This is a genomic window from Citrobacter telavivensis, assembly GCA_009363175.1.
GTDB classification, from domain to species: Bacteria; Pseudomonadota; Gammaproteobacteria; order Enterobacterales; family Enterobacteriaceae; genus Citrobacter_A; species Citrobacter_A telavivensis.
Genome location: CP045203.1, coordinates 1 through 111,516 on the forward strand (window position 1 = coordinate 1; position 111,516 = coordinate 111,516).

Here is a 111,516-nt window from a genome sequence, read left to right on the forward strand (position 1 = left end):
ATCAGAAATGGGGCAAGGATGATTTTTTTCGCCATTGTGCCGCATTGAGGCGATTTTCTGCGTTAAAGAGGGGAGACGATAGCGGCTTTTTTGCCAAAATGATCCGATCGCGATCGCAATCCCATCGCTTTCTCAGTCACATTGTTTCAATGTGAAACGCATTATTTTTTTATCTGTTTCAGAACAGAACAAAAAAGGGAAAAATTTTTTTCGCCGCGGCTCGCCCTACAGTGGATGCATCGCTCCGGCAGCGTGGCTGTAAGCGCCATTGATATCAGGCGCCGCGGCATGACGGCCTGGGCTCACGTGTCAACATACGCACTTATTTGAGGGTGAAAGGAATGCTAAAAGTTATTCAATCTCCAGCCAAATATCTCCAGGGACCTGATGCCGCCATGCTGTTTGGCGAATACGCTAAAAACCTGGCCGACAGCTTTTTTGTTATCGCCGATGACTTCGTGATGAAGTTGGCGGGCGACAAAGTATTGAACGGCCTGCATAGCCACAATATTAGCTGCCATGCGGAACGGTTTAACGGCGAGTGCAGCCATGCGGAAATCAACCGCCTGATCGCCATTCTTAAGCAGCACGGCTGCCGCGGCGTGGTGGGTATCGGCGGCGGGAAAACCCTCGATACAGCGAAGGCGATCGGCTATTACCAGAAGCTGCCGGTGGTGGTGATCCCGACAATTGCCTCAACCGATGCGCCGACCAGCGCGCTGTCGGTTATCTACACCGAGGCGGGCGAGTTTGAAGAGTATCTGATCTACCCGAAAAACCCGGATATGGTGGTGATGGACACGGCGATTATCGCCAAAGCGCCGGTACGCTTGCTGGTGGCCGGGATGGGCGATGCGCTCTCCACCTGGTTTGAAGCCAAGGCCTGCTTCGATGCGCGAGCCACCAGCATGGCGGGCGGGCAGTCCACGGCGGCGGCCTTGAGCCTGGCGCGCCTGTGCTATGATACGCTGCTGGCGGAAGGCGAAAAAGCACGCCTGGCGGCTCAGGCTGGAGTGGTGACCGATGCGCTGGAGCGTATTGTCGAAGCCAACACCTATCTGAGCGGTATCGGTTTTGAGAGCAGCGGCCTGGCCGGCGCGCACGCGATTCACAACGGTTTCACCATCCTTGAAGAGTGCCACCATCTGTATCACGGCGAAAAAGTCGCTTTCGGCACCCTGGCGCAGCTGGTACTGCAAAATAGCCCGCTGGAAGAGATCGAAACCGTGATGGGCTTCTGTGAAAAAGTCGGCCTGCCGATCACCCTTGCCCAGATGGGCGTGAAAGAGGGTATCGAAAGCAAAATCCACGCGGTGGCGAAAGCCACCTGCGCGGAAGGCGAAACCATCCACAATATGCCGTTCCCGGTCACCGCGGATAGCGTCTACGCCGCCATCCTTACCGCGGACCTGCTTGGGCAGCAGTGGCTGGCGCGTTAAGTCTTTCACAAGGTTCTATGCCGCGGCGCATTGCGGCATCAACTCCTCCCTCCGGCAGCCGCTGCCGGAGGGTTTTGTCGTTTTAACTGTGTTAACTCCAGCGGAAAAGGGATATGACAGCTCAGACTCAGGGTGCGGAAAATGAAGTTTCAGCCGTTATCAGCCAGTCGTGGCATCGCTGCAGCAAATTTATGCAGCGTGAAACCTGGCAGGCGCCGCATCAGGCGCAGGGGCTGACCTTTGAATCGATCTGCCGTCGCAAATAAACCCAACGTGCGCGGGTTCGTGTCCTGAACCGCCGCCGGAGATCACCGCCACGTTATTTTTGTTAAGGTCGCGGCGAACCACGATGCGAATGGCCGGATCGCTCTCCAGACGCGCCAGGTTATTCCACGGGCTGGTGATAATTGTACCGTCGATCACGTCGCTAACGAGATGGGGGCGTTGATTAAAAAAGAATTGAGACATAACGGCTCCTCGAGGTTGAGTGTAAGACAAACCCCCGAATGCATGTTCATGGTGCGGAGGCGATAGAGAGATTCTGGCGAAGTCAGCATGGAAAAAAACAACACGAAAATGAGTTTCATTACGAAACGTGATTGCTGTTTTTTGTTCCGAAATGAAACTTAATTAGGCGAGAAATCATCACAATGCGAACTCGCTCGACTTTTTCCTCCTGCGATCAGAGCAGGCCACACGGCGCAGTCAGTCTTTTTTGCGGGGCTTTACCCAGGATGGCGCGTAATTGGGGAAATTTATCATCGTGTTTGTCGGTAATTTCGCGGTAACGGAACGGATCGAGATCGCAAATCTCATTATTTTTGTGGTTAAGCGTTCCAATATGAAACGCATGTCATTTTTATCTGTTCCATATCAGAACAAAATGACGAAAGATTTTTTTGTACACGCCTCGCCATACAGTTATTACATCGCTCCGGTACGTCCGCTTTCGCCGTCAACATCAGGCTAAACGGGTTAACGCCAGGGCTCACCATGTAAAAACATGTACTTATTTGAGGATGAAAGGAATGCTAAAAGTTATTCAATCTCCAGCCAAATATCTCCAGGGTCCTGACGCTTCTACCTTATTTGGTCAATACGCTAAAAATCTGGCGGACAGCTTTTTCGTGATTGCGGACGACTTCGTCATGAAGCTGGCGGGAGAAAAGGTACTCAATGGCCTGCACAGCCATGACATTAGCTGCCACGCGGAACGCTTCAACGGTGAATGCAGCCATGTTGAAATTAATCGCCTGATTGCCATTCTGAAAAAACACGGTTGCCGCGGCGTGGTTGGGATTGGCGGTGGGAAAACGTTAGATACCGCCAAAGCAATTGGTTATTACCAGAAGCTGCCGGTAGTGGTGATCCCGACCATCGCCTCAACCGATGCGCCAACCAGCGCGCTGTCCGTTATCTATACCGAAGCGGGTGAGTTTGAAGAGTATCTGATCTACCCGAAAAACCCGGATATGGTGGTGATGGATACCGCAATTATTGCCAAAGCGCCGGTACGTCTGCTGGTGGCCGGGATGGGCGATGCGCTCTCGACCTGGTTTGAAGCGAAAGCCTGTTATGACGCTCGGGCGACCAGCATGGCGGGCGGGCAGTCCACCGTGGCGGCGCTGAGCCTGGCGCGCCTGTGCTATGATACCCTGCTGGCGGAAGGCGAAAAGGCACGCTTAGCCGCCCAGGCTGGCGTGGTGACCGATGCGCTGGAACGTATTGTCGAAGCCAACACCTACCTCAGCGGTATCGGCTTTGAAAGCAGCGGCCTTGCGGGGGCACATGCCATCCATAACGGCTTTACGATTCTGGAAGAGTGCCACCATCTGTACCACGGTGAAAAAGTCGCCTTTGGTACGCTGGCGCAGCTGGTGCTGCAGAACAGCCCGATGGAAGAGATCGAAACCGTGCTGAATTTCTGTCAGAAAGTGGGCCTGCCGGTAACGTTAGCGGAAATGGGTGTGAAAGACGACATTGACGGCAAGATTATGGCCGTGGCTAAAGCCACCTGCGCAGAAGGTGAAACTATTCACAATATGCCGTTCCCGGTGACGCCTGAAAGCGTACATGCCGCTATTTTGACGGCAGACCTGCTGGGACAGCAGTGGCTGGCGCGTTAATCGGGCACAGGTAAATTTACCCAGCATCTTCTCCCCCTCTGACAGTCTCTGCCGGAGGGGTTGTCTATGGCAAAACAGCGGAAAGGGATATGACGGCGCACACGCATAGCATCGGGCAGGAAGTCTCTTCGGTTCTCGCCCAGTCCTGGCATCGTTGCAGCAAGTTTATGCAGCGGGAAACCTGGCAGGCGCCGCATCAGGCGCAAGGGCTGACCTTTGAGTCGATTTGTCGTCGCAAGACGGCGCTGCTGACGATTGCGCAGGCCGCGCTGGAAGATGCCTGGGAGTTTATGGACGGTCGTCCGTGCGCACTGCTGATTCTGGATGAATCAGCCTGTATTCTCAGCCGTTGCGGCGATCCGCAGACGATAGAACAGCTGGCGGAGCTTGGATTTCGCGACGGCAGCTATTGCGCGGAAAGCATTATCGGCAGTTGTGCGCTGTCGCTGGCGACGATGCCGGGGCAGCCGACAAAAACCTCTGGCGCTCAGCACTTTAAACAGGCGTTGCATCCGTGGTCGTTCTGCTCGACGCCGGTGTTCGATAACCATGGGCATCTGTTTGGCTCCATCTCATTGTGCTGTCTGGTAGAACATGAGTCCGTTTCTGATTTATCCCTGACGCTGGCGATTGCCAGAGAAGTCGGCAATTCATTGCTGACCGACAGCCTGCTGGCAGAATCCAACCGCCATCTGAACCAGATGTACGGGCTGCTGGAGAGCATGGATGATGGCGTGATGGCCTGGAATGAGCAGGGGGTGTTGCAGTTCCTCAATGCGCGCGCGGCGCTGCTTTTGCATCTCGACGCGCAGGCCAGCCAGGGCAAAAACATTCACGACCTGCTCAATATGCCCATGCTGCTGCGTCGGGCAATTAAACATGCCCGCGGTCTGAATCACGTCGAAGTCACTTTTGAAAGCCAGCACCAGTTTGTTGATGCTGTTATCACCCTGAAGCCGATTGTTGAGGAGCAGGGCAACAGCTTTATCCTGCTGCTGCACCCGGTGGAGCAAATGCGTCAGCTGATGACCAGCCAGCTTGGTAAGGTGAGCCACACCTTTGAGCAGATGTCGACGGACGATCCGGAAACCCGACGCTTGATCCATTTTGGTCGCCAGGCGGCAAGGGGGAGTTTCCCGATCCTGCTGTGTGGGGAAGAGGGCGTAGGGAAAGAGCTGCTGAGCCAGGCCATTCACAATGAAAGCGAACGCGCCAGCGGACCGTATATTGCCGTGAACTGTCAGCTGTATGCCAACAGCGTGCTGGGGCAGGATTTTATGGGCAGTGCGCCTACCGATGATGAAAATGGTCGGTTGAGCCGCCTTGAGCTGGCGAACGGCGGCACGCTGTTTCTGGAGAAAATTGAATATCTGGCACCGGAGCTGCAATCCGCGCTGTTACAGGTGATTAAGCAGGGAGTATTAACCCGTCTTGATGCCCGTCGGCTGATTCCGGTGGATGTGAAAGTGATCGCCACCACTACGGTTGATCTCGCTAATCTGGTGGAGCAAAACCGCTTTAGCCGCCAACTGTATTACGCGCTGCACTCTTTTGAGATTGTTATCCCGCCGCTACGGGCGCGGCGTAACAGTATTCCCTCGCTGATTTATACGCGACTGAATAGCCTGAAAAAACGCTTCTCATCCAGCCTGAAGATCGACGACGACGCGCTGGCACAACTGGTGGCTTATTCGTGGCCGGGCAATGATTTCGAGCTGAACAGCATTATCGAAAACATCGCTATCAGTAGCGATAACGGGCATATCCGGCTGAGTAATTTACCTGATTATCTGTTTGCCGAGCGTCCCGGTCTGGAGACCGCGTCTTCCCTGCTGCCAGCCAGCCTGACGTTTACCGCTATCGAAAAAGAGGCGATTATCCATGCCGCCCGTGTCACCAGTGGGCGAGTACAGGAGATGTCGCAACTGCTGAATATTGGTCGCACCACCTTGTGGCGTAAGATGAAGCAGTACGACATCGACGCCAGCCAGTTTAAGCGCAAACATCTGGAGTAGTTTCTTCGATTCTGGCCATGGAGAACAGCGCATCCGACAGCCGGTTGATATAACGCCTGGGTTCATCGCGTAACGTCAGCTTTTTGTCCATCGCGATGAGGATCCGCTCCAGCCGCCGTGCCAGGGTGCGCGCCACGTGTAGTTGTGCCGATGCCAGATTTTTCCCCGGAATGACAAATTCTTTCAGGGGGCCGCTCTGCGCCATATTGCGATCAATAAGTTGCTCCAGCGCCTGAATATCCTCGGCGTTAATCGTCTGCGTTAAGCGGGCGAGACCTTTCTCATCGCTGGCGAGTTCCGCCCCCAGCACAAACAGCATCTTCTGGATGGCATGCAGATCCTGGCGTAATTCTGCCTGGCGCGAGCTGGCATAGCAGACGCCAAGCTGGGAAATCAGTTCATCCACCGTACCATAGGCGTTAACGCGGATGTCGTCTTTGTCGATACGGCTGCCGCCAAATAGCGCGGTCGTGCCTTTATCACCGGTTCGGGTATAGATGCGATACATTTATTTTATCTCGCTGAAGGGAAGCACTTTGACCAGTTGGCCCGCATTGGCGCCGAGCGTGCGGATGCTGGCTATCCCAGCGGCGATATGCCCGCAGACCAGCGCCCGATCCTCGGGTAGCTGGGCGTGGGTTAGGGCAATATCACCACTGGCGCTGAGGCCGAGACCCACGCGTAGCGTTGAGCTTTTAGCCGCCAGCTTGCTGAGGGCCAGCGCGCAGTCATGCTCGTCGCAACAGATTGTCCGGCAAGGGACGCCTTGCTCTTCCAGCCCCCAGCATAGTTCATCAAGCACGCGCGTATCCTGCCAGCGTGAGTGATAAAACAGATGTACGCCCGGTGATGAAAGTGACATTGCGCCCCCTTATTGATCAGAATGCCTGACGGAAGATCCCGGCAATTTCTTTCTCGTTACCTTTACGCGGGTTGGAGAAGGCATTGCCGTCTTTCAGCGCCATTTCCGCCATATACGGGAAATCGGCTTCTTTGACGCCCAGCTCGCGCAGATGCTGCGGAATACCGATATCGGCTGACAGGCGAGCGATGGCGCGAATCGCCAGCTCGGCAGCATCCATGGTGGACAGACCGTCAGTGTTCTCACCCATAAACTCCGCGATGTCGGCAAATTTCTCCGGATTAGCGATCAGGTTATAGCGCGCCACGTGCGGCAGCAGGACGGCATTTGCTACGCCGTGCGGCATGTCGTACAGACCGCCAAGCTGATGCGCCATCGCGTGAACGTAGCCAAGGTTGGCGTTGTTGAAGGCCATACCCGCCAGCAAAGAGGCATAGGCCATATTCTCGCGAGCTTTCAGGTTGCTGCCCAGTGCTACGGCCTGGCGTAAGTTGCGGGCGATCAGACGAATTGCCTGGATAGCGGCGGCGTCGGTAACCGGGTTGGCATCTTTTGAAATATAGGCCTCAACGGCGTGGGTCAGGGCGTCCATTCCTGTTGCCGCAGTCAGTGGCGCAGGTTTGCCGAGCATCAGCAGTGGGTCATTAATGGAAACCGACGGCAGGTTGCGCCAACTGACAATCACAAACTTCACTTTGGTTTTGGTATTGGTCAGCACGCAGTGACGGGTGACTTCGCTGGCGGTACCGGCGGTGGTATTCACCGCGACGATCGGCGGCAGCGGATTGGTCAGGGTTTCAATCCCGGCATAGCTATAGAGATCGCCTTCGTGCGTCGCCGCGATACCGATGCCTTTACCGCAGTCATGCGGGCTACCACCGCCGACGGTAACGATGATATCGCATTGCTCTTTACGAAAAACGTCCAGGCCGTCGCGCACGTTGGTGTCTTTAGGGTTTGGCTCGACGCCGTCAAACACCACCACGTCAATACCGGCTTCACGCAGATGTTCGAGGGTTTTATCAACCGCGCCGTCCTTAATGGCTCGCAGACCTTTATCAGTCACCAGCAGCGCTTTTTTACCGCCCAACAGTTTGCAGCGTTCGCCCACGACGGAAATAGCATTCGGGCCAAAAAAGTTCACATTTGGCACCAGGTAATCAAACATACGATAGCTCATAATTTACCTTCTTAGATTTAAATTATAATTCAGAGAAACAATTCAGTGCGGTTTGCGCTAATAACATGTCTTGTTCGACAGTACCGCCACTTACGCCGACAGCACCGATTAATTTATCGTTTAACATGACAGGTAAGCCGCCACCAAAAATAACGATCCGCTGTTGATTCGTTAGCTGTAAACCATATAGTGACGCACCCGGTTGTACCGCGTCGGTAATTTCATGGGTCCCCTGCCGCAGACAGCAGGCGGTATACGCTTTATTAAGAGAAATATCACAGCTGGTGACGAACGCGTCGTCCATGCGTTGCATCAGCAGCGTGTTGCCGCCGCGATCCACCACGGAAAAGACCACCGGCACGTTGATCTCAAGCGCTTTAGCCTCGACGGCCTGCGCCATTTTTTTCGCCGCCGCCAGCGTAATGGTGGCGATTGGTTGGCTCTTATTCACAGTCTCTCCTGAAAATGTTGTAGGGCTGATGTCACGAAAATATCGCGATACAGCTATTTTTTATCATTGGGTTTGGCTTTATTTTCTCGCCGCGCGTTATTAAGTCAATAGGGTGAAAATTTAAAAAGTATTAATTTAATTTTGTGTATTAGTGTTTATTGATAATGATCATTTAACTTCGTCACAATTCGCTACGAATATTCCTGAGAACCGTTTCAATATGGAACGATGAATTTTTATTACGTGCCAAATTGGAACGAAATTAATTTTATTTTTTTATTGCTGTGCTCATTTAGAGTTCGGCCATTGCTGATGAAAGGCGAATGCCGGGAGGTGTGTCCCCGGCAATACGGCCCGGCGTCCCTATTTTTTATCTTTTGAGTCCATAAACTATGAGAAGATCAAAACGATTCGAAGTGCTTGCGAAGCGCCCTGTAAATCAGGATGGGCTGATTGGCGAATGGCCTGAAGAGGGACTGATCGCCATGGAAAGCCCCTACGATCCGGCTTCGTCGGTGAAGGTAGAGAATGGTCGTATTGTTGAGCTGGACGGCAAGAGCCGCGCCGAGTTCGACATGATTGACCGTTTTATTGCCGACTACGCGATTAACGTGGCTGAAACTGAACGGGCAATGCGGCTCGACGCGCTGGAGATCGCCAGAATGCTGGTGGATATCCACGTCAGCCGGGAAGAGATTGTTGCTATTACCACCGCTATCACCCCGGCGAAAGCGGTGGAGGTGATGGCGCAAATGAACGTGGTGGAAATGATGATGGCGCTGCAAAAAATGCGCGCCAGACGCACGCCGTCCAACCAGTGCCATGTCACCAACCTGAAAGACAACCCGGTACAGATTGCCGCCGATGCGGCTGAAGCGGGGATCCGTGGTTTTTCAGAACAGGAAACGACGGTCGGGATCGCCCGCTATGCGCCGTTTAACGCCCTGGCGCTGCTGGTCGGTTCCCAGTGCGGTCGCCCCGGCGTGCTGACGCAATGTTCCGTTGAGGAGGCGACTGAGCTGGAGCTGGGGATGCGCGGGTTAACCAGCTACGCCGAAACCGTGTCGGTATACGGTACAGAGTCTGTGTTTACCGACGGCGATGATACGCCGTGGTCCAAAGCGTTTCTCGCCTCGGCCTATGCGTCTCGCGGACTGAAAATGCGTTACACCTCTGGCACCGGTTCGGAAGCGCTGATGGGCTATTCCGAGAGTAAATCGATGCTCTATCTGGAGTCGCGCTGCATCTTTATCACCAAAGGCGCGGGCGTACAGGGGCTGCAAAACGGTGCGGTCAGCTGTATTGGCATGACCGGCGCGGTGCCGTCGGGGATCCGCGCGGTGCTGGCGGAAAACCTGATTGCCTCAATGCTCGACCTTGAAGTGGCCTCCGCCAATGACCAGACCTTTTCCCACTCTGATATTCGCCGTACCGCCCGTACCCTGATGCAAATGCTTCCCGGCACCGACTTTATCTTCTCCGGCTATAGCGCCGTACCGAACTACGACAACATGTTTGCCGGGTCGAACTTCGACGCGGAAGACTTCGATGATTACAACATTCTGCAACGCGATCTGATGGTTGATGGTGGTCTGCGTCCTGTAACCGAAGAAGAAACCATCGCCATCCGCAACAAGGCGGCACGCGCCATTCAGGCAGTGTTCCGCGAACTGGGCCTGCCGCTGATTAGCGATGAAGAAGTCGAAGCTGCTACTTATGCTCACGGCAGCAAAGATATGCCCGCGCGCAATGTGGTGGAAGATCTGGCCGCCGTGGAAGAGATGATGAAGCGCAATATCACCGGGCTGGATATCGTCGGCGCACTAAGCCGTAGCGGTTTCGAAGATATCGCCAGTAACATCCTCAATATGCTGAGACAGCGTGTTACCGGTGATTACCTGCAAACGTCGGCTATTCTGGATCGCCAGTTCGACGTCGTCAGCGCCGTCAACGACATCAATGATTATCAGGGACCTGGTACCGGCTATCGCATCAGTGCCGAACGCTGGGCGGAAATTAAAAATATTGCGGGCGTGGTTCAGCCCGGCTCGATCGAATAAGGCGGTACACAGTGGAATGCACAACTGAACGTAAGCCGGTTTTCATCTTACAGGTGAGCGAAGGCGAGGCGGCTAAAGCGGACGAACGCGTGGATGAAGTCGTGATAGGCGTCGGCCCGGCCTTTGATAAGTATCAGCATAAAACCTTGATTGATATGCCGCACAACGCGATTTTGAAAGAGCTGGTTGCTGGCATCGAAGAAGAGGGGCTGCATGCGCGAGTAGTGAGGATCCTGCGCACCTCAGATGTTTCTTTTATGGCATGGGATGCGGCAAATCTCAGCGGCTCAGGCATTGGGATTGGTATCCAGTCGAAAGGAACCACGGTGATTCATCAGCGCGATCTGCTGCCGCTAAGTAACCTGGAACTGTTTTCTCAGGCTCCGCTGCTGACGCTGGAAACCTATCGTCAGATTGGTAAAAACGCCGCACGCTATGCACGCAAAGAGTCGCCTTCGCCGGTGCCAGTGGTCAATGACCAGATGGTGCGCCCTAAATTTATGGCCAAGGCCGCGCTGTTTCACATCAAAGAAACCAAACACGTGGTGCAGGATGCTGCGCCTGTCACGTTGCATATTGCACTGGTAAGGGAATGACCATGAACGACAACATCATGACCGCGCAGGATTACCCATTAGCCACCCGCTGCCCGGAGAAAATCCGGACGCCTGGCGGCAAGCCGCTAACCGACATTACCCTTGAGAATGTGCTGGCGGGCCGCGTAGGGCCGCAGGATGTGCGTATTTCTCAGCAAACGCTGGAGTACCAGGCGCAGATTGCCGAGCAGATGCAGCGTCATGCCGTGGCGCGCAATTTTCGTCGTGCGGCAGAACTGATTGCGATCCCGGATGCCCGCATTCTGGAGATCTACAACGCACTGAGGCCGTTTCGTTCTTCGTTCGCCGAGTTGCAGGCCATTGCCGATGAACTGGAACACACCTGGCACGCCACGGTGAACGCCGGGTTTGTCCGCGAGTCGGCAGAGGTATACCAGCAGAGAAATAAGCTGCGTAAAGGCAGTCAGTGACGGAGGCAGCATGCCGTTAATTGCAGGGATCGATATCGGCAACGCCACCACTGAAGTGGCGTTGGCGCAGGATGGCCGGTTTATCGGCAGCGGGATTGTCGCCACGACCGGGATGAAAGGCACGCGGGAGAATATCGCCGGGGTGGTCGCGTCCCTGCAGCAGGCGCTGGATAAAACGCCGTGGTCGCTGCAGGACGTGGCAAAAATCTGCATCAACGAGGCCGCACCGGTGATTGGCGATGTGGCGATGGAAACCATCACTGAAACCATCATTACCGAATCAACGATGATTGGTCATAACCCGCAAACGCCCGGCGGCGTTGGCGTGGGCATGGGAACCACCATCGCCGTGGAGAAGTTGGCGGCGTTGAGCGAGGATCGATTTGCCCAGGGCTGGATACCGTTGGTGGGTGAGGAGATGGATTTCCTTGAGGCGGTTTGGTTTATCAATGAAGCGCTGGATCGCGGCGTCAACGTGGTGGCGGCCATCCTGAAAAAAGATGATGGCGTGCTGGTGAATAATCGCCTGCATCGGCCAATACCGGTGGTTGATGAAGTCACTCTACTGGAGAAGGTGCCGGAAGGCGTGCTGGCGGCGGTGGAAGTGGCGGCCCCGGGACAGGTGGTGCGGGTGCTGTCGAATCCTTACGGTATCGCAACCTTCTTTGCCCTGACCCCTGAGGAAACACAAACTATTGTCCCCATCGCCAGAGCGCTGATTGGCAACCGTTCCGCTGTGGTGCTGAAAACCCCGCAGGGAGATGTGCGATCAAGAGTGATCCCGGCGGGTAAGATCTTTATCCGTGGTGAAAAGCGTGGCGGTGAAGCCGACGTAGCGCAAGGCGCGCAGGCCATTATGCAGGCGATGAGCGCCTGCGCGCCCGTGTGTGATATTCGTGGTGAAGCAGGCACGCACGCAGGCGGCATGCTGGAGCGGGTGCGAAAGGTAATGGCGTCCCTGACCGGCCATGAGATGAGCGCGATATACATCCAGGATCTGCTGGCGGTGGATACGTTTATTCCGCGCAAGGTGCAGGGCGGGATGGCCGGCGAGTGCGCCATGGAAAATGCCGTCGGGATGGCGGCGATGGTGAAAGCGGACCGTCTGCAAATGCAGGTTATCGCCCGCGAACTGAGCGCCCGACTGCAGACCGAGGTGGTGGTGGGCGGCGTGGAGGCCAACATGGCCATCGCCGGGGCGTTAACCACTCCCGGCTGTGCGGCGCCGCTGGCGATCCTCGATCTCGGCGCCGGCTCGACGGATGCGGCGATCGTCAACGCGGAGGGGCAGATAACGGCGGTCCATCTCGCCGGGGCGGGGAATATGGTCAGCCTGTTGATTAAAACCGAGCTGGGCCTCGAGGATCTTTCGCTGGCGGAAGCGATAAAAAAATACCCGCTGGCCAAAGTGGAAAGCCTGTTCAGTATTCGTCACGAGAATGGCGCGGTGGAGTTCTTTCGGGAAGCCCTCAGCCCGGCGGTGTTCGCCAAAGTGGTGTACATCAAGGAGGGCGAACTGGTGCCGATCGATAACGCCAGCCCGCTGGAAAAAATTCGTCTCGTGCGCCGGCAGGCGAAAGAGAAAGTGTTTGTCACCAACTGCCTGCGCGCGCTGCGCCAGGTCTCACCCGGCGGTTCCATTCGCGATATCGCCTTTGTGGTGCTGGTGGGCGGCTCATCGCTGGACTTTGAGATCCCGCAGCTTATCACGGAAGCCTTGTCGCACTATGGCGTAGTCGCCGGGCAGGGCAATATTCGGGGAACAGAAGGGCCGCGCAATGCGGTCGCCACCGGGCTGCTACTGGCCGGTCAGGCGAATTAAACGGGCGCTCGCGCCAGCCTCTCTCTTTAACGTGCTATTTCAGGATGCCGATAATGAACCAGACTTCTACCTTAACCGGGCAGTGCGTGGCCGAGTTTCTTGGCACCGGATTGCTCATTTTCTTCGGCGCGGGCTGCGTCGCTGCGCTGCGGGTCGCCGGGGCCAGCTTTGGTCAGTGGGAGATCAGTATTATCTGGGGCCTTGGCGTCGCCATGGCCATCTACCTGACGGCCGGTGTCTCCGGCGCGCACCTTAATCCGGCGGTGACCATTGCCCTGTGGCTGTTCGCCTGTTTTGAACGCCGCAAGGTGCTGCCGTTTATTGTTGCCCAGACGGCCGGGGCCTTCTGCGCCGCCGCGCTGGTGTATGGGCTCTATCGCCAGCTGTTTCTCGATCTTGAACAGAGTCAGCATATCGTGCGCGGCACTGCCGCCAGCCTTAACCTGGCCGGGGTCTTTTCCACGTACCCGCATCCACATATCACTTTTATACAAGCGTTTGCCGTTGAGACCACCATCACGGCAATCCTGATGGCGATGATCATGGCCCTGACCGACGACGGCAACGGAATTCCGCGCGGGCCGCTGGCGCCGTTGCTGATTGGCTTGCTGATCGCCGTGATCGGCGCGTCGATGGGGCCGCTAACCGGCTTTGCGCTGAATCCGGCGCGCGACTTCGGCCCAAAACTGTTTACCAGTCTGGCCGGGTGGGGCTCGATCGCCTTTACCGGTGTGCTGGCGATCCCTTACTTTCTGGTGCCGCTGCTGGCGCCGGTGGTGGGGGCGATTATCGGGGCGTTTTTGTATCGCAAGCTTATCGGCCGCTTTCTGCCGTGCGAATGCGGTATCGATGAGTAAAGCGGGACCCGCCGCAGCGCGGCGGGTTTCCCCGGCCTGATGCCGGGGGGGTTATTTTTTGATGACCGCGCTGAGATCGCCAAGTTTAGCGGCGGGGTTCTTGTGGCACTCCTGCAGCATTTTCGGTACCGAAACGGTCTCGACTTCATGCCAGTCAACATAGTCGCCGCCGCTAAAGTCGGTGTTGCGATTCACTACCCAGAAGGCCACCGGGGTCATGCTTTTTGGGTTCATATCCATAAATTCCTGACAGGTCATATTCTGCGGCGTGGTTTCCTCAACCGCGAACGCCGGGCTGGTCATCAGACAGAATGTGGTAGCCGCCACGGTCAATACGAGTGCTTTAGGGAAGGTGCGAACAAGTCCCTGATATGAGATCATGTTTGTCATCTGGAGCCATGGAACAGGGTTCATTATGAGGCGATTGATTGAGCCAGAACTGGCAGAAAAGGCCGTACTGAAAATGGATGCCAATGGCTTTGAAGAATGCCTGTCTTTGTGCCAAAAGCTGCGTTCCGCATATGAACGTAGGGATGTTTATCTGGCGCACCAGCTAAACCTCACTCTGCGGCTGAAGCTTTACATATACGCCGGTCTGCCTGAGTTTTTCAAAATTGTAACCCAACTGTGGATTAACCTGTGGCCAACTCTGAGTTACACGTTCGAATCTGACTCGGAGGATAAATGGCCAATATTTTTCTCGTCGCTTGAACTCGCTCTTTCAAACAGGGATGCAGGGGCAGCAGCAGATGCCATTAGAGAGTCACTGGATAAGGGGTTGCGGATCTATCTCAGCTTGTTAACCGAGCAAGGTGAGTAAACCGGCTACTAGTAGCCGGTTCGGATTCAACGTTTGAGGGTTTGCATCATCAGGGAGGGTTTAGGAATTGGTTCTTTCTGCTCAGCAGGCTTATCCGAATCAATGATGGTTGTTGCTCGGATACCTGTGGCCTGGGTTTCCACTGGTGAAGAATTCCGTTCAACGGCAATGCCCAGCGTTTGCGACAGAATGTTGCTCAGCGTTTCGGCATTAAACGATGTCGTGGTTTGTGCGGCCAGCAAATTTATTAACCGAGGGTCGAGCTCATGCAAGGCAGACGCAATTACCAGTGCCTTACGGTAAAATTCCCCCCGGGATCGGCGGGGTAAGCGCTCCATAATATCAAGAGCTTTACCGTCTTCTGGATTATTGCCGGGGCGGAGCCAGACGAGTAAACGTTTATCTTCTTCCATCACATAACCTCGTTTAGACGCTTGCCATTGCTTTGACGAGCGCGAGCTGCGCGTCAGGCGCTTTGATGACATCCAGCTTAGGGAATAGTTCGACAATATGAGAATGGATGAGCTCAGCACCGCCCCCGGCCAGTATGATTTTGTGGACGCTGTTCTGACGACGTATATCAGCTGCAACAGCTTCGGCCAGATTTTTCGACTCAGAATCGATAACGTCAATGATGGCATCAATTTTAGAGTGATCATTGACCGCAGAAGCAATCAACGCTCTATCATGACGGTTTTTAATGATGATATCCGCAATGGCATAACTACTTGGAGACTGGGCATCCTGGAGCGCAGCCATAACAGCTTTTGTCACTCGTGAAACGCCAACATCGCTGTTGCCAAAGATATCAGATATGCCCTCCATTGCCCCCTGAATGATGGCCAGGTCTAGGGTTGTTCCCCCCAGATCGACAACCAGGGTTCGTGTAAGCTGCGTGGTTGTTTTAGGATCAATCAGATATTCAGCCGCAGGTACTGATTCAGGCATTACGTTAACTTTTACAACATGAAAAGTTTCGCCATTATTCAGGGTTATTGGGCCCATAACGTTGGCCTTTTTCTTTTCAATATTAGCTTCGTTCAACTGCGCATCGCTCGTGAAGAACATGGCCACCGGCAGTGTCACTGTAAGTTCAACATCCTGTGGCTCAAGACCGGAAGTCAAAAGGGCATGATGAATTGCTACGCGACTTACAGCGTCGAACTGGAAAGAGGTATGCGTTGTTGTAATTGCAGATGTTGAACCAATGTCGTGAGTAAATTTCCGCCCATCAATGAGATAGTTGTAGATAGTTTTACCACCAAATGCGAGTGGAGTAGCCCAGCCTTCGCGGAAGGCGTTCTGCGAAACATGAGTTTTGATTTCACCATTCTCAATCCAGGCAAGTTTTACGTTCGTTGAGCCGTCATCACAAGCGATGTTCATCATGGTATATACCTCATTAAAATGTTCAAAAGTATCAAAAATCTCTGCCATTTTAGATAGTAAGCCATCCTGAAGCAAGGAATGCGCACCTGTAGCGCACGTTTAATGTCCACAAAATGACTATGAAAAGTGAATTACGAGTGAGTAAAACAGGAACGATTCTATCGGATTGAAATCTGGCGGGGTAAACGAGAAAGAGGGATGTATACGTACATGCAGAGGTCGGTAGCCCTGGAACACCAACGGAAAAAGTAACAAACCACCCGAAAAATGAACCAGTGCCACCAGACTAAATTGTGACAATCGATAGCCAATACTGCAAGAGAACCTAAGAATAAAAGGTATCGCTATATGACAGCTCAGTCGGTAAAATCGAGGAAACCATGTCGGATCACCATTGTAGTTTCTGGTTAGTTCAATAATGAGGTATCCCCAATGACATCCATTCAGCTTACTTCTGATTCTGTTGATGGGTACACTTTTTGTATTTCTACTGATGGTAATGGATGTAAGCTGTCAGTCAGGCCAGAATACCGGCGCAATGGCACACAAACTTATGATGGCTGGTTTCCCAGATACTACTCAAAGCCTCAGTATGCTAAAGCAGCGTTAACAAGGTTCCTTGGAGAATCTGTTAACTGGTCACCACGGACGGGGCTCAGTTAGTCACAGGATACGTAACAGCCTGAGTCCGAGGATACCAACAAGTCAAGAGAACCCCCTGATAAACCCTTAACAATCAACACCTTACCTTGGTGCGCTTAATGAACCTTATGTTGAATTATGGTTAAGTAGTCGATTTTATGGTTGGAAGTGCCTGTTTGCAGTAAAATGCAGTTCATTACCTTTAACCACTGGAACTAGACATGGCTAATGAAGATCTCCCCTCTGGGTGCAAACGCTGTAAAGGATGCAATCAGGTTAAACCCTTCGAAGAATTCGGTAAGGAACTTAAGGGTAAGTTTGGCCTTAAAAGTAAATGCAAGTTGTGCATTAGCGATAAAAACAGAAATTATGCTGCCGGTTCCGGTGCAGGTGTAAAACTCCAAAACAATAAAAAATACCAGACCGAGCATAAGAGTGAACTGGCAGAAAAGATGAGAGTAAGACGGGCAAAGAAAAAATTTGGAGATAACTATGAAGCATATCTAGCATCTTTAGAAAGGATTAAAAACCTCTGATAATTACATAACAACCTTAGCCAATAAGACACAAAGATTATGTATTGTTGCTTTTATTTCAAAGCATCAACTTTATTGAAAAGTTACGCTATACACTGTGCAATTTATTATGCTGATTTAATTTGGTGATTATATGAGTTGTCATGACAGAGACATCAATAAGATCCTTCAATCATTCACTCACTTAATGGTTGAAGCAAAAAAAAGCATCTTTCATTCAAAATCAATGAAGGTTCAAGGTCTTCAGTTAGTAGATGAGTTATACATCCGTGCCCGGACGGGAAAAATGTCATACCTCGGTTCGTCGGTACTGGTAGTCGCAACCATTTCAGTGAAGACCCCAGGCAAAGGATTTTTCAGACAGTTACTCTCGAAATTAAAAGAAGCAGCTGAGACAAATAACTACATCTTAAAGGTTGAGAATGTCATCAGCACCGAACTTAGGGAGTTTCTTATCAGAGAGGGTTTTTCATTTCCTGGTGAACGGTGGATGTGCGGTTCCGGCTACTGGGCTCCATCATCACTTAGGCTTAATGACCAATTAAGCACCCTCCCCGTCTAATATGAGGCCGTAAATGTTCATAACCCCTGAAGTTGCTTATGTCTGCGAGCTGTTACATAAATATGATGTACTTCCACTCGAATGTGATGGTCATACTATGGTTGTAAGTTGCCTGCTAGATAGATTCTGTATACCGCACCAGCGCATCGTTGGAGAAGTAACGTTGGCTGGAACTGGCCAGATAATTCGACCTCATCTGTGGATAGAGTATGACGAATACATAATAGATTACCGCCTCCGCATGTGGGCAAGGAAAACCGAAGATAATGTTAGTCTAGTGCCTCATGGCATCTTTATCGAAGATAAAAGTCAGGCAATTTACACTGCTCAAAGAATTGCAAATAAAGCCATGATATCAGACTCGATAATTGATTTTATGACAGATGGGTTATGGACTAAGATTCTCCTAGAAATCCCTGGTAAAAAAAGAATTACATAAAGCAGGAGGATTAAGTTTGTTCATAAAGTTTTTCTTCACTGACACTCAAAGCAAAGATGTCTTTTTCCAAGCACCAATCTTAGAAAATATTTGCTTTTCTACTGACTCAAGTTGGTTCATTAAAAGATGATAGTTGAATCGCCACGGATAATCTAGACACTTCCGAGCCGTTGATAATACTGGTTTTCATATTCTGTCGGTGAAATCTGATCGCTAGAACCATGCCGACGCTTACTGTTATAAAACATTTCGATGTAATCAAAAATATCGCTGCGGGCTTCTTCCCGCGTTCCGTAGATCTTTTTCTTTATCCGTTCGCGTTTCAACAATTGGAAAAAGCTTTCTGCAACCGCATTATCATGGCAGTTACCGCGACGGCTCATGCTGCCCTCCAGGCCGTGTGATTTCAGGAACGACTGCCACTCATGGCTTGTGTACTGACTGCCCTGATCCGAATGAACCAGCACCTGTTTTTGGGGATTACGCCGCCATACAGCCATCAGCAGTGCGTTCAGGACAATGTCCTTTGCCATCCGGGATTGCATGGACCAGCCGATAATTTTGCGTGAGAACAGATCAACAACCACGGCAAGATACAGCCAGCCTTCGTGGGTTCTGATGTAGGTTATATCCGTTACCCAACGCTCATTCGGAGCATCCGGATTGAACTGTCGCTGGAGCCTGTTGGGCGACACGATACTGGCCTCGCCTTTACGTGCCCGCGGGCTCCGGTATCCGACCTGAGCCTTTATCCCGACACGTTTCATCAGTCGCCAGACTCTGTTCACTCCGCACTGTTGCCCGCTGTCCCGCAGATCCAGATGGATTTTACGATAACCATAGACGCATCCCGATTCCAGCCAGAACTGTTTAATCTGTCCTGTCAGTCTCAGGTCTGCCTGATGGCGTTGTGAATGCGGCTGCTGAAGCCAGGCGTAAAAACCACTGGGATGAACATCCAGCACCCGACAGAGCAGGCGAACAGGCCAGCAACAGGTGTTGTCACGGATAAAGGCGTACCTCAGTCGGACAGCTTTGCGAAGTACGCCGCGGCTTTTTTTAATATGTCCCGTTCGTCGGTAACCCGTTTCAGCTCTTTCTGGAGACGGCGGATCTCGGCCTGAACATCTGACTGTTCTTTATTAGTGGAAGAATCCGGACCGTACTTCTTTATCCAGGCGTAAAGGCTGTGGGTGGTGATATCGAGACGTGTTGCAACGCTGGCAACAGAATAACCGCGATCAACAACCTGTTTGACTGCTTCAATTTTAAACTCTTCGGGATAACGCTTACTGCTCATGGGCACCTCTCTTTAAGCCATCTTAAATGACTCTGAGGTGTCTGTTAAACCCGTGGCGATTCAAGTCAGGAGTCTCAGCTCCAATGTTCCCTTCCCACTTTAGAATCAATTCACTTACCTTCCCTTTTAATGTTGCAAGGAGAACAAGCTGTTTCTTCGCGAATACAATCTCTTCCTGATGTATGTTTTTCTTTGCCATTGTAGTGTAGGTTCCATATCCATGTTGATTTATGTTAAGGATTACATTTTATTAACAATATTTTTATTGATTGTAAACACAAATCTCAATGGAATAGCATGAATTAAAGTCATCACGACCATTTTACCTAGGGAAGGTGCGAATAAGCGGGGAAATTCTTCTCGGCTGACTCAGTCATTTCATTTCTTCATGTTTGAGCCGATTTTTTCTCCCGTAAATGCCTTGAATCAGCCTATTTAGACCGTTTCTTCGCCATTTAAGGCGTTATCCCCAGTTTTTAGTGAGATCTCTCCCACTGACGTATCATTTGGTCCACCCGAAACAGGTTGGCCAGGGTGAATAACATCGCCAGTTGGTTATCGTTTTTCAGCAGCCCCTTGTATCTGGCTTTCACGAAGCCGAACTGCCGCTTGATGATGCGAAACGGGTGCTCCACCTTGGCACGGATGCTGGCTTTCATGTATTCGATGTTGATGGCCGTTTTGTTCTTGCGTGGATGCTGTTTCAAGGTTCTTACCTTGCCGGGGCGCTCGGCGATCAGCCAGTCCACATCCACCTCGGCCAGCTCCTCGCGCTGTGGCGCCCCTTGGTAGCCGGCATCGGCTGAGACAAATTGCTCCTCTCCATGCAGCAGATTACCCAGCTGATTGAGGTCATGCTCGTTGGCCGCGGTGGTGACTAGGCTGTGGGTCAGGCCACTCTTGGCATCGACACCAATGTGGGCCTTCATGCCAAAGTGCCACTGATTGCCTTTCTTGGTCTGATGCATCTCCGGATCGCGTTGCTGCTCTTTGTTCTTGGTCGAGCTGGGTGCCTCAATGATGGTGGCATCGACCAAGGTGCCTTGAGTCATCATGACGCCTGCTTCGGCCAGCCAGCGATTGATGGTCTTGAACAATTGGCGGGCCAGTTGATGCTGCTCCAGCAGGTGGCGGAAATTCATGATGGTGGTGCGGTCAGGCAAGGCGCTATCCAGGGATAACCGGGCAAACAGACGCATGGAGGCGATTTCGTACAGAGCATCTTCCATCGCGCCATCGCTCAGGTTGTACCAATGCTGCATGCAGTGAATGCGTAGCATGGTTTCCAGCGGATAAGGTCGCCGGCCATTACCAGCCTTGGGGTAAAACGGCTCGATGACTTCCACCATGTTTTGCCATGGCAGAATCTGCTCCATGCGGGACAAGAAAATCTCTTTTCTGGTCTGACGGCGCTTACTGCTGAATTCACTGTCGGCGAAGGTAAGTTGATGACTCATGATGAACCCTGTTCCATGGCTCCAGATGACAAACATGATCTCATATCAGGGACTTGTTCGCACCTTCCCTAGTAGTATCAGCATGATAGTAAGTGAAATCAGATTATAAAAAGCAGATAGTCATATCGAACAAAAAGATAATTGAAATAAAACAAAAAACCATCACTGTTAAGTGATGGTTAATGATTTCAATATGGAATTATTTAGTAATCAAACAAAATAACCAGGATTATTAATCAGATCACTTTGTTGAGTACTATGTGCCATTTCAACAAATTCAGACACGCTTGTAATTTCATTGAGTGTGGTGATTGCGAATAATCGAAAAGAAAACTCTTTATTACCTTTTCTTGGGTAGATGTTCAGGAAAAAATTCAACTTTTGACCAACCGGACACATACTTGAAACCGCAGCATAAGATTGTGTCTGTCTGAGGTACTGAGTGAGGAATTGAGCAAGATCAACACCCTCATCAGACGTTAACGACCTGGATGTCTGAACCTTTAATAACCTTACAAGGTTATCTATGGCGGTCTGAATAGGAAGAAGTTCTATCTGAGGAACCTTCAAAAAATCAGCTATGATAATACCAAGTAACTGGCTCTGATCGTTCATGAAATTATGGATATAAAGAAAGTGTGAGTCACCGAATCTTTCAGCAGAATCATACTTAAAATTCCATTCATTCAATACTGCACTGTACTTCATTTTATTCATGGTTAGCTCCTCTTTATATAAAAAAAGATTAACGCAACATTCATCGGTGACGAAATTCTAAGACCCGTTAATTTCGCCCCCTATTGGGGTCATAAAAAATTGTCACGCTACGGCCTGTCTGGCAGAATCCCCTGAAACCGATTTGCGATAAGTAACCCTGATGAAAAACCTCATTAATGATGTTGCGACTGAAGCACGGGCATTACTGAACGGTATCCTCGCTGACTGTGATACCGATGACACAACGGGCACATGCCTATTTGCCAGTCTGCTATTAGCTCGTCTGGCACATAGCAAAGGGTTATCAGCTGTGATTAGAGGTGGCGATGGGAAATCTGACGGCGGGTTATTCACTATGTATGGCGGGTTCGGTCATTACTGGTGTGAGATCTCCAACAACGATGAATTCCATATTGTTGATATATCGGCAGATCAATTTGGCTTCGAAGGAGTTATCGTTAAGAACATCAAAGAGGTAGAAGGCTGGCCACGTTACATCCCTGGAAACCAGGATGTCGTAAATGCTGGAGTTGAGGAGCTCTTCAACCACGGATACTAAATGGTCGAGTCTAAGTGCGATTTATACACCTCAAAACGCCCCCATTCTCGATTCAAGAATTATTGATTTACAAGTAATATCAGAAATATTTAGTTCACTCTAAGGCAAGTGAATGAAGAAGAAATTACCGTCATGGTCACCAGCTGAAGATCTGAAGCTTATAAAAGGGCTTAAGGATGGTTACTCATTTGCAGCGCTTACGTCCATTCTTGGATACAATGAAAGGATAATCCAGTTAAGATGTATCGAGTTGGATTTATACCTTCTCATAAGAGAAAATCTCTCCGAGCCTAACGAAATTACCCTCAAGCCTAACTCTTCAATCAGAGTGCCACCGGCTGAACCAGCTTCAGGTATAACTCTTAAAACCCTGCTAGATAATGGATGGGTAGCACACTGCATAAATGGTGAAAATGTTCTGTACTCTCCAGAATGGTGGCGAACAAGAAACACAAGCCTGTTAGTACCCGAAGATGAGGATACTGATCAGCTACATAAGAAAACATCTTCACACCTCATTACCGGTAAACCGTGGACTCCTGACGATACTCGGGTCTTACTTAAGGCGATACAACATGGTATCAGTAAAACGGCACTTGCCGAGCTTACCTTAAGAAGCCATCAATCCACTCTTCAGCAACTTATAGAGCTTGGAATGATTACCGTGGGCGCTGAAGACGATTCATCTAGTACGGTTATATGGTTAAATAAAAAAATAAGTTCTGCGAAATTATCAAAAAAACGTTTTCTTGATGTCCTGCCACTAATCGAATTCGGCTGGCACATTGATGGATTCGACCTTACCGCCCCAGATTGGTGGAGCAAGCATATAGTGCTTAATGAAATTATCTATGAAACCGTACCAGATAAAACCATTTCAAATTACCCGGCCAGAACTGACATTGATTGTGATAGTGAAAAACCACAACAAATTAAGGAAAGATCAGTGCCTGAACGGAACCAAAGAGAACCACAAAAACCAGCCAAATGGGTATGTGGAAACTATAAGTTTTTAATTACACTTCTATCTGAGCATCGTTCAATAGAAGTGATTGCCAAGAAAATGAATAGGACAGATGGCGCGATTAGGTCACGTCTACAGCATATCGGTATAACGCGTTACGAGAAACCAACAAAACCTGGTGAAAAAGGAAGTGTCATTAAAGCTACATCAATTTCTACAGATATCTTCAGAAACCAGCCATTTTTTGTGAAGAGATTACTCATAGATGCCGGATGGTCTGAAAAAAACAATGAATTGCATTGCCCGGTCTGGTGGAGCAATTATCCACACAACGTTTAACGGGCTTAGTCACGAACTCTACCCTGGAGAACTATATGTTTGATTATTTTAACAGACCATTTGACACTTTCGACTGGGCGCTGATTATAGGATGCGGAATCCTTTTTGTCGGGCACTTTATCTGGAAAATCTTCTTCAGCGATGAAGGCCGTAGGAAAATTGATAATGAAGCGCCGCCTCCAATCATGACTCAGAAAGTAGATGATGAAACGGATGGTAAATAAGCACACAAAAATAAAACGCCCTTAAGGGCGTTTTATTTTATTTCGACAGATATTTAATATTAGACTCTATCAAATAAGTAAGCCTACGGCCATTTCTAACCGTCAGCAGTATAATCACCACAAAAATTACGGCAAGTATAAAAAATATTAGAGCAGTACTTTTTATAATATATTTAATATAATTGGATTTAAGATCATTTCCCGACTTCCAAGCAGAAAGAGGATTTGAAGCAAGCGCACCAGACTTGTAACCAATGTCATAAATATGGTAATCAATAGCTTTATAAAGTTGTGAATCAAACAGTGTGTTTTTGTCTTTGACACTATCCTCTTTATATTCAGGCATTAACAAAACCAAGTTTCCAAGATGATTTTTATAATTGCTATCAGATACTTTTTCAGCAGTAATTATTACACCTCTGAGTAACAGGCCATCGATATCTCCCAGTTTTTTTGCAGTAGCTGGTTTAGGATCTGCAAGTGCTTTTTCAACTGACTTTCTTAGTAAACTCCCTCTGTCTCCATAGATTTCATACAAAGAGTCCAAGTCTCCAGTTTTCATAGCAGTACTTATTTTGTCGGTATTGTATTTATAATTATGAGGCTCATCACCAAATGCAGCAATAAATAAATTAAACCCTACAAACAATACTATGCAACTTGTCATTATCTCAAGTTGTAAACCATTCCCATTAATAATTGCCCCTAGTATTACAATCAATATACATACACCCACACCAACTCTTCCATATATGGAAATAAATGATCCTATCGTATCAAAAGCATTTTCAGGAACTAACTCATTGGAGCGTAGAATGTTGAATATATCGTCAGAAACCTGTTTGACTTGCTCATCTACTGGCATGTCTGATGGAATACAAAACCATAATATTAGAAATATAATAGCGAAGATTAGAGATATAGCTAAGGTAAAATATATAGCTCTATCACGCTTCCGTCTAATAGCATTCTCAACATCATCATATGGATTACTTTGTCTGATTCTAGCCATAGCACATCCTCTAAATTTAACTATTATTTGGAAGACAGTTCTTTTGCTACCATAAAACGCTTCTCCTTCCATTGCGCTGCGCGAGCTTCAAGCTGGGTATGTTGCGTCTTGGCTCGGTCGTGGATTTTTTTAATTTCTCGACCGGCCTCATTGATCTGGTTTGATATGTAATCAATTGTCTCAACATCATATACAGTACGATTAGCTGTTTTGGCTACACGAATACTGCTCTCTTTTACTAACAAAGCTTGACGTCTGGCTTGTTGATTTACAGAATCACCAATTGCCTGAATCAGTAATGAGCTTTTATCACTCCTTTCGGCCTGGTCAATAATAAGATGGCTGCGTTTAGAAGATGGTATCGTTACTTTAATAATAGTTTCAAACTGGTCTACCATCGAGAGGTTATTGAACTTCATCATTTTCATCATCTTTAGGTCTTCAAATGCCTTTTGTTGTTCCGTGATCATGTCATTTCGACGTTTTGTTATGAGGGCGATTTGATGTTCAATATTCATTGCTTCCATGCTCAGCATGGTATTATCAGGCTGATTTTTTAGTTCCTTACGAATAGAAGCCTGAACTGTTTGTAACTTCTCCAGAATGTAATAGGCAGCTACAATGTTAACCCCTGTATTTTTTACACTAGTTAAAGCTTGGTCATACATTCCATCAATATTTTTATTCATTTCAAACAACCCCTCCGATATGCTTTCGATATCCGAGGTTAAAATATCGATTTGTCCTTTAACTGAATCAAATCTTGACATTGCACTAAAATGAAGACCGATGGCTTTCATTATGAAAGGCCCAACATACGGTATCCGTGACAGTTTCTTTTGAAGATAACTTGGTTCGACTGCATTACTGACTTCACGAGCCAGTGCAACAATCTCATTCAGAGTCTCTCCCTTCTTGCCCTGAGATGATGAGCTGACGCTGAGAAGGAGGTTATCAAGATAATTAATATCAGTAGTGTCCTCCAATCGTCCAAAGTTATGCGCGGCATCAATATCACCAATCTGGAAAGATCTGACTGCATCTTTTATTGATGATTCCATACTTACATCAACAGCATATTTATCAAATTCCTTAGCCACTTTGACATCTAATATATCAATACTATTTATGATCTTCATGTTATCTCACCTTATGTTCTTATTTAATTTATTGACCAGCTTCTTGAATTTTTCATGAGCCACTTCATCAATACCACTACAAACACCACTGGCGTTGATGTTCTTAGCCTGCCCTTCCCACATAGGTAATAAATTATCTTTAATATCTCGAAGGCTATCTTTTACATCGACAGCTGTTTCATAGCTCATTTGTGCTTGAACCTGACTTAGTTTTAAACCAACAAGAACTCCCTGAAAGTTATTAACTCTTATCCGTAGCCTGTTAATTGCCATATATTCATTGCTTGTGACACTATAGTCACACTCGTTCTTATTTTTCAGATATGACTCAACAACATCTATGAAAACCTCTAGCTGATGAATATCTTGCGCATAGATTGCCTCCAAACCCTTCGTGATTTCAGCATGAGCGGTTAGCATTTTGAAATGATCAGGTATCCGTTCGCATAGTTTCATAACTACTTTGTTATAAATATCTAGCTGGGCTTTCCGTAAGATTTCGGAACCTGTTAAATGATCGAACATCCGACGAAAAAGATTCTTTTTTCCCTTTGAGAAATTGACTTCCGCTTTTGTCATTGCGTCTATGAGATGGTAAATTTCATCTAAGAGCGACTTTTCAATATCACTCATCTTAACTGCTTCATCAATTGACATTTCATGCCCATTGATGTTGAGGACACATTTTTGATTTGAAATAAGCTCTGGCCCAAATCTATCGTAACTTAATGGGTCTTTAACAAAGGCTTCAACCATCTTAGTGGCATCACTGCTCATTTCAATTCTCCACAAATTTCGATAGAAAAAATTTACCATGTTCTCTTAAACTATCGAAATTCCTGACCATATAATGTCCGTTTTTCGGGGTCGTTTTGCGTTCAAAAAAAGTCGGAGAAAATTTGTCTGTCTATAAGATGGTGTAAACAAGTATAACTATGGTGGATTTCATGGTTAAATTTATACCCATTATGGTGGTAGCGGGCAGAACGCAGGCCAACTCTATTGCCAGGTTTCTACTGGATTCAGTGCTGGTGTGGTCATTATTGTGCTGGCTCAATACAATTATTCCATTCTATGTGCCGTTGGTAATAACCATTACAACATGCACAATTTATGCACGAGTTGGTTATAAAGTATTTTTCAAGCCGTTAACCTTCATGAAAACTAGAAGTTTTTATGTCGATGCTGAAAAACCAACAGTTCAACTCAATTACACATTAGCTGGTGGGCAGGCGAACCAATTTTTCACTTTAGCCCAAAAAACCACCAGCATCCATTTTGTTTACCTTTTCACCTGTCTCGTATACCTGTTTTTGGGTAAATCGCTCTCTAATTACGCAAAAAATATTAAGCGTGGTATATAACTCCATGAAACCGTTAATTATTGTTTTTATCATCTCTGCACTTTACCTCTCTTATCAGCTGATAAGGTCTCGTCGTCCAAAACATTGGTTGATAGTTTCCTCCTCATTGTCGCTTGCGGTTATTGTGTCCTTTCAGTTTCTCGGCGGTGTATTCCTGATCCCGACAGAATCCATGTACCCAACTATAAAACCTGGAGACTTGGTTATCGCTCAGCGTGTAGGTGGTTTATTCGATCATCGCGCTATTAGGCGTGGGGACGTACTCGTTTTTAACGCCCCTTCTGTTCCCGGCGTTTACTATGTCAAACGCGTATTAGGTATTCCTGGCGATACCGTCACATACAACGAAGAGAAAATCTTCTCGATAAACGGTAAACAAAACGGAAACCAGATTAAAAAAGATGGTTTTACTACTCAATACCAGGCAGATACCGACACTGCCGGTCAAAGTTATATCTTCCAGACAGATAACCGTATCGGCTACGTGAAAACGGGTAAGAAATGGATCATTCCCGAAGGATACTACTTTATGGCCGGTGATAACCGAGACCATTCGCTTGATTCCCGTTACTGGGACAATCCCCCTGGCACACCTAGGAACCTCAGAGGTCTCATTCCCCATGATAGTCTCGTAGGGCGAGTAAATTTCAGGATCGTCAATTTAGGCTTTCTGGCGCGTGGGGATTCAGGTGACCGTTCCATTAAACAACGACAGCAGCCGCATCAAAGGTAATCAGTCATGATGATCGAAACCTTTTACAAAACCAATAATGTGGAGGTCAGAAGCACTTACGAGGAGGTACTATCTGCCTACCAATTGTGGTTCAGGTTAACAAACCAGCTCTGTAACGATGAAGGATTCGAAGGTTTTACTGCTCATGATTTTTGTGTGCCTGATTTGTTTCTGCGATCAGTCGAATGCCATATCCAACGTGTGTCTGGTTTCCGTCAATTCAAAGAGCAATGCTTAATTAGCCCCGACAATACTATTCCTTTTGCCCTAAGAACAGACCATGAACATGGCTCTGCGCTATTCAATAGGTTTAATGATATATCGAAGTCTGCACTGACATCGCTGGGTATCGATCCAATACGCTTTGGTAACCCACCATTTGGTTTTGCGAAGGCTGTATTTTCGATTCTGAAAATTCACCATGAAGCAAAATTAAATGGATTAGTTGGGTACAGCCAGTTGTGGGCACTTGAAAACCAGTTCGACGAAATCCTGTTTGTTTGTTCTCTACCCGTAGCAGGCTGCGGGAGAATTCCATTTTATGAGGCTCCAGCCATCCCTCCTTACTGGATACCCATCACGGGAACTGAAGCCATCGACCTCTTTAATACCCACAACACCAAAATGAGGAAGAGAGAATGAAATCTATCACGACTGTTCTTTTATGCTTCCTTATCCTGGGTTGTGGAAGTCGGGATAAATTACCAATTCCCGCAACCAAGGCAATAAACGCGCTTCCAGATGCGATGGCAACCCTTTCTAATGCTGGTCTCTGGAATGAAAATGAACTTTCTGGCGCTGAATTCCTTGAAAACAGTGACAGAAGTATGATAGTTGCGAACTTAACGAGCGTTCCATGCAGAATGGTGTTCAGTTACGTCAAGACTTCAAATCATCCTTATTGGATGCCGAGCCAAATTGCTTGTGAGGGAGATGAGAATGATTAACTAGATACACTGATATGCTTCGTCAATCGCTACACGGTGGTATTCTGTTATACAGGCCTGTAAAGTGTATGAGGAAACCATGAACTCTCTACTCCAGCGTGTTGTGATTTACGCCATTGTGATTCTGATATGTAGCGTTTATTGCGTTCTGTACTTTGTGCCGCTCACTTCCATAAAGACGATCAACGCCATAGGCATTGCAAACTTAGTGGTACTGGCGTTACTCACATGGTTGTTAGTAAGACCACGGTTGTTCCAATTGTGGGGTGGGTATCTTGTACTGTCAGCAATTTATTTAGGTGCGATTTACCCTGATTTTCCATATGTTGAAGAAATCATCGTTTATACATTTGCCCTGATTTGTTTATCAGTCATGTTTTACGATGTATTCATTGATAACTGTAATGGGATACTGAGGCGCACCTTTCTTAGAATTAATTCTGAATGAATGGTGACCATATGGTTTTTAGAAAATTGGCAGCAAAAGGAATGTCCCGATGCGCCAAATTCCAGTGGTGCTTTTTCCTGCTAGCGTCATTAGCTTTATTCTTTCTACATGATGGCCCGTTGGTCATTGCGGGCCTCTTTATTACACAATTGTCTCTCCAGATGTCGATGACCCGTACAGGAAAGGAAGTCTTCGGCGTTATTTTTAATATCCAGTCATGGAGAAACAGTGGTGCTAGCCAGCAAACCTATTTTTTCCGGTGGTATATCGGCTTCCCGATTTCCTGCTTGCTATATATTCTTTCTCTTACTAATTATGTGTACGTTCCAGGCGATTTGTATTATCAGTTTATTGCAAGCAGTACTGATGACCTAGCACTCGTAATGAATCGTTTTGCTGTAGGCGTGAGTAACATACTCCCTGAAATCCTTCGAGGCGCATCTCTAACCCTTTCGATGATGATGTTTGTCGCAACATTGCTAAAAAATGTACAACTTGCTGAAGTACGTCGAATTTACTCCTCCATTCAGGATGGAAATGATTCCCAGAAAATTCTCTCGAATATGACATGGGAGCAATTCGAAAAGATTATAAGACTGCATTTCGAACTCAATGGCTACAAAGCAACTCTGACTAATACAGGAGCTGACGGCGGAGTCGACATTCTGCTGCAAAAAGATGGTCGCCGCGAAATGGTACAGTGCAAATTATGGAAAACCAGCAAAGTAGGAGTCTCGGTAGTCCGCGAAATTTACGGTGTAGTGCAAGCCAATGCATATGAGCGGGGTTATATCATCACCTCTGGGTTCTTTACTCAGGATGCATGGGAATTCGCTCTTAGCGCAAATGTTAAAGGAACATTATCGCTTATCGATGGTTCCAGACTTCTGAAAATAATCAAGGATAAAGAAATCCCCCCGCCTGCCACTGAGATAATAAATGTTGGTCCAGGTGAGAATCAAATATACGATCTTAATGTCATACCTAGCTGTCCCCGTTGCCATAGCAAAATGGTTAGAAGAATGTCGAATGGAAATTATTTCTATGGTTGCTCGGCTTACCCAATTTGTAAAGGAACCCGTAACCTCTAGAAATCTATTTTCAAGAAAACCATCTCATTTTGCGGTCGTTTTCAGGCCGCAAAATTTCGAGAGCTACCTCCCTCAAGATATAATCCGTTTATTATCGCGAGAGCATATTTTCCTAATCAATTCCGGGGCAACCATCTCACGCGATTATGGGGCTTTCCATATCATGCTCACTTTCATATACACCGTGAGTTGGGGCTTCGGCCAGAACGAATAGTGATCAACGAGGTTTTCAATGACGAGTGAAAAACGTGGCACAAGTGCTGAATACGGCCAGGAGAAATTACGCGAACGCGCAGCGCAGAATGCTGGAGATGAAACCCCCAGTGTTAAGGCGCGATTTTCTAAAAAAACCTTGAGTATCCTGGTTGCCGGTATCTTTGCGGTAAGCACATTAGGCGCATTTATTTTAATGAATGGTAAACCAGACAAAGAACCGAACCTATCTATCGTCGAAGTTGCAAAGAGTGGGATCAGCGTTAACCCGGATATTGCAAAACAACATGGTATCGATGTGGATGACGATGACCTTGATACCGATGAGGCTGGGCCTCAGCCAACACTGACACTTCCTATCACAAATAATGAACAGGAACCCGCATCAGCGCCCCCTGATGATGATAAAAGTGAACCTACTGTCACAAAGCAAGATAGCGCCGGTGTTTCCCCTGCATCGTCTGATAATCTTGGCGATCAGATGCTAAAAATGGCCACAACCACGCCACCAGCTAACCCGGATGCAAATTCACCAGTTGTATCTAAGTCAGATCCTGCTACGCAGTCATTGGTTGACTCAATTAAGGCTGAACCTGGGTTTACTGACGGTAGCGAGGTTTCACAAAACGCAGAGCAACCTGGAACGGTTGAGATAACTCCTGCACAGGAAATCGCTAAAAAAGCACTATCTGGGGCCACTAGTGAAGCCCCGGCTTCAGCTCCAGTTACAGCAGAACCAAATCAACACGCTGCGGCGCAGACCAACCCGGTTCAAACACCGCCATCACCTACCACACGTGATATTGCAGGTGTTGAAAACATCACTAAAGATACCTCTGGCCATCAAATTGACCCAGCTGAGTTCGGTTATACGGAACCCACTAAAACTACTGCTACGTCAGACTATAAAGCAGCATCAGAAGGCTATACAGCCCAACAGTTTGTTGTTCAGGAGAAGAATGCGCTTACTGGCGCTGACCTGGACTATAGTGGGCACTTTAAAACTGTTGAATACAATTCGCAGGGACAAAATACGGTATTCGTTTATTCAACCTTTTCATCAAAAGTATTCTTATTACCATCGAAAGGTAAGGTCAACGTATACCTTTCTGATGAAAAAGGTTGGTCAGTCTCACTCCTCCCAGGAAATATCCTGCGGGTACAGCGTTCTGAAAACAAGGGGGCATGGTCGCAGGCAACCGACCTCTTTGTACTCAATGGCGAAAACTCCTACTCGTTGATTCTTCAGGCTGTTGGCGATCCTGATAAACGAACCGATTCCCTCAAATTCACAAAAAAGGAACTTTCTAAGCAAACGGACAAGTTGGCCAAAAAATCCAAAGCCTGACTGTTGAATTGAAAATACGAGCGCATCTTTGGTGCGCTTTTTTTTCGGGAGAAGTTACATGACAGATTCATGCATCGACGGCTTAAGGCTGGTTTCGACCAGTTACCACATTGGTTTACCCTGGATTGAATGGTCAGAGGCGAGATCCTACATCGTATGCCGAGCACTGGTAGATCAGGGAGTAATTGCCGGAACTGCTACTATAGGAACACGTCGAAAAAAGGTCAAAGAACGCATCAATCCAGGAGATCGTGGGTTATACCAAGTCACTGAAACTCAGTACGGATGGATAGCACTTAAGGGTGGTGGCGTGATCGATCCCTGCGGCTTTCTTGGTAACTCTTTTTCCGGCCCGGAACCCCAGTTTTGTATCCTTGAGAATGATGAGTGCTATATCAGGGGTATAAATCCTGTTCAGTGCCCGAGAACTCACTTACCTGAACATCTTGTAAGTGATGAGTTATTCCCGCTAACACGCGGTGTTATGCGCGATACATGCAGCCGTCTGCTGGGTTACAGGTTGCATATACAGGGATTGACTATGTCAGAGGCAGCATACCTTCTGTCGAGACCGCTTACCGATTTTGACCGGTACAGCCGCCTGGTATATGAATACTTTATTAAAATGGGACTAAGCAGCATTATGCCATTAAGCAACATCAAAATGCTGCATCCGAATTTAGCCCGTAAAGGTTGGCGTTCATTTTATAACGACCTGGATATGGACGAACTTGAAGCGTTTCTTAAATGATAAAATCAGGGTTCATCCCGAACCCTGATTAAAATTCAATAATTAGGTATGTAATCCACACCACCAGTCCAACGAGATTCCCAGTGGGCCAGATACAGCGCTGTAACATCTGGTGCGTTATAAAGTACAAGGCTATTTTCACTATTTTTATTGAAAGCCGAACTTGAGTAATTATAACTACCGGTTTCAACAGATATCCTATCAACACACAAATACTTATCATGGTGCAGAAGAAATTGATCATTCGTCCGTAACGGAATGCCCGCGTTAACTACTGTATTCATAGTCGAGACTGCATATCGGTTATTATTTTGCCCTTTGTCAACTACGATCCTGACATCTACTCCCCTTCGGTGAGCATTAATTAATGCTTTCGCAATTACGGGTGACGTAAAAGAGTATGCCGCCATACGGATTTCCTGCTGAGCTGAATTGATCAGATCCAGTATTGCTTTCTGTGCAGACCCTTCAGGTGAAAATCCGACAACGACTCTAACGCCACCAGCCGGTAGCATTACTTCTGTTGGATTATCAGCCTGTGCAAAAGTAGAAAAAAATAATAATCCCAACGATGTCAACGTACTGACCAACACCTCTGATTTCAACATATCCACCTCGTTTAAATGTGACACTAGTAAAGTTGGCTTTCATACTCAAAAAGAAGTTTTCATCCAGATTTTCATATATGTTAATAGACACGGATAAATGTCACCTTATATCACACATTGCTATTGTATAACGCCCTGCTTTAACAATGAAATCAAACAAAACAAATTTTATATTAATAAAGTTCCCGGCTCAAACTCGTTAAATAGCTGGAGAACATCCAAAGATCGAAATTATTAAAACTCGTTATTAAGGATGTTTAAATGAACGCTATCAAATTTGAGAAGTTTAAAACCCCGCTGGTGATCACCGGCATTCTGATTCTTGCCATTGTTACCGCTCACGCTTCTGGTTCAACCCAGGCAGGTTTTGACGATGTATGGCTCAAAATCTCTGATTACATGCAGGGTTCTCTGGGTAAGGTGCTGATCGGTCTTATCGTTCTGGTTGGTCTCGCAGCTGCTGTTGTACGTCAGAGTCTGATGTCACTGGCGGTTGCTGTTGGTGGTGCGATCTCCCTGTACTACTCACCGGACATTATCAATGGCATGATGGCCGCATCCCACGCAGTGCAAACCACTTTACCGGCATTCATGTAACCATCATGGATGTAAAAAAAACCGGCTCTGGCCGGTTTTTTTACATCTTCATATTTTATTTCCCGCCCATAGAAAATTCCATAATCCGATGTAAAGAACTATCCAGACCGCAACGATAACCCGGAACCGACGTTGGTAAGCACTGCGTGTTTTGTGTTTAAACATTCGTTGAGCAATGAAACAACCTGGCCACCCGCCCAGCACAATGAGCGCATCCAGCGTCAGTTCATCCACACGGTACTCGCCAGCAGTCGCGGCCTTTTTATCTTTGTAATAGATGTAAATCGAAATCAGACTCCAGATTGACATCCAGACAAAGGACGATAAATAAAACATAGATTACCTCCTGTTGAGGGCCGCAGTAATAGTTTGATGGTACTATCTTATTGTATTACTCATGAACAGATAAATTTGTATTCTTAAAAATGGGTACAATTTGCCCCCATTTTTAAATCATTCGCGCCGTGTCAAAAGGTACTATGAAACGATATCTAACATAAAGGTAATTCTGATGCCGGTAACTGATGAACAGAACGTGATCATAGGTTTCAAACCTACACCTGGCAGTATTGTTTCAGTACAGGCATACGCGGGGTCTGGTAAGACCTTTACACTAAAAGAATTCGCGGATGCAAACCCCTCACTCAAAATTCTCTATATCGTTTTTAATAAAGCTATTAAAGATGATGCAAAAAAGAAATTCCCAAAAAACGTCGAGTGTAAAACATCTCATGGTTTGGCCGTGACCCGGTACAAACACTTTGCTCATAAATACAGACAGTTTATATCCGTGAGCGAATACCGCGCAATGATGGGTGAAGATGACTGGAGAGTGGTTAAGCTTGCAATAAATGGGCTTACCCATTTCATGAATTCAGATGAACACGAAATTACTACTGAACACGTACTTAAAGACTTAAGTAAAACCGATAAAATATCTCAAAGCAGGTTGGATCAAGCGCTACGTGCAGCAAAACGTACATGGCAAATGCAATCTGACCCACTCAACGATGCCTATTGCTCACCGAATACCATCCTCAAGTTGTTCCAGTTATCGAACCCAGCCCTAGACCAGTTCTACAATGTCATTCTCTTCGACGAATCGCAGGACGCAAATCCGGTAACGATCGATATCGTTCTTAGAAACAACTGCTGCAAAGTTTTTGTCGGCGACCAGCACCAAGTGATAAACCGCTGGCGCGGTGCGGAAAACGCCCTTGAGATTGTTGAAGACCACGGGGCTCAGGTTATGCGCCTGACTAAGTCATTCCGGTTTGGGCCTCTTGTTGCAGCACTGGCCAACGTTGTGCTGTCAATGAAGGGTGAAACGTTCCCCTTGGTAGGCCTGGGTAGTCTTGATGCTATCGTTGAGCCATCGGCGATACAGGATCAAAACTTTTACGCCATCATCAGCCGCACCTACATGGGAGTCATACAATCTGCCTACGAGTCGATTATGTGGGGCAAACGGGTGATGTGGAATGGAGGTATTTCAAAATACCGTCTCGACGAGCTCCTTGATTTACATGCGCTAAAAACAGGTAACATTGCTGCTATTAAAAATAACCGTATCACTACGGAATACGGGAACTGGGCAAATTTTTTAGAGATCGCAGAAACCACCAAGGACGTGGACATGGTGCGGGCGATTAAGTTAATGGAAGTCTATGCTGATATCCCCGGGATGGTTGAGACCATGAGGATGAATGAAGCCAGAACAGAAAAGGAAGCTGATTTAATTGTTACCACAGCCCATACCTCGAAGGGAAAGGAATTTGACCATGTCATCATCAATGACGACTTCCCATCCATTATAGAAGCCGTTGTGATGAAGAAGCCACGGGAAGTAATTATTGACGAACTTAATCTGCTGTACGTAACTATTACCAGAACCAAGAAATCTGTAAACATCAATACTTCGTTAATGGAGCTATTAGAAGAATACCGAAGTCGTATTGAGCGAAATGTTTCAGTAGTGATAATCTGACAAAAAAAGCCCTGGTTAATTCAGGGCTCTTTTTTATTTCTATTTATCTTGTTGAGCTGGTGAGGCTTCGCCTGATGTGTCTCTCTGAGAATCGACAACCATAGACTGGATCACTTCAACGAATTTTGAGAAGGGCTGTGCGCCTACAACAGAGACTTCTTTACCGGTGACATTATCACGCACAATCGTGGTTGGTGTACCATCAACACCGGCAGCTGAACCGGCCTCCATATCCTGCTTAATGCGCTTAATCACTTCAGTACTGCCCATACAGGTATCAAATTTCGCCTGGTCTACCTCAAACAGTGCTGGGATGCTGTCCGCATCCTTAAAACCTTTACCGTTTGTTTCAGTATGGTTAAACCAATAATCAGTAACGGCCCAGAAAGCACTCGGCCCTTTCTGCTCCGCAATACACTCAGCAACAGCTGCGCCCTTCGATGCGACCGGCTCATGGAATGACATAGGGTAATGACGCCATTCCCAGTTAACAGCCCCGGCTGTCGCGGTATCAACGATATACTTCGGCGTTTCTTTGAAGCGTTTGCAGAATGGACACTCCAGATCTTCATAGTTGATCAACGAAAACCGAGCGCCAGGCTCGCCATAGATATAACGGCCATCAGTATTTTTATTTGCTTTGTCCCAGCCTTTATAGAGTGCCTTTCGTTCTTCCGCGAGCTTTTGGTCGGCGATAGACTTAAGAGCACCCTTTACTTCGTCCTGAATATTTCCGTTCACTCCCTGTTGAACTGCGGGGTTCTTGGCCAGCGATGTACTAATTTTATCCAGCAGTTGATTGGTCATCACCTGGGTTTTGTACGAGATAAAACTAATTACCATCAACCAAACCATTCCGATTACAACAACGATTCCCCCGGCCCAGGCAAAAATTGTTTTATTTCCAGAACTGCACTTTTCATTTCTTTGCTTATCCATTGTACCCTCGCATTTTGATGGATTAGGACTTAGGTTGTTGGTTATCGATCTGCATCTGAATTCGATATTTCCGCAGCTCTTCCGGTTCACCACTGGAAAGCACATTTAATTCGTGGGCACTTAACCGATAGCCAGGTGTTGAGCAGTATTTATCTTTGATACGGAGGTATTCAGCCCTACTGGCGTTCTGTGTGTTATTAGGAAGGAGAAAGGTATTTTCCCCGCAAAATGCTGGGGTCTGTGTGAACGTGCCACGCGGCCCATTGGCATACTTTGTGTTTGCCACTGAAGTGAGCAAGACCTGGGTGTAATTGTCATGTGCCACATATCGCTTCCCGGATGGATCATTGATGGCATACGGACTCACGAGCGTATGCTCATACCCAGGGTAACGTATAGCCGCGCCACCGCGTTCTGTACCACGCCAGGATTCGGAGTACTGATACTGGTAGGGGTACTCGGCCCTGGCGGGGAGATTGCGCGTTTCGTCGAGGTAAGTACGTTGTGGCTTACCTGTCCCACTGCAACCGCTGGTGATTACGCCGGTAATAACCACCAGCAGGGGCAAAACAATTTTATTCGCCAATTTCATTGCTTAGTCTCCAATTGGATAGCAACGTCATTATCTTAATTTCTCACCCTTGACGTTATGTTTTATGAAGACAAAACGTCGTCATTTTCCAGCACGATTTTTTTCTCAATCGGTTAACTTACAAGGTACTTAACCGGAGAAATCTTTTAATGCTGAGACACATTAAAAATATTCTGAATACTTTTTTGCCTGATAACAAAAAGGCTACCACTGATCTATTCGGTGACGAAATCGATATGTCAGTAGATGAAGAAATCGGGAAACTCATTTCATCACGAGATAATATGCGCTATCCGGCAAGCGAAATCGGATTCCCGGCTCAAGTACCGGGTGAGTACGTATTACGTCATTACCAGAAACCACTTGTGATGGCGATTAAACGAGAACTGGATATTAGGGACTCTGAGTTTAATCAGCTTATTCTTCCTATGCTGATAAATTTCGCTAACTTTGTTCACCTCTTCCCGGCATCCGAAAACCATCATCACCGTGCTGCAACCGGATTGTTGCGTCATTCATTGGAAGTGTGTTTCCAGTGTATCCGGCGTTCTAAAAACATCGAGTTTGATTCAATGGCGGTTCCCGTACATAAATCAAATCGTGCATTAGCATGGCGACTTGCAGTCGCAGCTGGTGGGCTACTTCATGACCTCGGGAAACCATTTACCGATTTTGAAGTATGGAACGAAGACGGGAAAATTCACTGGCCTCCAGGCCATGAACCAATCCATGTCTGGGCAAAAGAGAACAATGTAAAAAGATACTATCTTGTATGGAAACCAGGCCGTCACCGCCAGCATACCTCCAGCACGAGCAATATGTTGTTGATGATCATGCCAAAAGAAATGCATGTTTACCTTCTTAACGGCGGGAATGATATTTTCAATGAATTGACCCGGGCACTGAATGCCAGTGCGCAGCTCAATGCAGAAAAAATCAGTGGTCAGGACGTTAAAAACAAGATCCTCACTACCATTAAGGCCGCCGACTCAGCATCCGTTAACTATGATATGCGGCAATACGCCGGTGATGCGATTCGTGCAAGCCAGTCAGGTGTACCTGCGGTTCAGCGTGTAGTTGATGCCATGCGCCATAGATTGAAAAAAGGAGATTGGATTCCCAACAAGCCAGGAAGCCCTGTATGGGTGACTACCTATGGCGTATTCATCGTCTGGGGTGTTGCGGTCAAGGATATTATTGAGACCGTTAGGAACTCCGGCGCTGTTATTCCACAAACCCAGAATAGTCTGGCTGACCTGATGCTAAGTTATCATCTCTGTCGACCAAACGTTCACCAGGACGATGACACTGCATACTGGCGTATTGCCCCTCATATCTTGAATGATAAAAGTTCAAGAGAAAGCAAAGACCCTAAAGTTGCGTTGAGCTGCATCCTTCTGATATCTCCAGAAGTACTATTTGTCGATACTGTTGACCCTCTACCATGCAGCAGCCGCATCCGTATTGAAGGTAAATGGGTGGAATACCTGACCGGGAGGCCAAACCAGCCAAAACTCGTCGAAAGCGAACCCTACATTGGTCAGAAGCCGGTTCCGTCAACCGGAATACCGAATGAGGTCGACCGCTCAGTTTTACAGGGCGGAACAATCATTGCTGATGAACAGGAATCTCCACTGGAGAGTATTTTTGGAAACCGACAGGTTACGCCGGAAAACGCCCACGAACTGCTGCATAAGCTCAATCTGCTTTCTGATGAGGACTACAATCGTGTAAAGGAAAGAAATACCAGTACCAAAAATCAAAAAGATTGTCTGGATGACACTAATTCACCAACAACTGAGCTGGCGGGCAGCGGGGAATCAAAAGGGCTCAAAGATAATCAACCAAAGCCAGTGTCGGAGAATAATGAACCCAAGCGCCGTCTTTCCCTCAAAGAAACCCTGGCATCGGCACAAACAGAGATTGAGTTCTCTGTACCCAGTTCACTTATAAAAGAACCAAACCATAAAACTCTGAACGAAACCCTTGAGTTTCATTCAATCATCAACTCGTATAATAGCAACGAACCAACTTCAAGCGATGCATTGGATCAGACCCAGCCCTCACCTACCCGTCAGGCATTAAAGGAAATTCAGCTGCACCAGGATGCTGTCGATACCGGCATTCAGTCTGGTGAGGTAATTGATGATTATTCAATTTACGAAGATTATGATTCCATGTGGCAGGATGACGTGAAAGCTGATAACGATTTTGGTTACTCGGCTCATGCGGATACTTCGGCCAACATACCGGCTAACGTAAAATTTTACGATAAATTTAGTCAGCTATACGTATCTGGTCTTGAAGCGGCCAAAGAATTTCTCGTTAAATATGTTACCGACCACTCAGACGATCTTTTCATTGAATCAGGCCACTTAATCATTGCTATTGATAAAGATTTTGATGAGCGTAATTATGCTCTGCTTCAGGACTCCAACTGGTTATGGCAAAGGTTTATGGAAGCCCCAGCCCAGTATTATTTCCATCGTACTCAGAAGTGCTTATATCTCAGAAAAGAACTTAATAATGATATCGACTTGCTGATGGATGGGAAGTTTAACGATCTGCTTTACTCTGCTTTAACTGATGTTTCTGATAAAGATTACAACATTACAGATTTATGCAATGAAATGATTTCAAAAGGTATGCTGAAGCGAACCTATTCTGGAGAGCCTGTCATTGCCGTAAGCGTTGCCTTAAAGCGACGTATTGCGGATGAACTCGGCATTGATATTACTCAATTGCAGAAGATTATGCTGATGCACTTTGATTTCTATTCAAAGACCGGTGTTGACTACATTCTTCCTAATAGTGAACGAATGCATAATCAAATGGTGGATAAAGATGAGTGAGTGGAAATATAACTTACGTTGGCGCACAAATTTTGAAGGCCTTGAGACTCTTGGTTGGACAGCAGGTATAGCCGCAACTATCGGGGTTAATACACTGTTTAACATGCCATCTCTACCCTGTTACCTCTCAGTTGCAGTCCAGGCTGCTTATGGTATTCGTAGTCTCCCGGCAGCATGGGATATTTATACGCACAAACGCCGCCTGAAGCGAAAACCAAAACCACTCGTAATGGACATGAAATCATTTATCGAACAGATGATTCGTGAGCCTGACAGCTATCTTATTTGCAGAGGCTTTGAGTGGGGCCAGAATGAGGGTCAACTGGCATCTGAGTTGATAAAGCGTGACATAAAGAAATTTGTAGCCAAACCATCCAAAAATTTTATGGGCCTCGGCTGGATTCATGCGCTAGGTAAAAAAAACGAATGGATCGGAATTTCTGAAGAACTTTTATCGTTGCATACGCTTATAACTGGCACAACCGGCTCAGGCAAAACAACATATTTTAAACTACTTATTCTTCAAGCCGCACTAAAAAAACAACCACTAATCCTCATTGACCCCAAAAATGATGAAGAACTGGCTGAATGGATGAAGTTCTGTCTGGAATTGGTGGATCGCTCAACGAAATATAATTACGTTTCATTGGCGCATCCTGAAAAATCAGCTCGAATATCTCCAATTACTAACTACACTCAGGCTGGCGAGGTAGCTAACAGAATTACATCGGTTATTCAACGTGCTGATAGTACGAGCGATCCGTTTGTTTCATTTGGTATTATGTCATTAACTACGGTTGTTGAGCTGATGAAAATCTGTGAAATCAAACCGACTTTACGCAATATTAAATCACAACTGAGTGCTGACATCTCTTCATTAGCATCTCTATTGATTATGGCCATCACTAAATTCGGCCACAAGACTTTAGGAGAGTCCGATTTCGACATTATTTTACAGGCGAAAATTGACCGTTACTCGTCTAAAATTAAAGGCCCAAAAGAAATAGCAGAAATATGTGCAGACATTTACCGAAATGACATTAAAGGTAATAAAGGGAAAGGCGATACTTCAATTGAAGCCGGTATTGATATGTTCGGTCATCAGCGCGAACACTTCCAGAAAATGATTCTGAACGTGATGCCAATTCTTAGTCAACTAACTCAAGGGTTTATGTCAGAGTTGTTATCCCCTGACAGTGCTGATGAAGATGAACTGAATGATACTCGTCCAATTTCGAATATTCAGGATATCATCACTACCGGGGGAATGTTGTATTTGGGGTTAAATTCCCTTGCAGATGCTGAGACTGGATCTGCGGTCGGTTCTATTTTCCTGTCTGATATAACATCTGTTAGCTCGACTGTGTACAATTTTTTAAAACCTGGTGGTCAGGACTTGGCTTCTGTAATGGTGTTAATCGATGAAGCAGCTGAAGTTATTAATGACCAAGTTATTAAAATGTTGAATAAAACCCGTGGTGCTGGGTTCCGCTTATTTATTTCGTCGCAATCGACTTCCGACTTCGAAGCCCGTCTCGGTTCAGAAGCCAAAATGAAGCAGGTTATAACCAATACGAACCACTTTACGGCGCTACGCACACCAGATCCTGATGCCCAGGAAGCAGTCATGAAACGAGTACCACCGACAAAGTTCAAATATATTATGCGTGGTCATGGCTCCAGCGCAGGTGCAGATCCTGAACAAATCACCGGCAGTGTCGGGGAACGATTGATGGAGGAAGAAGGCGAGTTATTTCAATCTCAACTGCTAGGTTGGTTACCCAACCTCGAATGCATGGCCATAAATCAGGCTAATAAAATAGTAAAAGGTAAAGTCCCCGTCATATTAATGCCGAGGAATGAGTCCGAGTTAAGCGATGTCCGAACTATCGCTAAAAAGTACCTTTCAATCTACGAACGTCAACAAAAGGTTCGTGGTGAAAAATCACGTATCAGCGCCGAGGGGTAAATATGATTAAAACCAAAACTCTATTAAAGCGTAAAGATGATCAAGCCTCATATGACGGTTTGACCATGATCTGGCCATGTGTTGATGGCATCACTGGGCAAATGTTAGCTCTACTGAAAACCCTTACTCCTGATGAACGCGTTGGTGCAGCAGTGAGCTCCGCTATCAAAGCTTATCATCAGGACAACGAGCAGGAGCTGAATGACTGGGAGCGGCTTGCGATCTATATCATTGAGCTTGGCTTGTTCGTTTGCCGGGAACTTCAACACACGTTGAATTTCTGTGAAATTACTTCACGGATAAATCTCCCGAGAAAGCTAACCAACGAACTGATTATCCAGGCTGGGAGGAAGGCGAAGATTGGGGATATCGAATGTCTGATAAGTTGAATGAGGAAAAGTGGCCTAAGACGATAAAGACACTGATCATCTGGAGTTCGACGATTCTCCTTTTTATCTCTGTCTTCTTTCCGGTTGAGTATTTTAAGTCTAATGCTCTGAAAGAAATCGCATGGGGTCATAAAATGATAGGCGAAAAAGATTTCGTCATGGTATTGCAAAAGGCTCGCGACAATTATACTGAAGCATTTGTAAATACGGGGATTGATAAGGCGTTAAAGGATTTTTACCAGCTTCCTCCCAGCGACATGGCCAACCACGGCGGGCCACTGAAATACTTTGTTGGGCTTTTCCAGAACATTGCCGAGAACCTGAATTATTGGCTCTACATGATTATGTATCGTTTAACACTTGATATGTATTGGTTACCGTACATGGCCGTGGTCATCATCCCGTCTCTGTTTGCAGGGGTAATGCGGTGGATGGCAAAAAGATATAACTTTGGATATGCCAGTCCGTTTCTTAACCGTCGTAGCATGGTATTGATTGGCTGGGGTGTATATAGCGTTCTCCTGTCGCTTTTTATACCGTTACCTGTGCCTCCAATGATCGGGGCACTCATAATGATAGTAATGATTCCTATTGGTTCATCTCTACTTATTTCAAACCTACCAAAACGTATTTAACCTTAAGAAAAGCACCTCAATTTGCGGTGCTTTTCTTTTTCCTCAATATTTCATGTTTGTTAAATTAGCTGTGCGAGGTGATGCATGACTAATTCGAAACCATTTATTCTTTCTGCCCTGCTCTGCCTGACGTTTACCGTAGGGATGATTAGCTATTTGCTAATTTCTGATGTCCCAGAAAAAATCCGTATCCTCAATCAGAAGATCACGGCATCAACTTACCCTCAGTCACGGGATGTCCTGAACAAAGACATGGCTGAAATCATACTGCCCTATCTTAAAAAGCAAAAAGCTGCTGAGGCGTCTCAGGTCAAAGTCCAAAAGCCAAACGAAATCTATACGCCGGAACAATTGCAGCAATCAAGAGGCTACAAATGAAAAAGAACATTTTGAACTCTCTTATATTTGGAATTCCGCTCATGGTTATGGTAAGCACGGCTGCATTTTTTACTTACCAAATCGATAGACAGTCCCAACTTCTTAATGACCTAGCGATCGTTGCTGAGACTCACAAGCCCGTAGTAAACAACAAAAGCGAACTACTGGACGCATTTGCAAAATACATTAATGCAGCGGGCCTAAAACCTGAATCGCAGAAACAATCCAATGTCGGTTACCGGACTGGAAACAAACCCGATACCGCCTATGCGCCTTCTACGGACAACGAACGTATTTATGGGAACCCGGATGCTCAGTTCTATATCATTGAGTATTCCGATTTTGAATGTCAGTACTGCAAACAACATTTCCCAATCGTTATGGATCTCGTGGATTCATCACAAGGGAATATTGCGATGGTTTTCAAACATGTTCCTGTTCACGGGCAGGCTTCCCGTACTGAAGCTTTAGCAGCGGAGTGTGCTGTTGAGCAGGGAGGAAATCCATCTTTCTTCCAGTTATCTAAAGCGTTATTCCGCTACAGCCAATCTGACGGGCACGGTCTTAGCGCACCGCTAGACCAAATCGCCCGCGAAACTGGTTTAGACCCGAACCGCTTACTTGAATGTATCAATGCGGCCAGGCCGTCCAGCAAGATAGCCGACGACGTTCGTGAAGCAGGTCAGCTTGGTATCCAAAAGACCCCTACAAACATTGTTGTCTACGGTGATAAGTCAGCCATTGTTCAGGGCGCAGTAGATGGAGCAGGCCTTATGCAAATGATGGCTCAGCTTGCAGGCTCTGGTCAGAAATAGGCGCATTTTGTCGTCAATAAATCTGAAAAAATTCATATGAGAGGTCATCATGGAACCTGTTTATATTTCTCACTCGATTGACGAACCACCAAAGTTATTTTTTTGGTCGATTGATGAAGCCATGCCATTTTTCGTTGCTCTCGCGGTTGGGATTATCACTGGACGATTATTACCGATGATAATTCTGGGTGTTGTAGTTTCACGTGTTTATGGCGGTTTTCTGGCGCGAGCTTCTGAGAAATATTTTATGCACCTCTGTTACTGGAAATTCGGAGTCACATTCGGTGGTGGCACTTTTGTACCTGAATCCTTCGACCGGGAGTTTATTGTATGAATATCCATAATTTCAAAAAAGGGTTAGTTGGACTTCAGTTAGAAAACAAAAGTTTCAAGTTAATCTCTGCCTCAATGATTCTGGCAAACCTTGTACTTGGTTATGCTCTGTTAGCCAAAACACAACCCATCACTATTATTCCGCCAAACCTTACAGAAACAGCCTGGCTGGATGAAAAAGCCGCCAGCAGCTCTTATATGAAGGCATGGGCGTTATATATAGCCGACAGTTTTGGAAATGCTAACCCAGCCACTTTAGATCTACTCAAGAATTCTATCGGCCCGTTTCTTGACGCTTCAATTTACACAAAAGTTATGAAAGCAATGGACGACCAGATTGACCAAATTAAGCGCGACCGAATCTCGCTTTCTTTTAATCCGGTCGGGGTTATCACCGACCCGTTAGCAGTTGGTACTTTTTATGTCACCGGTAACCAAACTCTCGAAGGTATCACCGGCAAACCATCGACCACGCCAGTCTATTACGAGATTACTGTTAACGTAAAAGGCTACCGGCCCATTATTACGTTCATTGAGATAAAGAGTGGCAAACCGTTGCTGCCAAGTGAAGAAGATAAACACAAAGGTCAAAGGCAGAAATCTTCGGCAGCTCGAACTTCCTGACAGAATTTCGTTAGTTGATTTAACCGAGATATAAATCTTTAAGCGAGAGATTAATAAATCAGCAATCAGTAAACAAAACGGATGTGCCGAAATGAATTTTCTGATTGGTAATAGCCAATTTAAAAATGAACGTAGTGTTGCCACTTATCGGGGGGCTAAATGTTGAATAGTAAACGCATAATTATCCTGTTGCTTACCGCGTCGTCCACATTAGCGACCCATAGCGTAACGGCGGGCGAAATGTCTGTTGATCAAGGCATGGTATTTGAGCAGCCTGATGCGCAGTCGCAACCCAAAGTCACTGCAAAACTCGCCTCTCGACCAGCATCCTCAACTCAGGCAATGCTCAGCACAGAAACACGCCCATATCCTGACAACTATACACCACCAGCAAGTAACTCTATCAATGGCGGGAGTGAACCAGCTATTGATGGCCGTAATATTCAACCAGTACCTGCTGCAATTGCCAGTCCCGTTCCACTCACAAAAGAAGTCATTCCTTCTCGGCTGGAATATATCGTTGCGCCTGGCGTGAACACCCTCGTACCGATTTCGATTAACCAGATCAACCGGCTTGTTACACCGTTTGAACACCCTGTAGTGCAGAAAGTTAAACAGGAGGGTGTAACTGTAAATGTAAAAGATAACGCTCTCTACGTTTCCACCTCAGACAGTAACCCGGCAAGTCTCTATATCAGTGAGAAAGGTGACGAAAGTGTAGCGATCTCCGTGTCGTTAGTACCTCAGAAAATTGCACCGGTGCAAGCCACTCTCATGCTTTCACGAAAGCTGAACAACACGAGTACTTCTGGTGTTATGCCTGCGGCATATAACAACTATGGTGGAAGCGAAGTCAAAGCCAGGCGATGGGAACAGAAAGATAATTACATCGAGACGATTCGCAACATAATGCGAACCATCGCGCTTGGGGACATTCCACCCGGATACTCTCTGGGAAATCTCTCTTCAGGAGTTGGTATCCCGAACTGTAATTTCCGCACGGGTACTGACCAGGATCAGATTCGCTACTCCTTTGCAAATGGCCAGTATCTTCAGGGTAGTCAATTCAGTGTCATCATCGGCGTTGCACAAAACACTGGTTCATCAACAGTAATGGTTGATGAATCACTCTGCACCCATCCTCAGCTTGCAGCAAGAGCACTATGGAGTCGCAACACTCTCCAGCCTGGCCAGCGAACTGAAGCTTACTTCGTTATCCGCAACATCCAGCCAAACGAACAAGCTAACGATTCCATGCGCCCTAAACTCGCGGAGTAAAATCATGCTTATCCCCTTAAAAGAGAAATGGGCCTCAATTTCAGCAAAGCATAAAAAATGGGTTTTATGGGCTGGCGTATTTACTTTCGCCGTTCTTTTTTTGCTCTTGGTTATACCCGACTCAGCTGGCCCCCGAAATCGAGCGCCACAAGAAAAAGTGATTGCCAGCGTCCTTACCGATGGTGATACCAATGGAGTTAGCCAGAATGCTATTGCGGCGCGAATTCGCGCACTCGACAAGACCATTAAAGAGCAAGGTCAACTGATTAAAACGTTAACCGAGAAATATGGTGCTGATCAGACAGCTCAGCGTCTTAGCAATCTGGAGAACAACCAGAAAAAATCAGGCGCTGAGGTTGCAGCTATTAAGAAACGCGTTGATACCGTCTCTAACCCTGTGCCTTACTCACAACAGTCTCGCGGAGCGACACCACTGGCTGGAAACGGCCAACGTAACGTCCCTACTCTGTATAAACCTGAAGAGATATCTGCCCCTTCAGTTGCGCCAAGAAACTCAGGAAGTTTCAATAACGGGAAAACATTACAGCGCGTATACGAAGATGCGGCCCCCCCTGTCGTACCGGAACCCGCAGCAAACCAGCGTCAGCAGAAAGGGAAGGATGGCAAAGCAGTACCAAGCCAGGCAACTCCTGAAATCATCACTGTACAGGAAGATATTGAAGCCGCACCCGTTGCTGACGAAGATGATAACCCCGAGAACCAGACCTACCTTCCTGCAACGTCGATCATAAGTACTGTTTTGATTGCGGGGATGGATGCACCAACATCTCGTGATGCACGAAAAGACCCTTATCCGGCGCTGGCCAGGGTGAAAAAGGATGCAATTCTCCCAAACCGTTTCCGTGCAGATATACGTGAATGCGGAATGCTTGCAGCTGGGTTCGGTGATTTGTCCTCCGAAAGAGCTTATTTCAGATCGGAAGTCATAACGTGCATTCGGGATGACGGTGCAGTTTTTGAAGCCCCACTCGTAGCCTACGCTGTTGGTGAAGATGGTAAATCAGGTGTTCGTGGTCGACTGGTTACCAAACAAGGGCAATACCTGGCACGAGCCCTGACCGCTGGCTTCCTACAGGCTGCATCTCAGCTCTTTAACGTACAGAGTATTCCGACAATCAGTATTAAACGCGATGGAGATAGTAGTGACGCTACTCCTTACCAGCAGGTTATGAGCTCTGACGCACTCCAGGGCGCAGCAGTTTCTGGCGTAGGTGGCGCATTGAATCGTCTTGCCGATTTCTATATGCAAATGGCCGGTGACCTTTTCCCTGTAATTGAAATTGATCCAGGCCGTAGTGTTGATTTTATTGTGCAAAAAGGGGTCATGCTGAAATTCACACGTGTTACTTCAAAAACTCAAACCGTTGGGGGCAAGAAATGATGACGAAGAAAATTGTATCGGCATTGTTTTTAGTTAGTGCCGGTTTTGCGATGTCGGGTTGCTCACTACTGGGCCAGAACGATGAATATGGATGCAAGGGAATGCCCAATTCGGTCACATGTATGAATGTCCGAGATGTGTATGCCCTGACCGATGGAGATGATTACCAGGAGCAGATTGACACCGCATCTGAAAACCAACTTTCGGGAAAGCCTGTGGAGGTTAAGCGGCTGCGCACTACAGCCGGGAACGGTGGACGGAATACTGCCGATGGTGGTCGATACGTCCCTGTGCCTGCTACTGCTGCTGATCCTCAACCCATCCGAACGCAATCTATCGTCATGCGGGTGCTGGTTGACCCCTATGAGACCGCAGATGGAGACCTTAACGTCCCTGGCTACGTCTATACCGAGATTGAGCCGCGTCGTTGGGAAGTCGGTGCAAGAAATAGTGCCACATCAACTGCTGTTATCAGACCAATGTCTGCACCGGTTGCCGCTGCTCCAGCACAATCCCAGGGTGAGACATCACAACCTCCTCAGAAAGGGAGTTACATTAAATAATTGTCCAGTAGTACCGGTATACCGGTACTACTTTTTTCATGTGCTGTATTCCTTGGTCGTCTTTTTAATACCCATCACTGAAAAGGTAAGCACATGAAACAAAAGTCATTATATATTGCTATTGTTCTGGCACTTCATTGTGCTGTAGCCGTGGCAGATAACTCAATCGATAGCACCCAAATTGACGAAGTTACTGTAAATGGTGATGGCAATAACATTTCAGGGCTAACACCCTGTGCAACCCCATCAAACTGTAAATCACCACTCGGCAACTCAAGTGTTTCAGGGAATAACAACACAATTACTTCGTTAACAAACTATATTATTACCGGAAGCAATAATGACTTATCATTTAGTTACGACCCAAGCCAATTCTGGAATGACTACGCCAATAGTTTCAATGTTTACGGGAATAATAATACTGGCACTGGTCTTTTTGATTTGAATCTGGTTGGGAGTGACAATAAAGTTCTAGGACAAAACCTTGCCGTTATGGGTTATAGCAATAACGTTTCAGGAAGTGCATTGCAAGTAATAGGCTCTTATAACGAACTGGATATGGTAGGTATGGGAGCAATTCTTGGTTCCAGAAACACTGCTACTAATTACGCTGGTTCTATAATGGGTACATTCAATACGGTGAGTGGTGGTTCCTACGCTTTGACTATCGGTTCCTTAAACAATATTACAGCTGCACCGATTAATGACCCCTCTGCTGTTTTTAAATTTGGCAACATCACAATCGGCACAATTAATACCATTGATTCCGACGAATCGATCGTGCTTGGCAACTACAATACTGTATCCGATGATAACGCAATTGTTATTGGTAATTATGCTTCTGCTTCAAATGGAGGTATTTCCATTGGGAACGGTTCATTCTCCAATAGTGCTGATACCGTATCGTTTGGTTCAGCTACGGTACAAAGAACACTGACTAATGTTGCTGATGGTTCCAGCCGGTATGATGCGGTGAACTATGGTCAGCTCATGAATTCCGTTAGTTCACTTCAGGCGTACACTGATAGTGCCATCAGTTCGTACCTTTCATCCATTGGCTCTGGCTCTAACACAACGCCACCTACTACAGGCGGAAATAACAATAACGGTACGGACGGCAGCGGGACAGGAAGTGGTACAGGGTCTGGTAGCAGTAACGACAATAGCCAGACTGCCACGGATACTAATACTTATACCGACGAGCGTGAAGTGTCGATCAACGCTCGTACCGACAGTCTAATTGCAACTGAAAGCGCATCCCGAGTTGCTGGCGATGCTCAAACTCTTGTAAGTGCAAACAGTCATACGGATGCCCGTGAATCTGTCATCAACTCAAGGACTGATTTCCTTGTCGATACTGAGCGCCAGTCACGGATTGATGGTGACCGACAGACCTTGGCTTCAGCTAATAGCTACACAAACCAGAAGTTCTCTGACCTTAAAAAGACGGTTGACCGTAATGATAAAAGAGCAAAAGCAGGCTCAGCAAGCGCAATTGCTATCGCTTCAATTCCCTTCCTCAATAACGTGTCGGGTTTTGGCATGGCGATGGGCGCGTACCGAGACCAGGGGGCAATTTCGGGAGGAGCGAATTACGCTATCAATGAAAAAGTAAACGTCCGCTTTAGCATGTCGGCTGATACAGCCGGTGGTGTTGGAGCTGGTGCAGGATTTGCGGTTGGCTTCCAGTAATAATAAAGCATAAATAAAAAGCCACTTTTTTGTGGCTTTTTATTTGGACTAATTGAGTAATTAAAACCGATATTAACATTTCATCACTTCCTTTTTTTGGGGACAGTTTGCAGCCCTTTTCCCTGCGGCAAAATAAATCAATATGTGAAAATGAAACCTCTCTCATTTGGAGCGGTTACTATGAACTTTATCAAACATGTCGCGACTGCGGCACTTTTGGTGGCACTTTCTGCATCAGCTTCTGTATTCGCCGATACAGTAAAAACAAACACCGGGAATATCGATACGATTTTCAATGAAAAAGCGTTCAAGAACATTCCTCAGAATTCGCAGGAAGTAAAACGTTTTGTCGTCCCTACTAACGGCATCATCGCACTAGAGATTGATGGGAAAGTTAATTTGCTGTCTTCTAATGGCCGCTTCGTTATACAGGGAACGCTCTATGACACATGGGCTAAAAAGCCTCTGACCACCATGAGCGAAATAACCAAGAACGCCAGCATCATTCCGATGAAAGAGCTGAACCTAAATATCGCGGACTTGCGCCCAGCCGTATGGGGCGATGGGCCTAAAAAGGTCATGATATTTACCGCACCTGGTTGTGAAGCCTGTGCAGCCCCACTTTCAGCACTTGCTGACCTCGACCCGAAAGAATTCACCGTTAGCGTTCTGTCGCTCGGAGCTCTGGGCCCGGCAAGCCAGCAGCGAAATATTGAATTGTATTGTGCATCCGACCGCTACCGCGCAGACCGCGCAATTATCAGCGGAAATTCCACTCAGAAATTCGACCAGGTAAAGAACTGCGATATGCAGGCTCTGGCTCGACGTGAAGTTACGGCTCAGATACTAGGTGTCAGCATGATCCCTTTCATTGTGCGTGATGACGGCTCCTACGTACTCGGCTCACCAAAACAAGGCCTCAAAAACTTTATCGAGAACAAGTAACACTTTCTTGGGAATCCTGGAGGCATTATGAGTGAATCTTTAATTTTTCAGCGACTCAAAAACCTGAAGCGTTTTTCTGACTTGTGTCCTGTACGTGCATATGACGAATCCAATCATTTGTTTATGTGCGACAACAAATATGTTGGTTTCGGATTTGTTTGTCGTCCCTTAAGCGGGACAACCGGCAAGGAGATGACTAACCTTCAAACGTTGCTGTCTTCCAACTTCCCCGCCAAAACTATCGTTCAGTTTGACCTGGTTGCAAGCCCAAACATCGTACAGAAAATTAACCGGATGGACGTATTGCGTATGGATTGCCGGGACGCAATCCTGCGTAACGCAATTTATAACCGCTCTAAATTCCTTTTGAAAAGCACCGAAACGCCGATGAAGCGAACCGGGACTCGCGTCCGAAATTGTGTGCTTCTCATTACAGTAAAAATTCCGATCAAATATAACTATGAAATGCGTGAAGAAGAATTCAATCACGTTAACGAGCTGCGGAATGTGTTCGAAACGACGCTGAGCATCACTGGTTTGTGTCCCGGTGCATTGACGCGTGAAAGTTACATCGATGTTCTGAGCTCCATTTGCAACCAGGGTGAAAGCGCCTCCTGGAGAGACCGGACGCCGGTACAGCCACAAGAAGACAAGTACATTTCAGAACAGTTAGTCGACCACGATCGCATGTTTTTCATTAAGAAAGACTATTGCGGTTTTGGTGATCCGACAGATTCCGAGCTTCGTGGAGAAGCACCTACACCGACAACGTTTGTGAAAACATTGAGTGCGCGAAAATTCCCGAAAAGATTCTTTCCCGGGCAAGCGCAATACTTTCTCGGCGATATGATGAGTGGTGTTACTGGAATTAAATCATCCTGCATCATCTCAATGAGCCTGATTTTCTTTGATCAGCAAAGTGAAAAAACTAAATTCACCTCGAAACGTAACTGGGTTGTTCAGCAAACCAGTGGCCCATTAATTAAGTGGGTTCCATCACTCATAAACTTGCGTGAGGGCTTCGATCTTCTTAGCGAAAAAGTTGATAACAACGACCCAATTTGCAAAGCCAAATTTACGGTATCAATCTTCTCTAACTCAAAAGATGGCGTGTTACGCGCTGCTCAGGAAGCTGCAAGTTATCTGAACACCTATCAGTTTAAGATGATCCCAGATACCTACTATGTTGCGCCAATTTTCCTGTCAGCTCTGCCAATGTTTAACGAAGCATCAGCAGAAAAGTCCATTGGCCGATATCGAACAATGGCACTCAGTGAAGCGATGGTACTTTCACCTCTCTATGCAGATTGGCAAGGTACAGACAAACCCGCCTTAATGCTGACATCGCGCTCTGGCCAGATCCAATCACTGGACTTGTTTGATTCTGATACTAACTATAACGCCTGTATCGCAGCTGAGTCGGGGTCGGGTAAGTCATTCCTGACAAACTACATTATCACCGCCTACAGAAGCCTCGGGGCTAAAGTCTGGTGTATTGATGTAGGTGACTCGTACAAAAATATCTGTGAGACCTACCAGGGCGATTATCTCGACTTCAATCCCAAAACCAGGCCATGTCTTAACTTCTTCGAACTGATCGAAGACTATTTCGGTGAGTCTGAAGATGATGACTCCAGTGGCGGTGAAGAAGATCTGATCATCGGATTGTTATCGGTGATGGCAGCTCCTAAAGAAGGTCTGAATTCATTCGAAGAGTCTCGACTTAAACAACATGTAGCTGATCTTGTCCGTGTACACAAGAAGCTGACCACCGTTGATATGGTTGCTGATTCACTGCTGAAAGATGAAGATAAAGACATTAAACGTATTGGCCATCAGCTCTATCCGTTCACGAGTGCGGGCCAGTACGGGAAGTACTTTGTTGGTAAGAACAATATCGACTTCAAAAATCCGTTCACTGTACTTGAACTTTCCCGACTGGAAAGTTCAGAACACCTTAAACAGGTTGTCCTCCTTCAGCTGATTTATCAAATCCAGCAGGACATGTTCATGGGCGACCGTAGCCAGATGAAGCTGGTCATTATCGATGAGGCCTGGGCATTGTTATCAGGAAATATCGGGGCGTTCATCGAGAAAGGTTATCGCCGGTTCCGTAAATATAACGGAGCTGCAATTACCATCACCCAGTCTATCAACGATATTTACAAAGATAGTATCGGGAAATCGATCGCAGATAACTCAGCCTTTATGCTCTTGCTGGGGCAAAGTGAATCCGCAGTGAACGAAGCTGAAGCAAATAAACGTCTGGCGCTGGACGAGGCTGGTTACCGGTTCCTTAAAACCGTTCGTTCCACGAAAGGTGTCTACTCAGAAATCTTTGTCATTTCTAAAGCGGGCCAGGGTATTTGCAGACTTGTGGTTGACCCATTCAGCTTACTTCTCTATTCGACTGACCCGAAAGACGTTGCCGCGATCAAAGACAGAAAGTCCCGGGGGATCAATACCGAAGAGGCTATCAACGAAATTCTGGTTGAGCGGGGGTTAGCCGCATGATTAAAACCGCTGCAATTGCGCTGCTTTTTGGTTTCATCGGAGCCGCCCTTTTTGGGCGGTTATTCCCACCAGCCTCGCCCTATGACTATGTTGCAGTCATCAACTTTATGGACGATAAAGGTCAACCGTTAGGTGAAGCCCAGTCAAGGCTGGTATTAGCCCGCGCTGAGAAACTGTCAGAGGCGGGGTATCTTGTGCTCAATGCCTCAGCCCTTTATAGCTACCCTACGGGGCTCAAGATCCCCCAGACCATCAACACTCAGCAATAGCGGTGGGCGAATGAATACACCCAAATCAGTATGGAGCTTAATATTTCGTAAAAAGCGAAGCTGGAGGCAACATATTGTTTTCAGCATCGTTGTTATTTTCTTAACCGCACCGCTGACGCTATACGTGCTTAACCGGTATGAGATTGGTATCGATCCACAAAATAACCAATGTCTTCCTCCGTACCGAATATATCTCGTCGATAAAATGGACAAATCAATCGTCAAAGGGAAAATTTACGCCTTTCATTCTGAGCTAATGCAACCATATGGCAAAGGGCTGAAAATTGTTGATGGCATTGCGGGAGACACAGTCTCCGTTGATCCCGAAGAGACTGCAATTAACGGCTCTATGGTCGGTGAGGGACTGGCATTAGCAGCAGAATCTGGCCATACCGAACAGGAGCTAACGCGTAGTGGTGTCGTACCGAATGGTCGCCTGTGGATGATGGGGCGCACCAGATACAGTTTTGATTCCAGGTACTGGGGATCATTAGACGAGTCACAAATTATAGGCCGAGCGTATCCATTATGGTAAAAAAAACACCTTTTCGACTTTCGATATTGGCATTTGTAACCGCTGTTGTTTTCACTCCAGTCTGGGCCGAAAACACTGGTATCTATTTAAGTGATCTGCCGTCAAGACCGGTATCCAACTTAGATAATATTCCGACAAGACCGGCTAATAACTACTCAGTCACTGACATTCAAAAAGCTAAGCGTCAATTATCTGCAACTGAAATGAAAGATATTGACAGTCTCATAAAAGCGGCTCGTGATAATCAAAATGCCACTGCCGACCGCGCTACTGACACGGTTAAAGATAATCGAAAAATGATGGGTGAAATGCCCGAGTATAAAAATACAGATGAACTAGTCGATGATGCGGTAAGAGGAGCGTTAGCAAAGTCTGATATGACTAACGAGAAACAAAATAAGCCAGCCGGTGATTTTATTTATATTCTCGTCTCCGCGTCTCTCAGCGATGCTGAAATCACCGACATTCTCAAGTTATACGATGGACGCACGGATATCGCTCTGGTTGTCCAGGGGGCAAAAGATAAAAAGAACCTGCTTGATGAACTTACCCACTGGCAGAAACTTTCCTTCGACTCCAAGTCTTCTCTGGCCGTAAACCTCGATCCAACTGTATTCAAAAACTACAACGTTAGTTCTGTACCGACCATTATCCATGAAAAAGATGGTGAGCTGGTGGCCAGGGTGACAGGCATCTATGACATCGCGTACCTGAAAGACAAGACCGGCGACCTTGGTGTGGCCGGGCCCGCTGTTGGGGTCGTAGAGAAGAACCTTATTGATGAACTACAGGAGAGTGTCGCTAAACTCGATTTTGATGGCATGAAGAAAAAGGCCATTGATAACTACTGGCCCCGCCAGGTTTTCCAGGAATTCCCGGAAGCGACAAAGCGAGCTACCAGAACCATCGATCCGACGGTCATTATCCCTCAAAACATTACTTCACCTAACGGCGATATCGTTGCAAAACGGGGGCGATTTAACCCGCTAACTGTGATGCCATTTACCATCAAGCTAATCTTTTTCGATGCACGTGAAGAATGGCAACGCCAGTTCGCCAGGTATCAGTTTGAACATACACCAGCCTCCCTCACGCCAATACTGGTCACGACAAACGTGTATGGTGATGGCTGGCAGACCTTCCGTGACACCAAGAAAGAATACGGTGACTTCGCAAGGCTATACATGATTCAGCCAGGCATGGCCGAACATTATGGTTTGATAAACGTGCCCAGCGTTGTGACAGCCGACAGTAAGCGATTCATTAATGATGAATATTCACGCAAAGATTTTGAGGAGCTGAAATGAAAAAAATTCTCTCAGTTCTGAAATCACCCAAGACCCTGGTGCTCGCATGTCTGGCTTTTACTATGCCGGTTTTTGCGGCTGACGTTTCATCACCCGTACAGAACAAGGTCTGTCATGATAACCAAGTCTTATCAGCGAAACTCATTACGGATGTTTGCTGGAACTGTATTTTCCCGATAAAGCTTGCCGGTATTAATCTGTCGATGACAGGTACTGCACCTGACAATGCAGCATCAGGGACAGTATGTGCCTGTAAGGATGGATTGAACGTCTATCACCCGGGTGTATTGACCGCGATGTGGGAACCGAGAAAGCTCATCGAGTTAACGAGAACACCCGGGTGCATGTCATCCCTAGGAGGGGTAACACTCGACCTTGGTAATGATTTGCAGTTTGGCCCGCAGACCGATGGAGCAGCCGAGGAACAGCGGGAGCGTTTCTCAATAAGTTTCTACAACGCACATATGTATGCTATGCCGTTATTAAGAATGTTGGATATGTATCTACCCGGTCAATGTAATGCCGACCCATACAGCGATTTTGATATCATTAATTTCACGGAGATTGACCCGACCTGGAATAATACGATGCTGGCATTCTTCCAGAACCCGGAATCAGCAGCTGTGGCTAACGTGATAGCAATGCAGGCTTGCGCCGGTGAAGCAGCGGCACAATTTGCAGGTAAACAGCCAATAGACTCACTTTGGTGGTGTGCCGGTTCCTGGGGTGGGCAGTATCCTTTAACTGGATCGGTACGGAGTATGGATGCCCCCAGAACAACCAGCCTGGTCGGGATCCGTATGCTGGCCGCAGAACATCGTCGTGGACTGGCCTACCGTTCGATGGGAAACGATACTGTTTGTCGCTCCAAGATTTACCCAACGTTGCCAAAGCAACAGTACAAATTGAATATGTTCTACCCTACCCCGGAGACAAAAAACAGTCATGAGGTCGGTGAGTCCCCATACCAATGGCAAGGTGGGCCTTTCCGTTATCCAACCGGTAAAGGCCAGGACAGCACCTACATGATTTTCCAGTGGGTAGATTGTTGCCGCACAATGTAATAAAAAAACCCTGCAATGCAGGGTTTTTAATTTCTGTTTTTCGTTGAATTAAGCCTGCCGTTTAATGGCCTCATTCTGATCATCATTCGCTTCATTACTGGCATCCTGCAACACCTTTGTTTCCTGGTCTACCTGGGTAGGTTCTGTCTCAGTGCTTCCAGCCAATTCTTTTTCAGCGGCCCGGCCATTGGCCTGATTAAGCTCATCAGCAGATGCCTGCGCGTGACGTTTGAGTGATGCTGCCAGATCACGAATGAGATTATGAAGACGAGACTTAAACTCCTCGACCTCATCCTGATTAAAACAGTTATTTAACCAGAGGGTATCGATGATCTGGTGCAATTTATCAAAGTTCTGAATAATGCGGATAACCCGCAGCGCTTGCGGCGTTCTGATGCGAACCTCATGTTCTTTTGGATGGGTATACCCGACTTCATTGAGGCTGCTGCGTTCTTCTTCTTCTTTTACCGCACGGTTCAGAATAGCAATGTTATTTTCCAGTTCTTTCTCAGGCATGTCGATTACTTCGTTAACCGCCTTCAGTGTACGTTCAATCGCACCACTGTATTTAGTGCCAAGCCGTTCAAGGGCTCGGCTGTTATTGGTCAGATTGAAGAGAGCCTGGGAGATAATGTTAAAATTACGGGACTGTACCCGAATACCTTCCTGGGTGTGAAGAGTAAATTTCACGACAGCTTCAGGATTGGAATATTCGACACGAGAGTTAGGGGTTCGGTTATCCTGAGCCCCACTCTTTTTAGCTTGTTTTACGGTTTGTACCGGTGCTTTAGCCATAACAGAACCTCGGAGTTAATTTGTATGCCAATTGATTAGGCCAAAACTCAGGATAGTTGTCATTGAAAAATGGCTGCAATATGACCATGAAAAACCGACTTGAAAAATTAAACCAATATGCTTAAATGAATAAGAACCGAGCTGACGGACATCAGCACAACTTCCTAGTTAATTTCGCGCTCAACCAGCGCCCACCGGATGACCTCCTCCCGGGTTAACTACGCCTTCTACAGGCCCGAGCATCTCTGATGTGTTTAGGTTAAACCTGACATGTCTCTTTGCTTACCCAAACGGGTATTTTGGTTCTCAATCCCAAACAAAAAAAATTGTTAATCCTTTTAACTCCAGCGAATCAACAGATGTGCAGTTTTGTGTACATCCGTTTAGTTTACCTTTTAGGTAGCTAAATTTTCGCATTCTAAATTTATAGGTGATCTATGTCTGACCCAATCTCATTAATGGCAGGTATCGTATTTTTTGGTGCTGTGTATTACCGTGCCGAATATATCAGATTCCTTGGCCCAATCTGGCTGGCAATTTTTATAACGGAACGCGGTTTACTGTTCACTGGTCTCGGTTTTGTTACCGCGACTGTATGTGTAGTTGTTGCTTTACTCGTTATTTATAATTCATTCTTTACCAAGTCTGGGAAAAAATCTAATGAAGCAACTAATGGAAACATGGTTGAAGGTGTTTCTCGGGCTGGGTCAAATAATGACAAAGCCAAATATGCAAACCATCGTTTTGAAGGAAAGCTTGTTTACCACGGTCTCGAAAACTGGAAACACGATCCTAATAACGATAAATCGTATTTAGTCACAATACGTAGTGGTGGGAAAGACCATGAAATTTGGGCTGTTGGGCTCAAAAATGCTGTTGAGACTTGTGGAGCACAAGTTGGTGATATTGTTTCAGTCTGGAAAGAGTCTGAAGTAAGAACCGACAAAGCACAAGTGTTTGACGAAAGCGGTAAGGTTACAGGGTATCGTACTCTCCTTAACGAAAAACGTCGCGGCATTTGGGTTATGCAAGTACTCGCCGAAAGCTAAAATATTCTTAATTCAGGCTATAAGCCTTAACTTTTTAATCTTTTAAATATATGAGGTATATTATGACAATTGTCTATGGTAGTAGCATTGAGCCGGGTGGTATGGAACTGGATGATTACACAATGATTGCAGAGTGTGAAAATTGTGGGAAAGACTGCCGACATCGGATTTATGAAGACTGTGTTGCAGGGGCAATAAACCAGAGATTCTCTTATACGTGTAATCACTGCGGTTATCATTCCTGTAACGCTGAAGTATGTGACGTATGCGATAGCATCGAATGCGAAGAACATGCTGGTCGTTATCAGTCTAATATTTTCTTCGAAATGCATGAGCTCATTGAGCTCATGAAAATAGAGGGAGATATACTGGCAATCAGAGCAAAAATCAATGTAGGCGCTCACGACTTTGGAGATCTTTCAAAGTTAGATGATTGCCTGCATAGGCTCACCTTTCCAGGTTACTATGAACGGCGAAATACTGATCTCTATAAAGAGATATCAGATGCTTCAACCGACATGGCAATCCAAACATGGAAGCGTCTGGAACGCTTGTTATGCTAAACCTCCCTATAAAAACCCAGCGAAAGCTGGTTTTTTTTCTTTTCTGGATTGACCAACCAAACGTCGTATCATAATCTTATATCGCGGGCATCCCGCTTAACTTCTTTTAACACTCTTTATTTCGGCAACGCGCCATCCCTGAATGAATAAGTTCATTCGCACGGCTTCCCTACGCCCATAGAATTCGACACACGGTGCATCATGCATCGTGTTTTCTGCGCCGTCGAAAAAGGTGTTTTTCCTCTTGTTGAGGATACAGTGAGTCCAGCACTCTAACTGGATGCTTCACAAATCTTTCTAATTTTTGTGCCTATAGCACTAAATCATTTTAACTTTTTTAATTTAAAAATTTATGAGGTATAAACTATGCAATCCAGAGCAAAGGGTATTGTTGCGATAGAACCTAAATATGTGCCTGCATCTAACAATGCAGATTCATATATTTATTTCCGTTTGCGCTGTGACATGTCCATTAGCGGCAAGTCTCAGACCGAGTTCTATTCGATAAAAGCATTTGGTAAAGTCGCGGATTTTCTACGCGATAATATTCAAATGAATACCGAACTGTATATCGAAGCATTAGCTCGATCATTCCGTTATACAAAACATGGTATTGACCAAATGAGGACTGAGTTTCATGTTTTCATGGCTCGAATCATTCAGACTGGTCAATCAATAGATACCCGTGCAAATGAAACTGTAAAGCCACCATCTACATCAACCGTCACTTCGCTATCCCCTCAAGTAGCGCAAAAACTTAAGGACGATATGAAGTGGCAGAAAATGTCTGATGAAGAGGTAAGAACTGCTTCTGAAAAATGGAGAACAGTATATGCCGAGCAAAAGCAGCTGCACCCTGGAAAAGAGTCTGTATCACCAGACAACAATAAAAATTCAGTAGAGAAGATACCAGAAGCTTCGCCGAAGCTGGATGCTAAGAATAGAGCCGTGCAGACATCACGTCCGCAAGCCGCAACCTCTAAGCACCCTGTCAACATGCAAGCCTGGACAAATCTGCCAGCCGATAATTCGACAGCAGCCGTTATTGTAGCTCGTATGAAACTTAATGAAAAATTAAGCTCCTCCGGGCAAGTAACTTTAACTAACGCATATTCATCAGTTCGCGGTTGATATGACTGGTTGCTGATTCCTCAGCAACCTTCTTCTTTTTTAATCTTATAATTTATTTAATTTAATGAGGTATATATGTACTCAAATAAATCACGTAGTTCTGGTTCATTCTCAAACAACAATAAAGGGAACACCGATATTGTCGTTAAGATAGACAGCATTGCTCGACATATGTTGTCGCTCGAAAAGATGTTTGCATCCGCAGGTTCCAGTTCACCTCACATCTCATTCGAACGTGAATGCGTTTTTGCAAAACATATTGTCAACAATAATAACTACTTGGCTGACATAGCAGTTAATAATCCAAAGTCCTTCGAAACAGCATTCCTTCAGCTTGCAAGTAGCGGCCTTACTCTTGACCCGGCGCAGAAGCAGGCTTACCTGGTTCCACGCGATGGTCGTGTCATTCTTGACGTGTCCTATATTGGGCTCAGCAGGATGGCCACCGATGAAGGTTTATGCGAAGACATTGTGGCTGAATTAGTTTTTGAAAAGGACTCATTTAAAACCAATGGTCGTCGTTCCAGCCCAGACCACGAATTTGACCCCTTTGCTTATAAAGGGGGACTCGTTCTCACAAACACCGATCAGGGTGCTTTAGGAGATCGAGGCATGTTCAGGGGGGCTTATGTCGACTATTTAATGAAGGATGGACGTCATCTGGTATTTTTCATTGACCTTCAGGATTTAGCTCAATCTCGGGCGAAATCCGAATCTTGGGCAAAAGTGGAGAAACGGCAGTATTCACCGTGGACTCAGTTCCCTTGGAAGATGGTGCTCAAGTCAGCTATTAAGCAGACCATACACTTAATTCCTGGTAACCGTACTCGCCTGAGTTCAATGATTGAATATCTGAACACTGCTGGTGGTGAAGGTTTCCGTACAGCAACAATACCCGTCGCAGCTGCTGAAGCTGAAATGGAGGTTAGACAAGAAGCCAGGACGGCTGGTAATACGGATACTACAATCCGAACTGCAAAGTCTGATGATAAAGTTATTGAAGGTGAGTTTAATAAGCTCCCTGAAGAACCTGATTCAACCGAGCAGCAGGACATCAAGAGCAATACACCAACCGATGTTTACGATACGGCTGAGGGAAATACACCTCCAGCTGACGTAAATGGTTCGGCTGATGATATTCTCCCTCCACCCGGAGAAACCAATGGGCAGTCCAATGAAGAAATGTCTGAGCATCCCGGGGTCAGAAAATGGGCTGAACGCAGAATTAAAAAGTTAGTAAGCCGGGCAGAAAAGACGCTTGGATACGAAACTATTTTAAACGATGCAAAAAGCAGTTTCGATCTGAATGAAAGTGAGCTGGCATTCGCTCGCTTATCTTTAGAAAAATCCCGTCGGTCACTTCTCAAAAATCATTTAACTAACGCAGTAGGTAGCTTCGATTTTACTCAAGTACTTAACTTCATCGAAAAAATGGGTAAGGGTGAGTTTAAAACCGACGCGGCCAAATGGGTCGGTGAAGTCCAAGCCGAATCAATGGAAATACACAAGTTATATCTTGAGGCTGTTAATACATCTGATTTTGTGAGGCTCAATGCCGCTCTCAACAATGTGACATTTCCCCCTCTAAAAGAAATGGTAGAAGGTCTTATTGAAGATCTTCTGGCCGCTTAACTTATCCGGCAGGAAACTGCCGGTTTAACTTTCTAAATTTATCTTAAGGTGATCATTATGTCTGACATTTATGAAGTCGTTGATGTTGTGCAGGGCTCAAAGGAATGGCTCGAATGGCGTAAAACTGGTGTGACAGCAACATGCTCCCCTATTCTGTTAGAGGAGGCTGGTGCAACTAAAACGCCCTACGAACTCTATTTGCAATACGCTGGCCTGATTAAGGCAGAAGACCTTTCTGTCATTAAACAGGTTGATGCTGGTAAAAAGCTTGAAGCACTTGCCAGAAGTTACTGCGAAAAAGAGATTGGACAAATCGCCCTGCCTTTCTGTGTAAGGAACAAAAAGTATCCTTACATGATTGCTTCGCTGGATGGGCAGTTCGACGATGGTTCAATCCTTGAGATAAAGAATCTTTGCGAGAGCAAACATCTTTCTATTCTTCAGCTTGAAACCAAATCGCCAGAATTCCGTTATTACTACTGGCAAGTTCAGCACCAGCTGCTGACAACAGGCGCACCCCAGGCGTATCTTGTGTTTTGGTCGGCCACTGACCAGACCAAGGTCTTTAAAATTATGCCTTCGAAGAAAGCGTTTTATCGAGTCCAGGTTGCCTGCGAATACTTCTGGAATAAGGTTCAGACAAAAACAGCTCTACCGTTTGATAAGGAAAAAGATATTTTGCTTATCTCTGACCCTGAAATCATGTCTCAGACACAAGGCTTTAAGCTTCCAGACGACCTCGAAGCTCGTGTGGTAGACATAGCCAGACAAGTTGGAACATTGCAGCAGATGGAGAAAGAGTTGGCTTTAAAGAAAAAGCAGTTCGAAGAATACCAGAACGCGGTCAATTTATTGATCCAGGGTCTAGGTGCTTCTATTGGCTTTTCCTATAACGAGCTGGTTAGAATCGATGGCTTTGGCTTTCGTTTTCTTCAGTCTCGCGTACCGGAAAAACCGAGCTACAAACGAATCTGCGATAAATTATCTATTGACCCCAAACATCATCCAGAATGTTACGGTCAGTCATCGGTACGAAATTCGTTAAGTACCTATGAATATAAATCAACTCTGACTGATACTGTCTACATTCCTTTGGATGACACTTCCGTACTGGTATCTCCTGGTGCAGAAGAGACAGACTCAGCCCAACAATACGTTGTTTTTTAATTATTGAGCCCAGTTTAAAACTGGGCTTTTTTTTTGCTTGACCAATTACACATCCTTTATTATCTTTAAATAGCGGCTTAGTCCGCTTAACTTCAGGCAACTGCCTTTAAACACCTTCTAAATTCGGCGCTCAAGCCACTCCTGAATACCTCCTGGTATTCACAAGGATTTCTTTCGCCTAAACAAATTCGATAGCCTGCGGCTCTCATAAGCGGCAGGCTTTTTTGTCCGTCGAAAAAGGTGTTTTGTTGTCACGTAGACAACAACAAGTGCCTCAGTCACTCCCAAACTGAAACTAGTACCTAACTTCAGCCTTCATGCAAGGCCTAATTCATCTAATTCACTAATCTTTTTAAATGAGGAGTCTGATCATGTTTCTTGTAAATATGACTGCATATCTTGCATCCCCAGAACAACGGGAAATGGGCGTTATTGATGTCGATCAGCAAGTATCACACGCATTACGTGAACTGTTGACCTTTAATACCTGTCCTTCAGAAGATGTTATGACCGATAAAGCTAAAGAATTTGCTGAAATCGCTACATCACTCTGTAATAAATATAAGGCTGATGGTGTACTTGTTTATGCCAAAACCTATTTTATGCCTGTTCTGGTCTCTGCATTGAGAGCCAGAGGCATCGTTTCTTATGTAACGTATGCACCAAAGGTTACCAGTGTTGATAACAGTGGCAGTGTTAGCCGCAATTATAAGCATGTCGATTTAGTACGTGCTGATATTGCTGCATAACATCATTCTTCTTAATTAATTTTTAATTTTTAAATCTATCTAATTTAATGAGGTATATCATGACTACTAATTTCGCAAACCTGTCTGTTGAAATCATGGCGCGCTCTACACCTGTCCACCCTTCTGTATTTGGTATTGTTGTTCCAGATCATCAGATGGATAAAGTTAAACCGTTCCAGGGATTTGACTCAGCCAATCCATTTAGTGCATTCGTGCCTAAACAGAATGACGACTATGTTTTTGAAGCGTATTTGCGTTCATCTGTACTGATGTGGATTAACTATCCACAAAATCAGTCTCTGTGGATCTCTGGCCCAACAGGTTGTGGCAAAACCAGTGTTGTCGAACAAGTAGCAGCAAGACTTAACTGGCCTGTCATGAAAACTACAGCTTCACAAGACCTGGATATTAACAATCTCATTGGCGGTCTCCGGCTTCAGTGTAATGAACTGACCGGTGATACCAAGACTGTTTTTGTTCATGGCCCACTGACGCTGGCGTACAAGTATGGACTGATTTTCCTACTCGATGAGTACGATCAATTAGACCCATCCTGTGCCAATGCCTTTAACGCCATCCTCGAAGGAGGGAATTTAGTTATTCCTGAAACCAACGAGGTAATTAAACAGCACCCGAACTTCAGATTTGTTGCAACGGCTAACTCAATTGGTCAGGGCGATTTTACTGGCGTTTATGGCGGTGTGAAAACATTAAATGTGGCCAACCTTGACCGCTATATGTTTATCACTGCTGACTATATGCCAAAAGAAACCGAGACTAAATTGATTACCAAATATATCCCCGACACCAAAGTCGCGGAGAAATTTGTTGACGTTGCGAATATGATTCGCGGTCTTTTTGTAGGCAAGAATATCACCGGTGAAATTGACACTAGTGTCAATACTAACAGTGCAAAACTCCCGGACGGTGTTCTTCCCGACACTCGTTTATCAGTAACGTGTTCAACTCGTTCGCTGGTGGCCTGGCTTGACCGCTACTCAATGATGAAAGCTGCAAAGATGCCACGTGCATTATTAACAGCTTTCGATTATCAGATTGGTAATCGTGCATCAGCAGATGATAAAAAATCTTTGCATCTCATCGTTGAAGCTGTATTCGGTTCTGAAGCACTTAAATAAAACCCCGCTTGGGGTTTTTTAATTCTTTTTAAATCAATTTTAAATTAATGAGGTATGTCATGACTATCAAATCCAATGCCACTCAGGTTCTGGAACAACTTATTCTCGTTTCTCTTTCTGATATCACCAGTATTAGTGGTCGTCGTAAGCTGAAAAGAGAAGATCTTGGTAACAGTGCTGATTTGCCACCTGATGTACTTGTTTCATTAGGTAGCAAGAAAATCATTGACCCACAACTCATCAATCCATTTACCCGCAAGAAGAATTCAGCTCACGCTTTATGTCTTGAAGCGGGTATTAAATTTATGGGAGGCTATGCAATTCCAGCCGACAAGGTTAATGATTTAATTGGTAAACTGAATGTACTTAAGGGCGAGTTTTACGATTACAAAAAGGAATTTATGAAAGCTGATTTTAATAGCTGGATTAATTCTTTTGAAGAAAAGTATCGCTCTATACTTTTGCGTGATGCTGCGATCGATTTGTCTTATATGGATAGCCAGATACAATTTGGCTTTACTGCGATTCATATCACACCTTATGGTAACAGTGTCATTCAGGATGGTTTAACTGGGCAAGTTAAAAGTTTAGCGGATGAAGTTTATGAGGATGTGGCTGATGTTGTTGAAGGTTTCCTTAAAAACAGGAACCCCGATGCGTTTTCTCAGCACACACTAAATCCTTTACGCCGCTGCGGCGATAAACTCGCTTCCCTAGCTTTCATCGCACCAAGCGTCCAGTCTCTTAGCGACTATGTTAATCAGGTAATGAAAGACATTCCGCTAACCGGCAAAGTGACGGGCAAACCTTATAACGACATTCTCTCTCTCCTCAATAACCTACGCGACCCAATTCATGCAAAACAGTTTGTAGAACTGCTGTCATCAGCCAGTACTACAGATGGTAACGATGCGATTGACCCATCACTTTCAATGAACCTTATTGGAGATGATGATGCCATGACTTTAGCGGCCATTTCGGCAACTCAGGTTCAGGTAGAAACGCTTCCTCCTCCGCATACAGATGCGTTTGCATCTGCTGTGGTAGTAGAAGATCCGATCGGATTGCAAAGCGTTGATTCACTCGCTGAAGCCCCATCTGTTCTGGTAGAAATCAATGGTTCAGCTGATACGTCTTTGGCAATCGAACCGGTTAATACGTCGGCTGATACTGACGTTAACGACTTGTCCGATACCCAGGAGCATGGAATTGTTAATGACGCTGTAATACCGGCGTTTAGTGCGGTTATGGTCGATGATGATTCATTTTTGGGCGGTGATTCGATTGTACCCCGCTCTCTGCCAGACTCAGCTCTTATTTCGGGTTTGGATTCTGAAAAAGTCATTGATGGAAAAGAGCCTGAAATTGTAATTTCGTCTTCACTCGATGATGACGAAACAATAATGGTGTTTTAAAAATAAAAGGCCCACTCCGGGCCTTTTTTCTAATTAATCTATTTAAATTTATTGTGAGGTATATATGGGTATTTATAATTCCCTTCCTATTGTCGCACGTGCATTAAGCTCTCAGATTGGTCTTAATGTTTCTGTTGGCGGCAATGAAGCATATGCTACGGAGACTGGTGCTGGTTTTCTTATTAACCTTCCATTCTTCAAGGACGCTGAAATGTTGGCAAATCCGTTATTAGGGTATGCCGTACATGAAGCAGCACATATCCGTTTCACTGATTTTGGTGATCTTAAGATATTCATTCAAGAGCATATGGAGTCGGATAAATACAACGTTGAGGTACTTAGACACCTGGTCAATCTTTGCGAAGATTTGCGCATTGAACGTGCGATGAGTTGTCGCTATCCAGGTACATTGAAGTATCTCAATTCACTGAATCATTTTTTGTTCAGTGAAGAAGCGGAATCCTGTGATAAAGCTTCATCGGTATTTCTGGATACCCTGCTTACTTGTGGTTTGAACCGCTTCAACGGTTTAACTATCCCAACAAAGCAAGTGCGTGAAGACTTTGAACGCATCTTCGGGCTGGAGCTGTACGACAAAGCTATGACGGTTATGGCTGAAGCAGTACAAGCAACCTCGATTAAAAAGGTGTTTGAAGTTGCATGTCGGTTATATGACCTCGCAGTAGATGCATTTAACGAAACTAATGAGCAAGAAGAACCTCCGCAGGATGATAATCAGGGCGCTGATTATGGTGACAGCAAAGGCGATGACAGTTCGTCAGAGCCGGGCCAGTCATCCGACAGTTCTGACAAAAATGGGGATGGCCAGACTGTAAGTTCAGGCGGTAATGGCGGCTCGCCGTCATCGTCAGCCGGTCAGAATGGGCCTTCTTCAGATCCTGATGGTAATACCGGTGGCGCACCAGATAAAGAACATGGGCAAAACGATAGCGATGATGAAAACGATAACTCATCGTCAACGTCAGCTAATCGTAATACTCCTGCTTCCGACTCTGGTGACAACAAAGCCGGAGCTTCCCAACCGGGCTCAAATGCTTCGGGTGAAGCTTCTGTCGTTAACATGTCCCAGGGCGGTAAAGACCCTTTCGAAGGAACCACATCGAATGACCTTGGCCGTACTGGACAGAACACTTCAGATAAGCTCAATCAGTTAATCAAAGACAAAGTACCCCCGCATCAACGTATCGTTTCACCTACTCCATATTCAGTAGCACCTGCGAAGCGGCACGATACCGGTAATGCATCCGTAAGTTTAGGGGTGCAGATGGCTACCGGGTTACGCCAATCACTTCATGGGTTGTTACAGGGTGTAAGAGCGGTGAGAAGAACACATCGTGAAACTGGTCGTAAGCTTGATTCTCGACTGGTTACCAGTGCCATGCTGGGCAATACGCGTCTTTTTAAACATAAGTCCAAGGCAGTAGATGTCAGTTCTGCTTTTACTATCCTGCTGGACTCTAGCGGGTCAATGAGCCGGTCGGTTAAAGAGGCTGAAGCCGCTGTTGTATCAATGTTGTATGCGCTCGATGGTATTCAGGGGGTAACTACCTCGGCATACCATTTCCCACACGCCGCACATAATAGCGTAGGTCTGTTAAAAGGACGGGAGCAAACTTTACGGACAGCTATAGGAACTCATCAGTTTGGTATTGGTACGCAAGGCTGTACTCCTCTTTGCGAATCGTTATGGCCTGCACTTGCAGACCTGACGTCAGCTAAAGCGGATCGCCATGTATTGGTTATAGCAACTGATGGCCAGCCTGATGATATGGCTTCTGCGCGAGCGATGATACAAAGCGCTAAAGATGATGACATCATCGTTATTGGCATCGGTTTCGGTGATGCCAGTGACCGCATGATGAAAAGTCTTTTTGGTGATACCGGTGTTTCTGTCGGTTCTGTTTCTGCCTTACGTAGCAAACTCTTTGAAGTAACCCGTAAAGCTCTCATGTCTTAATCTGTATTTTAATTTCCGTTTTAGCTTTCTAAATTAATTTAATTTATTTTAAAGGTGATCATTATGTCTGCAACCGCAAAATCTAAAGTGGTTCACGAAAATCAACTCTCATTCATGAGTATTTTCGATGCCACTGAAAGTGAATATGATCTGATATCAGCCGATTCAGAACATAATTATGAACTTCGTTTTTCATCAAAGATGGCTTACGAAATAATTCGGGATAGTATATATATCATGACTGCATACCGTAGTACTGGTGAGCAGCGTGTGGATGAAATCCTCTGGATTTGTTCGGAAGAAAATCAGGAAGACTTATGTTCATTTACGAGTTGCTGCAAAATAGCGGGTCTTGATCCATTCGAAACCCGGATGGAAATCCTGCACGAGTGGTCAAGTGAATTGGCAAAACAAGCAAGACTGATTGCGTGTCATCACTTTACTGCTCCCACTAATATGGAACATGTTGCATCCCAACGTATTGGATACGAAAAATACAGAAAAGCGTTTTATCACACTTATCCTAAAGAGGCTGCGAAGCCGCTTAAGAATAAACCTCTGTAATAATACAAACGCTGACTTCGGTCAGCGTTTTTTTCGTGCCACGCTGGAGACTAACATGAATATTTTAAAACATGACTTCGATAGTTCCTCTGAACTGCTACAAGCGGGTTTATTGCTTAATCAATTGGAGGATCTAATAGGGTTTATTTCCACGAATGAGTTCAGGAAAACCTCAATCAATCAGTTCATTGAGGTTGAGGCATCTGAACTTATGGTTTTTAACCTATGGCATCCGATGTGTCCCGATATCACTGAGGTTCATTTCTTCCGTGATATGGATTCAAATTGGTGGCCATACAAGATTTATGAACTCATGTCTGATATAACCACCCAAACCCAATTCATTCCTCGGGTAAATCAATAAAGGTGACATCATGATTCATTATTGGGTTAAAGTGAGACCCGGTGAAACAGATATCCTCGCACCTCTTCGTCATGGGGTTCTCGCCATAAAATATTTGGATGGAGCGCCATTGCTTTTCCAATGGCCTCCTGAAGAAGGATGGACGTTCGAAACCCTGGATAAAGTACAGCCTTGTGGTGTTGAGTTTGGGGCCGATGCATATATTAATGATGTATGGATTGGTACTACAGAATTTTAATCTTTAAAGACTGAATGTCTGGAGTCTCATTTAATGGATATCCCATGCATTTTGTTTATATCAAATAGTCGGCATTATGTAATTACTGAAGACTCTGTTATCGCTTCATGGCCATCACGTTCTGATAAAGAAAGTGAGATCATTCAGCTTAATGACGGTCGGATTATTACTGCAAACAATGTACGACGATTTAACTTCATCGACATTTCAAAGATCGAAAGCCTGACGGCGATTGATGATGGAATTGTCTTTTAACTATATAGATTAATAACTGGAGTCTGTATGAGTGGCTGCGCGTTGATAGAGTATAACAACCGCACCGCCAGAATACGCGGTGAAGTTGCACAAGGCGATAAGCATTATATTCAGTATGCTCTCGCTCACTGGGCTGTCATTGCAATCAGGATTCGCAATACAGACCATCATTTTACCCGATTGCCGGTTGATGAGTGGATTGAAGGAATTGCAAAACAAGTAAATCCTTCTGAGGCTCGTGAGCAGATATTTAATGCTCTATTGCGGTGTAAGCCGGGTATCTTCTAATTCATTTAATTTATCGAGGTATATATGTTTCATTCTGAAACCGAGGATATCTATGGTTTTGTGTCTGGCGATATGTCATTGCGACCTCATTCAATCGATAGAGATTTGCAGGACTTAAGGTTACTACTCGCCGATATGGATACCATTAATATTCTGAACGAACGAGGGATAGGAACTCAGAAAACCATCTTTCATGTAACACAAAATGAGTCGAAGGCATTAATGCTGGTTACTCGTTTAACTTACTGCCAAGGTGGTGGACGATTTACTCACCCTGAATGTGCTCTTCTTGTTGAACAGATAACTGATCTAGGACGTAAGTTGGGTAATAAACATTTCGATGCGGCGATGAATGAAGCAAAACGCTTTATAGCGAATGAGGCTGACTTCATGAAAGAACAAACTGTCTGGTAGAAAATTTCTAAGGAGTCACTCATGTATACTTCAACTACTGCTAAATCAGATCATATTGATAGCTTTAATAACGCACAAAACCGTATGTTGATGAATTACGAACGTGATGAGTTTGAACAAGCTCCCGCTGCCGTACTTTATGATGCTGTCGGTGCTGTCGTAAACGATGAATCTGATATTGATATAATTTTTCGCCTTATGGATATGGAAGGAGAAATGTTGTTTCTCCGCGCAATGAAAAACCTCGGTTGCCAAGAGAATGTTTTTTATTACGCATCTGAATCTGGTGCGGTGCTGACTGCTAACGATGCAACGTTGCTTGAATTTGCTTATAACCTGGGCAAACATATCAGCAATGAGTTCTTTACGCGTTTCTTGCGTAATTCTCAGTTAGCCCGTGAACTCATCGGTAACATCATTCGTATAGGCAACGATGCCCTTAAATTTCCAGATGACGGCCTGAATACAGTATTTGAATGCTGTGTGATGGAGAATTCATCCTGGAAGAACCAAGGCCATTTTAAAGATAACTTTGGTCTTTAAAGCATCTAATTCTTTTAATTAGCTAACACAGAAAAACCCAGTCTTCGGACTGGGTTTTTTTGTATTTGCTGATTTCAAATCATGTAAACAAAACGGATGCACATGAAAATTACTTTTGATTTTTACAGTCAAAACGTTGCCATTTTTGAACTTGTTATTTTAACCCATATGGCAAACTAATCGTAATGCCGTCCGTATTTCTGATAAGGGAGTTTTATGAAGACACTTAAATGTTCTCATAACAGGGCAATGCTTATGCCAGCACACAAAATCCCTGCGGTATTAGTTAACGACGACCCTAAGAACATAGTTACTGATGAGCTGTTGCGTAAATATGGAACACGCATGACTCTCGATGAGGCTTGCTCCGAAATTGGTGTTAAGTCGGATAGTGTAGCCAAACGTATAGGACAGGTCAGATATAGGCATTATGCATTAACTCGCCAACTTGAAAGTGCAAGGGTCTTTAGTGGAAAAAATAGCTTTTTCTGGACGGAGTCTATCGCAAGAATAATTTCCGAGGGTAATTCCGATGAAATATCAATTTTTAACTAAAATCATTATTCCCCTGCTAGTGGGATTTGCTTTTTCTACCTCAGTTCTTGCGGATGAGGGTAACACCCCAACGTCTCAATCCCCTCAGACCACCAGTGACGACCTCGCTGGTGGTCAGGCATTTCTGAATGGAAAAGAGGAAGGTTGGTTCTGGCGTAAATCGCCACCTGAGCCAGTGAAGAAAAAGCCAGTGAAGTTACCTCCTCCGCCGACTTTACCGCCTCAAGAAACGCCTAAACAGGTTGCTCAAACACCTATGGAGTCGACTCCAGAACCTGCCGCAACTGAAAAGCCCGGCCCGGCTCCGTTCACCGTAGCCTGGTTTAATGAAAACATTCAGAAACTACGCAACCAGGCCATCGACAATCCTACCCAAGAAAACGTTAGGGCATATTTTCTGGCCCAACGCATTATGCTGGATAAAGCCAGCCGCTTTACTGATATGGCTAGGTTGGTTACTTCTACCGACCCCCTCATAGATGAGAATAGCCGCCGCTCAACCTCAACATTTGGGGCAATGGATCAATCGAATGAAGCTGAAAACAATTCGAGAACGGTCATAAAAGACGTAGCGACAAAAGCAGGATTGTTTTTCTTCTTCCGTGGGGAAAACTGCTCCATATGCGTAAAGCAAGCTTCTGTTATGAATACGTTTAGTTTCATGACAGACATGAAGGTCATCCCAATTTCACTTGATGGTAAACCTCTTCCAGGGAATATTTACCCGGACTGGAGGCCTGATTCTGGCCAGGCATCAAAGCTCCAAATATCAAACGCACCTGCGATAGCTCTGGCAATCCCGCCATCTACAACACGCATTGTCTCATTTGGGCCTATCAGTGCAGACCAGTTAATTTCAAGAACAGTCCTTATTGCCCACGATGCAGGGATCATTTCTGACCAGCAATATAAGAGCACCTTGCCATATAACGATACCGGCTATATCGACTCAAACATTCTGAATGACATGCCTAAAGACCTAACTCAACAACCTGATGAGTTTATCAAATATATACAAGCTAAAGCTGGCTACGGTTCGACACCTAACCCAAATGCTAATAACCCGGGGGAAAAATGAAGATTTCGCGCAACTATAATATAAAGAATGTATTCCGTAGAAACATTCTTGCAATTTCTATCTGCCTCTCCGGGTTGACAGCTTTTCAATGCGAGGCCACCAGCATTAGTACTCAGCTAGACAGTATGTTCGGCTCTATGTCGAATGTTACAGCTCCCGGTGATTATCAGAGCGTTACACGTGATGGATATACCGGTGGCGGATTTGTTCTACGTAATAAGCTCCGTACATTGACACCTATTAGTATTAGTCTCCCTTCTGCGTCGGGAGGATGTGGAGGGATAGACCTTTTCGGCGGGTCATTCTCGTTCATCAACGCTGATCAGTTCGTCCAGATGCTACGTAATATTGCTTCTAATGCTGCCGGTCTAGCTTTCCAGTTGGCCCTGAACGCTATGGATGCCGTTCTGGATAATGCTATTTCGAAAATGCAGGCAATCATCCAGCAGATGAACGATCTGACCGCAAATTCGTGTCAGTTAGCGAAGGGGTTGTTAGTCGACACTGCCTCTGCATTTGGTGACAGTGCAAAGGCTGCTGTATCTTCTCAGCTGTCCTCTGATGGCCTCTCAGACCAATTTAAAGCCATGTGGGGCAATATGGGTGGTGGTAAAGCACCCGACGTACAAAAACAAGAGGCAGGGAAAAGAAAGGCATGTGACGATTACGGTAACATTGTGTGGTGTTTGCTCCAGAATGGTAGCTTTAGTAATCAATTCATCGGCTCCGAAGATGAGCAAAAAGAACTTATTATGTCTATGACCGGCACCATCATCGTCGGTAGCCAGTTGGGTACAGATAAAGATGGGTCAGCTAAAAAGAGTGTGGTTAGGATTGCTCCACTCGCAACTTCAAATGTCCTGGATTCTTTTATAAATGGTGATGATAGTTTCGATTTCTGGTCTTGTTCAGGTCAGACTAGTACTTGTGAGAATCCCAAAAAACAGACCAAAATAATTAAAGGTCTCGCTGCCAATATCACACTCTTCTTTATCGATAACGGATATTTGAGCTCGGCCAGAACTGGTTCAAACCCTGGGGATGCTAAATTACGGCAAGCAAACTACTACAACGTAGCTGGTGCTACCAGTAAAGCGACTCAAATTGCACGTCATGATTTAGCCGCATCTTATTCCTATATACGTGAACTATCTCCTGTCATAGCCTATTCAGCTGCTTATAACTACCTCAGCGAAATGCTTACGGCTGCTGCGACCGGCGCACGGCTCCAGCAGGAAAATGATAAATCGGCGTCAGTTTATTATAAGGATGCTGGAGAGCTAATCGAAAAGGCAAGGCAAAATCTGTATGTCTCCTATAACGCCATGATATCCCGTTATGGTGGCGAGGCCCGTATACCTGAATCATTCAGCAACTATATGACAACGCTTCCGCAGGTTCATTATGAATCTGAAGGTTCTCTTGATGGCTCGCTCTAACAAGGTAACTTAATATGAGTGAATGGAACGTATATACTGTTGGCAACATTGAATTTATTTATAATATATTCAATTCCGTTGCCATGTTATTGAATGATGGCACTTACGGATCCTTGTTTAGGATTTCAGCACTCATTGGTGTAATTTGTGTCGTGCTTGCTGCTGCTATATCAGCCGGGAAATCATTATCCCTTTCTCATATGTGTGTGGCCGTCGTGATGTATTACCTGTTTTTCAGTGTATCGATGCGCACCAACATTGAAGATGTTACAACGGGTAAGTTTCGTGCTGTTGATAATGTACCAGCGGGATTAGCCGTTGCCGCATCTGTACTGTCTACTGTTGGGTATGCAACTACCGAGAAGATGGAGCAGGCATTTTCTGTCCCAAGCATGACTGAGTATGGGTCTCTGGATCCCCTTTTCACTCTGGCCACTTTATACGACACATTGAAAACGCCAATGCGCTGGACGGGTCAAACTGGTGCTTACGGTGATCTGGACGCAAGCGTTTCAAACTATGTGAAGAACTGCGTAGGCAACGATATTATTCGTGGGTCTAAAACCTTTGCTTCAATGTATCGCTCTAATCAAGGTGTATCAGGGCTAGCCTCGAACGATTCCTTCCAGCGGGTTGTTATTTACGACAATGTACGTAGCGGCTGGTCTACCAGTACTGAAGAATCTTCAAATGGGGGCTCACTTTATACCTGTTCTGACGCGTACACGAAACTTAAAGGACTCGCTACCCAGAACGCTTCTAGCCTGGACTCAGCTTTTGCCAGCTCTTATACCGCATCCGGGCGCACTTGCGGTGGTGCGCCATGCTCAGGTTCAGGAAAAGCCCAGGAAGTACTGAATTTCTTCAACATAAGTGGCACTGATATTCGTGATTTCCAATTGATGTTGGTCATGTACCCTCATTTCAGGGAACTGCCAATGTACGGACTCGAAAGCTCATTTCGTGGTACTGCTGCTGTAACTCGCGCCCAAACCATGACTCAACAGGCATTCCAATGGTCTTCTTCTGGTTCATCATTCTTGAGCTGGATGGGTTCATTTATGCCGATTTTCCAGGGAATAATATACGCACTCGCACCATTTATGGCCTTCCTTTTCGGTCTGGGTATTATGGGTTTGCGACTGGTGATGAAGTACTTCCTCGTTATCATCTGGACATGGACTTGGCTTCCCCTCGCAGCGGTCGTCAACATGTATGTGTTAAACAGTATCCGTGATACGTCAAGCCAAATTCTTGTCAGTTCGGGTTCTGGCGGACTTAGCTTTGCTCAGCTTTATCAGCTCCTGTTTGAGACTCAAAAAAGTATAGGTCTTGCTGGTAATTTATACGCGATGATCCCGGCCCTGGGTGGATTCATTGTCTGGGGCAGTTCTGTTGCCTTTAACTCTCTTGCAAGCTCAGCAGCAGCACCTTCAGCTGCCGATACTAAAACTCTCGCACCTGATGTCACCAACGCTCCTGCGATAAACAGTCGTGGTTCCGATGTTGAATTTAACCCAACACAAGGAACTATCATGGGTGGGTCTTCTGGCACTCTCCCTGCCATTGACATGAAAAAGGTCGCTACTCACAACCTGTCCAGCGCTAAGCAAGAACTAGATTCAGCATCCAGTTCCTTGACTGCCCAATCTGGAGCAATGATTAGCCAGGTGGCCAGTAACATGAATTCTGGTGGACATTCGCAAGTTTATAGTGACGCTTCCAATGCAGCATTTGCCAGCCTGAGCAGCTCAGATCGTGCCCTTGTCAGTTCTGTGGCTAAAGAACAAGGTATTTCTGATATGCAGGCGCTTGTCTCTATCGCCAAAGGTGATGTGAGTGTCGGTGGCGGTGCGGGAAGTTCAAGTGCTGGTGTTGGTGTTAAAGGTGGAATGTCACGTTCAGAGGCAGAAAGCAGTGGCCTGAGTAATGACAACAGTGCTAAGTACGGTTCTACAGACAGCGCCTCGTCGCACAAAATAGACAGTGCGACCCAGTCACGCATCGTCAATACCGCAGCAAGTGCGATGTACCAGTCCTTATCGCAAGAAGGTGAGAGTTCTCAATCGACTCGTTCTTTTGCTGAGGCAAATCAAAGAATGCAGTCCGCACAAAAGAACTTCCAGGAAGCAAACTCCTTCGTTTCAAGTACCTCAATGGGCCAGACAATGAATGCTGCGCAACTTGCTACAGCCATTGGTCGTAATCATGATGCACAAGCAACATTGACTCAAACCCTCGCGGCGCACCCGGAACTGTCCAGCAAAATCGCCGGTGATGCAGCGAGCCTGACCTCTTTAGGTATGACTCACGAAGACGCGCATACCTTTGCTCAATTCAAAGCAGCCAGTGAACTTGGTGTTGCCGGTGCAGTAGCTGCCAAAGCCGGGTTCATTAACGCTGATTCCAGCCCAGTACTGACGACAACTGCATCTGAGCAATACCGTGGCGTGAGTGGTGGAGCTGAAAGCGCTGGTGGCCGCGCAGTTGCTGGTGCAGCGGACGTTGGCAACTCCGTTAATGCAGTAACAGGCCGATCTTACGGAGCGCTTGGTGAAGCACATGCGTCATCGTCTGATGGTTATGGGCAAGGCCAGGTTAATACTGTCGGGGGACAGAATAGCGGTGCAGTTGAGCAAATTCACAAGGGAAATGAGGGTGAAGTCATGACGAAAGCGGGTAACACCGCCGCAAATGATTTCGAAAACAACCACTATAATCTTGGCGGTATTACTGGCGATTTTAATAAACTCGTTTCTCATGTCAGTAATGCGTTCAAAGAAAGCCCGGTATATGAACAGGTACATGATCAGGCCAGAACCATCGCTGGGGAAATTCCGCTTGGTGGAGATGCAAACCGCGAAGCGGCGCGAGATTCTATTGTGAACTACTACGCCATGACTAAAGCTGGAGCGTCTGAGCAACAACTTTCCCAGGCCCGCAGTGACATGATGGCACGTATTCAACTCGCGACGGGTGGTGAAAATGACAATGGAACGGTTATGGGCGGAAATACTGCTCTTGCCCGTGGTATTGCAGCCCGTATTGATAATGCCGGTTTAGACCGTTCAGCCAATGATGGCTCCATTATTCAACAGGCTACTACTGCACTGAATACCGATCGCCAAACCCACGAATACAACACCGGTGGCATGGCCAACAACCTTGGAGGGATGCATCAGGCATCAAATGGAGGTTCTGCTGTGGGTGATGGCGTCCCTTACGCGATGGGAACCCACAACCAGGGATACGGCGAGGCTGAGACAATGACCGTTAATGCCCAAGGTGCTGAAGGTCATAATGGTTTAAACCAGAACTCAAACTATGGTGGGTCTGAGACAACAAACATTAATACCCAAGGCGCTGGTGGTCATAGTGATTCAAATAACGGAGGTACAATGTTCAGTGATCCGCCACCTGCACGTGCAACCCAGTCGCATCAGGAGTATGTACCTGTGCATCCACGTAATAAAGAGAACAATGGAGGTCATAGTGGTGGAAATGACGACATGATAATTTCATCGAGTAAGTGATTCGCAATAAAGCCCTGCAATCTTGCAGGGCTCTTATGTGGTCACGAACATGTATACGACAGGAAGGCTCAGTAAAGAATAGAGCAGAATATAAAACTCCCACATACGCTCACATTTGCTCTTGAACGTTCTGCCATTTTTTCCACGTCCCCTCTTACCATTTCCACCACCATAATCTGAATCGCTTGGCCCCGATAATGGGATAAGGCCAGTAATACCAAACATGTCCATAAGTACCTCCAGTCGGTAATATTCAAGACGCTGAAAACACCCTCGTTTTGCCGTCCTTCTTTATTGTCTGAAACCAGTCTGTTTAATACGCTGCCTGCTTAATCCTTCATTTTAGTAGCTTCGCATAGAAATGCTGGCTGACGAAATTTAGTTACCGAGATCTCTGATTTCATAATCAGTAACCACGACAAAGGTGATCATAGAATGAAAAACCTTTTCCGCAAAAAATGGTTTTACAGACCACTCTGCACAATAACGATGTTATGTCACCTTGGTGTTGTATCCTACGTGCCGTATGCCTTTTCAGCAACGACCCAGGAAAACGTTACATCTGCCACTAATTTCTATAAAACACTGCCGCAAGTTTCAGCTACGTCAAATGGTACGGTTCAGTATGGAAAAGGCCAGGCCGTTGATTTGAACTCTGCTTATCCAAATCAAGGTTCATCAACTTCACTGGATAGCCTGAAAGGAACCTACGGAGATGACAGCAACACGCTAAAACTGGGCAATACAACCAACGCCAATCTGAAAACCGAAAATTCACTGCGCGGCGAAGCTTACCGAACGCTGGTGGGCTCAACGAAAACTACAGCAAACATTAAACCTGATGATTCCATCTTTGATGGCCATAAAGACTTCCTGGAGAATCAGGATAAGTACATGCAAGATCTTGGTGATTGTTCTATGACCAAGACCATGACGAATAAGGACACCGTCAACCATATCCCTGATTATCGCGAATGTACCCGTACCACAAGTGTCAGCGGCACATTCACCCTCTACCATCCTTACGTTGCCGGTATGCTCTCGCATTATAGTGGCGCGGCGAACATCGGTTCTTGCGGCACTAACTGCATCGAACTCTGGCTCGGGACTGTCGGTGATAACTACTGGGACGGCAACTGCACAATATTTGAACAGGCAATGGCCGTCACTGTCTACAATCCCCAGGCAGTTACCAGCGCCAAGATCATCAGGGCTAAATGGGATGATTACATGCAGATTTATGTCGGTGGTACAGATAGGGGTAGTTTGGTTTGGGCAGGGCCAAAAGGTTTAAACGTCTTCCCGCCAGAGACATCAGGAGCCTGTGAATTAAAAACAAGCTGGGATCAGTCGATTAATGTAGATGTAACAGCACAAATCCGAAATACCCCCCAAAATGGCGTTCTTAATTTCAAAAACCGTGTGTCAGTGACTGGCAGCGGCGAAGGTTATGCTCTCATTTATATTTACTTTGACCCAAACAAAATTATCTCGGATAACGCCTGGACTGTTGATAAACCTGAACAATTCGATACGTTGCTGAAGGCCATCAACGCCGGGTATTGCCAGAATTACACGGTAACCTGCCGCGAGACAGTCATTCCTGATGCAAATGGGTGCGCAACCATAAATGGCGCACGTATCTGCGAAAACCAGCTTGCTAAGCCGCCGATCGGAGGTCTCTCACCTTTCTGTAAGTCTGCAACGGTAGTTTCCAACTGCGGAACCGACGGTGGCGTTAACAATACTTGCAAGCAGTACGATGCAAACACTGCATGTAAATTCATTAAGTCCACTTGCATAACAGGTGCGGAGGGTGACAAAAATGGGTGCTGGCAGGCAACCGAGGTATGGGATTGCGGAACGGATGTCGTTGTACCCAATACCTCCTCCACCGATACCTATACTTGTCCTGGCGCTGTGCAATGCCTTAATGGGTCTTGCCTACAGCCTTCTGCTGAACCAAGCGGCGATTTCAACAAAGCAGTTGCAACTCTTCAGGCCGCAACTTACGCATTGAATGAAATGAAGTGTGGCGATGATACTGACGAAACCAACCGTTCCTGCACTCTTTTTAAAGGTGAGTCTGCACAATGTAAATCGGCGATGGGGGGATGGGTGGATTGTTGTGATCAGCCCGTAGATGTCAGCTGGATTCAGTATTTGCAGTTGTCCTACTACACTCTAAAAATTGCTGATGCTGTCTCTGTAAAAGCCGGTATGTTCGAACAGGGAAAAGGTATTTTTGACATGGGTTCCGAACTTATGACTAATGCCATCGATACAATAACTCGACCAGCTATTTCCGCTTTCAACAGTCTGGTTGGGTCGGCAGGTACTGAAGCGGCTCAGCAAGCTACAGAAGCAGGTTTGTCCGGTTTGATGAATCAGGCTATAGGAGCGCTGACGAAACAAGTTGCTCAATGGACTCTTGATACCTTCGGCCCTGCTGCGACGAATCTGATATTTGAAAGTGCGGCCTCTGGCGGTGGCGCAGCCGTAACATCGTCTGGCCTGGCTACATCTGTTCAATTGTCGTCAACTATTGTTTCGGCAATATCCGTGGTTGGATATGCTTACATGGCGTACCAGATTGCTAATATACTGGTCAACATCATCTGGGCTTGTACTCCTGATGAATTTAAGCTTGCCGTTAAGAAAGAAACAAAATTGGCCGTGCATATATCCAGCTGGTGTGAAACAAAGTTTCTGGGTGTCTGTATCGAGAAACGGTCAAGTTATTGCACGTTTGATTCTCAGATTGGTCGCATCATTCAGGAACAAGGGAGACCAATGTTAGGTATCGGCTGGGGGGATAAAAAGAACCCGGATTGTCGACCACTGACGTTAGAAGAATTTGGACGGATTGATTTTAACAAACTCGATTTGTCAGAGTGGATTGGTTCACTTTACGAGGCGAAACTTTTACCTAAAGCGTCGGAAATAAATCTGGATAAGATAACCGGTAAAGGAAACGTATTGAATATAGATGGATCTCGCCAGAACTCCCTGGAGCGATTCCAGAGCGGTGTTGACAGTATCGATGTTGATGCGGCGAAATCTAGCACAGAGGCTGTTTTGAAAACTCAATAGCTTTGCAGGATAAGAAGCCCCGACTTTATGTCGGGGCTTTTTTTTTACTTTCTGAACAGGTATTGCTTACCGTCACTGAATACCATTGGTTCATGTTCAGGAGAGCCTGGTAAGAACAGAGCCCGCTGAGCACCCAGTTCTTTACTCATTTCTTTAACCAGACCTACGTTAGAGGCTCGTGTTGCATAGAGGTTGAAGCAGTCATTACCGATAATGAATGTCACCTGACCGCTGGTGCTGATAGGTGGTTTCGGCAACGTTGGAGCTATATCAGCATACGATACCCAATCACCGTTCGTCGCTTTCCGACGAACTGCATTTTCAACAGCACCGCCTTTCCCCTCACACATCCCACCAACTTTGTATCCATCCATCCGGGTTAGTGTTTTCCAGAAAATCGCATTGACCTCACGCTCATTATCTTCCTGAGATTTACCGTTCCATGACGCGACACGCACCACGCCATCAACAATAGCAGTAGGCTGTTGGGCCGTTAAAACAGACAGCACAGGGATGAAAGATGTGTGTGTCGCGAAGCCCGCAGCCACATCGGCCACTCCATTACCTCCCAGGTTGGTTACACCTTTTTCACCAGCCTTAACCGGGGTTTTGAGAGGGACAAGCTGCCCATTGGACGCGAAACCGTTATAGATAAGGTATTGATCGCCAGCATCGGTGATCTGACGTAAATCCATCGCTCGGGCAAATTTCAAAGCATCAGATGGATTGCTGTCAACCGGCATAGCTGGTGGTTGAGAAGCCGCGCAACCAACTAACATCAGCGATACCAAAGCAAGACCAGAGATTTTCTTCATTTTATTTTCCTTGGGACACCAGTAGGTTTGTTATTCAATACTAACCCGACTCATTCACGTGACGAAGTATCCAGGCAATAAAAAAGCCCGTTAAAACGGGCTTTTTTATGAAATTTAACTTAGTCACTTACGAGCTTTCATTTTCAGCTTCTGTATCAGAGCAGAACGGACAAATATGTTTTTTCCGTGGACGGTCACAACTCTGCGGTGAAATAAATGAAAGATCGCAACGGTAACACCTTACCATACGTATTTCTTCAGCTCGAAAATCACGAGCAAGAGTCCAGGCCTCGTTGGCATCAATCATCATTTTCGAGGCTTCTTCCGGGCGGAATTTAAGGTTTAGTTCCCGGTAGATTTCGAACGCACTCACCACATCAACGATGTTGTCACTGTTGTTTGGGTCTTTCGAACGACGCAGATAGATGCTCATAAAATTGGTTGCCTCAACCTTTTTATGTGTCGTATTGAGCAGCGTCTCTGAATGTTTAAGTCGTCCGATTGATACATCACTCAGATGGAACTCTTTTCGCAAAAAATCAATAACACGGTCACTTGCATTAAGCGAATGCACAATGATCTTTCTACGAAATCCTAATTTTACCATTTTCTGTGTTAAAGCAAATTTATCTTCATCCCGGACAAGAGCAGCCTTCATAATCAATTACTCCAATGAGAATAGCGCGACTGTAAGTAACCTGTTAATTCTAAGGTTGGGTTGGGGGCTCCAATAACTGTACTGAAGTCACAATCTACTAAATCGGCAAATGGACGAATAGGTTTAAAATATATTTTGCCGGTTATGATTGCATCGATTGTTTGTGCATCATCCATACGTTCGACAAGCTGTACGGTTTTTTCATTATCAAACCAGTAGAACGTTTGGGCAACAGTCCCCGTATTAATGAAAACACGAACACTGAATACCAGCAGGGCAAGCCGTAGGATGTATGAGTCATGACGAACGAATTTTTCTACCTCAGTAGATATCTTGCGCTCGGGATCATGACAGATATTAAAGATGGGCAAGTCATACTTCTCCATCGATAAAGCGAGCTTGGCCTGATTAGATTTCTCTATCAAAAATTCCCGGTCTCCTTCTGCTAACTCAAAAGGGCTTTTATACAACGATTGCGCACGGGTAATAATTGAGATGGCAGTCTGTAGAAAATACAAATTTTGATTAATCATTTTCGATAAGCCTCTTCCATACGCGTAATACGCGCTGACCATATTCACGAGCCTTGCCTTCCAACTTAGGGTTTTGAGTGTTGTATCCACCTATCGCCAGTTCTATATCGCCAGGGTTAGCTTTGATGGCTGCACACAAAGTCTTTGCCCCGATTCGGATGTTTGTATCGACATCCAGGAGTTCTTCAGGATGGTTAACATACTGTCCGTTCCAACGAAAATTAATTTGAACGATTCCAATATCTGTTACCGGAGTGGCTGAGAGATAGCGGGCTAGCGCTCTCTTTGCATCTTCATAACTTGTCGGGTAATACGACCCATAAACATAGTTGTTCAATGCCCAGGGGCTGGGAACAACATACCCCTTGGTTCCTGCATTATTTTTACTCTCGGTGAGTGCCACCGCGTAGAGAAGGTACGGATCGAGGCCACACTCTTTCTGGGAATGCTTTTCCCAAGAAGTGCCACGAAGATCTACAAGCCTGGCGTTCGTACTCGTGCAGTAAGCAGCACATAGTAAAGCGAGCACCAAACTCTTCGTTGCTATCTGCATTTCCCCTCCCCACAAACCCTACAACGGCATCAACTTATGCGAACACGCCTTGGTGTAACCTTTTCATTAACGCCGCTATCTTGATTGTCGCCTGTCTCCCCAACGCCCGATTTATCTCCAGGATTGGGATCCGGTATTTTTCCAGCAATCTCAGGCTTACTGGTAAGGTTCGCCGTCGATAACTGGTCATCTTTAACTTCGAACTCTTGAATATCACTGCCCACACAAAATGGCGGGCCTGTATTGACTATATCGTTGCTAACCACGTGACGAAATTTTGGTTCAGTGTCCTCATTTACTTTGGGTAAGTGGCCGTCTCTCTGACTAGTCATCAGACCAGTCTCATTTTCTGTATTCGGCCCACGGACTGATTTCTTCTGTTCTGATTTACGTTTTTTTGAAGTCTCACGGACGATACCGGGTATAAAACTGTCACCTGCTAGCAATGCTCGGTTTGCCAGCGCCAATAGTGAACTGCTGCGCTGGCCAGACTGTTTTGATTCCAGATAATTAATCAGCTCTGGAAACAGTATTGGATTAATCGTCACTCGAACTTGCATGAAACCCCCTTTGCTCAATCATCGCCGTAAAGCATCAAGTCAACGCCATAGTTCCAGAAACCAATGGCATTACTGGCAACAGGCAACGGGCTCGATACGATCCTGGCTCGGGGGAATTCTTCTCGTATGGTCTGTTCGTAGAACCTTGTCCCACCACCGGCAGCTGCAATGATATGGACTGGCCCGAGAACCCTTGTCGATTTTCGCAACTCTTTGACTACATCACTGGCGATGGAGGGAATAGCTTCTTCAAGCAGAGGACGTAGGGAAATGTGGCGGAACCCATTAAAGAAAGACTGCTCATTGTTACGGAGAGCGATTTCAATAATTTCTGGTAGATCATCAATTCGCTCTTCCGGGTTATCGGCATTAAGGCGGTTCACAATGCTTTCGATAATTGCACTGGTTGCTTTTAATGATGAACCTGAAGAGCCTGATACCCTGCTTCCGCTCTTAAAGGCGATGTAGTCCATCGAGAAGAAGCCAGGGTCAACCACGAGAATGGTCGACTTCTCTAATTCTTCCTGACTGATAAGGCCCGGTCTGTTAACGATGTCATTGATGACACCAACGCCCTGCTGAAGAACGAGGCATTTTTTAACAGTCACTGTTTTTCCTGGCGCAATAGTAAACGTACCGGTGAGCCTCGCAGTCAGTTTCGCGCGTTCACTTTCATTAGCAAGACGGACAGGTAAACCAGTTACTACCAGGTCGATTTCATTGCCTGCTTTAGCAGTGATTTTATCCAGTGAGGCCAGATATAGTGCCAGGTACATTTCTGTCATGTGGTAACGGTCATGCAGCTCACGCGCATCGGGGCGTTCGGTAAAAGCCCGCCATTCTTTACCTCCTGGGTACACCAACACTTCATGTTCGCAGCTACGCTTTACCAGCCGCACATCATCTACTGGCTCATTCGTAGCGTAGGCCGGATAAATACTGACTGTGGGTTTGTCATCCGCTGAATCCCCTACAGCAATTTTTACATTGCTGTATCCAATATCAATTCCGCAGACAACCAATTTGTCATTGCTCATTCGTTAACCCTGCAAGTTAAAAATGAATTACTGCCACTCCGATAACATTTGAGCGCCAAAAAGGGGTTCGCACTAACGTAAAGAAAGGTGGCCTCCCTCTGTCAACGTCGGGAATTAACCGTTAACAAGTTGTAACATGGTATTCAAACGATCATCGATTACCATTTTTTTTATCGGCAAAACGTCCCCATTTTTGACATTAATAATGGCTAGATACGGACGTTTAAAATGTCAGATATGTACATAAATGCTGCATGAAACTGGACGTCATATATGGCTAAATCCGGCCCTAAAAACCTTAACCCCTAACCTAAATCAGACTGAGGAAATTAGGTGGTAATGTATGAGGGCAACACATTTAGATTGGCTTTCCGCCTGGGGATTTCGCGGAGTATATATACTAAAAACACATGCTTCGGTGAGGTGAATTAAGGTATGTTGTGGCGATTACTCAAGGGTACACTTCGTGAAAATTTTACTTAAGCACAAGTTATAATTTCACTTAAATATGCATATCTCCCCTTCACTTCCCCCCCAAAAAAACTCTCTCAAACTAGTATATATACCTACAAAATGTGACATAAATCACTATGAAGTTACTGTGATTTAGGATTGATCCTGAAGACGGAGGGAGGTGATGGAAGTTTCAGCTGCGTTTGCCATTGTATTCTCCAGAAAGGTAACAAAAAGTGGAAAAGCCAGAAACATAAGTTTCTGCCATATCATATAGCGACTCTACATAATCGTTTACTAAGAGGTTTGTGCAGCGGTGGGCGTCATCCCGTTAATCGCCTCTACATTAGGGGAAGTAAGTTTCCATTATATTCCCCAGAAACCTATTAAAAATCAGAAATGCCCAGAAACGTAGTTTTCTGCCATATCATATAGAGATTGGCAAACTGCTTGATTAAAATAAAATGGCTTGATAAAAGTACCCGTACAGATAGATATTAATAGCTCAATCACCAGATTGCCATTGTATTCTCCAGAAACATGCAAAAAATGAGAACACCCAGAAAGATACTTAACTGGAGAATCAATCTTTCCTGTTTTGGAACTGAAAACTAAAAATCGAACCTGAAAAGGAGTTTTCTCTTTCTCCAGAAACATAGAGTTCTGGCGTAATAATAGAGATTCTCTTTTTTGGGGTTAAGTCCTAATCAAAAAACATCGAGGTGGTTTTATGCAACTCGTCGGGTACATCAATGATCTGGAAAAGGCTCGTGATGCGGTTGATTCAGCCGCAGAACTTCTGTTTAACGAGGCCAATAGTCTTCGGGAGGAATACTGGGACAAAGCTATTGCTGATGACGAGAAGGCACGGTACAGCTTTAACGTAACCAGGCAAGGAACAACTATCAGGATCCGCTGGGCCAGATTGACACCTTTGCGCAAAGCTGGTGGAGGCATTGATCGTGTCGTTCCCAAATACCTACCTCTCAACAAAGGCGAATCATATCCACCAGCGAAATTTAAGGATGCAAGCCAGCGAGAACTTGCGCTTATCGAACTGTATGAAGGTCAGCTTATTTGGTTGCGTGATGAGTTACGAAAAAACCGTGCAATTCGGCAGGCACTTTCACTTCGAATAACTCACCTAAGAAAACAGCTTTAGAAATACAAACCGCTCTGGAGTAAACATAACGGATATACATGAATACCAGGCGATGACCTGGTATTTTTGTTAGTGAGCCTTCAGGCGATCTGTTAGTGAGCCTTCAGGCGATAGCGGACTTATCGCGGCGGAAATGAATCAGGATGATCGCAATATGATCGCGAGTGTTTTCGCCCGGGTATGATCGGGTGGGAATGCAGCGGACTATTTCGCGGGCGCGAATATGGAAGGTAAACAAAGCGGAAGCGATAGCGTCGGTTTTCTCTATTTTTACATCGGGAGGTTGAGCATGGTAATAATCAAACCGCACGATGTCGGAGGAAAGATGAATTTCCTCCGGGGGTTTTTATGGGCAACCGGAGGTTGCCCTGGTTTTAATCGCCGGGGAAAACCAAAAGTGAATAACCAACATGGTTTTCCTCCGGGGGTTTTTGTCGCGGCGAGTACCGCTTAGAAATTGTGATCGGCTATCGAAACGGACAATATGAAGTCGATACCCTCGTTCGGAATAACTTCCCTCCCGATACACGCGTAAACAAAACGAAACCATTAACAAATTATCGCTCAGATTATCAAAGTGGATCATCTCCGTCTCATACCAGCCAAATTCCCTTGTAAACCGATCTGTATTCGCAAAAGGATCCGTTATTGGGATAAAACCACGCCAGAATCGCCTCAGAACGATTCTGAGCTTATCCCCCTGGTATTTTCACGATCGGATTGATTAAAACGCGCCTGAGCGTTTTGAGCGCGTTTTGTAGATCGACATATCTGTAAATTTCCTGAGTATGGTTTGGCTATGCCCTGATTTTGTTCCGAACGGGGAAGCCGTTATGATTAGGTCTGAATGTAAAGCACTTGTAGAGGTGATGCGGTATGAGTCACGAGCGCATTGAGGTTTTTGGTGATGGAGGCAGCTGGATAGCCGAAAGGCTTAAGTCATTCAGGTTAACGATCTTGGGTCAAAGTGAGTCGTTGTCTATCGTCAGGAACCCGACTGACAATTCTGCCTGGGTGACTCACGATGATACCGGCCTTGTTTTATGTCCCCTCCATGTTGATGGTTCGTTGGCCCCGGATATCGCTGAAGCTACTGAGACGGTGGAGAAATACATCTCCCGAGTGAGCCCTGCGGGAATATCAGCACGGATAAAGCAAGCCCGTAACCACCTGGATAGAATTGCCGCACCGGTAGACTCACGTTCTGCGGCAGCACTGTTAAGACGTGGCGGAATCCCGATTCTCTCACTGCGAACCACGGAATATCTGAAGTGGTACGAGTTGTTAGCGAGACTGGCGAAAGGTCAGGCTCTGTCACCATCCATCTGGGTGGATAACTACCTTGCCGGTGATACACCAGAAAGTGCATGGGCTAATGGACGCGGACTCTATGAGTTAATCAACAATGGGAATATGACATCAGCCAATACGATTTTCCCGGTCTGGTATTCTGTAGCTCTCGCACTGGGAAGATTCACAACAGAAGAACTACCTGTGATGAACGCCTGGCCGAGCTATTGTGATGGAACCCGTGTGGAGAGTTTTATCCAGTTGTATCGTGATTAATTCTTATTCATATGTCATATGATTAACGCTAAAGAAGATCTGCGGTAAGTCTGGCCGTTACCCGGAACCCCGGGACAGACCGAAACTTGCTTTCGGGTTGTCTCGGGGTTGGCCGAGCGAAGCGCTGGCAAGCACCACACCTATTTTGAGGAGAAGCCAATGTTAATTTCGTATAAGAGCAAATTGAAATTAGGATCTATCGCACTATGTTCATTTGGTGTAGGTATGGGCGTTATGCTATCAAAAACCGTTCCACTATCTTTAAGCGCTGTAGTAGTACTCGCCTTTTTCTGGTTACTCTCAATCATTTGTTTAGGGGTTGCTGCTTTCTTTTGTTCCGATTGAAATTGTGTAGTTCATACAGTACCCCGAATAATCCCCGCCTTTGTCAGTAGATAACCGTGAGGCAGACCGAAACTTGTTTTCGGGCTGTCGAGGGGTTGGCCGAGCGAAGCGCTGGCAAGTACAGACCATATTGTTCCCCCTGCATTTCTCATCGCTAAATTCTTTCTTGAAATATCGTCAGATTCCCTGTTTGTCACCCACCAGCCTCATGTTGTTATTGACCTAACTGCCATTCAATGGGAAGCAACAATGTTTAATTTAATCGCGAAGGCTAAAGAAGCAGGTTATCAATTCTGGATCAGTGCCTCCAAGGTACTGACAGTTACTACCGGAACCGAGATGGGGCTGACGATTATTAAAACTGTAACTGATATTAACCCTTGCTTGCTGGTGGCGGAGTTAATGAACCTTGGGATCACGTTATCCCCAGATAATAATTATTTCTGCTGGTTGGATAGCGAAGGTGTCCTTTGGGCCGTTGACCGCCACCATCTCTATCGAGGAAATACAGGGGAGCATGGGGTAAACTGGGATGTCGTCTATCATCACGGCATGGTAATTAATACCCCTGAGCAGGCATCCATCCTTTTCAAAATTCCCCACATTGGGCGCTTTACTGCCACTGTAATGTATAGCGCTGGCTATACACCCGACTGGGCTCTTCCAGCCTTTGTTGATTTTTCTGGTGAACCGGATCATGAAACAATACTGTCGTGGTTATCCGAGGTAGGCATTCGTAATGCAGGAATGCATCTCGAAGATATTGAGTTTCTTTCTGTTGAAGAAAATCCCGACGCTTATATCTCTCTTTAATGAGGTCTCTGTATGTCAAACGTTAAACCTTATTCCTGGGTAGTTCGCTTCGATGTTGCTCCTCAGTGGGTAGCTGACGGCTTTATCATGACAGATACCACAGCTCTCGAAATGCTATCTGATGTTATCAACTATGCAAACGATCACGAACTTGCCGCATTGGTTATTTCAGCACCCGATGCAGAAAGAATTTCCGAGGAGCAAGGCTATTTGGCTTCTAACAATGCGGAGCTAATGCGTCAGGTGCTAATCGGCTCACCGCAGGCATATGCTAAAGCATCTGTGGCAAATACCCTGCTAAAGGCTATAACCGCACTTGAGCAAACGCAGGATAATAAGCAGGTCGTTAAAGAACTGCATTCCAGCCTCGCTTTACTGACGGGCAATAAGCCTATTTCGGACATTATCTGGTTTCCAACCCCAGAATAATTCTTTCATAAAGAGCTTAAATCTTTAGCTCATTTATTTATGGATTTTCTATTCGTCAGCCACCCAGCGTGTGTTTAACTGAAGTTAGTAAACAAAACGAAAAACATACGCGGGGTGATTTATGAATACTGCAATTCATCAAGTACGAAATAACGTTCGTCGCACTACATCTGCACGTCCTGTTTGTTATCCAGTTCGCCCGCAGACAGAGAAAGAACTTTTTTCTGTAGGCCGCAGCCTCTGGTATCGCTACACCACTTCATTTGGCCCGTGCCGTGAAGTTCACCATCATCATGTGCAGCAGCTTGCACACCTGGTGGGTAAATCTGTTGGCTATGTTGAACATGCCATTAATCATTACCTCACGCATTGAACGAGGCGGCTTAATATGTCTACTCAAATCTATTGTGCGGTGCTTCGCCATTTCATGATGATGGCTGCATCCTCCCAGCACTCATTGATTGTGCTGAAGCAATTATATAACGCAGAGATTTCATCGAAAGCTCACCTGGCCGGTCTCTCCGTGTCCGAAGCTGAAGCGCTCCTGGCTCTACCATCCACCAGCTGGCGCAAACGCGATGATGTAATTCATGAGCTGAACATTCGCCTTAAGCAACTCACTAGCGTAGCCACACCGCCAGCTCAACAAGTCGCAAACTGAAGGAGTCTATAACATGCTGCCATTTCTCATTTTGCTGTTCTGCTCATCGCCTGAGACGGCGCGAATGATCCTAATCTACGCTACCGATGAATCTGCGGCCCGCCTCCAGGCGCTTGAAGATTTCGCACGTCTGAATGATTCGGGTTTTGCTGCTTCCGCCCAAACCCCATATGAGTGGGAGAATCCTCACGGTGACCAGCTCTTTATTGAGTCGGTATACCCGGTTCCATCCGGCGATTTATCTGCTATCCGCCGTATGCTCGGGGATGACGATGCCCCATATACCGACAAGCACCTTATTGCCGGTTTACTGGAGGACAGCCGACGTATCCAGATGATTGAACCGAATGCCGGTACTCTTTCTCGTATTGCTCAGGCAGAGCAGTACCTTCAGTAGACTTGTGTTCCGACCGCCCACCAGCAGGTGGGCTTCGGGCTAATTTCCTGTACGAGGTATGTATGCAAGGTACACCACGCTGGTGGCAGAACGGTCGTCGGGTGCAGGCCGTTCTCGCAGAGAATCAGACCGCAGATGTAAGGCTCAATATCGGCCCAGAAAATGACTTCTGGTTTACTGATGATGGTAATAATCCTGTTGCTGTGCTTAGGGTTATCGGCCCGGTCTGTCCACTGGATCCGCTAAAATTCACCTCCAGTATCACTGATGTCCTTCCTGAAGATGTCCATAGCTATAAAAAAGCCCTTCAGGAACACCAGATGATAAACCGGCCTGTCTCGTTCTATCTTGCACTTGCCGATGCCTGGTTGCTTGTTAACGAACAGCAGCCGGTTTACCAGTTCCGCATCCGAAACCAGTACAACGGCATGACTACTGAATGGAATTCCGTTGCCCGGGACAAAGTCATTGAAGTGATTAAGATGCAGCCGGAAACCGCTGAATTCCGGGTTCTCGTCCCATCGGCTCCTGAGCCTGCTGCGAATGCCCGGCAGTTGATCTCAGAAATTGAAGGTCTGCGTGAAGCTATTGGGAAACTCTACCCGGCAAATACTGATGTACGTCGTATTGCCAGAAACAGCGGCTGGATGCATGTATACGACGACACCAATGCCAAAATGAACTTTGCAGACAATGCCAGAAATACCCCTTATCTCGATGCCTTTGTGACTCAACTGCATCTCTTCCTCACAGATGATCGAGAGTAGATGTAAAACCTCCCTGAATCTTTCTGCTCTAACCAGCGCTGTCATATAGCATTTTTTTGACGGCGCTGCCGGTTGCGCTTTTATCAAACATGGTAAATACATTGTTTCATGCTGTCTGGCTCCCGGGCGCGGAGTTATCGTTGATGGAACCAAGTTGAGATATTCGAAATGAAAAGACCAACGGCACATAAAAATGACCGTCTGCCGGTGCGAAGATCTAACCCTACAACGCCTCAAGCAAGAGAGCGCGTTATTGCCGGGCTGGTGGCCTCAGCTACATCTGACTTCGTCTACCTCGTTCAGTGGCTGAAATCAGGAAAGCAGAACGGTGACCCTCTACAGCTATCCAGATGGGATAGCCTGAGAAATGCAATAAGCCACCTTGAGACGCTTGATGCTGGTGTACAACCTGACTGGCGCAAAGTCCTCACCCTGGTGTCGCGGGAAATTCATACCAGCCATAATGTCCAGGCGGTTGTTACTCCTCCGTCTAAAATCGCCGGTGGTATACTCAGCAACCTTAACGACATCAGCCAGAAGATAGCGACCGGGCTTGCTTCCCCTGACATGCTCGGCAGGCTCGATTATATGCTTCAGTTGACCGCAGGCCTGGCAGGTGGTGATGATCTGGCGCAAAGCATCCGTAAGGTTTCAGACAGTGCAGAAAAAGCCCTACGTGGTTATGACAAGCCGCAGGCAAAGGCCAAAACGCCTAAACCGGCCCCACCAGCTCCTGCATTCCGGGATGATCAGACGTTCAGGCAAGAGTGTGCGCCACTGATTGGGGTTGATGACCTCTTTGTTCTGGCTAATTGCCTTATTGCGATGTCCGCCCGCCTGGGCCGTTCTCCTGTCAGCCTAGCGAAACGCGCAGCGGGTTTAAAAGGTGTGATTAAACCCGATATGCTGGCTGACCTGCTGGAGCTCTTACAGCAGGACGTGGATCTGACCGCCCTGGCCCCGCCACCCAGGGTTAAAGACGATAATAGCCGCAGTGATGGAGGTAAGCTCGTCGGTTTAACCGGGGTCGTCGAAGGTGGCGCGTCAATCGGTGCTGAAGCGCAGCGTATCATCACCGCAGAACTGAAGAAGCACTCGCCGCTCACTTCGGCGCAGCGCGTATCTTTCGATACCGCCCGTGCGGGTCTGGCGCTGGAGAGCGATACATTCCGGGTTATTGAAGAGATCAGACGTATTGCAGCATCACTCAACTGGAGACCGCTGGCTGTCGCGGCCCATGCCGCGCATAAATCGCCTGGTATCCGCCCGGAGATTGCCGGGGATGTGATCACGTTGCTGGCGCAGGATGAGGCCTTAACCACCAGCAAGCCTAGCCGTTAAGTACCTGCCGCGCTGACTACAGCTTACCTCGCGATATTGCACCAGCAGCTCAGAAATAATACCGGTATAAACGTCCGCGTTTTGCCGGTATTTTAATTCGCCCTATTTTTAGAATTAGCGATAATAGCGTTGCTTATTACGTATTTTTACACTCAGAAACCTTCGTCACATGAATAGGGTATGGTTCACTGAATAGACAAAGACGTTAAATCTGGTCAGCTACAGAAAGGAGGATTTATGTAAATGCTCTCGTTACGTTCAAACTCTTAAAAAACTGCCGCGCCTGCCTATATAAGCCAGGCTGTAGACCTGAAGTCTACAAATTTAGCGTTACTGACAATTCACAATCCAGTGAACCGGCCCACACTAAGGAGGTTATATGCGAACGCGTAACTTTAAATCTGAGTCTATGTAATCTGATCAGCTGGCGCTGCCGAGAATGGCGGACTCCGCTACCCCGGTGATAGACCGGGGTAGCAGGAAGAAAGAGTAACGATTTACCGGTTTTAAAACCAAATTTTCGTCAAATGGGATACAAGCGCCCAAGGCCGGTTCCCGTCTGACAGACCGAAGTTGTGATGTGTGCATCGCCCCCCTGGAAGTTGTTTTATTGAATTGCTGTGTGTAGTTTTGCGGGGATAATACCCCGCTTTTTTTTTGCTTATTCTTCTTCGTCACCCCACCTTCCTGTGCCATCATACGTATAGAAAATAACTTTTCACTTCTGACCCTTTTTCAGTTGAAGTCTTATGATTTGATATTCCGCTAATACACACACATTAAGGAATGAAAATGAGCAACGATATTCATAACAAAATTGCTGATGCTTTAGCTTCTGTTGGTTTAAAACTTTCCGATGGATATACCCGGGCCGCACTCTTACTGAAGATGAAAGGTTCAGTTAGTCTCAATTTTGCTGTTGATGGCAAACCTGTCACTGTCACTCTCCATATGACTGAATCGGGTGATGTTACTGCTACCACTGATTATGACGATTCAACCGCTACTGCCGCAGCAGCAGCCGCAGCCACTACAACGCCAACACAAGAGTCGGTGGAAAAACCAGCAGAAGAGTCGGTGGAAGAGCCAGAAAAAAGTAATACACGAAAAGGCCCAAGGCCTAAGTAATAACTGCGCTGGAACTACATGTTGGCATAATTATAAATATCAAAACTGGCGGGGTTAAATCCCCGCTTTTTTATGCCCGATTTCCTTCGTCACCTGAATACCCCGTGAGACTATAAGTAAACAAAACGAACAACACGGGGCAACGCCATGACCACCAGCAAAGAGAAAAATGTATTCTACGTTCACTACTATGAATCCGACTCCAGTGGTGGCGAACTGCCACTGATGCGCATTGAAGCGGAGAACGAAGATGAAGCCAACCTGATCTGTCTTCGCAACCTCGCGGATGTTTATGACGTTGATCATGACGACATCAGTCTTGAAGACGGCTTCGAAGTGAACGGCAATAGCGTTTATCTGCAAGGTATCTACCCGGCGACCTCAGAGCAGGCACTGGTAGTTGATGCGGTATTTAATATGACTTCTGTAGAACCAGTCGCTGAGGCTGTGACCGGCACGGCGGAATCCGCCTGCGGTATCAGCCTGGTCTCTGATAAGGTCTGGCTGGAAAGCTGGTTCGACCTCGAAGACAAATTTGCTGATCAGATGGCCCACGTCGCTGAAGATGACAAGTCTGATACACGCTTCTTGCTCTACCGTGACCAGGTCATCGATGTGCGTGAATGCGAGACATCTTCTGTCCCAGGCTGGGATCTCCAGTTCGGCTTGAGCGGCGGTACGCAGATGCTATTCATTCGCCTTTCTGATGATGGCGATCACGTTGCACTGGGTCTCGAATAACTGCTGCCTGCGCCCGGGCTTGTTTGCCCGGGTTGCTCCCCTCCCCTGAATCAAACCGAGTATCATGACATCATTCTGAGGAGTACCAGACGATGAGCGAAGTAAAGCACTTCAGCATCACGAAAACCGTTGATTTTTACATCAATGAAGCATCCCCGGAAATTATTGCGGGCCGCAGGATCTATCTGGAAACCGTATTGATTCCTCGCCTTCGTACCGGCCTTGCCGTGCTCAATAAGATGGGCCTGACCGAGCGTGAAGATATGGAGCTGCGCGATGTGTACCAGCGTGGCGTGGAATTTTTTGACAAATTGTTCGATGGCCCTGTCCCGCAGGCCAATACCACCACCAGCCACTAATCCGCAAATTTTGTCCTTTTTTTACCCGGCTCTGACTTCGTCACCCGGGTAACCAGTGATTTAATAAGTAAACAAAACGAACATACCAATAATCACTGGGGATGCACCATGTTTAAAAGTCTGTCTGAATTGATGACCAGCGTTGGCAAGACTGATGCGCATAAAGTCTCGATAGTCCAGGTTAAAACCGGTGTCACCTCGTGGGGCCGCAAAAACCAGTCATCCCGGCCTACGGCTGAATACCAGATCTGGATGGATACTCCTGACAACGACAGTCGTATCGTCCTGAAGCTGAATTTCGTGCTGAGTTCCCGCCGTAACCAGCCTGAGAAGAATGCGCCCCTGAATATTGAAATCAGCCAGTACGCTAACTGGGATACGGTGAAACGCGCCTGGGCGGAATGCGCTCCTGAACGCTATATGCGGCTGGAGAATGAAACGACAGATGAGTTTATGTCCACCAGCGGGGTCTGGGAAGAAGCATCCGTCATCACCAATGACATGCAGCCGGATTACCGCTACTTCTATCCAGGCACGTCCTATTACGTGGCAAACGACAGCTACTGAAGCCAGAAAACACACCATATAACCGAGGATCTACCATGACCGACGCTATCCAGACTGCCCCTGAAAGCTTCAGCCTTTCTTCCCTGACCGACCTGTATCGCACAGTGCAGGCAACCGAGTCCCACGCTCTTTCAATGATGCGTGTCCAGAGGGGGATCACCTCCTGGGGGAGCCGTCGTATAACTGACCGCCGAACTGAGGGGTTCACCGTCTTTCTGGATGCGCCGGATAACGCCAGCCGTATTACTGTTAAAACGGAGTTCGTGCTGAATGCAGCAAAGACCGGCCCTGATACGTCTAATGATCTGGTGGTGGAAGCGCGTGAACATTCAGGCTGGGATGAGAGCCGGAATTGTTTCACTGTTACCCGCGAGATCGGCGAACTGCGGGTTAATGCTGGTGGTGAAAATCATGCTGCTACACTTCGTCAGCTGTGGAAGCTGCTTCACGCGCAGGCAAAAGCCTACCAGTCCAGAAATACTGCCGGTAACGCCACCTGGCTTATGTTCTGATAAGCCCCGGGCATGGTAATGTGCGTCACGACATTACGCCGTGGCGCACTACGTTCGTTTAGAAGGAAATGAAGATGAAAATAAGCCAGCTGGAAGTCGGGATGAGTGTCTGGTCGGTTAGCCGGGTAAATATGGGCAACACCACACTTAAAACAGTTGTCGTCCACCCGGTCGTGATTGTCGAAGTCCATGATAACCACGTCATAGCCACCTGGAATGGTAACGCCCCGCGTCGTTTCGGTGAGTCCGTCGTTAAGGGCTGGAAGAAAGAAAAGCCGTTGCTGATCCGTGAAGGTTTCGGGCAAATGCGCCTGGCTACCAGGGAAGAGAAAGCGCTGGCTGGTAAGTAACCCCCTTCGTGACCTGTATGACCCGTGGTGTAATGGCTCCGACAACCTGGCAGTTTTCGCAACGCAACACTCTGCCGCAAATCACCCTCCACGGGGCCAGACAGGGAATACACGATGACCGATGCCATTCTCTCTGAAGAGCTGTACTTCAAATACCTCAACACCTACGAACGCGAAAGCAGGTTTCGCATTGACTCTTTTCGCTTTGATGGCGAGCCTCAGTGGACAACCAAATTCGGTCAAGCTCGCATCCGCCCTTCTCAGGTACGTGTACTGCTCTGCCGCTGCGGGGCAAACAACTGGAAAGACGATGGCAGGTTCGCCAATGAGTACTGCTGCGACAGCTGCGGACAGTTCGTGGAGGTGCTACAGCATAACGACCGTTGATTCGCGTCCCGGGGCCGGAGCTGATGGCTCACTGATAAACCATTTCAGACCGACATATTCATTCTGATAATACCCGACGTATCGCCTTCGTCACCTGCCGGGCCCGTGTTGTACTGGTATCAGTACAACATAAAACGAGATCACGGGGCGCATCATGCAGACACTGACCGACGTATTCAGCGATAAGGCGAATAAAGCCTTTCATTCGATTTTCGCCGATTTCCTGCCCACCAGCGCGGATGGGGTAATCACCTTTACGGTTCGCGGCTATGGCGGAAAAACTGCCTGCATGACCGTCCCCTCTGGAACCCCGGTTTTCGTCTTTGGCACTGAAGAGCTCGCCGACTTCCATCGCTCCGCCGTGGCGGGTGAATTCTACATCGTTGATCACGGTGGTTTCCGCACCCTGAATCAACAGGTAGAACGTGGCCGCGTCCCAGTCATCTACGACATCCTCTGAAGGGATCCGATTATGGCAATCGACACAGTTTACCGCCTGCGGCTCGATTTCGACGTGTATAACGGCGATGTCATCGACACCAAAGAGCAGGAAGACAAAGACCAGATCTCCATTGCGAAAATCACCCAATTTATCTTCGATGCCTCCGTTCGGCTCAAGCTTGATGCCTGCGAAACCAGCGATGGCGGGCCAGCACATGGGCCTTACTGTGTTCTTGAGCACTGCAACCGAGCTGTACTGGAACAGGCCGAAACTGAAATTAAACGCTATGTGAGACGCTTTAAAGGCCATTCACTGGAAGACTGATGAACCCGGTACATCCACCAGCATGAGGATGTACCTGACTTCGATAGCCGCTGCCGGGCTGTGCCTCCTGAGCAGCAGAGGACAAGGTACGGATATGCCAGACAATAAACCCCGGATGACTGCCGCTGAAATGACTGAGCGAGCCTATCACTTCTTCCTGGACGCAAAGGGTCTGTCCCCTCGTGCCGGGCAGGTAGACATGATGGCGTTTTGCAGCGCAGTCGTTAACGCTACCCCCGCTGAGGAGCAGTATCGCGTCGGGGTTATTGAGGCCGGTACGGGGACAGGGAAAACACTCGGGTATTGTCTGCCGCTGATCCCCCTGGCGATGGAAAAGCATAAGACGCTGATCATCTCCACGGCAACCGTTGCGCTTCAGGAACAAATCATCTCCAAGGATCTGCCAGAAATACAGGCGAGAGCGGGCCTGAGCTTCTCCTATGCGATGGCGAAGGGCCGTAGCCGTTACTTCTGCCAGATGCGCTGTGACGTTCATATGGAAAGCGAGATGAATGCCTATGGCTACATCCGCGATGATGTGGAGGATATCAGCAAGGCCTTTGCTGGTGGTCACTGGACAGGAGAGCGTGATTCCTATCCTGATGAGATCAATGAGGCGGTATGGGGTCGGGTCAATGCTATTGGCAGTCAGTGCCCTAAAAAGCGTTGCCCACATTATCACCGTTGTCCGTTCTTCCTCGCCCGCGCCCTGCTGGAGTCGGTGGATGTGGTTATCGCCAACCATGACATCGTATTGTCTGACCTGTCACTGGGAGGCGGTATTATCCTTCCCCCGCAGGAAGAGTCCATTTATGTGTTCGACGAAGGTCACCACGTTCCGCAGAAAGCAATTAACCACTTTGCGACCTCCGCCTCTCTCGATGCCAGCAGGCATTTCATGAGCGAAATCTTCGACATGGTAATGACCATGCCAGAGTCCTACGGCGGGACTATGGAAAAGCACGTGCAGCAGCTGGTGGAGCTTGCGGGCCATGCCGGTGATGAGCTCGGTGAGCTGCGGGGGACACTTTTACGCTCCCTGAACTGGCGAAACGATCACGAAATGCCAAATGGCACGGAATCGGACATCTATCGCTTCCCGGAAGGTTTCGTTCCTGAAGATATTGCGGCCCTGTTTAAGCCTGGGTTAAAGACAGTAAACGAGATGCAGAATATCGTTGTGAAAATGACGGCGATTGTAGATGAGGCCGGGCGGGATATCAGCGAGGAAGAACTGGCCCTTCAAAAGATGGCTGTCGGCGAGCTGGCAAATCGCCTGGCGGGTATGCATCAGGCTCTGGCCTCATACTGCGGGAATAAAACCGTCTCTGGTATGCCTATGGCCCGGTGGATTAACGTCCGTCGTACTAAACGCAGCACCGAAGTGGTGATTAATTGCAGTCCGGTCTATGCGGGCGAACACCTGAAATCCGAGCTCTGGTCGAAGGCTTATGCCACCATTGTGACCTCGGCAACAATCCGCTCCCTTAGCAAGTTTGACGCATTCCTGGAGCAGGCCGGTCTTCCAGTCGATACACCTACCCTGCTGGCCCGCAGCCCGTTTGATTACCAGAACAACGGCGTGTTGTTCATCCCCCGTATGCGCTCGGTTCCGACCAATCATGAAGAACATACGGCGGAGATCATCGAACTCCTTCCCAAACTGGTGCTTCGGCTTCAGGGTTGCCTCGTGCTGTTCGCCTCCCGCAGGCAGATGGAAGAAGTCAGCAAGGCGATGCCTCAACACATTTCACCGCTTCTGCTGATACAGGGGGCACTTCCAAAACGGGAAATACTGCTGCGCCATAAGCTCAGAATCGACCGTGGTGAGCCGAGCATTATCTTTGGTATGGCTTCTTTCAGTGAAGGGGTGGATCTGCCTGGCGTGTACTGCAACAACGTCATCATTGCCAAGCTGCCTTTTAGCGTTCCGACCGACCCGGTGGGCCAGACCCTGACGGAGTGGCTGGAGAAAAACGGGCGTGATGCTTTCCGGGAAATCTCGATACCGGAGGCCTGCCTCAAACTGACCCAGTCCGTTGGTCGGCTTATCCGCACAGAGAGCGATACCGGCGCGGTGACTATCCTGGATAAACGCCTGAAGACAAAAGCCTACGGGAAAGACATCCTCGCATCCCTGCCCCCTTTCAGGCGCGAAATTCGTTAATCAACAGTCGAGAGGTTGCTATGCATAAAATTGAATGCCCACGCTGTCTGGGTGGTAAGGGTGAGATCCGAGCGTTCCGGCACGTTCAAGGCGGTGTGTGTTTTCGCTGCAAGGGCCGGGGGTATGTCGAGGTGAAAACCATCCCGAAGCCTTCTATCCGGTTTGTTGCTATGCAGAAATGGGCAAATCCAGAGGACGTTAACTACAACAATGGGGATTTTATCAGGACGTTCTATTTCAAGGCCCGAAGTCAGGCTGAAGCAACAAAGAAGCTTCAGAAAAAACTCGGCGCGTCAGGTCGTGAGTTTTATGCCACTCCTGCGGATGATGTCCAGCAATAAATGGGGGCGTTTTGTAGTGGTTTATTCACTCTGAAATCTATCACTCTGGTTATGATTGGTTTCGAAACAAATGACAGGTGGTAACACATGAAAAACCAGGCTAAAACACAACATTCTGTTTTTAAGTTCATTCGAGCTGCGATTCCGGTAACAGTTCTATCGGCTATACAGTACGCTGTCATTTCTACATTGCTGGTGGTTGGAAAAATTGACCTTCAATGGTCGGAACTCGCTACATCACTTCCGTTATGTATTATTGCAATATTCTCAACAGCATTTGTATTTTACGACCCAAATGAATATGAGTACTTTCTTTCAGTGCTGGGAATGCTTACCGTTTGGGTTTTAGTGTTTATTGCATCAATACTCCTACTTGTAATCGCGCGAGGTTTTTCCTTCATCACAAGCAATTATGTAACATATGCTGAATTGGCTTCCTATTCCATACAGATAGGAATGATGATTGTATTTTACTTCAAGAGGGATAGTCTTAATCAACAGACCCTATAGATACAGTATTTCGCGATTAATATTATCATTGAACATTAACGCACAAAATTTACCCCCACGTCATACAAGGTTACCGATGCAATGAAAAATAAAATTATCGATGCAAAACTTGCATTTTTTAAAGTAGAGGGAACTCCAAGTACTGGTCACGTTGTGGTTATCGGGAAACCATCATCTGGGAAAAGTTTCTGCCTTACTGATGAAATAACGCGTTTGTTAAAAGCAGGTAAAAACCACGAAAATTAATTTGAATATTGCAAGCGGGGTTTGCTATGACATCAATTATTACCACTTTATATGAAAAACTTTCATTTCGTGTGCTCGCAGTTCCGCTGATTATTTTCAGCATTGAATTTTTGATATGGGCAGTGCTTATTCGAGAAAATGTTATATCCGGGGACTGGCCTTTGTATAGAACTTGTTTGTTCGCTTGTTTTTCCTCGCTGATTATAACTGGATTCACATTCCAGAATCCTGAAGGCAGTGATTTCCTAAAGGCAGCAGCAGGTCTCCTTGGATGTCTGGCCTTGGGGGGATTGATAATTATTATTTATTATATTGGCACTCTCGAATTTCCGATTATCACTGCCAAGATGGTTTGGATTTTCATGATGGCAAGCTTTACGTCTCAGCTTTTCACTTGCCTGATGAAATCGATGACTGATTAATTTGAAGTTCAGCAAAAACAATTGCAGAGCAAAGTTATTTATTCACTCATTTTGCGATCTAAGTATGCTTACGCTGAAGTAACCGAAAAGTACCTTTCTTGAAAAGTTTTTTCGGGATTTTAGGAGAAATGGATAATGGCATTCTCACTTACTTTCCATCAATACATTCTGGAGTAATAACATGTTTACTTTAGTTCTCGTGATTGGGCTTTATTCAAGTGGTCTTAATCCAAGTGGTGTCACCTCTCAGAAAATACCTGACTACAAAACCTATGATGAATGCCAGAGTGCCGCGCCTAAAGCAAAGCGTGGGGAAACTATCACCATCTTAAGTTATTGCATTCCCCAGCCTGCGGATAAGACAAAGGCGTAAAGGCTTCGCTATATGTGAATTATCGAAGGGGTGTCCATTTCATACCCGATTACTTCGTCAATTGTCGACCGGTGGGATAATAGGATTAAAACAGTTTTTAGCTTCACGATATTATGGAGAAACCGCCGTCATGCACCCATTCGATTCGGTCAGAGTAAAACTGAGTTTTGCCGGAAAGCCACCAGCGGCTTTACTGCAAAGCGCCCTATTTCTTGAAAATCAGCGTCCCGAATCCTCCAGTTGGAGCGACCCGGGCACGGCGGGTAATACACTGCTTCGCGACATCCTCCGGTCACAACCGGTTGAACTGAGCACTCTACAAGGCGTGGTTAATCTGACTACTGGCAACCTCGGTAAAGCCGAATGTAGTGAGTTGCTTGCACTGATGGGCCTTCGTAGCTTCGGTGAAGAAGCTGCTGAGTTAATGGTTCGCAATGCGTCAATGGTTTTTGCGAGTGGACAGGCTAATGCAAAGAACCTGATTCGCATGGAAGTCACTAAATCACACCTTACTTCTGATAAGCAGGTCATTGTCAGTACTGAAACCCTTGAGCGGCGTATGTACGTCATGAACAGCAACGGTATCTGCTTCGTCGTTGAGCCTGAGATCTGCCTTGATGCCGAGAAACTGCCGGGCGCGGATTTCTTTATCACTGAAGACGAAATGGATGCTGCGGGCGTGAGCCGCTGGGGTGAAAACGGCAGTCAGCACTGGCGATGCATGGTTACCTGGTTCAATGGCAGTAGCACCATCATGAACGAAATGGGACACATGTACGAGCTCGGTGATGAACCTGAAATTCGGCTCAATAGCTTCGGTGGATAAAGCCCACCAGCGAGGAAATACGATGAGACACGATAACGTCAAGCCCTGCCCTTTCTGCGGTTGTTCATCTATCCGGGTTCGGGAGATTTCGAATAATTTTCGCGCCTGCTGCAATTCCTGTGAGGCCACGGTGGCGTTTCAGGACTCCGAACAAGCCGCTGTGACGCGCTGGAATACCCGCGCTGAAGAGAAACAATCTGGCGGACTCCAGTCAGCATAAATTAAGCCCCGGGCTGCTCTGGGCCTGAATACCGATAAGAGGAAACACCGACATGAAATTTTACATCAGCGACGTTTTATGGAAATCCGGGCAGGCATTCATTTTCTCGTTTGTCACTGCTCCGGCAGTTGCGTTACTGCTCATTCTGTTCTGCACAGTTCTTACCAGTTCACCATCCAAGGTCTTCCTCGATCAGGCCCGTAGTCTGGTTGGAAATGCCACCAGCACCTCGGTCATGGTTTGCCCTGAAGAGAAAGCAGTGTTTGCCGCGTTCCGCTCCTCAGAATGCCAGCGACACGTGGTGAATGCCGATGATGCCATTAAACAATGGGACTCGCTGTTGCTCAAAGGCTACCTGATAGTGGCGGGTATCGCTCTTATCTGCTGGATGGTAAGCGAGGCAGTTAACTACCGCAGAAAGCCGTGGCGCTATGGGATCCGTCCCTCTGATATGACATTTAGCTATACAAAACTCGTGCCGAAAGAATCCGATGATGACGCGGATAAATAACCACTCATTTAGCACGGCAGACAGCCGGTCAATGCCAGCAGCACAGGGGGCAGTATGGGTAGACCTACAGGCAATATCGTCAGACTCACAAAATCAACAGGCCGCAGCAGCGACTTTTTCGGGCCATGTGAGTTGTGTGGAAAACATATGTCAGAAGCATTCCGTACCCGAAAAGCGCGTGAGTGGCAGCGTGAAAATGGCGAACTCTATTACGGCCATGATTCCGCCGTCATGTATGCACATGAAAAATGCATTCTGAATCTGGAAAGCAAATTTACCTCAAATTAACGACTGGTGAGATTTATGAAAATACCTCTGGGTAAGACGTTCCCAATTTTTTTTATCTTATTGGTGGTGGTGCTGGGGGGCGCTATCGCCGAGAAACTGCTATGGGAGGGACACCTCTATCCCGATTTTCTTATCAGTGATGCCTATGTGGCGAAAGATACTCAATTGCAGGCCAGTAACGACACAACACTGTTGAAGCAGTGCTACGCTCAGCACTTAACTGGATGTGAAAAGTATTATAGAAGCTTCAGCCAACTGGAGGTCAGGGGTAACGATCTCAAGTCGCTGTGTAAAGTCCTGACAAATAACACTGATCTGGACGTCTTTCAGAGTGATGCTCAATTGCTGGTTCGTTGCTCACGATGGAATGTTTTCCGTGTAATTCCATTTAAACCTACAGATAACGCAACTGATAAATTTAAGCCAATGGTCGATATGGTTGGGAGCTGGATGGCCTACAACCGGCTCTCAAAAGAGCTACTTCATGAAGATCCGGTCGATATCTTTTTTGTTGGACTGGATGAGGGAAAAAAGCAACTATCCCTGAAATATTGCTTTACCGGGGTTGATCAAATTCCTCCTCAAGTAGCTTTCCAGCGATGTGACACCGAGTCGGATACGACTAAAACCCAGAGTGACAAATCATGATGACATTTCTCGCTAATTTGCATCGCCATACTACGGCCTGCCGCAGCTTCGCATTCTTCACTCTGGTCTCCGGCCCGGCGATTGCTTTATTTATCACGTTCATCTGCATGAACTATTCAGGTTCACCTTCAGCGCATCTGGTTAGTGCAGCCAGGGCTGTCATTGATGGTGCTCCGGTCGGCAAACTAATGGTATGTACCGAAGAGCCACAATCCACGACTCCCCCGACACTTATCGAATCTCCCTGCGTTCGCGAGGCGGTCGATGAATCAATAGTAACCGCGAAGTGGGATTCAAACTTCCGAATGGTTTACGCAATGCTTGCTCTGCTTTCTTCTGTTATCTGGTGTCTAGTGAGCGCCACACGAGCGAACATATTCAAGGACGCTAAACCCCCTACTCGATAAGCCTGTCAATTCTCAAATAAAATGATGAAAAGTTGTGAAATTAAGGAGTGATGATGAACATAAATTACAGTATTAATAACAGTGTGCTCATGATGATGAGTGAGTTTATGATTACAGCTTTTGTAATCGTAATACTTTTTGTGATTGTATTAGTATATAACAAAGCGTTTAAGTCTGAATTAAGCATAAAAATATTTTGTTTTAGTCAGTTAACAGCCATTTTCATTTCCGTATTAGAAATAACAACAAAAAGAACAAATGCTGGAAGTATCAGTATTACATGGAGTGACGGCATCCATCAGTTTTATACTCACGTTTTTCTGGGGTTTGCTTTTTCTTTCTTACTTTTTTTGCTTGGTCTTTATGACTACAAAATGAAAGGCAACAAAGATGGTTTAAAGGATTGCAAAAAACATGTTTTACCGTGTTTCATAGGGAGTTGGTTCGTATTAATAATATTCTTTTTCTCCGCTTCGCCTTTGCGCTATGAGGAGAATTTGATTACGGATGCTCGCGTCGTAGCTTCGGATCCCAATCGAACCACAATTATCTATGCTGATGGGTTCTACTGGCTATTTGATATGGATAGAAATGAATTTGATAAGTCTATATCCAGAGAGATAGTCAGAGGCAACTACAAGATGTTATGTACTTCAGATACACCAGCTACCTGCTGGGCGGGCAGAAAATTCCCCAAAAACACATCACTGGATAAAGTTTTATGAAAGATTGTAACGCTGAGAAATATAGCTATTCATGTCTTTTCGCAGCGGTATTTAGACCAGGTGAAATGCCTGTCATTTCCGCGTTCCGGGCGCGGTATTGGGCTCTAATCATTCGATGGGCATTGCGTTTCGGTTACACCGTTTGCCTGATTGGCAGCACTGGAACCGGAAAAAGTTACCTCATCGAAAGAACGCTACCAGGACGGATCATTGATGCCCGACTGTTACTGGTAAAGAATGATTGGCATGGCCCTGTGCCATTCAGTTTGCGCGGTGCAAAGCCCGGCCCAGTTGGCATTGATGAGTCGTCCAGCTTTTCAGAGGAAACGCTGCGTCAGAACGCGGAGAACCTGAAAGAAAGAGGGGTAGTGTATACAGCACAAAGCATTGATAAAGCAGCTAAAGTTGCAGCCAACCTGCCAAACAGGCGTGTGTTGCTTATCATGATTGGAAAAACGTAGCCTCTGCGGTCTAGGCCATCTGACCTGCTGAACTGACGCAGTAGACTCTCTCGGAGGCAAACAAATTTGCTGGTGGGATAAAATGGGCGCATACTTAAAGCACGTGTAATCGACACGTGCTTTTTTATTGGAGGACACATGCAGGCTACAGCTGCTCGCCAGAAAAAAACCGTCAGTGTCACCCTTGAGCCAATGCTCGTACAGCAGGCAAAAGACGCTGGGATTAACTTGTCCGCCACGCTGGCAGAAGCGCTTCAGAGCAAACTGAAGGCCAGTGCAGCGGAAGAATGGAAACGACAGAATCGTGCTGGTATTCAGGAGTTGAACCGCATCACTGAAGAGCATGGGTTACTGTCTGACGAATACAGGACGTTCTGATAATGCAATATACCGTTTACCGCAATCCCGGCAACAGCCAGGCATACCCTTACCTGCTGGATATACAGAGCGACATCATTGGCGAGTTAAATACCCGCCTGGTGATCCCCCTTCATCGGCTTAAAAAAGGAGCCTCGGCCCCGGTTGCGCGATTAACTCCGGTCATACAGGTGGAAGGGAATGACGTTATCCTGATGACGCATGAAATGGCTTCAGTCCGCGTGAAGCAGCTCGGTCAGGCGGTCATGGACGCATCTCCGTTCCGGCACACTATCAAAAGTGCGGTGGACTTCCTGCTGGATGGTTTCTGACAGAGATAATGAGCGAGAAAATGATGAAGCAAAATGAACTGCTGGAAGTGGCAAAAGCCATGCGCGATTATATTGATGCCCTCCCTACCGATGTCGTTGCAGCATTACCGGTGATGCCGGGATTTGATCGAGACTGGGCCGACGAAGTCATTTACGAAGCCGAATCCGCCAGCAAATAACCCCCCGTCTGCGCCCGTTTCATCTGAATTCGGGCCGTCACAATCTTTCTGATTTTATTGAGAAAACAGCCTCTTTTTGTCCCCTTTTTTCCTTCGTCAGCAGACTCAGTCGTTCGATAATAAAAACAGACCAACACAACCACTGAGGTGTTTCATGTTAGCGATTATCCCGGCAGCAGGCACTGACAAGGTTTTTAAAACCTCCCTCAAACACGTGCTCGATGAGGACTTCCTGTTTGCAATGGCTTCAAAAGCAAGCGCGACGTACATTTCATCCCATATCAGCGATGACGGTGAGGGCACAGTGTTTTTCAGTCTGAGCGACTGGGATAACCTCAAGCCTTCCTTATCGGCTGATGGCTGGGATGGCGATACGATGCCCGGCTTCATTGATTTGCTGGATGCAATCGCAGCGCAGGGCTATAACACCGTCGAATTCCACATTTCTCACCCACTGGTGGTTGGCGCGGTCTGGTTCACCGATGAGTATTACTTCACGGTTACCCCGCTGGCGTATGACCTTGCCACGCTGGATGGTCAGTTTGTTCTGCCGGATGGCTCTTCCTACCGGCTGGATGACCTTGATGAAGTCAGCTATGACGAAATGACCGACTACTTTGACGGCATTATCGAAGTCGATGGCGATACCATGCTGGGTGTAAAGCGTAACGACGATGACACCGTAAACGTCAGCAAAATCGAAAGCTAACCCCTCCTCCCCGGTGTCGGTATCCGCCGCGCCGGGCTATTTTCCTGCCATCATCCTCTGGAGTGTTTCATGAAAGACCGTTTTTATCTGGTCAGCTTGCGTGACACCGTTGGTAGCAATACCGCTTTTCATAGCCATCACGGCAGAGGTTACAGCACCGATCAGCGTAATGCCCGGGTTTACACCCGCGAGGAAGCACAACGCGCATGGAATACGGGACGGGAGTTTGACCTGCCGGTTGATGCCGATGCAGTCGACCGCCATCTCGTGTTTCATGTTGATCATCAGTTTGTACCGGGAAAAACCATTCTCTCCGAAAGCGCCACCAAATATGTCGGCTTCGTTAATGGCCAATGGGACGGAAACGATCTGTTCTGGCTGGCTGATGCGGGTACTACCACGGATTTTTCCCTTGCCAGAGTTTTTGACTCACCACAGGCAGATAGACCTGATGTCGTCTGGTTACCCCATCACATCCCTGACGCTGCAAAGCGCCCTACCTTCAGTGTTGAGCGGATAGACCGCCGTAAAATGACGCAGGGGGCCGGTCTGCTGATGCCTGCCTGGCTGAAACGCCAAAATCGCCGACAGTCAAAGGGGCTGACTCGCTGGAATTGCCCCGGGTGTGGCCGTATTTCATGGCAACAGAATCCGTATGATTTTGATGGTTGCCGGTTCTGCATATAGTCAACTACCGCGAGAGGCCTCTATGTTCCGATTATTACAGAAGTGGTTAGTCAGGTTTACCTGTCAGGACGATATAGATTGTATGTCGACCCGGCGCTCTGCGGGCGAGTTCTGGCTGGAAATAGATGCCCGTCGTCACTGGATTTTCCTGGACATCGACGGTGTACTCCACCGGGCGGAAAACGGGTCACTGGAGTTTATGCCTGTGCTGGATCACGTGCTGACGCAATGCCCGCAGACGGGAATTATCCTTTCCACAAACTGGCGTACCGGCGTACCCCGGGAGATGGTGCTGAGTCATTTCCCTGCGGGTATACGCGATCGGATTGCTGGACTCAATCCCGATCTGGATGGGCTGGTGAATAACCACGTGCGTTATCACGAATGCATGGCGGTCGTTAAACGGTTCGGCCTACAGCATTACACCTTCGTGGACGATACCGCTCGACTCTTTCCAACTGACTGCCCTGCCCTGTTCCTGACTCACCGGCACGAGGGGCTGAATGCAACGCAGGGTAGCGCTTTGATAGACCGGATTCGGTTAATGAAATGACCGGTTTAAGGCTGAATACAAATTATTAATGAGGATGCGTTATGAATGAAATCCCACAATACGTCTATGACCTGATCGGTATTTGCCTCTTTGTTGGAATGTGGGTCGGAGGCGTTCTGCTTATTTGGTTTATTTTCTCTAATGGAGAGAGCGACGAATAGCCAGGCAACTGGCGCAACTGATGTTGCAGGATGGCCCCAACAATATCTTACCTGCTTACGCTCTGATTACCCGCGCAACGCTTCGTCAGAAGCGGAAAGCTGGGATAATGAATATATCCCGTATACACCAGGCTATCCCAATGAAAATTACTGTGTTTACTGCCCCTGATTGTCCGAAATGTCGCATGACGCTTACCCGCTTTTCTCTGGCTGGGGTGGACGTGAATGAGATCCCGCTGGTGGACAACGCAGATCTCGTTCGCCTGACACAAAATACCGGTGCGCCGCTGGTGGTGGTGGTCAACGATTCGGGCCGTGTGACGGGTTGGGGTGGGTTCCGGCCAGATCTTATTGCGACAACTGCCAATGGCTGGAGTGTCGGGTCACTCGATATCCCCCCGTCGCTGGTTAATCACGTCCTTCACTGAGGTAAACGCCATGCACAATATCTCTGTCGAAATCCCTGCGGCCCTCGGCGTACATCCTCCTTCAGGAGCGGATGTCGTGCTTATAGACGATCTGAATAACGCCCTCGCCGGTGCTGGCTTACCGCAACTGAAGATAGAGCCGATAACGTGGACACCGCCATCAGGCCGACCGGTGATCTACCGGTCTGAGGTTCCCGATATCCTGCGCATTGCAGGTATAAACCCTGACACCTCTGACATGGTGAAAACCTTCTGTTCCGGGCCACTGCCGATTGACGATAACGAGCTGGATGCCCTTCTGGAGATGCGCGAACGGGACGGTCATAGCGAAAGCTTCAGGATCGCGCTCTGTGGGGCGCTGGACGCGATTCTCATTCGACTCTACTCAGCAGAGCGTCAGCTTCGTTGAAACGCCAGTAAAGACGCTGGTGGCCTCATATGAGGTATCAATCGGCTCGGTTCCGTCTCAATAATTTAAAGAGAGCACGGTATATGAGTCCTGAAGAAGAAAAAGTGCTGCATCAGCGGCTGATACAGCTTGGCGATATGATGGGGGATGGCCTGCACTATGAGCGCGACGGTCAATGGATCACCCGGGAGTACAAAGCCACGTTGCGGGCGCTGGGGCTTTTGAAGGCTCCCAAGCGTAAGCATAACCCGACCAAAACACTCGCTGTGGATGAGCGAATGGCACAACGTGTGAAGGACGTAGCCTGTACCCAGTGCGCCGGGAAACTGAAACAGGTGCGCTCCGGGTCTCTGAAAGCGCAATGCACCCGGTGCAAAACCAAGTTCACCCTCCTGAAAACCATTAAGTAACTATACCCGCAGCTGGTGGTCACCCCACCAGCATAAAATATACCCGAAACTGTGACACCTGCGCTTGCCTGCCTCAATGTCGTGATAGCTGACAACCCCCACGAAGAAAACAAACCTCACACCTGCGATCGTCGTGATGCAACGATTTTGTCGAGCCAATTATATGAAGAGACTGTTATGAAAGACTTCCATTTCCTGTATGTCGAACTCCTGGTCGAATTGCTTCGACTGGTCAATTTTCTTCTGCCGTTGTGGTTTGGTAGTTGAAAATAGCAGGTAATACCCGGGCAAGACCTTCCCGTTTTTTTAAAATAAAAGGGCGCACATAGCGCCCTGTCAGAAAGGTATTTTGAAGCAGCAGACTACTTACGAAACTCCCATTGTTTAATCAGCTTTTTGACAAACGTCTCGCCATAGATCTCATGTGACTCCATGTATGCACAAAGCTGTATCAGGGTCATCATGCCATCGCGAAGGGTATCGCATGACTCGTTACGGCAATAGGCCGTGAGTTTGTACATATTCGCCCCGCAAACGTCCGGGTTGTAGAGATTAACAATCAGGCTTGCCGCGAATTTCTTTCTCTCTGCGATAGCGCCCAGATAAGCCAGCTCCCTTTTCAGGTCTTCCGGGATAGGTGTGACAGCACACGCTCGCGGGTTCAGGTTTATCTGGATATGGTCAAAGTCGAGTTCCTGCATTGTCCTGGTTCCTTCTGCTGATATTCGGTATCCGTCTGCCGGGCCACACGATTCTGCATGTAATGCCCTTCATATCACCATTGTACCGGATACCTGCAATTTGCCCCGTAACTACCGGTGCTGATGATAAAAAATATCTTTATTTTGCGAACGATATACACCAGTCCGTCCTGATTTCGTCAGCTGAATTGTGCCGGGTAAGCTGGTTGCCATGTGAGTGACCTAATGGAGAACACCATGCAGCACACTGCAACCACACACCCGCAACCGGCTAACACCGTGAGTATCGTCAGTACGACCTACGGTCAGACGCTGGTGGTACTGAACGGGAAATGTCTCTACTGCGCACCACCAGAGCGAGGAGACGAAGCCCGGCAGCTGGCATCAACCACTGCCGGGGCACTCAACGTGCCGGTCGATGTCGTCCACCTCGATACATTTGC

Annotated in this window: 131 protein-coding genes (1 of these 131 only partly in view); 102 read left to right on the forward strand and 29 right to left on the reverse strand. The window is 46.8% G+C overall.

Annotated elements, in window-relative coordinates:
* Positions 1–341: 341 nt before the first annotated feature.
* On the forward strand, positions 342–1,439 hold the full coding sequence (locus tag GBC03_00005) for an iron-containing alcohol dehydrogenase (GenBank protein QFS68698.1): 1,098 nt from the start codon (positions 342–344) through the stop codon (positions 1,437–1,439).
* A gap of 189 nt (positions 1,440–1,628) precedes the next feature.
* Here the strand turns inward: GBC03_00005 and GBC03_00010 are convergent, their stop codons facing one another.
* On the reverse strand, positions 1,629–1,907 hold the full coding sequence (locus tag GBC03_00010; protein QFS68699.1) for a dihydroxyacetone kinase: 279 nt from the start codon (positions 1,905–1,907) through the stop codon (positions 1,629–1,631).
* Between the two features lie 277 nt (positions 1,908–2,184).
* Here GBC03_00010 and GBC03_00015 point away from each other — a divergent pair, with 277 nt between their 5' ends.
* The 3 genes from GBC03_00015 (at position 2,185) to dhaR (ending at position 5,580) form a co-directional block, all read left to right on the forward strand.
* Positions 2,185–2,409, forward strand: coding sequence for a hypothetical protein (locus tag GBC03_00015; protein QFS68700.1), 225 nt, complete (start codon positions 2,185–2,187; stop codon positions 2,407–2,409).
* Between the two features lie 58 nt (positions 2,410–2,467).
* Positions 2,468–3,565, forward strand: a complete 1,098-nt coding sequence (locus GBC03_00020) for an iron-containing alcohol dehydrogenase (protein ID QFS68701.1) — start codon at positions 2,468–2,470, stop codon at positions 3,563–3,565.
* 89 nt (positions 3,566–3,654) lie between these two features.
* Positions 3,655–5,580, forward strand: a complete 1,926-nt coding sequence (dhaR, locus tag GBC03_00025; GenBank protein ID QFS68702.1) for a PTS-dependent dihydroxyacetone kinase operon transcriptional regulator DhaR — start codon at positions 3,655–3,657, stop codon at positions 5,578–5,580.
* Here the strand turns inward: dhaR and GBC03_00030 are convergent.
* Genes GBC03_00030 through GBC03_00045 form a run of 4 tightly spaced genes read right to left on the reverse strand, consistent with a single transcriptional unit; the run spans position 5,558 to position 8,073 of the window.
* Positions 5,558–6,088 carry a cob(I)yrinic acid a,c-diamide adenosyltransferase gene (locus GBC03_00030; protein ID QFS68703.1) on the reverse strand — a complete coding sequence of 177 codons (531 nt, stop codon included), beginning with the start codon at positions 6,086–6,088 and terminating at the stop codon, positions 5,558–5,560. The two genes, dhaR and GBC03_00030, sit on opposite strands and share 23 nt — an antisense overlap.
* The gene (locus GBC03_00035; GenBank protein QFS68704.1) at positions 6,089–6,442 is read right to left on the reverse strand and encodes a hypothetical protein; all 354 of its coding nucleotides are present in this window, start codon (positions 6,440–6,442) and stop codon (positions 6,089–6,091) included.
* Between the two features lie 16 nt (positions 6,443–6,458).
* The gene (locus GBC03_00040; GenBank protein ID QFS68705.1) at positions 6,459–7,622 is read right to left on the reverse strand and encodes an iron-containing alcohol dehydrogenase; all 1,164 of its coding nucleotides are present in this window, start codon (positions 7,620–7,622) and stop codon (positions 6,459–6,461) included.
* 22 nt (positions 7,623–7,644) lie between these two features.
* On the reverse strand, positions 7,645–8,073 hold the full coding sequence (locus tag GBC03_00045; protein ID QFS68706.1) for a heme-binding protein: 429 nt from the start codon (positions 8,071–8,073) through the stop codon (positions 7,645–7,647).
* A gap of 392 nt (positions 8,074–8,465) precedes the next feature.
* Between GBC03_00045 and GBC03_00050 the strand changes: the two genes are divergently transcribed.
* From GBC03_00050 to GBC03_00070, 5 genes are read left to right on the forward strand one after another with little or no spacing between them, the layout of a single operon-like run.
* On the forward strand, positions 8,466–10,133 hold the full coding sequence (locus GBC03_00050; protein ID QFS68707.1) for a propanediol/glycerol family dehydratase large subunit: 1,668 nt from the start codon (positions 8,466–8,468) through the stop codon (positions 10,131–10,133).
* A gap of 11 nt (positions 10,134–10,144) precedes the next feature.
* Positions 10,145–10,729, forward strand: a complete 585-nt coding sequence (locus GBC03_00055; protein ID QFS68708.1) for a propanediol/glycerol family dehydratase medium subunit — start codon at positions 10,145–10,147, stop codon at positions 10,727–10,729.
* Between the two features lie 2 nt (positions 10,730–10,731).
* Positions 10,732–11,160, forward strand: coding sequence for a diol dehydratase small subunit (locus GBC03_00060; protein QFS68709.1), 429 nt, complete (start codon positions 10,732–10,734; stop codon positions 11,158–11,160).
* Between the two features lie 10 nt (positions 11,161–11,170).
* A complete protein-coding gene (locus GBC03_00065; GenBank protein ID QFS68710.1) occupies positions 11,171–12,982 on the forward strand; it encodes a diol dehydratase reactivase subunit alpha in 1,812 nt (603 codons plus the stop codon).
* 53 nt (positions 12,983–13,035) lie between these two features.
* On the forward strand, positions 13,036–13,839 hold the full coding sequence (locus tag GBC03_00070) for an MIP family channel protein (protein QFS68711.1): 804 nt from the start codon (positions 13,036–13,038) through the stop codon (positions 13,837–13,839).
* A gap of 51 nt (positions 13,840–13,890) precedes the next feature.
* Here GBC03_00070 and hdeB read toward each other — a convergent pair whose 3' ends face one another.
* Positions 13,891–14,220: an acid-activated periplasmic chaperone HdeB gene (hdeB, locus tag GBC03_00075; GenBank protein ID QFS68712.1), complete on the reverse strand. Its 330-nt coding sequence runs from the start codon at positions 14,218–14,220 to the stop codon at positions 13,891–13,893.
* A 34-nt stretch (positions 14,221–14,254) separates the two neighbouring features.
* Between hdeB and GBC03_00080 the strand changes: the two genes are divergently transcribed.
* Complete coding sequence (locus tag GBC03_00080; GenBank protein ID QFS68942.1) at positions 14,255–14,659, forward strand: FCD domain-containing protein; 405 nt, start codon at positions 14,255–14,257, stop codon at positions 14,657–14,659.
* 26 nt (positions 14,660–14,685) lie between these two features.
* Here GBC03_00080 and GBC03_00085 read toward each other — a convergent pair whose 3' ends face one another.
* Positions 14,686–15,072 carry a plasmid stability protein gene (locus GBC03_00085; protein QFS68713.1) on the reverse strand — a complete coding sequence of 129 codons (387 nt, stop codon included), beginning with the start codon at positions 15,070–15,072 and terminating at the stop codon, positions 14,686–14,688.
* Positions 15,073–15,085: 13 nt separating this feature from the next.
* Positions 15,086–16,048, reverse strand: a complete 963-nt coding sequence (locus GBC03_00090; protein QFS68943.1) for a plasmid stabilization protein — start codon at positions 16,046–16,048, stop codon at positions 15,086–15,088.
* Positions 16,049–16,480: 432 nt separating this feature from the next.
* Here GBC03_00090 and GBC03_00095 point away from each other — a divergent pair, with 432 nt between their 5' ends.
* The 4 genes from GBC03_00095 to GBC03_00110 all read left to right on the forward strand — a co-directional run bounded on the left by GBC03_00095 (position 16,481) and on the right by GBC03_00110 (position 18,227).
* Positions 16,481–16,711: a hypothetical protein gene (locus GBC03_00095; GenBank protein ID QFS68714.1), complete on the forward strand. Its 231-nt coding sequence runs from the start codon at positions 16,481–16,483 to the stop codon at positions 16,709–16,711.
* 200 nt (positions 16,712–16,911) lie between these two features.
* Positions 16,912–17,226, forward strand: a complete 315-nt coding sequence (locus GBC03_00100; GenBank protein QFS68715.1) for a hypothetical protein — start codon at positions 16,912–16,914, stop codon at positions 17,224–17,226.
* Positions 17,227–17,512: 286 nt separating this feature from the next.
* Complete coding sequence (locus GBC03_00105; protein ID QFS68944.1) at positions 17,513–17,788, forward strand: hypothetical protein; 276 nt, start codon at positions 17,513–17,515, stop codon at positions 17,786–17,788.
* A 13-nt stretch (positions 17,789–17,801) separates the two neighbouring features.
* Complete coding sequence (locus GBC03_00110) at positions 17,802–18,227, forward strand: hypothetical protein (GenBank protein ID QFS68716.1); 426 nt, start codon at positions 17,802–17,804, stop codon at positions 18,225–18,227.
* A 152-nt stretch (positions 18,228–18,379) separates the two neighbouring features.
* On the opposite strand, the gene GBC03_00115 is transcribed toward GBC03_00110, so the two are convergent.
* The 3 genes from GBC03_00115 to GBC03_00125 form a co-directional block, all read right to left on the reverse strand.
* A protein-coding gene (locus tag GBC03_00115; protein ID QFS68717.1) for an IS3 family transposase occupies positions 18,380–19,527 on the reverse strand; the annotation gives its coding sequence in 2 pieces (ribosomal slippage) (positions 18,380–19,290 and positions 19,290–19,527; 1,149 coding nt in all).
* Positions 19,528–20,003: 476 nt separating this feature from the next.
* Entirely contained in the window at positions 20,004–21,020 is a 1,017-nt protein-coding gene (locus GBC03_00120; protein QFS68718.1) for an IS5-like element IS5 family transposase, read from the reverse strand.
* 174 nt (positions 21,021–21,194) lie between these two features.
* Positions 21,195–21,701: a hypothetical protein gene (locus GBC03_00125; protein QFS68719.1), complete on the reverse strand. Its 507-nt coding sequence runs from the start codon at positions 21,699–21,701 to the stop codon at positions 21,195–21,197.
* Between the two features lie 157 nt (positions 21,702–21,858).
* Between GBC03_00125 and GBC03_00130 the strand changes: the two genes are divergently transcribed.
* The 3 genes from GBC03_00130 to GBC03_00140 all read left to right on the forward strand — a co-directional run bounded on the left by GBC03_00130 (position 21,859) and on the right by GBC03_00140 (position 23,787).
* Positions 21,859–22,260, forward strand: a complete 402-nt coding sequence (locus GBC03_00130; GenBank protein QFS68720.1) for a hypothetical protein — start codon at positions 21,859–21,861, stop codon at positions 22,258–22,260.
* A gap of 112 nt (positions 22,261–22,372) precedes the next feature.
* Entirely contained in the window at positions 22,373–23,563 is a 1,191-nt protein-coding gene (locus tag GBC03_00135; protein ID QFS68721.1) for a hypothetical protein, read from the forward strand.
* A 35-nt stretch (positions 23,564–23,598) separates the two neighbouring features.
* Positions 23,599–23,787 (forward strand): hypothetical protein, encoded by a 189-nt coding sequence (locus GBC03_00140; GenBank protein ID QFS68722.1) that lies wholly within the window; start codon positions 23,599–23,601, stop codon positions 23,785–23,787.
* A gap of 37 nt (positions 23,788–23,824) precedes the next feature.
* Here GBC03_00140 and GBC03_00145 read toward each other — a convergent pair whose 3' ends face one another.
* From GBC03_00145 to GBC03_00155, 3 genes are read right to left on the reverse strand one after another with little or no spacing between them, the layout of a single operon-like run.
* Complete coding sequence (locus GBC03_00145) at positions 23,825–24,799, reverse strand: hypothetical protein (GenBank protein QFS68723.1); 975 nt, start codon at positions 24,797–24,799, stop codon at positions 23,825–23,827.
* A 23-nt stretch (positions 24,800–24,822) separates the two neighbouring features.
* A complete protein-coding gene (locus tag GBC03_00150) occupies positions 24,823–25,938 on the reverse strand; it encodes a tellurium resistance protein (GenBank protein QFS68724.1) in 1,116 nt (371 codons plus the stop codon).
* A 6-nt stretch (positions 25,939–25,944) separates the two neighbouring features.
* Positions 25,945–26,595, reverse strand: a complete 651-nt coding sequence (locus tag GBC03_00155; protein QFS68945.1) for a hypothetical protein — start codon at positions 26,593–26,595, stop codon at positions 25,945–25,947.
* 290 nt (positions 26,596–26,885) lie between these two features.
* Between GBC03_00155 and GBC03_00160 the strand changes: the two genes are divergently transcribed.
* From GBC03_00160 to GBC03_00190, 7 genes are all read left to right on the forward strand, one after another.
* Positions 26,886–27,302 (forward strand): hypothetical protein, encoded by a 417-nt coding sequence (locus GBC03_00160; protein QFS68725.1) that lies wholly within the window; start codon positions 26,886–26,888, stop codon positions 27,300–27,302.
* A 4-nt stretch (positions 27,303–27,306) separates the two neighbouring features.
* Positions 27,307–28,035: a signal peptidase I gene (gene lepB / locus GBC03_00165; GenBank protein ID QFS68726.1), complete on the forward strand. Its 729-nt coding sequence runs from the start codon at positions 27,307–27,309 to the stop codon at positions 28,033–28,035.
* Positions 28,036–28,041: 6 nt separating this feature from the next.
* Positions 28,042–28,677: a hypothetical protein gene (locus GBC03_00170; protein QFS68727.1), complete on the forward strand. Its 636-nt coding sequence runs from the start codon at positions 28,042–28,044 to the stop codon at positions 28,675–28,677.
* Positions 28,674–28,982 carry a hypothetical protein gene (locus GBC03_00175; GenBank protein QFS68728.1) on the forward strand — a complete coding sequence of 103 codons (309 nt, stop codon included), beginning with the start codon at positions 28,674–28,676 and terminating at the stop codon, positions 28,980–28,982. Before GBC03_00170 ends, GBC03_00175 begins: the two co-directional genes overlap by 4 nt.
* 459 nt (positions 28,983–29,441) lie before the next feature.
* Positions 29,442–30,521 carry a topoisomerase gene (locus tag GBC03_00180; protein QFS68729.1) on the forward strand — a complete coding sequence of 360 codons (1,080 nt, stop codon included), beginning with the start codon at positions 29,442–29,444 and terminating at the stop codon, positions 30,519–30,521.
* Between the two features lie 232 nt (positions 30,522–30,753).
* Positions 30,754–32,082, forward strand: coding sequence for a hypothetical protein (locus GBC03_00185; protein ID QFS68730.1), 1,329 nt, complete (start codon positions 30,754–30,756; stop codon positions 32,080–32,082).
* 541 nt (positions 32,083–32,623) lie between these two features.
* A complete protein-coding gene (locus tag GBC03_00190) occupies positions 32,624–32,833 on the forward strand; it encodes a hypothetical protein (GenBank protein ID QFS68946.1) in 210 nt (69 codons plus the stop codon).
* Between the two features lie 35 nt (positions 32,834–32,868).
* Here the strand turns inward: GBC03_00190 and GBC03_00195 are convergent, their stop codons facing one another.
* Positions 32,869–33,423: a phospholipase D family protein gene (locus tag GBC03_00195; protein QFS68947.1), complete on the reverse strand. Its 555-nt coding sequence runs from the start codon at positions 33,421–33,423 to the stop codon at positions 32,869–32,871.
* Between the two features lie 279 nt (positions 33,424–33,702).
* On the opposite strand from GBC03_00195, the gene GBC03_00200 reads away from it, so the two are divergent.
* A complete protein-coding gene (locus tag GBC03_00200) occupies positions 33,703–34,038 on the forward strand; it encodes a hypothetical protein (protein QFS68731.1) in 336 nt (111 codons plus the stop codon).
* Positions 34,039–34,086: 48 nt separating this feature from the next.
* Here the strand turns inward: GBC03_00200 and GBC03_00205 are convergent, their stop codons facing one another.
* Positions 34,087–34,374: a DUF1294 domain-containing protein gene (locus GBC03_00205; GenBank protein ID QFS68732.1), complete on the reverse strand. Its 288-nt coding sequence runs from the start codon at positions 34,372–34,374 to the stop codon at positions 34,087–34,089.
* A 175-nt stretch (positions 34,375–34,549) separates the two neighbouring features.
* Here GBC03_00205 and GBC03_00210 point away from each other — a divergent pair, with 175 nt between their 5' ends.
* A complete protein-coding gene (locus GBC03_00210; protein ID QFS68733.1) occupies positions 34,550–36,025 on the forward strand; it encodes an AAA family ATPase in 1,476 nt (491 codons plus the stop codon).
* A 39-nt stretch (positions 36,026–36,064) separates the two neighbouring features.
* On the opposite strand, the gene GBC03_00215 is transcribed toward GBC03_00210, so the two are convergent.
* Together GBC03_00215 and GBC03_00220 are read right to left on the reverse strand one after the other, a co-directional pair.
* The gene (locus GBC03_00215) at positions 36,065–37,069 is read right to left on the reverse strand and encodes a thioredoxin domain-containing protein (GenBank protein QFS68734.1); all 1,005 of its coding nucleotides are present in this window, start codon (positions 37,067–37,069) and stop codon (positions 36,065–36,067) included.
* Positions 36,987–37,556 (reverse strand): hypothetical protein, encoded by a 570-nt coding sequence (locus GBC03_00220; GenBank protein ID QFS68735.1) that lies wholly within the window; start codon positions 37,554–37,556, stop codon positions 36,987–36,989. Before GBC03_00220 ends, GBC03_00215 begins: the two co-directional genes overlap by 83 nt.
* A 149-nt stretch (positions 37,557–37,705) precedes the next feature.
* Between GBC03_00220 and GBC03_00225 the strand changes: the two genes are divergently transcribed.
* The 18 genes from GBC03_00225 (at position 37,706) to GBC03_00310 (ending at position 57,120) form a co-directional block, all read left to right on the forward strand.
* Entirely contained in the window at positions 37,706–40,408 is a 2,703-nt protein-coding gene (locus tag GBC03_00225; GenBank protein ID QFS68736.1) for a DNA helicase, read from the forward strand.
* Positions 40,401–42,377, forward strand: a complete 1,977-nt coding sequence (gene traD, locus GBC03_00230; GenBank protein ID QFS68737.1) for a conjugative transfer system coupling protein TraD — start codon at positions 40,401–40,403, stop codon at positions 42,375–42,377. Before GBC03_00225 ends, traD begins: the two co-directional genes overlap by 8 nt.
* Positions 42,378–42,379: 2 nt before the next feature.
* Positions 42,380–42,766, forward strand: a complete 387-nt coding sequence (locus GBC03_00235) for a hypothetical protein (protein QFS68738.1) — start codon at positions 42,380–42,382, stop codon at positions 42,764–42,766.
* Positions 42,751–43,401, forward strand: coding sequence for a DUF4400 domain-containing protein (locus GBC03_00240; GenBank protein QFS68739.1), 651 nt, complete (start codon positions 42,751–42,753; stop codon positions 43,399–43,401). The genes GBC03_00235 and GBC03_00240 overlap by 16 nt, the downstream gene beginning before the upstream one ends.
* 84 nt (positions 43,402–43,485) lie before the next feature.
* Positions 43,486–43,779, forward strand: coding sequence for a hypothetical protein (locus GBC03_00245; GenBank protein ID QFS68740.1), 294 nt, complete (start codon positions 43,486–43,488; stop codon positions 43,777–43,779).
* Complete coding sequence (locus tag GBC03_00250; protein ID QFS68741.1) at positions 43,776–44,594, forward strand: thioredoxin domain-containing protein; 819 nt, start codon at positions 43,776–43,778, stop codon at positions 44,592–44,594. The genes GBC03_00245 and GBC03_00250 overlap by 4 nt, the downstream gene beginning before the upstream one ends.
* 49 nt (positions 44,595–44,643) lie before the next feature.
* Complete coding sequence (gene traL / locus GBC03_00255) at positions 44,644–44,928, forward strand: type IV conjugative transfer system protein TraL (protein QFS68742.1); 285 nt, start codon at positions 44,644–44,646, stop codon at positions 44,926–44,928.
* Positions 44,925–45,551 (forward strand): traE family protein, encoded by a 627-nt coding sequence (locus GBC03_00260; protein ID QFS68743.1) that lies wholly within the window; start codon positions 44,925–44,927, stop codon positions 45,549–45,551. The genes traL and GBC03_00260 overlap by 4 nt, the downstream gene beginning before the upstream one ends.
* 240 nt (positions 45,552–45,791) lie before the next feature.
* Positions 45,792–46,829 (forward strand): TraK protein, encoded by a 1,038-nt coding sequence (locus GBC03_00265; protein QFS68744.1) that lies wholly within the window; start codon positions 45,792–45,794, stop codon positions 46,827–46,829.
* 4 nt (positions 46,830–46,833) lie between these two features.
* Positions 46,834–48,231 (forward strand): conjugal transfer protein TrbI, encoded by a 1,398-nt coding sequence (locus GBC03_00270; GenBank protein QFS68745.1) that lies wholly within the window; start codon positions 46,834–46,836, stop codon positions 48,229–48,231.
* Complete coding sequence (gene traV / locus GBC03_00275) at positions 48,228–48,794, forward strand: type IV conjugative transfer system lipoprotein TraV (protein ID QFS68746.1); 567 nt, start codon at positions 48,228–48,230, stop codon at positions 48,792–48,794. Before GBC03_00270 ends, traV begins: the two co-directional genes overlap by 4 nt.
* A 93-nt stretch (positions 48,795–48,887) precedes the next feature.
* A complete protein-coding gene (locus GBC03_00280; protein ID QFS68747.1) occupies positions 48,888–50,486 on the forward strand; it encodes a hypothetical protein in 1,599 nt (532 codons plus the stop codon).
* 180 nt (positions 50,487–50,666) lie between these two features.
* Entirely contained in the window at positions 50,667–51,431 is a 765-nt protein-coding gene (locus GBC03_00285; protein ID QFS68748.1) for a DsbC family protein, read from the forward strand.
* A gap of 27 nt (positions 51,432–51,458) precedes the next feature.
* A complete protein-coding gene (traC, locus tag GBC03_00290; GenBank protein QFS68749.1) occupies positions 51,459–53,945 on the forward strand; it encodes a type IV secretion system protein TraC in 2,487 nt (828 codons plus the stop codon).
* Positions 53,942–54,214, forward strand: a complete 273-nt coding sequence (locus tag GBC03_00295) for a hypothetical protein (protein QFS68750.1) — start codon at positions 53,942–53,944, stop codon at positions 54,212–54,214. The genes traC and GBC03_00295 overlap by 4 nt, the downstream gene beginning before the upstream one ends.
* Before the next feature lie 10 nt (positions 54,215–54,224).
* Entirely contained in the window at positions 54,225–54,749 is a 525-nt protein-coding gene (lepB, locus tag GBC03_00300) for a signal peptidase I (GenBank protein ID QFS68751.1), read from the forward strand.
* Positions 54,750–54,952: 203 nt separating this feature from the next.
* On the forward strand, positions 54,953–56,056 hold the full coding sequence (locus GBC03_00305; protein ID QFS68948.1) for a conjugal transfer protein: 1,104 nt from the start codon (positions 54,953–54,955) through the stop codon (positions 56,054–56,056).
* Positions 56,053–57,120, forward strand: coding sequence for a traU family protein (locus GBC03_00310; protein ID QFS68752.1), 1,068 nt, complete (start codon positions 56,053–56,055; stop codon positions 57,118–57,120). The genes GBC03_00305 and GBC03_00310 overlap by 4 nt, the downstream gene beginning before the upstream one ends.
* A gap of 48 nt (positions 57,121–57,168) precedes the next feature.
* Here the strand turns inward: GBC03_00310 and GBC03_00315 are convergent, their stop codons facing one another.
* On the reverse strand, positions 57,169–57,915 hold the full coding sequence (locus tag GBC03_00315; GenBank protein QFS68753.1) for a DUF1845 domain-containing protein: 747 nt from the start codon (positions 57,913–57,915) through the stop codon (positions 57,169–57,171).
* A gap of 437 nt (positions 57,916–58,352) precedes the next feature.
* Between GBC03_00315 and GBC03_00320 the strand changes: the two genes are divergently transcribed.
* The 21 genes from GBC03_00320 (at position 58,353) to traN (ending at position 81,102) form a co-directional block, all read left to right on the forward strand.
* On the forward strand, positions 58,353–58,964 hold the full coding sequence (locus tag GBC03_00320) for a nickase (GenBank protein QFS68754.1): 612 nt from the start codon (positions 58,353–58,355) through the stop codon (positions 58,962–58,964).
* Positions 58,965–59,026: 62 nt separating this feature from the next.
* Positions 59,027–59,527: a hypothetical protein gene (locus GBC03_00325; protein ID QFS68755.1), complete on the forward strand. Its 501-nt coding sequence runs from the start codon at positions 59,027–59,029 to the stop codon at positions 59,525–59,527.
* Between the two features lie 366 nt (positions 59,528–59,893).
* Entirely contained in the window at positions 59,894–60,658 is a 765-nt protein-coding gene (locus tag GBC03_00330) for a single-stranded DNA-binding protein (GenBank protein ID QFS68756.1), read from the forward strand.
* Between the two features lie 75 nt (positions 60,659–60,733).
* Entirely contained in the window at positions 60,734–62,290 is a 1,557-nt protein-coding gene (locus tag GBC03_00335) for a DNA recombinase (protein QFS68757.1), read from the forward strand.
* A gap of 57 nt (positions 62,291–62,347) precedes the next feature.
* The gene (locus GBC03_00340) at positions 62,348–63,457 is read left to right on the forward strand and encodes a DNA recombinase (GenBank protein QFS68758.1); all 1,110 of its coding nucleotides are present in this window, start codon (positions 62,348–62,350) and stop codon (positions 63,455–63,457) included.
* Positions 63,458–63,828: 371 nt separating this feature from the next.
* Positions 63,829–64,206 (forward strand): hypothetical protein, encoded by a 378-nt coding sequence (locus tag GBC03_00345; protein ID QFS68759.1) that lies wholly within the window; start codon positions 63,829–63,831, stop codon positions 64,204–64,206.
* 59 nt (positions 64,207–64,265) lie between these two features.
* Positions 64,266–65,345 carry an AAA domain-containing protein gene (locus tag GBC03_00350; protein QFS68760.1) on the forward strand — a complete coding sequence of 360 codons (1,080 nt, stop codon included), beginning with the start codon at positions 64,266–64,268 and terminating at the stop codon, positions 65,343–65,345.
* A 59-nt stretch (positions 65,346–65,404) separates the two neighbouring features.
* A complete protein-coding gene (locus GBC03_00355) occupies positions 65,405–66,760 on the forward strand; it encodes a DUF3150 domain-containing protein (protein ID QFS68761.1) in 1,356 nt (451 codons plus the stop codon).
* Positions 66,761–66,824: 64 nt separating this feature from the next.
* Complete coding sequence (locus GBC03_00360) at positions 66,825–68,738, forward strand: VWA domain-containing protein (protein ID QFS68762.1); 1,914 nt, start codon at positions 66,825–66,827, stop codon at positions 68,736–68,738.
* A gap of 63 nt (positions 68,739–68,801) precedes the next feature.
* Entirely contained in the window at positions 68,802–69,302 is a 501-nt protein-coding gene (locus tag GBC03_00365; protein ID QFS68763.1) for a hypothetical protein, read from the forward strand.
* A gap of 55 nt (positions 69,303–69,357) precedes the next feature.
* Complete coding sequence (locus tag GBC03_00370; GenBank protein QFS68764.1) at positions 69,358–69,666, forward strand: hypothetical protein; 309 nt, start codon at positions 69,358–69,360, stop codon at positions 69,664–69,666.
* Between the two features lie 10 nt (positions 69,667–69,676).
* The gene (locus GBC03_00375) at positions 69,677–69,904 is read left to right on the forward strand and encodes a hypothetical protein (protein ID QFS68765.1); all 228 of its coding nucleotides are present in this window, start codon (positions 69,677–69,679) and stop codon (positions 69,902–69,904) included.
* Between the two features lie 33 nt (positions 69,905–69,937).
* Positions 69,938–70,159: a hypothetical protein gene (locus GBC03_00380; GenBank protein ID QFS68766.1), complete on the forward strand. Its 222-nt coding sequence runs from the start codon at positions 69,938–69,940 to the stop codon at positions 70,157–70,159.
* Positions 70,160–70,186: 27 nt separating this feature from the next.
* On the forward strand, positions 70,187–70,447 hold the full coding sequence (locus GBC03_00385; protein ID QFS68767.1) for a hypothetical protein: 261 nt from the start codon (positions 70,187–70,189) through the stop codon (positions 70,445–70,447).
* Between the two features lie 24 nt (positions 70,448–70,471).
* Positions 70,472–70,861: a hypothetical protein gene (locus GBC03_00390; GenBank protein QFS68768.1), complete on the forward strand. Its 390-nt coding sequence runs from the start codon at positions 70,472–70,474 to the stop codon at positions 70,859–70,861.
* Between the two features lie 21 nt (positions 70,862–70,882).
* The gene (locus tag GBC03_00395) at positions 70,883–71,404 is read left to right on the forward strand and encodes a hypothetical protein (protein QFS68769.1); all 522 of its coding nucleotides are present in this window, start codon (positions 70,883–70,885) and stop codon (positions 71,402–71,404) included.
* 216 nt (positions 71,405–71,620) lie between these two features.
* Positions 71,621–71,959 carry a hypothetical protein gene (locus GBC03_00400; GenBank protein ID QFS68770.1) on the forward strand — a complete coding sequence of 113 codons (339 nt, stop codon included), beginning with the start codon at positions 71,621–71,623 and terminating at the stop codon, positions 71,957–71,959.
* Positions 71,937–73,037, forward strand: a complete 1,101-nt coding sequence (locus GBC03_00405) for a pilus assembly protein (GenBank protein ID QFS68771.1) — start codon at positions 71,937–71,939, stop codon at positions 73,035–73,037. Before GBC03_00400 ends, GBC03_00405 begins: the two co-directional genes overlap by 23 nt.
* A complete protein-coding gene (locus tag GBC03_00410) occupies positions 73,034–74,476 on the forward strand; it encodes a conjugal transfer protein (GenBank protein QFS68772.1) in 1,443 nt (480 codons plus the stop codon). Before GBC03_00405 ends, GBC03_00410 begins: the two co-directional genes overlap by 4 nt.
* A gap of 14 nt (positions 74,477–74,490) precedes the next feature.
* On the forward strand, positions 74,491–78,009 hold the full coding sequence (locus tag GBC03_00415; protein QFS68773.1) for a conjugal transfer protein TraG: 3,519 nt from the start codon (positions 74,491–74,493) through the stop codon (positions 78,007–78,009).
* A gap of 435 nt (positions 78,010–78,444) precedes the next feature.
* Complete coding sequence (gene traN, locus GBC03_00420) at positions 78,445–81,102, forward strand: conjugal transfer mating pair stabilization protein TraN (protein ID QFS68774.1); 2,658 nt, start codon at positions 78,445–78,447, stop codon at positions 81,100–81,102.
* A 44-nt stretch (positions 81,103–81,146) separates the two neighbouring features.
* On the opposite strand, the gene GBC03_00425 is transcribed toward traN, so the two are convergent.
* The 6 genes from GBC03_00425 to GBC03_00450 all read right to left on the reverse strand — a co-directional run bounded on the left by GBC03_00425 (position 81,147) and on the right by GBC03_00450 (position 85,258).
* A complete protein-coding gene (locus tag GBC03_00425; protein ID QFS68775.1) occupies positions 81,147–81,917 on the reverse strand; it encodes a hypothetical protein in 771 nt (256 codons plus the stop codon).
* Between the two features lie 127 nt (positions 81,918–82,044).
* Positions 82,045–82,575, reverse strand: coding sequence for a transcriptional regulator (locus GBC03_00430; GenBank protein QFS68776.1), 531 nt, complete (start codon positions 82,573–82,575; stop codon positions 82,045–82,047).
* A gap of 2 nt (positions 82,576–82,577) precedes the next feature.
* Complete coding sequence (locus tag GBC03_00435; protein ID QFS68777.1) at positions 82,578–83,108, reverse strand: hypothetical protein; 531 nt, start codon at positions 83,106–83,108, stop codon at positions 82,578–82,580.
* Positions 83,101–83,661, reverse strand: coding sequence for a transglycosylase SLT domain-containing protein (locus GBC03_00440; GenBank protein ID QFS68778.1), 561 nt, complete (start codon positions 83,659–83,661; stop codon positions 83,101–83,103). Before GBC03_00440 ends, GBC03_00435 begins: the two co-directional genes overlap by 8 nt.
* Before the next feature lie 29 nt (positions 83,662–83,690).
* Positions 83,691–84,221, reverse strand: a complete 531-nt coding sequence (locus tag GBC03_00445; GenBank protein ID QFS68779.1) for a hypothetical protein — start codon at positions 84,219–84,221, stop codon at positions 83,691–83,693.
* A 14-nt stretch (positions 84,222–84,235) separates the two neighbouring features.
* Complete coding sequence (locus GBC03_00450; GenBank protein ID QFS68780.1) at positions 84,236–85,258, reverse strand: rod shape-determining protein MreD; 1,023 nt, start codon at positions 85,256–85,258, stop codon at positions 84,236–84,238.
* A 1,183-nt stretch (positions 85,259–86,441) separates the two neighbouring features.
* Between GBC03_00450 and GBC03_00455 the strand changes: the two genes are divergently transcribed.
* Positions 86,442–86,873, forward strand: a complete 432-nt coding sequence (locus tag GBC03_00455; protein ID QFS68781.1) for a hypothetical protein — start codon at positions 86,442–86,444, stop codon at positions 86,871–86,873.
* Positions 86,874–86,976: 103 nt separating this feature from the next.
* On the opposite strand, the gene GBC03_00460 is transcribed toward GBC03_00455, so the two are convergent.
* Positions 86,977–87,183, reverse strand: coding sequence for a hypothetical protein (locus GBC03_00460; GenBank protein ID QFS68782.1), 207 nt, complete (start codon positions 87,181–87,183; stop codon positions 86,977–86,979).
* Positions 87,184–87,749: 566 nt separating this feature from the next.
* Between GBC03_00460 and GBC03_00465 the strand changes: the two genes are divergently transcribed.
* From GBC03_00465 to GBC03_00500, 8 genes are all read left to right on the forward strand, one after another.
* Complete coding sequence (locus tag GBC03_00465) at positions 87,750–88,439, forward strand: hypothetical protein (protein QFS68783.1); 690 nt, start codon at positions 87,750–87,752, stop codon at positions 88,437–88,439.
* A gap of 594 nt (positions 88,440–89,033) precedes the next feature.
* Entirely contained in the window at positions 89,034–89,597 is a 564-nt protein-coding gene (locus GBC03_00470; GenBank protein ID QFS68784.1) for a hypothetical protein, read from the forward strand.
* 234 nt (positions 89,598–89,831) lie between these two features.
* Positions 89,832–90,026 (forward strand): hypothetical protein, encoded by a 195-nt coding sequence (locus tag GBC03_00475; GenBank protein ID QFS68949.1) that lies wholly within the window; start codon positions 89,832–89,834, stop codon positions 90,024–90,026.
* A gap of 121 nt (positions 90,027–90,147) precedes the next feature.
* Entirely contained in the window at positions 90,148–90,399 is a 252-nt protein-coding gene (locus tag GBC03_00480) for a hypothetical protein (protein ID QFS68785.1), read from the forward strand.
* Positions 90,400–90,414: 15 nt separating this feature from the next.
* The gene (locus GBC03_00485; protein ID QFS68786.1) at positions 90,415–90,687 is read left to right on the forward strand and encodes a hypothetical protein; all 273 of its coding nucleotides are present in this window, start codon (positions 90,415–90,417) and stop codon (positions 90,685–90,687) included.
* Between the two features lie 13 nt (positions 90,688–90,700).
* Positions 90,701–91,084, forward strand: coding sequence for a hypothetical protein (locus GBC03_00490; GenBank protein QFS68787.1), 384 nt, complete (start codon positions 90,701–90,703; stop codon positions 91,082–91,084).
* Positions 91,085–91,146: 62 nt separating this feature from the next.
* Complete coding sequence (locus tag GBC03_00495) at positions 91,147–91,851, forward strand: hypothetical protein (protein QFS68788.1); 705 nt, start codon at positions 91,147–91,149, stop codon at positions 91,849–91,851.
* 168 nt (positions 91,852–92,019) lie between these two features.
* Positions 92,020–93,192, forward strand: coding sequence for a hypothetical protein (locus GBC03_00500; protein ID QFS68789.1), 1,173 nt, complete (start codon positions 92,020–92,022; stop codon positions 93,190–93,192).
* A gap of 420 nt (positions 93,193–93,612) precedes the next feature.
* Here the strand turns inward: GBC03_00500 and GBC03_00505 are convergent, their stop codons facing one another.
* The gene (locus tag GBC03_00505; protein QFS68790.1) at positions 93,613–93,870 is read right to left on the reverse strand and encodes a hypothetical protein; all 258 of its coding nucleotides are present in this window, start codon (positions 93,868–93,870) and stop codon (positions 93,613–93,615) included.
* Between the two features lie 114 nt (positions 93,871–93,984).
* Between GBC03_00505 and GBC03_00510 the strand changes: the two genes are divergently transcribed.
* From GBC03_00510 to GBC03_00540, 7 genes are all read left to right on the forward strand, one after another.
* The gene (locus tag GBC03_00510; GenBank protein QFS68791.1) at positions 93,985–94,320 is read left to right on the forward strand and encodes a hypothetical protein; all 336 of its coding nucleotides are present in this window, start codon (positions 93,985–93,987) and stop codon (positions 94,318–94,320) included.
* 147 nt (positions 94,321–94,467) lie between these two features.
* The gene (locus tag GBC03_00515) at positions 94,468–95,061 is read left to right on the forward strand and encodes a hypothetical protein (GenBank protein QFS68792.1); all 594 of its coding nucleotides are present in this window, start codon (positions 94,468–94,470) and stop codon (positions 95,059–95,061) included.
* A 92-nt stretch (positions 95,062–95,153) separates the two neighbouring features.
* Entirely contained in the window at positions 95,154–95,420 is a 267-nt protein-coding gene (locus tag GBC03_00520) for a hypothetical protein (protein ID QFS68793.1), read from the forward strand.
* A gap of 108 nt (positions 95,421–95,528) precedes the next feature.
* Positions 95,529–95,987, forward strand: a complete 459-nt coding sequence (locus tag GBC03_00525) for a hypothetical protein (protein QFS68794.1) — start codon at positions 95,529–95,531, stop codon at positions 95,985–95,987.
* Positions 95,988–96,022: 35 nt separating this feature from the next.
* A complete protein-coding gene (locus tag GBC03_00530; protein ID QFS68795.1) occupies positions 96,023–96,499 on the forward strand; it encodes a hypothetical protein in 477 nt (158 codons plus the stop codon).
* 74 nt (positions 96,500–96,573) lie between these two features.
* Positions 96,574–96,849: a hypothetical protein gene (locus tag GBC03_00535; protein QFS68796.1), complete on the forward strand. Its 276-nt coding sequence runs from the start codon at positions 96,574–96,576 to the stop codon at positions 96,847–96,849.
* Between the two features lie 114 nt (positions 96,850–96,963).
* Positions 96,964–97,236, forward strand: a complete 273-nt coding sequence (locus GBC03_00540) for a hypothetical protein (GenBank protein ID QFS68797.1) — start codon at positions 96,964–96,966, stop codon at positions 97,234–97,236.
* Between the two features lie 58 nt (positions 97,237–97,294).
* Here GBC03_00540 and GBC03_00545 read toward each other — a convergent pair whose 3' ends face one another.
* Positions 97,295–97,627, reverse strand: coding sequence for a hypothetical protein (locus tag GBC03_00545; GenBank protein QFS68798.1), 333 nt, complete (start codon positions 97,625–97,627; stop codon positions 97,295–97,297).
* 81 nt (positions 97,628–97,708) lie between these two features.
* Between GBC03_00545 and GBC03_00550 the strand changes: the two genes are divergently transcribed.
* From GBC03_00550 to GBC03_00645, 20 genes are all read left to right on the forward strand, one after another.
* The gene (locus GBC03_00550; GenBank protein ID QFS68799.1) at positions 97,709–98,002 is read left to right on the forward strand and encodes a hypothetical protein; all 294 of its coding nucleotides are present in this window, start codon (positions 97,709–97,711) and stop codon (positions 98,000–98,002) included.
* A 94-nt stretch (positions 98,003–98,096) separates the two neighbouring features.
* Positions 98,097–100,169 carry an ATP-dependent DNA helicase DinG gene (gene dinG, locus GBC03_00555; protein QFS68800.1) on the forward strand — a complete coding sequence of 691 codons (2,073 nt, stop codon included), beginning with the start codon at positions 98,097–98,099 and terminating at the stop codon, positions 100,167–100,169.
* Positions 100,170–100,189: 20 nt separating this feature from the next.
* Positions 100,190–100,510: a hypothetical protein gene (locus tag GBC03_00560; GenBank protein ID QFS68801.1), complete on the forward strand. Its 321-nt coding sequence runs from the start codon at positions 100,190–100,192 to the stop codon at positions 100,508–100,510.
* Positions 100,511–100,597: 87 nt separating this feature from the next.
* Entirely contained in the window at positions 100,598–101,020 is a 423-nt protein-coding gene (locus GBC03_00565) for a hypothetical protein (GenBank protein QFS68802.1), read from the forward strand.
* Between the two features lie 272 nt (positions 101,021–101,292).
* A complete protein-coding gene (locus tag GBC03_00570; protein QFS68803.1) occupies positions 101,293–101,688 on the forward strand; it encodes a hypothetical protein in 396 nt (131 codons plus the stop codon).
* A gap of 181 nt (positions 101,689–101,869) precedes the next feature.
* Positions 101,870–102,061, forward strand: coding sequence for a hypothetical protein (locus GBC03_00575; GenBank protein QFS68804.1), 192 nt, complete (start codon positions 101,870–101,872; stop codon positions 102,059–102,061).
* A gap of 130 nt (positions 102,062–102,191) precedes the next feature.
* Complete coding sequence (locus GBC03_00580) at positions 102,192–102,887, forward strand: hypothetical protein (protein QFS68805.1); 696 nt, start codon at positions 102,192–102,194, stop codon at positions 102,885–102,887.
* A 22-nt stretch (positions 102,888–102,909) separates the two neighbouring features.
* On the forward strand, positions 102,910–103,107 hold the full coding sequence (locus GBC03_00585) for a restriction alleviation protein, Lar family (GenBank protein QFS68806.1): 198 nt from the start codon (positions 102,910–102,912) through the stop codon (positions 103,105–103,107).
* Between the two features lie 52 nt (positions 103,108–103,159).
* The gene (locus GBC03_00590; protein QFS68807.1) at positions 103,160–103,618 is read left to right on the forward strand and encodes a hypothetical protein; all 459 of its coding nucleotides are present in this window, start codon (positions 103,160–103,162) and stop codon (positions 103,616–103,618) included.
* A gap of 303 nt (positions 103,619–103,921) precedes the next feature.
* A complete protein-coding gene (locus tag GBC03_00595; protein QFS68808.1) occupies positions 103,922–104,554 on the forward strand; it encodes a hypothetical protein in 633 nt (210 codons plus the stop codon).
* Positions 104,555–105,014: 460 nt separating this feature from the next.
* Positions 105,015–105,686 carry a hypothetical protein gene (locus tag GBC03_00600; protein QFS68950.1) on the forward strand — a complete coding sequence of 224 codons (672 nt, stop codon included), beginning with the start codon at positions 105,015–105,017 and terminating at the stop codon, positions 105,684–105,686.
* Between the two features lie 254 nt (positions 105,687–105,940).
* Positions 105,941–106,147 carry a hypothetical protein gene (locus GBC03_00605; protein ID QFS68951.1) on the forward strand — a complete coding sequence of 69 codons (207 nt, stop codon included), beginning with the start codon at positions 105,941–105,943 and terminating at the stop codon, positions 106,145–106,147.
* A 138-nt stretch (positions 106,148–106,285) separates the two neighbouring features.
* Positions 106,286–106,525 (forward strand): antitoxin, encoded by a 240-nt coding sequence (locus GBC03_00610; GenBank protein ID QFS68809.1) that lies wholly within the window; start codon positions 106,286–106,288, stop codon positions 106,523–106,525.
* Positions 106,526–106,527: 2 nt separating this feature from the next.
* Positions 106,528–106,836 carry a cytotoxin gene (locus GBC03_00615; protein ID QFS68810.1) on the forward strand — a complete coding sequence of 103 codons (309 nt, stop codon included), beginning with the start codon at positions 106,528–106,530 and terminating at the stop codon, positions 106,834–106,836.
* 333 nt (positions 106,837–107,169) lie between these two features.
* Positions 107,170–107,724 carry a hypothetical protein gene (locus tag GBC03_00620; GenBank protein QFS68811.1) on the forward strand — a complete coding sequence of 185 codons (555 nt, stop codon included), beginning with the start codon at positions 107,170–107,172 and terminating at the stop codon, positions 107,722–107,724.
* A 69-nt stretch (positions 107,725–107,793) separates the two neighbouring features.
* Positions 107,794–108,411 (forward strand): hypothetical protein, encoded by a 618-nt coding sequence (locus GBC03_00625; protein ID QFS68812.1) that lies wholly within the window; start codon positions 107,794–107,796, stop codon positions 108,409–108,411.
* 82 nt (positions 108,412–108,493) lie between these two features.
* Positions 108,494–108,964 carry a hypothetical protein gene (locus tag GBC03_00630; GenBank protein QFS68813.1) on the forward strand — a complete coding sequence of 157 codons (471 nt, stop codon included), beginning with the start codon at positions 108,494–108,496 and terminating at the stop codon, positions 108,962–108,964.
* Positions 108,965–109,310: 346 nt separating this feature from the next.
* Complete coding sequence (locus GBC03_00635) at positions 109,311–109,553, forward strand: hypothetical protein (GenBank protein QFS68952.1); 243 nt, start codon at positions 109,311–109,313, stop codon at positions 109,551–109,553.
* Between the two features lie 10 nt (positions 109,554–109,563).
* Positions 109,564–109,962, forward strand: coding sequence for a hypothetical protein (locus GBC03_00640; protein ID QFS68814.1), 399 nt, complete (start codon positions 109,564–109,566; stop codon positions 109,960–109,962).
* 83 nt (positions 109,963–110,045) lie between these two features.
* The gene (locus GBC03_00645; GenBank protein ID QFS68815.1) at positions 110,046–110,372 is read left to right on the forward strand and encodes a hypothetical protein; all 327 of its coding nucleotides are present in this window, start codon (positions 110,046–110,048) and stop codon (positions 110,370–110,372) included.
* A 362-nt stretch (positions 110,373–110,734) separates the two neighbouring features.
* On the opposite strand, the gene GBC03_00650 is transcribed toward GBC03_00645, so the two are convergent.
* Positions 110,735–111,073, reverse strand: a complete 339-nt coding sequence (locus GBC03_00650) for a hypothetical protein (GenBank protein QFS68816.1) — start codon at positions 111,071–111,073, stop codon at positions 110,735–110,737.
* A gap of 237 nt (positions 111,074–111,310) precedes the next feature.
* On the opposite strand from GBC03_00650, the gene GBC03_00655 reads away from it, so the two are divergent.
* Positions 111,311–111,516, forward strand: the 5' end (the start) of a protein-coding gene (locus tag GBC03_00655) for a hypothetical protein (GenBank protein ID QFS68817.1). Its footprint extends 238 nt past the window's final position; 206 of the gene's 444 nt are visible here — the first part of the coding sequence; its start codon is at positions 111,311–111,313; its stop codon lies beyond the right edge, outside the window.

What these genes read in the sequence shown, in the direction of transcription:
- GBC03_00160 (QFS68725.1), top strand. Translation starts at nt 26,886, where the DNA reads ATGGTTAAATTTATACCCATTATGGTGGTAGCGGGCAGAACGCAGGCC.
- GBC03_00445 (QFS68779.1), bottom strand. Translation starts at nt 84,221, where the DNA reads ATGCAAGTTCGAGTGACGATTAATCCAATACTGTTTCCAGAGCTGATT.
- GBC03_00495 (QFS68788.1), top strand. Translation starts at nt 91,147, where the DNA reads ATGCAAGGTACACCACGCTGGTGGCAGAACGGTCGTCGGGTGCAGGCC.
- GBC03_00465 (QFS68783.1), top strand. Translation starts at nt 87,750, where the DNA reads ATGAGTCACGAGCGCATTGAGGTTTTTGGTGATGGAGGCAGCTGGATA.
- GBC03_00245 (QFS68740.1), top strand. Translation starts at nt 43,486, where the DNA reads ATGACTAATTCGAAACCATTTATTCTTTCTGCCCTGCTCTGCCTGACG.
- GBC03_00215 (QFS68734.1), bottom strand. Translation starts at nt 37,069, where the DNA reads ATGTGCTTTCCAGTGGTGAACCGGAAGAGCTGCGGAAATATCGAATTC.
- GBC03_00565 (QFS68802.1), top strand. Translation starts at nt 100,598, where the DNA reads ATGAAAAACCAGGCTAAAACACAACATTCTGTTTTTAAGTTCATTCGA.
- GBC03_00550 (QFS68799.1), top strand. Translation starts at nt 97,709, where the DNA reads ATGGCAATCGACACAGTTTACCGCCTGCGGCTCGATTTCGACGTGTAT.
- GBC03_00575 (QFS68804.1), top strand. Translation starts at nt 101,870, where the DNA reads ATGTTTACTTTAGTTCTCGTGATTGGGCTTTATTCAAGTGGTCTTAAT.
- GBC03_00310 (QFS68752.1), top strand. Translation starts at nt 56,053, where the DNA reads ATGAAAAAAATTCTCTCAGTTCTGAAATCACCCAAGACCCTGGTGCTC.
- GBC03_00355 (QFS68761.1), top strand. Translation starts at nt 65,405, where the DNA reads ATGACTATCAAATCCAATGCCACTCAGGTTCTGGAACAACTTATTCTC.
- GBC03_00480 (QFS68785.1), top strand. Translation starts at nt 90,148, where the DNA reads ATGAATACTGCAATTCATCAAGTACGAAATAACGTTCGTCGCACTACA.
- GBC03_00595 (QFS68808.1), top strand. Translation starts at nt 103,922, where the DNA reads ATGAAAATACCTCTGGGTAAGACGTTCCCAATTTTTTTTATCTTATTG.
- GBC03_00640 (QFS68814.1), top strand. Translation starts at nt 109,564, where the DNA reads ATGCACAATATCTCTGTCGAAATCCCTGCGGCCCTCGGCGTACATCCT.
- GBC03_00240 (QFS68739.1), top strand. Translation starts at nt 42,751, where the DNA reads ATGTCTGATAAGTTGAATGAGGAAAAGTGGCCTAAGACGATAAAGACA.
- GBC03_00380 (QFS68766.1), top strand. Translation starts at nt 69,938, where the DNA reads ATGGATATCCCATGCATTTTGTTTATATCAAATAGTCGGCATTATGTA.
- GBC03_00035 (QFS68704.1), bottom strand. Translation starts at nt 6,442, where the DNA reads ATGTCACTTTCATCACCGGGCGTACATCTGTTTTATCACTCACGCTGG.
- GBC03_00475 (QFS68949.1), top strand. Translation starts at nt 89,832, where the DNA reads ATGCGTCAGGTGCTAATCGGCTCACCGCAGGCATATGCTAAAGCATCT.
- traD (QFS68737.1), top strand. Translation starts at nt 40,401, where the DNA reads ATGAGTGAGTGGAAATATAACTTACGTTGGCGCACAAATTTTGAAGGC.
- GBC03_00325 (QFS68755.1), top strand. Translation starts at nt 59,027, where the DNA reads ATGACAATTGTCTATGGTAGTAGCATTGAGCCGGGTGGTATGGAACTG.
- GBC03_00535 (QFS68796.1), top strand. Translation starts at nt 96,574, where the DNA reads ATGAAAATAAGCCAGCTGGAAGTCGGGATGAGTGTCTGGTCGGTTAGC.
- GBC03_00330 (QFS68756.1), top strand. Translation starts at nt 59,894, where the DNA reads ATGCAATCCAGAGCAAAGGGTATTGTTGCGATAGAACCTAAATATGTG.
- hdeB (QFS68712.1), bottom strand. Translation starts at nt 14,220, where the DNA reads ATGATCTCATATCAGGGACTTGTTCGCACCTTCCCTAAAGCACTCGTA.
- GBC03_00620 (QFS68811.1), top strand. Translation starts at nt 107,170, where the DNA reads ATGTTAGCGATTATCCCGGCAGCAGGCACTGACAAGGTTTTTAAAACC.
- GBC03_00585 (QFS68806.1), top strand. Translation starts at nt 102,910, where the DNA reads ATGAGACACGATAACGTCAAGCCCTGCCCTTTCTGCGGTTGTTCATCT.
- GBC03_00060 (QFS68709.1), top strand. Translation starts at nt 10,732, where the DNA reads ATGAACGACAACATCATGACCGCGCAGGATTACCCATTAGCCACCCGC.
- GBC03_00645 (QFS68815.1), top strand. Translation starts at nt 110,046, where the DNA reads ATGAGTCCTGAAGAAGAAAAAGTGCTGCATCAGCGGCTGATACAGCTT.
- lepB (QFS68726.1), top strand. Translation starts at nt 27,307, where the DNA reads ATGAAACCGTTAATTATTGTTTTTATCATCTCTGCACTTTACCTCTCT.
- GBC03_00315 (QFS68753.1), bottom strand. Translation starts at nt 57,915, where the DNA reads ATGGCTAAAGCACCGGTACAAACCGTAAAACAAGCTAAAAAGAGTGGG.
- dhaR (QFS68702.1), top strand. Translation starts at nt 3,655, where the DNA reads ATGACGGCGCACACGCATAGCATCGGGCAGGAAGTCTCTTCGGTTCTC.
- GBC03_00625 (QFS68812.1), top strand. Translation starts at nt 107,794, where the DNA reads ATGAAAGACCGTTTTTATCTGGTCAGCTTGCGTGACACCGTTGGTAGC.
- GBC03_00615 (QFS68810.1), top strand. Translation starts at nt 106,528, where the DNA reads ATGCAATATACCGTTTACCGCAATCCCGGCAACAGCCAGGCATACCCT.
- GBC03_00500 (QFS68789.1), top strand. Translation starts at nt 92,020, where the DNA reads ATGAAAAGACCAACGGCACATAAAAATGACCGTCTGCCGGTGCGAAGA.
- GBC03_00285 (QFS68748.1), top strand. Translation starts at nt 50,667, where the DNA reads ATGAACTTTATCAAACATGTCGCGACTGCGGCACTTTTGGTGGCACTT.
- GBC03_00520 (QFS68793.1), top strand. Translation starts at nt 95,154, where the DNA reads ATGAGCGAAGTAAAGCACTTCAGCATCACGAAAACCGTTGATTTTTAC.
- GBC03_00635 (QFS68952.1), top strand. Translation starts at nt 109,311, where the DNA reads ATGACGCTTACCCGCTTTTCTCTGGCTGGGGTGGACGTGAATGAGATC.
- GBC03_00270 (QFS68745.1), top strand. Translation starts at nt 46,834, where the DNA reads ATGCTTATCCCCTTAAAAGAGAAATGGGCCTCAATTTCAGCAAAGCAT.
- GBC03_00190 (QFS68946.1), top strand. Translation starts at nt 32,624, where the DNA reads ATGTCAGAGGCAGCATACCTTCTGTCGAGACCGCTTACCGATTTTGAC.
- GBC03_00250 (QFS68741.1), top strand. Translation starts at nt 43,776, where the DNA reads ATGAAAAAGAACATTTTGAACTCTCTTATATTTGGAATTCCGCTCATG.
- GBC03_00350 (QFS68760.1), top strand. Translation starts at nt 64,266, where the DNA reads ATGACTACTAATTTCGCAAACCTGTCTGTTGAAATCATGGCGCGCTCT.
- GBC03_00185 (QFS68730.1), top strand. Translation starts at nt 30,754, where the DNA reads ATGACGAGTGAAAAACGTGGCACAAGTGCTGAATACGGCCAGGAGAAA.
- GBC03_00405 (QFS68771.1), top strand. Translation starts at nt 71,937, where the DNA reads ATGAAATATCAATTTTTAACTAAAATCATTATTCCCCTGCTAGTGGGA.
- GBC03_00280 (QFS68747.1), top strand. Translation starts at nt 48,888, where the DNA reads ATGAAACAAAAGTCATTATATATTGCTATTGTTCTGGCACTTCATTGT.
- traN (QFS68774.1), top strand. Translation starts at nt 78,445, where the DNA reads ATGAAAAACCTTTTCCGCAAAAAATGGTTTTACAGACCACTCTGCACA.
- GBC03_00560 (QFS68801.1), top strand. Translation starts at nt 100,190, where the DNA reads ATGCATAAAATTGAATGCCCACGCTGTCTGGGTGGTAAGGGTGAGATC.
- GBC03_00110 (QFS68716.1), top strand. Translation starts at nt 17,802, where the DNA reads ATGTTCATAACCCCTGAAGTTGCTTATGTCTGCGAGCTGTTACATAAA.
- GBC03_00100 (QFS68715.1), top strand. Translation starts at nt 16,912, where the DNA reads ATGGCTAATGAAGATCTCCCCTCTGGGTGCAAACGCTGTAAAGGATGC.
- GBC03_00400 (QFS68770.1), top strand. Translation starts at nt 71,621, where the DNA reads ATGAAGACACTTAAATGTTCTCATAACAGGGCAATGCTTATGCCAGCA.
- GBC03_00360 (QFS68762.1), top strand. Translation starts at nt 66,825, where the DNA reads ATGGGTATTTATAATTCCCTTCCTATTGTCGCACGTGCATTAAGCTCT.
- GBC03_00020 (QFS68701.1), top strand. Translation starts at nt 2,468, where the DNA reads ATGCTAAAAGTTATTCAATCTCCAGCCAAATATCTCCAGGGTCCTGAC.
- GBC03_00170 (QFS68727.1), top strand. Translation starts at nt 28,042, where the DNA reads ATGATGATCGAAACCTTTTACAAAACCAATAATGTGGAGGTCAGAAGC.
- GBC03_00415 (QFS68773.1), top strand. Translation starts at nt 74,491, where the DNA reads ATGAGTGAATGGAACGTATATACTGTTGGCAACATTGAATTTATTTAT.
- GBC03_00320 (QFS68754.1), top strand. Translation starts at nt 58,353, where the DNA reads ATGTCTGACCCAATCTCATTAATGGCAGGTATCGTATTTTTTGGTGCT.
- GBC03_00180 (QFS68729.1), top strand. Translation starts at nt 29,442, where the DNA reads ATGGTTTTTAGAAAATTGGCAGCAAAAGGAATGTCCCGATGCGCCAAA.
- GBC03_00305 (QFS68948.1), top strand. Translation starts at nt 54,953, where the DNA reads ATGAAAGATATTGACAGTCTCATAAAAGCGGCTCGTGATAATCAAAAT.
- GBC03_00295 (QFS68750.1), top strand. Translation starts at nt 53,942, where the DNA reads ATGATTAAAACCGCTGCAATTGCGCTGCTTTTTGGTTTCATCGGAGCC.
- GBC03_00205 (QFS68732.1), bottom strand. Translation starts at nt 34,374, where the DNA reads ATGTTTTATTTATCGTCCTTTGTCTGGATGTCAATCTGGAGTCTGATT.
- GBC03_00510 (QFS68791.1), top strand. Translation starts at nt 93,985, where the DNA reads ATGAGCAACGATATTCATAACAAAATTGCTGATGCTTTAGCTTCTGTT.
- GBC03_00390 (QFS68768.1), top strand. Translation starts at nt 70,472, where the DNA reads ATGTTTCATTCTGAAACCGAGGATATCTATGGTTTTGTGTCTGGCGAT.
- GBC03_00490 (QFS68787.1), top strand. Translation starts at nt 90,701, where the DNA reads ATGCTGCCATTTCTCATTTTGCTGTTCTGCTCATCGCCTGAGACGGCG.
- GBC03_00005 (QFS68698.1), top strand. Translation starts at nt 342, where the DNA reads ATGCTAAAAGTTATTCAATCTCCAGCCAAATATCTCCAGGGACCTGAT.
- GBC03_00155 (QFS68945.1), bottom strand. Translation starts at nt 26,595, where the DNA reads ATGTCAATTGATGAAGCAGTTAAGATGAGTGATATTGAAAAGTCGCTC.
- GBC03_00450 (QFS68780.1), bottom strand. Translation starts at nt 85,258, where the DNA reads ATGAGCAATGACAAATTGGTTGTCTGCGGAATTGATATTGGATACAGC.
- GBC03_00530 (QFS68795.1), top strand. Translation starts at nt 96,023, where the DNA reads ATGACCGACGCTATCCAGACTGCCCCTGAAAGCTTCAGCCTTTCTTCC.
- GBC03_00525 (QFS68794.1), top strand. Translation starts at nt 95,529, where the DNA reads ATGTTTAAAAGTCTGTCTGAATTGATGACCAGCGTTGGCAAGACTGAT.
- GBC03_00120 (QFS68718.1), bottom strand. Translation starts at nt 21,020, where the DNA reads ATGTTTGTCATCTGGAGCCATGGAACAGGGTTCATCATGAGTCATCAA.
- GBC03_00260 (QFS68743.1), top strand. Translation starts at nt 44,925, where the DNA reads ATGAATATCCATAATTTCAAAAAAGGGTTAGTTGGACTTCAGTTAGAA.
- GBC03_00095 (QFS68714.1), top strand. Translation starts at nt 16,481, where the DNA reads ATGACATCCATTCAGCTTACTTCTGATTCTGTTGATGGGTACACTTTT.
- GBC03_00340 (QFS68758.1), top strand. Translation starts at nt 62,348, where the DNA reads ATGTCTGACATTTATGAAGTCGTTGATGTTGTGCAGGGCTCAAAGGAA.
- GBC03_00430 (QFS68776.1), bottom strand. Translation starts at nt 82,575, where the DNA reads ATGAAGGCTGCTCTTGTCCGGGATGAAGATAAATTTGCTTTAACACAG.
- GBC03_00410 (QFS68772.1), top strand. Translation starts at nt 73,034, where the DNA reads ATGAAGATTTCGCGCAACTATAATATAAAGAATGTATTCCGTAGAAAC.
- GBC03_00225 (QFS68736.1), top strand. Translation starts at nt 37,706, where the DNA reads ATGCTGAGACACATTAAAAATATTCTGAATACTTTTTTGCCTGATAAC.
- GBC03_00135 (QFS68721.1), top strand. Translation starts at nt 22,373, where the DNA reads ATGAAGAAGAAATTACCGTCATGGTCACCAGCTGAAGATCTGAAGCTT.
- GBC03_00105 (QFS68944.1), top strand. Translation starts at nt 17,513, where the DNA reads ATGTCATACCTCGGTTCGTCGGTACTGGTAGTCGCAACCATTTCAGTG.
- GBC03_00485 (QFS68786.1), top strand. Translation starts at nt 90,415, where the DNA reads ATGTCTACTCAAATCTATTGTGCGGTGCTTCGCCATTTCATGATGATG.
- GBC03_00080 (QFS68942.1), top strand. Translation starts at nt 14,255, where the DNA reads ATGAGGCGATTGATTGAGCCAGAACTGGCAGAAAAGGCCGTACTGAAA.
- traC (QFS68749.1), top strand. Translation starts at nt 51,459, where the DNA reads ATGAGTGAATCTTTAATTTTTCAGCGACTCAAAAACCTGAAGCGTTTT.
- GBC03_00090 (QFS68943.1), bottom strand. Translation starts at nt 16,048, where the DNA reads ATGATGAACATCGCTTGTGATGACGGCTCAACGAACGTAAAACTTGCC.
- GBC03_00590 (QFS68807.1), top strand. Translation starts at nt 103,160, where the DNA reads ATGAAATTTTACATCAGCGACGTTTTATGGAAATCCGGGCAGGCATTC.
- GBC03_00125 (QFS68719.1), bottom strand. Translation starts at nt 21,701, where the DNA reads ATGAATAAAATGAAGTACAGTGCAGTATTGAATGAATGGAATTTTAAG.
- GBC03_00265 (QFS68744.1), top strand. Translation starts at nt 45,792, where the DNA reads ATGTCTGTTGATCAAGGCATGGTATTTGAGCAGCCTGATGCGCAGTCG.
- GBC03_00540 (QFS68797.1), top strand. Translation starts at nt 96,964, where the DNA reads ATGACCGATGCCATTCTCTCTGAAGAGCTGTACTTCAAATACCTCAAC.
- GBC03_00570 (QFS68803.1), top strand. Translation starts at nt 101,293, where the DNA reads ATGACATCAATTATTACCACTTTATATGAAAAACTTTCATTTCGTGTG.
- lepB (QFS68751.1), top strand. Translation starts at nt 54,225, where the DNA reads ATGAATACACCCAAATCAGTATGGAGCTTAATATTTCGTAAAAAGCGA.
- GBC03_00580 (QFS68805.1), top strand. Translation starts at nt 102,192, where the DNA reads ATGCACCCATTCGATTCGGTCAGAGTAAAACTGAGTTTTGCCGGAAAG.
- GBC03_00455 (QFS68781.1), top strand. Translation starts at nt 86,442, where the DNA reads ATGCAACTCGTCGGGTACATCAATGATCTGGAAAAGGCTCGTGATGCG.
- GBC03_00345 (QFS68759.1), top strand. Translation starts at nt 63,829, where the DNA reads ATGTTTCTTGTAAATATGACTGCATATCTTGCATCCCCAGAACAACGG.
- traL (QFS68742.1), top strand. Translation starts at nt 44,644, where the DNA reads ATGGAACCTGTTTATATTTCTCACTCGATTGACGAACCACCAAAGTTA.
- GBC03_00175 (QFS68728.1), top strand. Translation starts at nt 28,674, where the DNA reads ATGAAATCTATCACGACTGTTCTTTTATGCTTCCTTATCCTGGGTTGT.
- GBC03_00375 (QFS68765.1), top strand. Translation starts at nt 69,677, where the DNA reads ATGATTCATTATTGGGTTAAAGTGAGACCCGGTGAAACAGATATCCTC.
- GBC03_00010 (QFS68699.1), bottom strand. Translation starts at nt 1,907, where the DNA reads ATGTCTCAATTCTTTTTTAATCAACGCCCCCATCTCGTTAGCGACGTG.
- GBC03_00515 (QFS68792.1), top strand. Translation starts at nt 94,468, where the DNA reads ATGACCACCAGCAAAGAGAAAAATGTATTCTACGTTCACTACTATGAA.
- GBC03_00650 (QFS68816.1), bottom strand. Translation starts at nt 111,073, where the DNA reads ATGCAGGAACTCGACTTTGACCATATCCAGATAAACCTGAACCCGCGA.
- GBC03_00070 (QFS68711.1), top strand. Translation starts at nt 13,036, where the DNA reads ATGAACCAGACTTCTACCTTAACCGGGCAGTGCGTGGCCGAGTTTCTT.
- GBC03_00335 (QFS68757.1), top strand. Translation starts at nt 60,734, where the DNA reads ATGTACTCAAATAAATCACGTAGTTCTGGTTCATTCTCAAACAACAAT.
- GBC03_00435 (QFS68777.1), bottom strand. Translation starts at nt 83,108, where the DNA reads ATGATTAATCAAAATTTGTATTTTCTACAGACTGCCATCTCAATTATT.
- GBC03_00610 (QFS68809.1), top strand. Translation starts at nt 106,286, where the DNA reads ATGCAGGCTACAGCTGCTCGCCAGAAAAAAACCGTCAGTGTCACCCTT.
- GBC03_00085 (QFS68713.1), bottom strand. Translation starts at nt 15,072, where the DNA reads ATGGAAGAAGATAAACGTTTACTCGTCTGGCTCCGCCCCGGCAATAAT.
- GBC03_00210 (QFS68733.1), top strand. Translation starts at nt 34,550, where the DNA reads ATGCCGGTAACTGATGAACAGAACGTGATCATAGGTTTCAAACCTACA.
- GBC03_00395 (QFS68769.1), top strand. Translation starts at nt 70,883, where the DNA reads ATGTATACTTCAACTACTGCTAAATCAGATCATATTGATAGCTTTAAT.
- GBC03_00600 (QFS68950.1), top strand. Translation starts at nt 105,015, where the DNA reads ATGAACATAAATTACAGTATTAATAACAGTGTGCTCATGATGATGAGT.
- GBC03_00220 (QFS68735.1), bottom strand. Translation starts at nt 37,556, where the DNA reads ATGAAATTGGCGAATAAAATTGTTTTGCCCCTGCTGGTGGTTATTACC.
- GBC03_00065 (QFS68710.1), top strand. Translation starts at nt 11,171, where the DNA reads ATGCCGTTAATTGCAGGGATCGATATCGGCAACGCCACCACTGAAGTG.
- dinG (QFS68800.1), top strand. Translation starts at nt 98,097, where the DNA reads ATGCCAGACAATAAACCCCGGATGACTGCCGCTGAAATGACTGAGCGA.
- GBC03_00040 (QFS68705.1), bottom strand. Translation starts at nt 7,622, where the DNA reads ATGAGCTATCGTATGTTTGATTACCTGGTGCCAAATGTGAACTTTTTT.
- GBC03_00425 (QFS68775.1), bottom strand. Translation starts at nt 81,917, where the DNA reads ATGAAGAAAATCTCTGGTCTTGCTTTGGTATCGCTGATGTTAGTTGGT.
- GBC03_00140 (QFS68722.1), top strand. Translation starts at nt 23,599, where the DNA reads ATGTTTGATTATTTTAACAGACCATTTGACACTTTCGACTGGGCGCTG.
- GBC03_00440 (QFS68778.1), bottom strand. Translation starts at nt 83,661, where the DNA reads ATGCAGATAGCAACGAAGAGTTTGGTGCTCGCTTTACTATGTGCTGCT.
- GBC03_00630 (QFS68813.1), top strand. Translation starts at nt 108,494, where the DNA reads ATGTCGACCCGGCGCTCTGCGGGCGAGTTCTGGCTGGAAATAGATGCC.
- traV (QFS68746.1), top strand. Translation starts at nt 48,228, where the DNA reads ATGATGACGAAGAAAATTGTATCGGCATTGTTTTTAGTTAGTGCCGGT.
- GBC03_00145 (QFS68723.1), bottom strand. Translation starts at nt 24,799, where the DNA reads ATGGCTAGAATCAGACAAAGTAATCCATATGATGATGTTGAGAATGCT.
- GBC03_00365 (QFS68763.1), top strand. Translation starts at nt 68,802, where the DNA reads ATGTCTGCAACCGCAAAATCTAAAGTGGTTCACGAAAATCAACTCTCA.
- GBC03_00150 (QFS68724.1), bottom strand. Translation starts at nt 25,938, where the DNA reads ATGAAGATCATAAATAGTATTGATATATTAGATGTCAAAGTGGCTAAG.
- GBC03_00470 (QFS68784.1), top strand. Translation starts at nt 89,034, where the DNA reads ATGTTTAATTTAATCGCGAAGGCTAAAGAAGCAGGTTATCAATTCTGG.
- GBC03_00030 (QFS68703.1), bottom strand. Translation starts at nt 6,088, where the DNA reads ATGTATCGCATCTATACCCGAACCGGTGATAAAGGCACGACCGCGCTA.
- GBC03_00370 (QFS68764.1), top strand. Translation starts at nt 69,358, where the DNA reads ATGAATATTTTAAAACATGACTTCGATAGTTCCTCTGAACTGCTACAA.
- GBC03_00235 (QFS68738.1), top strand. Translation starts at nt 42,380, where the DNA reads ATGATTAAAACCAAAACTCTATTAAAGCGTAAAGATGATCAAGCCTCA.
- GBC03_00385 (QFS68767.1), top strand. Translation starts at nt 70,187, where the DNA reads ATGAGTGGCTGCGCGTTGATAGAGTATAACAACCGCACCGCCAGAATA.
- GBC03_00200 (QFS68731.1), top strand. Translation starts at nt 33,703, where the DNA reads ATGAACGCTATCAAATTTGAGAAGTTTAAAACCCCGCTGGTGATCACC.
- GBC03_00050 (QFS68707.1), top strand. Translation starts at nt 8,466, where the DNA reads ATGAGAAGATCAAAACGATTCGAAGTGCTTGCGAAGCGCCCTGTAAAT.